The organism is Streptomyces sp. NPDC005784, from assembly GCF_042871525.1.
Lineage (GTDB): Bacteria > Actinomycetota > Actinomycetes > Streptomycetales > Streptomycetaceae > Streptomyces.
Genome location: NZ_JBIAIQ010000009.1, coordinates 189,575 through 286,357, shown reverse-complemented (window position 1 = coordinate 286,357; position 96,783 = coordinate 189,575). Strand labels below are relative to the sequence as shown.

Here is a 96,783-nt window from a genome sequence, read left to right as displayed (position 1 = left end):
TCCGATTTCCTCGGTGCTTTCCAGGTTCCCGCTTCCGCGTTTCCCTTTCCGGCGAGTCCGACTCTACCAGGTCCTTTCGGGCCCGATTTCCTCGGCGCTTTCCAGGTAATCCGCTTTCGCGTTTCCCTTTCCAGTGGCTCCGACTTTATCAGAATCCATGGACCGGATTGACCGGCGCCCATTTCTGAATCATCAGGAGTGGCTTCTTCTGAATCGACGTGTCGATTGCTTTGAGAAGCGAGCAGACTCTAACTGCTGCCGCCGGACGTGTCCAGTTCTAGGCAACTGTTCGAATCTACCTCCCCAGTCTACCTCTGTCAACGAGTTTCCTGGGGCGAAGAAGAGACTAGCAGGTCAGCGGGGGTGCACGCACATCAGGCGGCCGTCGGCAGAGTGGCGCTGCGCTCGGATGCTGAGACGTCACCGGTCTCGCCGGAGCGTGCCGCACGACCTCCGAGAACATAGACGTACACAAGAAAGGCCAGTTCAGCCACGATTCCGATGCCGATTCGGGCCCACGTGGGGAGACCCGACGGCGTGACGAAGCCTTCGATGGCACCCGAGACAAAGAGGACCAGCGCCAGGCCTATCGCCATGCCCAGCGCGGCGCGGCCCTCTTCCGCAAGGGCTGTGCGACGGGATCGAGGGCCCGGGTCGATCACGGTCCAGCCCAGTTTCAGTCCTGTGCCCGCGGCGACGAAGACGGCCGTCAGTTCCAGCAGACCGTGCGGGAGGACGAGACCCAGGAAGGTGTCGAGCCGGCCGGCCGATGACATCAGGCCGATGCCGACGCCCAGGTTGAGCATGTTCTGGAAGAGGATCCAAAGGACGGGGAGGCCCAGGAAGACGCCCAGGACCAGGCACATCGCGGCAGCCTCGGCGTTGTTCGTCCACACCTGGGCGGCGAAGGCGGCGGCGGGATGGCTGGAGTAGTAGGTCTCGTACTCGCCGCCGGGGCGGGTGAGGGTACGCAGTTCGCTGGGGGCGGCGATGGAGGCCTGGACCTCGGGGTGGGTGCCGATCCACCACCCGAGGAGGGCGGCTATCGCCGTGGACAGCAGCGCCGTGGGCACCCACCAGTGGCGGGCGCGGTAGACCGCTGCCGGGAAACCGTGCGTCAAGAAGCGGGTGACGTCGCGCCAGGAGGCTCGGCGGGTGCCTGTCACGGCACTGCGCGCGCGTGCCACGAGTTGGCTGAGGCGCCCGCTGAGCTGGGGATCCGGCGCACTGGACTGGATCAGCGAGAGATGGGTGGCGGTTCGCTGGTACAGGGTGACGAGTTCGTCGGCCTCGGCCCCGGTGAGACGGCGCTGGCGGCGCACCAGGGCGTCGAGTCTGTCCCACTCGGCTCGGTGGGCGGAGACGAAGACGTCGAGGTCCATCGGTTTGCCTGCTCCTCGGCTGCTCGTCGGCTGCTCATCGGACGCCCATCATGGATGTCAGCTTGTCTTACTGCGGCGCGATGTGTCCTCAGCTTGGCAGACTGGCGGTTCTCGGGGCAGGTCAGGGGAAGGACGGCACGCGTGAGTGAGCTAGTGACGGGCGAGGCGGTGGCGCTGGAGCTGCGCCCCGCGAAACTGCCGAGCCGGGCGCTCGCCGTGGTGCTCGACCTGGCCCTGGCGATGGCGGTCTACATCATCGTGACCATCGGTCTGGTCGCCGCGACCGCCGCGTTGGACGACGCGGCGCAGATCGCCGTCTCGATCGCGAGCTTCCTCCTTGTGCTGGTCGGCGGGCCGATCGCGGTGGAGACGCTCAGTCATGGCCGCTCTCTGGGGAAGCTGGCGTGCGGGCTGCGGGTGGTGCGGGACGACGGCGGACCGATCCGGTTCCGGCACGCGCTGGTGCGCGGTGCCGTGGGGGTGGTCGAGATTCTGATGACGTTCGGGATCGTCGCGTGCATCGCCTCGCTGGTGTCGGAACGCGGGCGGCGGCTCGGTGACGTGTTCGCGGGGACGCTTGTCGTGCGGGAGCGGATTCCGGTGGGACGTATGCCGTCCGTTCCTGCGCCGCCGCCCTGGCTGGCTGGGCGGTTCGCCGAACTCGACCTCTCCGCCGTACCGGACGGGCTGTGGCTGGCCATCCGTCAGTACCTGACGCGGATGCGGCAGCTGGATCCGCAGGTCGGTGGGGCGATGGCGGAACGGCTCGCCGTGGATCTCGCCGCTCGTACCGGGGCTCCGGCGCCGCAGGGTGTGCCGGCGGGCGCGTATCTGGCGGCCGTGGTGCAGGAGCGGCAGACCCGGGAGGCCCGTCGGGCGTTCGCCGGTGCGCCGGGCGGTTTCCCCGCGGCACCCGTACCCGGTGGCCATCCCTTCCCCCAGCCAGGCGCTCCCGCCGGATACCCCTTCCAGCCGAGCGCGCCCGCCGGGTTCCCGTTCCAGCCCGGTGCAGCTGTGGGTTACCCGCAGCAACCGGGCGGGCCTGCCGGCCACCCCTTCCAGCCGGGTGGTCCGGCCGGGTATCCCTTCCAGCCGGGGCCTGGTGTGTACTCCTCCCCTCCGAGCCCCGCCGGGTATCCGGTCGCGGCTCAGCAGCCCGCGGCCCCGCAACCGTCCCGGCCCCCGGCCGCTCCGGCCGAGCAAGTCGGCCGGGAGGAGCGTCCCTCGACCGGCTTCGCGCCGCCCGCGTAGGAACACTCACCACCGAATCGGCGTCGTCCCCAGGCCGGCCCGGCCCCGCGAACCCGCCGTCAGGCGAACACCGACGGCGGTGATTCGAGGTGCTCCAGTTCGATGCCGGGGGCCGCGAGTACCACGTCTCCCGCGATGTGCACGGCGTGCTGCTCCCCTGTGTCCAGCGCTGTGACCTGGTATTCGTCCACGGTCAGCGGGCCGTTGTCAGTGGCGTGTGTTTCGCTTGCGATCAAGGCCCAGGACTGGTCGAGGGTGCGCGGGGCGAGGACCGGGTCGGTGAAGGCGACGAGGCGTACGCGGGTCGCCGGGGTGGCGGCGGAGGGGGTGAGGCGAAGGAGACGGGCGGTGGCGACGAGGAAGGCGGGAGAGGTACCGGTGAAGGCATGGGCGGGCACGTTGCCTTCGGTGGCCTCGGTTCCGGTGGGGTCGGTGCGGACCCAGGTCACGCCTTCGAGGGCGGCGCCCCGTACCTGCCAGTTCGCGGCGTGCAGTTCGAGACGGATGGGGCGGCCCAGATCGTCGAGGGCGAGGTCGACCGAGCCGGTGACTGTCCCCGTCCCAAGCTCGGGGAGGCCGTCGGGTCCCGTGGCGGACGGGGTGGTGAGCTGGGAGACGTAGCGCCAGCCTGAGGGGCCGGGCGCGCAGTGGAAGTGTTCGTCGGCGAGGGGGGTGTGATCGTGCGGATCATGGAGCGAATAGCGGCCGCGGGGCATGGGCGTTCAGGTCCTCATCGGGGACAGGCCCCCGCCGGGACGGCGAGGGCCTGCTGACATCCGGACGCCGAGCGGTGGTACCGCTGCTCGGCGGGCGTGCTCAGTAGCGGTAGTGGTCCGACTTGTACGGGCCGTCGACCTCGACACCGATGTACGAGGCCTGCTCGGGGCGGAGCGTCGTCAGCTTCACGCCGAGCGCGTCGAGGTGGAGACGGGCGACCTTCTCGTCGAGGTGCTTGGGCAGCACGTAGACGTCGGTCGGGTACTCCTCGGGCTTGGTGAACAGCTCGATCTGGGCCAGGGTCTGGTCCGCGAACGAGTTGGACATCACGAAGGACGGGTGGCCGGTCGCGTTGCCCAGGTTCAGCAGGCGGCCCTCGGACAGCACGATGATGACCTTGCCGTCGGAGAACTTCCAGGTGTGGACCTGCGGCTTGACCTCGTCCTTGACGATGCCGGGGATCTTGGCGAGGCCGGCCATGTCGATCTCGTTGTCGAAGTGGCCGATGTTGCCGACGATCGCCTGGTGCTTCATCTTGGCCATGTCCGAGGCCATGATGATGTCCTTGTTGCCCGTCGTGGTGACGAAGATGTCCGCCTTGTCGACGACCTCGTCGAGGGTCGTGACCTGGTAGCCGTCCATCGCCGCCTGCAGGGCGCAGATCGGGTCGATCTCGGTGATGATCACTCGGGCGCCCTGGCCGCGCAGGGACTCCGCACAGCCCTTGCCCACGTCGCCGTAGCCGCAGACGACGACGGTCTTGCCGCCGATCAGGGTGTCGGTGGCGCGGTTGATGCCGTCGATCAGGGAGTGGCGGCAGCCGTACTTGTTGTCGAACTTCGACTTGGTGACGGCGTCGTTCACGTTGATCGCCGGGAACAGCAGGGTGCCGTCGCGGTACATCTCGTACAGGCGGTGGACGCCGGTCGTGGTCTCCTCGGTCACGCCGCGGATCTCCGAGGCGAGCTGGGTCCACTTCTGCGAGCCGTCCGAGATGGTGCGGTGCAGGAGTTCGAGGACGAAGCCGTGCTCCTCGGACTCGGCGGTGTCGAGCGAGGGGACCTTGCCGTCCTTCTCGTACTCGACGCCGTTGTGGACGAGCATGGTGGCGTCACCACCGTCGTCCAGGATCATGTTCGGGCCGCCGGTGGGGGTGTTCGGCCAGGTCAGCGCCTGCTCCGTGCACCACCAGTACTCCTCCAGGGTCTCGCCCTTCCAGGCGAAGACCGGGACGCCCTGCGGGTTCTCGGGCGTGCCGTTCGGGCCGACCGCGATCGCGGCTGCGGCGTGGTCCTGGGTGGAGAAGATGTTGCAGGAGGCCCAGCGCACATCGGCGCCCAGGGCGACCAGGGTCTCGATGAGGACGGCGGTCTGCACCGTCATGTGCAGGGAGCCGGTGATGCGGGCGCCCGCGAGGGGCTGCGCCTCGGCGTACTCCCGGCGGATCGACATCAGGCCGGGCATCTCGTGCTCGGCGAGGGTGATCTCCTTGCGGCCGAACACGGCCAGAGAGAGGTCGGCGACCTTGAAGTCCTGTCGCTTGTCGACAGTCGTCATACGAGCTGCTCCTCGGAATCGGGGCGAGGTGGGTAGGGCTGTTCTGCGCGGCGGCGGGCACGAACGCGTGCCCGACAGGGGCACGGACGTGCACGGGCGGGGCACAGCAGTGCCCGGTGCGCGCAGCGCAGTCCGTCGGAGGCCCTCTCTCCCTCGGCCGGTCCGCGGTGGGACCGCCCGACCGCCATCAGCAGCGACGTCTGGCTCAGTCACCAAGCTACACCGGTGGACCTGTCCCTCCCCAGTCCGCATCAGGACGGAGGGGGGTCCGGCCGCCCGGCGACGGGCCGTTCACGGAGTGGGTGGTGCCCGAGTTGCCTGCGTGGGCCTTACCGCGGACCTGGACACGAGAGTTGAGCGGCGGAGCCGAGCAGCAGAACGGAACGGCAGAGCTGAACGGTGGAGATGGGCGGTGGAGATGGATGGAGGAACTGGCGGTGGAGATGGATGGAGGCACTGGGTGGAGGCACTGGGTGAAGGGGCGGAGGAACGGCGTCGAGGCCCGCCGGAGATCTCAGGCGGGCCCCGACGGCGTACGAGCGGGTGGTGTCAGTGGTCGGCCGGCGACTGCGTCGGTCCGCCGGGAGTCGCCTTGGGGTCCGGGCCCTTGGCCGCCTCCGCCTCGCTGTAGATGTCCGGCTCCAGGTAGATCACCCGGGCGATCGGGACGGCGGCGCGGATGCGGGACTCGGCGGCGTTGATCGCGGTGGCGACCTGGGCGGCCGTGTCGTCGTGCTGGACGGCGATCTTCGCGGCGACCAGCAGCTCCTCGGGGCCGAGGTGCAGCGTGCGCATGTGGATGATGCCGGTGACGGTGTCACCGTCGACCATCGCCGCCTCGATCTTCGAGGTGTCCTCCGGGCCCGCCGACTCGCCCAGCAGGAGCGACTTGGTCTCGGCTGCGAGCACCAGCGCGATCAGGATGAGCAGGACACCGATGCAGACCGTGCCGATGCCGTCCCAGACGCCGTTGTCGGTGAGCAGCGCGAGGCCGACGCCGCAGAGCGCGAGGACCAGACCGATGAGCGCGCCGAAGTCCTCCAGGAGGACGACCGGCAGCTCGGGTGCCTTGGCGCGGCGGATGAACTGGGACCAGGAGTGCGAGCCGCGCAGCTCGTTGGACTCCTTGATGGCCGTACGGAAGGAGAAGCCCTCGGCGATGATCGCGAACAGCAGCACGCCGACCGGCCAGTACCAGTTCTCGATCTCGTGCGGGTGCTTGATCTTCTCGTAGCCCTCGTAGACGGCGAACATGCCACCGACCGAGAACAGGACGATCGAGACGAGGAAGGCGTAGATGTAGCGCTCGCGGCCATAGCCGAACGGGTGTTGCGGGGTCGCCGCGCGCTGGGCCTTCTTGCCGCCGATCAGGAGCAGTGCCTGGTTGCCGGAGTCGGCGAGCGAGTGAACGCCCTCGGCGAGCATCGAGGAGGAGCCGCTGAAAGCGAACGCCACGAACTTCGATACCGCGATCGCGAGGTTGGCGCCGAGTGCCGCCACGATCGCTCTGGTGCCGCCTGAAGCGCTCATCTGCTCCTGCTGTCCCTTCGTACGCCGTCCGGACCCCGTTCGTACCCTCGTACCCCGGTCCGGGCTTTGCCCGCCCTTTGCGGTGGGCCATTCTTGCAGCCCTGTACGTCGGCGACGCGCCTCAGGTGGGTGCGGTCGTCCCGTCAGGCGACCACTGTCGCACGGAAGATCGTGCCGGACCCGGACACTTCGGCCTTTTCTCCGGCCGGTACGAAGACCGATCCGCCGGGGGTCAGGTCGATGCCGTCGGCCCGCACGGAACCCGAGGTGCAGAGCAGGATCTGCGGGGTCCCGCGGGTGAGGTCGCGCGGGTCGGCGCCCTCGGCGACGACGTACCGGGAGAGGCGGAACTCGTCGATGGGGGTCGCGTAGACCTCTTCGCCGTCGGGGGACGCCTCCGGGCGCAGAACACCGGGGTCGCCCGCCTCGAAGCGGACCACGCGCAGGAGTTCGGGGACGTCGACGTGCTTGGGGGTCAGACCGCAGCGCAGGACGTTGTCGCTGTTGGCCATGATCTCGACGCCGAGGCCGTTCAGGTACGCGTGGGGGATGCCCGCGCCGAGGAACAGGGCCTCGCCGGGCTGGAGTCGGACGTAGTTGAGGAGCATCGCGGCGATGACTCCGGGGTCGCCCGGGTAGTGGTGGGCGAGGTCGGCGTACGGGGCGTAGGCGCCGCCGAGGCGGGCGCAGGCGGCCGTGGTCTCGGTGACCGTACGGGCCATGTCGTCGGGGTCGGCGCTCAGCACCGCCGTGAGGACCTCGCGCAGCGCCGCTTCCTGAGGGTGGGCGCGCAGCAGGTCGACGTACGGCTTGAGGGAGTCGACGTCGAGGGCGGCGAGGAGTTCGGCCGTCTCCTCGGGGGCGCGGAAGCCGCACAGGCCGTCGAACTCGGTGAGGGCGCAGATCAGTTCGGGCTTGTGGTTGGCGTCCTTGTAGTTGCGGTGCGGGGCGTCGATCGGGACACCCCGGCGCTCCTCGTCCTCGTAGCCCTCCCGAGCCTCTTCGAGGTCGGGGTGCACTTGGAGGGAGAGGGGGGCGCCGGCGGCGAGGAGCTTGATGAGGAACGGCAGGCGGGGGCCGAACTTGGCGACGGCGGCGCGGCCGAGTTCCTTCTCCGGGTCCTCGGCGACGACCTCGTTGAGCGGACCGCGCCCGGTGCGCGAGGGTGCGCCCGGGTGGGCGCCCATCCACATCTCCGCCTGCGGTTCGCCGGTCGGCTCCACGCCGAGCAGCCCCGGGATGGCGGTGGTCGAACCCCAGGCGTAGGGGCGGACGGTGTTGTCGAGGCGGTCCATCGGTGTCTTCTTCTCCATACGTGCGCTGCTCGGCCCGCTCCGTGCGGGCGCTGTCCGGGAAGCGTCGTGTCAGGGGCGCCGGTCGCGGGGTCCGGCGACGGGCGCCGGGCGCGAGCTCCCGCCCAAGATCAGGCCCCCGAAGCGAGCGCCAGGTAAACGGCGGCGAAATCCGTGATGGCGATCAGCTCGGCGAGGGTTTCCAGTTCGCCGCCCTCCTCGGGTTCGAGCTCGCTGATCGCGGTGTCGTGGCTGAGGGCGAGTTCGCGGGCGGCGGGTGCGGCGCTGATCCCGCCGATCGGACGGTCGCGGAGCAGCACCACGCGCGCGTGCAGTGCCTGTTGCTCCTCGACGCGGTCCCGGAAGAAGTCGTCGGGGTCCGCGCCGGCGGCGAGCGCGCCCGCGAGCAGCACGCTGTGCGAGGCGAGCGCTTCGGGGAGTTCGGCGGTGAGCGCGGGGCGGCCGGCGAGTTCGGCGAGCGCGGCGGTGAACCGGCGGCCGGCCGGGCCCGCCGAGGTGCCCTCCGTCCAGATCACCGGGAGTGCCTCGGCCAGTTCGACGGCGAGTGTCTTGGCGGGGTTGCCGTACGCCGCGATGGCGGGCCCGCAGCGCTCGGCGACGCGGTCGAGGCGGTCGGCGACCTTCTGCAGGGCTTCCGGCGGGGCCGAGACCAGGCTGGTTCGGTCGAGGAGGACGAGCAGCGGGGTGAGCAGCGCCCAGAGCACGCCGGGGGCCGAGGCCGCCAGGGGCTCGGCCTCGTCGTACGGGGCGGTCGCCATCGGTACGAAGAGGCCGTGGCTGCCTTCCACCCACTCGGCGAGGGGGGAGCCGGCGGGGGCCACGGCGGCGACGGTGCTGCCGCGTCGGTAGGCCTGCTCGATGAGCAGTTCCAGGCCGGGTTCGCTGCCGTCGGGGGTGGCGATCAGGAGGAGGTCGACGGGGCCCGCCCAGCCGGGCAGGTCCCAGCGCAGGGCGCCCCCTGCGGGAGCGACGCCCGTGGGGGTGAGCCGGGTGAGGGGGCAGCTCGCTCCGGCGAGGGTGCCGAGCAGTTCGGCGACGCCCGTGGCGGCCATGCCGGGGCCCGCGATCAGGACGCCGCGCGGGCGGCCGTCCGGCTTCAGCTCGGGGATGCCGGCCTCTGTGGCGTGCCGGACCGCGGTGCGCACCCGGGCGCCGGCCTCGGCGGCGCCGCGGAGCAGCGCCCGCCGGTCGGCCCGGGTGAGCGCGTCGGGATCGTCGAGGAGCGATTCGTCGAGCATGGGGTCGGTAGCCTCCGATCGCCGGGGGGCGCTTGCGCGTGAGCCGCCCGGGTCGCTTGCACGGGGTCGCTCGCGCGAGGTGCCGAGCGGCGGTGGGTCGGACCGGAGGGCCGGCCGGGTGTGCGCCGGTCGCCGATCGGGACGGCCGCGTCGCCGTTGTCCGTGCGGTCGGCGGCGCCGTCGTCGGGTGTCGTGGCTTGTCGTCAGCCTTGCTGCTGCGCCGTCGGCACACCTGCGGGCGGGGACGGCGCCGCTGTCACCTCTCGTGCGGCGGTCGCGGCGCCGCTGTCCGCCGCAGGCGGCCGCGTGGTTACGCGGGGCGGCGGGCCTCGTCGACCAGGAGTACGGGGATGCCGTCGCGGACCGGGTAGGCGAGGCCGCAGTCCGCTCCCGTGCAGATCAGCTCGGTCTCCTGCTCCTTGAGCGGGGCATGGCAGGCCGGGCAGGCGAGGATCTCCAGGAGGCCGGCTTCGAGCGGCATGGGGTGTCCTTCCGAAACGGTGGATGCGGCCTGGTCAGGGTACCGCTGCGGGAAGCCGGGTGCCGGGGCGCGCCCAGGGTTCGTGAGGCGCGCTGAGCGGCTGCACGGGCCTCTGAGGCCCGTCTCCGCGTCCGTCCCCGTGACCGCGTCTCCCCCCGGCCGACCGCCGTCGGGCGCGGTACCCGCGGGGTGCCGTGCCCGTCGGTTCCGACGGTAGGCCGCCGGGCCGTTCCCGGTCGGCGGTATCGGGTCTCGGGTCCGGCCGTGCGGGGCTCAGCCTCTGATGATCTCCAGGACCTCGTCCCGCAGCTTCGTCATCGTCGCCTCGTCGCGGGCCTCCGCGTTGAGGCGGAGGAGGGGCTCGGTGTTGGAGGGGCGGACGTTGAACCACGCGTCCTCGGTGGTGACCGTCAGGCCGTCGAGTTCGTCGATGGTGACGCCCTCGCGGCCCTCGTAGGCGGCCCTGACGGCGGCGAGGCGGGCGGCCTGGTCGTCGACGGTGGAGTTGATCTCGCCCGAGCCCGCGTAGCGGTCGTATTCCGCGACGAGCCCGGAGAGCGGGCCGTCCTGGCCGCCCAGGGCGGCGAGGACGTGGAGGGCGGCCAGCATGCCGGTGTCGGCGTTCCAGAAGTCGCGGAAGTAGTAGTGCGCTGAGTGCTCGCCGCCGAAGATCGCGCCGGAGCGGGCCATCTCGGCCTTGATGAAGGAGTGGCCGACGCGGGTGCGGACGGGGGTGCCGCCGTGCTCTCGGACGACCTCCGGGACCGACCAGGAGGTGATGAGGTTGTGGATGACCGTGCCGCCGCCGTGCTTGGCCAGCTCGCGGGCGGCGACCAGCGCGGTGACCGCGGACGGGGAGACCGGCTCGCCCCGCTCGTCGACGACGAAGCAGCGGTCTGCGTCGCCGTCGAAGGCGATGCCGAGGTCGGCGCCCTCCTCGCGGACGCGCTTCTGGAGGTCCACGATGTTCGCCGGGTCGAGCGGGTTGGCCTCGTGGTTCGGGAAGGTGCCGTCCAGCTCGAAGTACATCGGGACGAGCTCCAGCGGCAGGCCGGAGAAGACGGTCGGCACGGTGTGTCCGCCCATGCCGTTGCCCGCGTCGACGACGACCTTCAGAGGGCGGATCGAGGTCAGGTCGACGAGGGTGCGGAGGTACGCCGCGTAGTCCTCCAACGTGTCCCGCTGCGTGATCGTTCCGGGCGTGGCGTCCGAGCTCGGGGCGCCGGAGTCGAGCCAGGACTCGGTGAGTTGACGGATCTCGGAGAGGCCGGTGTCCTGACCGACGGGGGCCGCGCCCGCCCGGCACATCTTGATGCCGTTGTACTGGGCCGGGTTGTGCGAGGCGGTGAACATGGCGCCCGGCAGCCCGAACGCGCCCGACGCGTAGTAGAGCTGGTCCGTGGAGCACAGGCCGATCTCGGTCACGTCGACCCCGCGCGCCGCCGCGCCGCGCGCGAAGGCGCGGGACAGTCCGGGCGACGACGGCCGCATGTCGTGCCCGATCACGATGGCGTCCGCTCCGGTCACCTGGACGAAGGCGGCGCCGAACAACTCGGCGAGCGGCTCGTCCCACTGGTCCGGAACCACCCCGCGTACGTCGTACGCCTTCACGAGCTGCGACAGATCAGCAGTCACGGCCAACCCTCCAGAAGTCCACTTCGGTCACCCCAAACTACCCGTCCGGGCTGACAGCGGGCCGTGCCGAGCCCGAGTGGAGCGCATCCGTGACGTGCGAACGGTTCCTGTCATCCGGGGGAAACCAACCCGACTCGGGACAGCGTCCCGAACCGTCCCGGGGCGCCGGGCGCGGTGTCCGCGACCGGCTCAGGGCAGCATCCAGGAGAGGACCGGCGAGCTCTGCCCGACCACGATCAGACACATGACGAGCAGGAGTCCGAGGCTCCAGGGCAGCACCTTGCGCAGCAGGTCGCCCTCGCGGCCCGCGAGCCCGACGGCCGCGCAGGCGATGGTCAGGTTCTGCGGCGAGATCATCTTGCCGAGGACACCGCCCGAACTGTTGGCGGCGGCGAGGAGTTCGGGCGACAGCCCCGACTCCCGGGCGGCGCTCACCTGGAGGGCGCCGAAGAGGGCGTTCGACGAGGTGTCGGAGCCGGACACGGCCACGCCGAACCACCCCAGAACAGGCGACAGGAACGCGAGTCCGGAGCCGGCCGCCGCCACGAAGTGGCCGATCGTGGCGGCCTGTCCGGAGAGGTTCATGACGTAGGCGAGGGCCAGCACGGACGTCACGGTCAGGATCGCGAACCTCAACTCGTGCACGGTCGCGAGCCATTCCCGCAGCGCCACGCGCGCGTGCACCCCGAGCAGCACGGCCGTGCACAGCCCGGCGAGCAGTACGAGGGTGCCGCCGGTCGACACGATCGGCCAGGTGAAGACGTTCCCGCCCACCGGCTTGCCGTTCGGGTCGACGACGTCCAGGAAGGGCCAGTCGTACGTCCGTGTGGCCCGCGCCAGCCAATCCTTCACCGCCGGGATCTGCGCGATCGAGAAGATCGTGACGATCAGGGCGTACGGGGCGTAGGCGCGCACGACTTCGCGGGGCGGGTCCTGCTCGTCGAGTTCCTCGCTGCGCGCTCCGGTCAGGACCGACGCCCGTACGGACTCGGCGGCGGGCACACGCGGGCGCGGCACGGCGACCAGGGCGGCGGCACCAGCCAAGGCTGCGCCGATGTCGGCGAGTTGCGCGGAGACGTAGTTCGAGGCGGCGAACTGGACGGCGGCGAAGGCCACTCCGCACACCAGGGCGGGCACCCAGGTGTCCCGCAGTCCACGCCTGCCGTCGACGAGGCCGACGAGGACCAGGGGCACGATCAGCGCGAGCAGCGGGGTCTGCCGGCCCACCACGGAGGCGACGGAGTCCAGTGGCAGGCCGGTGACTTGGGCGAGGGTCACGACCGGGGTGGCCATCGCGCCGAAGGCGACCGGCGCGGTGTTGGCGACGAGGGCGACGACCGCCGCGCGCACCGGGTCGAAGCCGAGGGCCACCAGCATCACCGAGCAGATCGCGACGGGTGCGCCGAAACCGGCGAGGGCTTCCAGGAGCGCGCCGAAGCAGAAGGCGACCACGAGTGCCTGGATGCGCGGATCGTCGGACAGCCGCCCGAACGAGCGGCGCAGGATGTCGAAGTGCCGGGTGCGGACGGTCATCCGGTACACCCACAGGGCGTTGACGACGATCCACAGGATGGGAAAGAGGCCGAACACGGCGCCCTGAGCGGCGCTGGAGAGCGTCTGACCCACCGGCATGCCGTACGCGAGCCAGGCGACCAGCAAGGCCGCCAGAAGGCCCGTCAGGCCCGCCACGTGGGCCTTCAGTCGGACGCCGCCGAGCAGGATCAGCACGACGACGAGGGGCAGGGCGGCCACGAGGGCGGACAGGCCCAGCGAGTCGGCGACGGGTTGCAGCTCCTGGACGTACATGGACGCCTCCCCGGATTCCGTGATGCGGAAAGCGATTTCTCACGGCAACCGGAATCGTCGTGTCCGCGACAACTTCACGTCAATGGGTGTGCGTCGCTCAGTGGAATCGGCACCCAGGGAACGGGCGATGGCCTCGCAACGGACCGGCGGGCCACGGAAAGGGGCGCCAGGCGCGGCTTGCGGCTTGCGGCTTGCGGCTTGCGGCTTGCGGCTTGCGGCTTGCGGCTTGCGGCTTGCGGCTTGCGGCCAGGAGAGCGCGGCACGGAGCACCGTATGGCGAGGAGAGCAGGGTACGAGCGCGGGGAGCGATGGGCGCTCAGTTGTCGGGTGAGCGCAGAATCCGCAGGTGGCCGCGGCGCGCGACCTCCATCGGGTCCACCGAGCGGGCACTGCCGCCACTGGCCTCCGCCGCGCGCTTCTGCGGACGGGCCGCCTCACGCACCGCGTTCGCCAGGGCCTCCAGGTCGTCGCCGCTGGGGCGCGAGGGACCGGAGGAGTCGGCGAGCCGGACGACCTCCCAGCCGCGCGGCGCGGTGAGGCGCTCGGAGTGCTCGGCACACAGGTCGTAGCAGTGGGGTTCGGCGTAGGTGGCGAGCGGGCCGAGGACCGCGGTCGAGTCGGCGTAGACGTACGTCAGCGTCGCGACGGCAGGACGGCCGCAAGCGGTGCGCGAACAGCGACGTACAAGGCTCACGATGTTGGACGGTACCGCACTCTTGAGCGGGCCGCGACGACTCTCCCCCAGGTCATCCCACCGTGTCGAGCTGTGAGACGACCCACACCGCGTTCCGGGCATCAGACCCTGACCTGGGGCTACATCGGACGCCGGGATGTCGAACAGACCTGAATCCGGTCACCACTTGGTGCGAATCATGTCAATTGCCATGTCAGAGACGGTCTTGGAGGGATGCGGAATTGAGCTCAATCTTGGCTGGAATGGTCATCGGGCGCCATCGGACGTCATCGGGCGTCATCCGGAACACATGCCGGCCGGAGGCCGTCGGTCCGCCCGCCCGTCGGCGACCGGCGTGTGGGCCCGGGCGGCCGGGCCGGGCGGGGACTACTCTTCGTCAGTGATGGACAACCCCGTACCGCCCCGTGCCGCAGCAGCCGGTCCTCGTCGTCGTGACCGCCATGGCAGGGGCATGCGCGGCCCCGTGGCGCCGCCCCAGGTACCGCTCGCGGCGAGCCGTGCCGAAGTCTTCGCGGACCTGGTGCAGGACTCCGTGGAGCGGCTGGAGCGACGCTGGCCGCAGCTCGCGGACATCGACTTCATGGTCCTCGAAGTGCCCCGCCTGGAGGGCTCGGGCGAGGCCTGGAGCGACGAGGCGGTGCCTCTGGGCGGCACGATCGCGGCGCGCGAGGGGCATCCCGCGCGCGTGGTCGTCTACCGCCGTCCGGTCGAGATCCGCACCAAGGGGCGCGACGAGCGCGCCGCCCTGGTGCACGAGGTCGTCGTGGAACAGGTCGCGGAACTGCTGGGCCTGACACCGGAGACGGTTGATCCGCGGTACGGCGAGGACTGAGGACGGAACTGGACGGGGCCGCTCCGCCCTGGACCGCTCCGGACGCGACCCTCCGGACCCGACCGTTCGGACCCGACCGTTCGGACCCGACCGTTCGGACCCGACGATTCGGACCCGACGATTCGGACCCGACGATTCGGACCCGACGATTCGGACCCGACGATTCGGACCTGGTCCGATCAGACCCTGTTCCGCTCGGACCGGACCGATCAACCCCCGGTCGCCCCGACCCGGACGGATCAGACCCGGGCTTGATCAGACCCGGGCCGATCAGACCCGGGCCGATCAGACCCGGGCTGGTTTGACCCAGGCAGATTTGACCCGGTCAGCCCGAGCCCGGGCGGATCACTGGTCCCGGTTCACTGCTTGAGCAGCACCGAGAGGTCCTGTTCCGCTTCCGGCACCGAGACCGTTCCGCGGTCGTCCGGGAGGTACTGGATGGTGAAGCCGGGAACGCCGTCCTGGGTCGCGGCGAGCATCCGGGAGGCGTAGACCGGGCCTCCGGAGACCGGCTCGACGGTGAGGGCGTACGTGCCCTTGAGGCCGCTCGGGACGGGTGCCGCGATGTTCTGCGTGGTCCCGCCCTTGATGGTGAACGTCTTCGAGACGGCCGTACCGCCCTCGCTGCCCGCGGACGCGGTGACCCTGATGCTGGCGCCCCCGTCAGGGGCGGTCACGGCGAGCGTGGACCCCTTGGCGCTGTTGTCCGCGACCGTCGCGCGCGCGCCGACCGGGACGGTGGCCGGAATGAACGCGGTCTCCTGATCGGCGCCCTTGCCGCGCACCACCCGCAGGGCGGCGACGACCGGCACGGACGAGCCCGTGGGCGTGAGCACCAGGGAGCCCGCTTCGCCGCGGGTGACGTCCCCGAGATCGACGGCCGAGGTCATGCCGGCCTTCACGTGCAGCGTCTCGTTCCCCGCCGGGGTGATCAGCCCCGAGGGCGAGGCGAGGCGCACCTTCAGGTCGGCGTCCGTGTCGCCGGGCGCGAAGGCGACCAGGCGCACGGAAGTGGCGTCCTTGGGGATGCCCGGCATGACAAGACTGCCCGCGGGGTCGGCGGAGGCGGCCAGCCAGTCCCCGCCGGTCTTTTCGTCCAGTGCCTGTACGGCGGCTCCGACGCGACCGCTGCGGACCGACACATGCACGGTGAGGTCGGTCTGCGGATCGCCGGTCAGCGTGTTCAGCAGGATCGGCTCGCTGGCGTGCGGCTGGACCGTGATCCCGTCGGCCACCGTGGACTTGAGCGTGCCGTCCTTGCCGTACAGATCGATGTCGACGACGGCCGCGGAGTCGTCCGGGTTGGTCAGGTGCACATAGTCGGTGCGCGCCGCGGCGGTGCTGGCGCCCGGGAACCAGAACTCGGTGTCGGGAGCGGTGCAGTTGGTGCCGAGCAGGCCGCGCCCATTGCCCGCGGCCACCTCCGTGGTCTCCTGAACCGTCCAGCCGGGCGCGAACTTGCCCGACGCGACGCCGACGAGGGCGGGCGCGTCGGCACCCGAGGCGTCGCCGGCCGCCGGCTTGCCGGGCTCCTTGGGCTGGACGACGGGCTTTGTGGCCTTGCGACCACTCTTCTTGCCGGCGGTGGAGTCCGCCGACTCCTCGGTGGCGGCCTGGAGTTGGGCCTTGCCGCTGCCGCTCGCGCCCTCCGCGACGGGCGTGAACGACGTGTACGCGGTGTCGGCGATGTCGGAGGTGCTCGGCTGCGGGCAGAGCAGGCTGGTGCGCTCCACGGGCAGCCGCGCCGCCGTGCCGGCCGCGCTGTCGCCGGACGCGTCCGGTGACTTGAGGGTCGCGAAGCCGGTGACGGCGGCGAGCGCGGTCGCCGCCGCGATCAGGGACAGGGTGGTGCGGTTCACTGATGGCTCCCGTCGGGGCGCTCACTGTCGGTGCCGTGCGAGGGCCGCGTCGGGTCGTACGCCGGGTCGTAGCCCTGCTCGCCCGAGTCGTAGCCCTGGCCCCGGGGATCGGAGGCCTGGCCGTTCGCGTCGTAGCCCTGGCCGTAGGTCTGGTCGTACGCCGCCGTGCCCCCGTAGGCGTACGGGTCGTACTGGCCGCCTTGGTAGGGGTCCGCCTGGTACGGCTGCTCGTAGGTGCCCGCCGGGTACTGCTGCTGCCCCTCGTACTGCTGCCCGCCGTAGGTGTCGTACTCGGCGTTCGCGTAGCTGCCGCTGTCCCATTCGTCGTACGCCTGCTGGTGCGGGACGGCGGCGGCCGGGACCTCCTCGTCGGCGTCGGCGTCGGCGTCGGCGTCGGCGTCGGCGGGAAACCCGTCGTCGAGGTCCTCGTCCGACTGCTCGGCCTCCGCCTCGGCCTGGGCGCGCAGGCGGCGGGCGCGGCGGCCGTCGCCCGTCATGTCCTGGGCGGGCACGACCTGCTCCTCGGGGAGGTCGTCGTCGACGTCCCGGCGCCGGCCGGGGAGGGCGAGCACCACGAGGACGAGGGCGAGCGCGCCCTGGACCCACAGCCAGGCCGTGTGGCCCAGCGGGGCATCGAAGGTGACGTCCAGCCTGCCTCCGCCGGCGGGCAGCTGGAAGCCCTGGGCCCAGCCGTCGACCGTGGTGCGGGTGAGCGGCTTGCCGTCCAGGGTCGCCGTCCAGCCCGCACCGGCGCTGTCGGCCAGGCGCAGGACGCGGCCGTCGGCTCCGGCGGGGATCGTGGTGTGCACCTCGACCGGTCCCGCGGCGATGGACTCCGGGTCGCCGGATGCCGGGACGATCGTGGCGCGCGAGACCTGCTGGTCGACGCGCCACAGGGCGCTGCCGTCCTGCTGGCTCAGCCGGCTCAGGCCCGTGGTGGCGTCCAGGACGCGGCTCACCTCGCGCGGAGCGCCCTTGCGGACCAGGACGTAGCGCACGGCGAAGCCGCCGAGTTCGTCGGCCTGGTCGGCGCCGGAGCCCGCCACGAGGCTGGCGACGACCTTGTCGAGCTTCTTGTTCTCGCTGTCCGCCGAGGCGAGTTCGGCGTCGCCGAGGCGGGCGCCGGAGCCGCGGACCAGGACGTAGCCGACCTTGGCGGCCGAGCGGCTGTCGAGGACGAGGGTGCGGGCCTGGTCGCGGGTGCCGCTCTCCTCGGCGACGAACGCGGGCACCTGCACCGGGTCGCGGCGCTCCACGGGTCCGTCGGCGCCGCGGATGATCCATCCGGCGGCGATGAGCAGCGGGCCCGCGGCGCAGGCGAAGGCGACGAGCGCGGCCACCGGCTGACGCCAGCCGAAGCTCTGTTCGGCCACACGCGCGCGTGCCCCGTCGGAGCCGACGGCGGCGGCGGCGAGCAGTGCGAGGCCGTAGACGAGGGTCGCGGGGCCGGCCCAGGTGGAGCTGTTGGACAGGACCGCGAAGACGAGTGCCACGACCGCGATGATCCAGGCGGTCCGGATCCCCGCCTGGCGCTCGGAGCGCAGCAGGGCGGCCAGCGCGGCGAGCACGATGCCGAAGAGCATCAGTCCGCTGACGGTGCCCGGTCCGCCGGGGCTGGCGCTGAGCAGGTCGAGCGGGGAGGCCGCGCCGGCGCCGTAGTCCAGGCCGGCTTGCTTGAAGAAGCCGAACGGCAGCAGGGTCAGCGACCAGGGGGCGAGGACCAGCAGCGGGGTGCCGAGCTGGGCCAGGAAACGCGCTCCGTAGGGGGCGATCTCCCTGCGGCGCACCACGAGGAGTGCGATGCCGAGGACCAGCGCGATGGGCCACACGATCGGGGTGAACGCGGTCGTGAACGTCAGCAGCAGGGCGTACGCCCAGGTCGCGCGCCAGCTGCCGCGCGCCCGGGAGGAGTGCGCGAGACCGCTCGCCGCGATCCCCGCGCGCGCGATGAGAGGCAGCAGGATCGCGAGGACGGCGGTGCCGATGCGGCCGCCCGCGAGCGCGCCGGTGGCGGCGGGCAGGAAGGCGTACGCGACGGACGCCCAGGCGCGCAGCAGGCGTGACTCGACGAGCGGGCGCGAGGCGAAATAGGCGGCGAAGCCGGCCAGCGGCACGGATCCCACGAGGAGCACGGTGACCGCGAGCCCGGTGGAGCCGAGGAGCGCGGAGGCCAGCAGCGCGACGAGCGCGAGGTAGGGCGGGGCGGACTGGGTGGAGCCCGCGCCGACCGGATGCCAGCCGTCGAGGTAACGCGCCCACAGGTCGGAGGAGTCGGCGGGCGCGGGCAGCAGCGCGCCGCCCGCGAGGGCCCCGCCGCCGAGCAGTTGGCGGCAGGCGAGGAGCGAGACGAACAGAAGGACCAGGAAGAGCATCGGGCCGGGGTTGCGCGCGATGCGCTTGATCCGGGCGAACTGCTCGATCTCCAGGAAGTCGCCGTCGTCACCGCCCGGTCCGGACTCGACGGCGCCTCCGTGCCGTCCGGCGCCCGTGGCGATGTCGGCGTCGGAGCCGCTCGTCAGATTGCCGGCGACCTGCTCGAAGGTGGCCCGCACGGTGGCGCCCGGCGGCGGGAACAGGGCCCGCAGCTCGCCCTTGTCGACCTGCGGGCGACCGCGCCTGCGCCGCCCGGCGATGATCCGCTCCGGGCGCAGCAGGGTGCTCAGGAGGCCGCGGATCTCGTCGACGGCCTGTCCGGGGACCTTGCCCACGAGGTAGGCGACCGTGCGCAGAAGGGTGCCGAGGACGAGCCGGATCAGGATCCAGGGGAGCTGCGCGGTGCGGGCGTTGACGAGGAGGGTGTAGACGGCGCCCGCTTTGTCGACCTTGTGCGGGGACGCGGAGGTGCGGCCCACGCAGTCGACGGCGCGGCGCTCGCGGGAGGCCGCCTCGGCGTGCCGTACGACGGCTTCCGGGGCGACGAGCACACGGTGGCCGGCGGCCTGGGCGCGCCAGCACAGGTCGACGTCGTCGCGCATCAGGGGCAGCCGGCGGTCGAAGCCGCCGAGCTCCTCGAAGACATCGCGCCGGATCAGCATTCCCGCGGTGGAAACGGACAGCACGGGGTGGACATGGTCGTGCTGGCCCTGGTCCTGCTCGCGGCGGTCCAGACCGGTCCAGCGGCGGCCCGAGTTGGCGATGGTGACGCCTACTTCGAGGAGCTGCCTGCGGTCGTACCAGCCGCGGAGCTTGGGGCCGACGATGGCCACGTCGTGGCCGACCTCCTGCTCGTTCTCCACGACGCGCAGCAACTGGGCCAGGGCGTCGGGCTCCGGGGCGCTGTCGTCGTGCAGCAGCCAGAGCCACTGCTCGGGCTCGCCGTGCGGGAGGTCCGGCATGTCGTAGGCGTCGTCGCGCCAGCTGCGGGTGACGGGGTCCCAGCCGCTCGGACGCTTGAGGTAGGGCAGGTCGTCCGGGGTCAGCTCACCGGCGGTGCGGGACACCTCCTCGACGGCCTGGCCGAAGCCGGTGCGCCGGGCCAGGTGCAGCACGCGGTCGGCGCCGAGCGCTTCGGTGAGCAGCTCGGCGGATTCGTCCGCGCTGCCGGTGTCGGCCGCCACCGCGTTCTGCACGGGGCGGTCCTGGCCGAGCAGCCCGGCGAGCGCCTCGGGCAGCCAGCGGGCGCCGTCGTGGGAGACGAGCACCGCGGTCACGACGTGGCGCGGGAACTCAGGGGCGGCAGCGGCGTCATTACGGGCTGCCGAATGGCTGTACACGGACATCGAGGTACGGGCCCCGGTTCGATGGACTGCGGTGGACGTCTGTGTCCGGCGGGGACAGCGGGACGTCTCGGACGAGGGCCCACACTAACGGCTGAGCAAGACGGCGGCCCGCCGCCTGTGGATAACCCACCTGCGACGGGCCGTTCCTTACGTAAGAGTGTGTGCCGTTTGGTCTGTGGCACCCACGTGTGTGGACCACTGTTCCGCGTCCGCTTTTCCATGCGACCGTTTTCAGACAGCGGCCTTCTTCAGACGACGCCGCTCCCGCTCGGACAGACCGCCCCAGATGCCGAACCGCTCGTCGTTGGCGAGCGCGTATTCGAGGCACTCGGAGCGGACCTCACAGGCGAGGCAGACCTTCTTGGCCTCGCGGGTGGAGCCGCCCTTCTCGGGGAAGAAGGACTCGGGGTCGGTCTGGGCGCACAGCGCGCGCTCCTGCCAGCCGAGTTCCTCGTCCGCGTCGTCGACCAGCAGTTGCTGCACCAGCTCGGTCATGTGCGCCCCTCGTCTGTCTTTCGCGTCCCCGTGATGCTGCCGTTACCGATGTCGGCTGAACGACACGAGTGAAATTACAAGTGTGCCGATCCGGGCCAGTCAAGCCGAGATCTGCTATTGGGCCCCTTATTCACTCTGCGGAACCAAGGCTATGCGGAAAGTGTTCAAATCGGCATAAACCCTGACAGCCCAATAGGTCCAGGTCAGACGCCTTCCCCATCGCAGGGGAGGACGTCCAGGAGTTCGAACTCGTTCCGACGCAGACCCCGAAGCGAATCTGATCACATTTAGATCACGGGGTCGCGGCGAGGTTTGTTCACCCGGTTGTGCGCCATGTGTCCGGGGAGGCTCCTGAACAAACCTTTCGCCTGCCAGATGAACCGGATGAGGTGAAACATCTTCCACATACCGGACATGCAGTTGACAGTCGAGGTGTGAACCGGTGTCCTTGTGGGCATGCTCGCGAACTTGGCACCCACCTCGACCCGCACCGCCGGGTCTCTCGGTGCTGCCCACGTTCGCTGTAGCTGTTGTTGCTGTTCCAGCTGTTGAGCCCTACCGCGCTCCGGCTGCCTCGCCGCCACTGAGGCGAATCCCCGCCCCCTACCAGGGGCCACCGCCCGCACCAGGGCTCCTCTCCCGCCCGTGACCCGGGCGGAAACGGCCAGCGACACCCCAGCACTCTTCCGCCGAGGAACCACCGCATCCATGAACAGCGACAGCGACCTTCAGATCGCCGGCGACATCCTCGAAGTCCCCCACCTGCTTCAGCCGCCGCGCGAACACCCCTCCACCGTGGCCGAGTTCGTCGGCCTGGCGCGTTCCATCGCCGCCGACCGCTCCCGGTGGGAGCACCTCGTCCGGTACGACGCAGCCTCGCGCTGGTACCACCGGCTGAGCACGGGGCCCGGCCATGAGGTGTGGCTCCTGTCCTGGGTGCCCGGACAGGGCAGCGGGCTGCACGACCACGGCGGCTCCTCCGGCGTGCTGACCGTCCTGGACGGCGCGCTGACCGAGCGCACCGAGCGCGGCACGCGCGCCCTGGGCGCCGGAGCGCAGCGCGTGTTCGCGCCCGGTTACGTCCACGAGGTCGTCAACGACTCGCTCGAACCGGCCGTCAGCCTGCACGTCTATTACCCGGGTCTTACCGAGATGCCGATGCACGCGGCGCGTTGCGCGGTCGCCGAAGCCGTGTGACGCGTTCGCGCCGGAACGCGGGCCCGCCGTCGCCCGGGTCTCGTAACCGGCTGACGCGTTGTCGTACCCGCCTGCGAGACTGAACCCCATGCGCATTGTGGTTCTGGCAGGCGGTATCGGTGGTGCCCGGTTCCTGCGTGGTCTCCAGCGGGCCGTGCCGGACGCGGACATCACGGTCATCGGCAATACCGGCGACGACATCCACCTCTTCGGGCTGAAGGTCTGCCCGGACCTCGACACGGTGATGTACACGCTCGGCGGCGGCATCAACGAGGAGCAGGGCTGGGGGCGGGCCGGCGAGACCTTCCATCTGAAGGAGGAGCTCGCGGCGTACGGGGTCGGACCCGAGTGGTTCGGGCTCGGCGACCGCGACTTCGCGACGCACATCGTGCGGACGCAGATGCTGGGCGCGGGCTATCCGCTCAGCGCCGTCACCGCGGCTCTGTGCGACCGGTGGAAGCCGGGCGTGCGTCTCATCCCCATGTCCGACGACCGCGTCGAGACCCATGTCGCCGTGACGCTTCCGGAGGGCGACCCGGCAGGGGCCGCCGGCGAGCGCAAGGCGATCCACTTCCAGGAGTACTGGGTGCGGCTGCGGGCCTCCGTGCCGGCCGAGGCGATCGTGCCGGTCGGCGCCGAGCAGGCGAAGCCCGCGCCGGGCGTGCTGGAAGCCATCGCCGAGGCGGACGTCATCCTCTTCCCACCGTCCAACCCCGTCGTCTCGATCGGCACCATCCTCGCCGTGCCCGGCATCCGGGAGGCCATCGCCGAGGCGGGCGTGCCCGTCGTCGGCCTCTCCCCCATCGTCGGCGACGCGCCGGTGCGCGGCATGGCCGACAAGGTGCTGGCCGCGGTGGGCGTCGAGTCCACCGCCGCCGCGGTCGCCGAGCACTACGGCTCGGGCCTCCTGGACGGCTGGCTCGTCGACACGGTCGACGCCTCCGCCGTGGAACGCGTCGAGGCGGCCGGTATCCGCTGCCGGGCCGTCCCGCTGATGATGTCCGACCTCGACGCGACGGCGCGGATGGCGCGTGAGGCGCTGACGCTCGCGGAGGAGGTACGGACGCCATGAACACCGTGGACACGACGGTGCCCGGCGACGCGGGACACGCGGGTCGGCACGCCGACGGGGAACGCCCGGGACGGCCCGCCGACGCGGGCTTCCGGGTCTGGGCGCTGGGCGGACTTCCCGAGGTGCGCCAGGGCGACGACCTGGCGAAGCTCATCGCGGCGGCCGAGCCCGGACTCGTCGACGGGGACGTGCTCCTCGTCACCTCCAAGATCGTGTCGAAGGCCGAGGGCCGGACGGTCGAGGCCGCCGACCGCGAGGCCGCCATCGACGCCGAGACCGTCCGGGTCGTGGCACGGCGCGGCCCGCTGCGGATCGTTGAGAACCGGCAGGGGCTCGTGATGGCCGCCGCCGGGGTCGACGCCTCCAACACCCCTGCCGGGACAGTGCTGTTGCTGCCCGAGGACCCCGACGCCTCCGCGTACGCGATCCGCGAGGGCCTGCGGGACACCCTGGGTGTCGACGTCGGCGTCGTGATCACGGACACCTTCGGGCGGCCCTGGCGCACCGGGCTCACCGATGTCGCCATCGGCGCCGCGGGCGTCCAAGTGCTGGACGATCTGCGGGGCGGCACCGACGCGCACGGCAATCCGCTCAGCGCGACCGTCGTCGCCACGGCCGACGAGCTCGCCGCCGCCGGTGACCTGGTCAAGGGCAAGACCTCCGGGCTTCCCGTCGCCGTCGTGCGCGGGCTCGCGCACCTGGTGACCGAGGGGGACGGCGCGGGGGCGCGGGCGATGGTGCGCGACGCCCGCGACGACATGTTCCGGCTGGGCACCTCGGAGGCCGTACGGGAGGCGGTGACCCAGCGGCGTACCGTACGGGCCTTCACCGACGAGCCCGTCGACCCCGGTGCCGTACGCCGTGCGGTCGCCGCGGCGGTGACCGCTCCCGCCCCGCACCACACCACGCCCTGGCGGTTCGTGCTCCTGGAGTCCGCCGAGTCGCGGACGCGGCTGCTCGACGCCATGCGCGACGCGTGGATCGCGGATCTGCGGGGCGACGGGAAGAGCGAGGAGTCCGTCGCCAAGCGGGTCCGCCGGGGCGACGTGCTGCGCGGGGCGCCGTATCTCGTGGTGCCGTGCCTGGTCATGGACGGGTCGCACACGTACGGCGATGTACGGCGGGACGGCGCCGAGCGCGAGATGTTCGTGGTCGCCACCGGGGCCGGCGTGCAGAACTTCCTGGTCGCGCTCGCCGGGGAGCGGCTGGGCTCCGCGTGGGTGTCGTCGACGATGTTCTGCCGTGATGTCGTACGCGAGGTGCTGGAGCTGCCGGAGAACTGGGACCCGATGGGGGCCGTGGCCGTCGGCCACGCGGCGGAGGAGCCGAGAGCCCGCCCGGCACGGGACTCGGCCGACTTCGTCGAGGTCCGCTGATCGGTCCGGGGCGCCGGGCCGTTCGGTGAGGTGCGCTGATCGGTCCGGGGCGGTCCTGCGGTCCGTTCGGCGTGGTGCTCTGATCCGTCCGGGGCTCCGGGCCGGTGCGTTCAGTGAGGGTCGCTGATCCGTCCGGGGCGGCCCTGCGGTCGGTTCGGTGTGGGCCGCTGGTCGGTCGGGGGCGGTCCTGCGGTCCGTTCGGTGTGGGTCGCTGGTCGGTCGGGGGGCGGCGGGCCGGAGTGTTCGTTGAGGCGTCCGGCGCCTTTGCCGTGGGGGGAGCGCCTACCCTCGTAGGACGCCCCGAGTTTCTCTAGGACCTCATTCGTGTCTGGACGTTTCGCTCCCCGGCCTACGCGTACGACCGTGCGCGGCGGGCATGTCGTGGTGCCCGGCGGGGCAGCGGGCGGAGTGCCCCGCCAGACGGGCGATCCCGGACGCGCTCGTACCTGGACGCCCGACGGGCCGCTCGATCTCGGGCTCGTGCTCGGGCCGCTGCGACGCGGACCCGGCGATCCGACGTTCCGGACGACACCCGACGGCTCCGTGTGGCGGACCAGCCGTACGCCCGCCGGGCCCGGGACCCTGCGGGTCGCGCCGCGCGGCGGAGTGGTCCGGGGCGAGGCATGGGGGCCGGGGGCCGACTGGCTGCTCGACCGGCTCCCCGACCTGCTCGGCGCCGCCGACGATCCCGACGCCTTCGAACCACGGCACCGGCTGGTCGCGCTCGCCCGGCATCGGCGGCCCGGCCTGCGGCTGGTGCGGACCGGGCTCGTGATGGAGTCGCTGATCCCGTCCGTCCTGGAGCAGAAGGTCACCACCGACGAGGCGTACCGGGCGTGGCGGTTGCTCGTCCGGAAGTTCGGCGAGCCCGCGCCGGGGCCCGCGCCCGAGCGGATGTACGTCATGCCGGCGCCCCGGACCTGGGCCTTGATCCCGTCCTGGGAGTGGCACCGGGCCGGGGTCGACAACAAGCGGGCCTCCACGATTCTGCGGGCCGTACGGGTCGCCGCGCGGCTGGAGGAGGCGGTCGGGCTCGGTCCCGCACAGGCGCAGCAGCGGCTGGAGTTGGTGTCCGGGATCGGGCCGTGGACGTCCGCGGAAGTGGTGCAGCGCAGTCATGGCTCGGCGGATACCGTGACCGTGGGGGATCTTCATCTGCCGGGGATCGTCGGGTACGCGCTGGCGGGGGACCGGGACGCGGACGACACCGTCATGCTGGAGTTGCTGGAGCCCTATGCCGGGCAGCGGCATCGGGCCGCTCGGCTGATTCTGCTGGCCGGGCGTACGCCGCCGCGGCGGACGCCGAAGATGCCTCGCGGGGACATCGGGCGGCTGTAGGGGGCCCGGCTTCCGCCGTCTCCGCCTGCCGTTCCCGGCCCTCTCCGCCTGCCGTCCCCGGCGCCCCCGCCCCCAGTTCCCGGCCTCCAGCTTCCGGCTTCCGGCTTCCGGCTTCCGGGTCCGTGATCCGCCCGGCTCCGGGCAGGTGTGGCTTCCGAGCCGCGGGCGCCCGCGGCTCGCGCCATCCTCCGCCCCTGCAGGTTTTCGCCCCCTCCGCCCCTACCCTCCCCCAAGGTCTCGGCTTCGCTCGACCAGGGGGACCCCCATCGTCCCTGGGGCTCCGCCCCAGACCCCGCTCCTCAAACGCCGGAGGGGCTGAATCCGGGGCTGAATCCCCGGGGCTGGAGTCTTGTTCCACCCCCCGGGGTTTCCGTACAGGTCTTCTACTGGTCCGACGAGAAGCGCACAGCGCCGCTCGGGATGCGGGCGCCGCACCAGACGCGGACTCCCTCGCGGAGTTCGTTGTCGGGGCCGACGACCGCGCCGTCGCCGATGACCGTGCCGGTGAGGACGGTGCGTTCGCCGATGCGGGCGCCGACACCGACGAAGGAGTCGGTGACGACGGCGCCGGGTTCGACGACGGCGCCGGCCAGGACCGTGCTGCCGGTGATCCGGGCGCCCTCACCGATGCGGGCGCCCTCGCCGACCACCGTGCCGCCGGTCAGCTTGGCGTCGGGGGCCACGATGGCCGTGGGCAGGACCAGGCGGTCACCGCAGCGGCCGGGAACGGCCGGGGACGGAGCGCGGCCGAGCACCAGGTCGGCGGAGCCGCGGACGAAGGCCTGAGGGGTGCCCAGGTCCAGCCAGTAGGTGGAGTCCACCATGCCCTGGAGGTGGGCGCCGGTGGCCAGGAGCTCCGGGAAGGTCTCGCGCTCGACCGAGACCGGGCGGCCCTCGGGGATCGTGTCGATGACCGAACGGCGGAAGACGTACGCCCCCGCGTTGATCTGGTCGGTGACGATCTCCTCGGGGGTCTGCGGCTTTTCGAGGAAGGCCGTGACGCGCCCGGTGGCGTCGGTGGGGACCAGTCCGAACGCACGAGGGTCCTCCACCCGGGTGAGATGGAGGGAGACGTCCGCACCCGTCGTCTCGTGGATCGCCACCAGCGCCGGGATGTCCAGGCCCGTGAGGATGTCGCCGTTGAAGATCAGGACCGGGTCGTCGGGGCCCGAGTGCAGCCGGGACGCCACGTTGCGGATGGCGCCGCCCGTGCCGAGCGGCTCGTCCTCGGTGACGTACTCGATGTGGAGACCCAGCGAGGAACCGTCACCGAAGTACGGCTCGAAGACCTCGGCGAGGTAGGAGGTCGCCAGCACGATGTGCTCGACGCCCGCCGCGCGCGCCCGCGCCAGCTGGTGCGTGAGGAAGGGGACCCCGGCCGCCGGAACCATCGGCTTGGGCGTGTGCACCGTGAGAGGGCGCAGCCGGGTGCCTCTGCCGCCGACCAGGAGGATCGCTTCTGTCACCTGTCGTCTCTGCTTCCTGCCGGGACCGGCCGAACTGTCTTTCGGCCGGCCAGTGTATGCAGACCGTTCGATGGCGCCTTCGATGGCCGTGCGGTGTCCTTCGACGGGCCTCTGTCATGACTTCAGGTGATCCCTGCCGGAACCGGCCCGACCGAACCGTGTCGCCCGGGCCGGTTCCGGATCCTGTCTACCGGCCCTGGTAGCGGGCCGCTGTCGTCCTGGCCGAGCCGAGCTTGCCGTAGAGGAGCCGTCCGGGGCACTCCGTGGCGAACCCGTCCCGATGGCCGGAGATCACATTCAGTCGTACGTTCTTTCCCTTTCGGTAGAGATTGCCACCGGCCGACTTCAGGTATGTCTTGCCACGCGGATTGGCACCGTAGAGGCCGAGTTTCCATGCCGTGAGCCGGGAGATGGCCTTGAGCGCGGCGTCGGTCGGCTTCGTCCTGCCGAAACTGCCGATCACGGCGATCCCCATGCTGTTCGTGTTGAACCCGCGGGTGTGGGCGCCCATGACCGCCTTCGCGACGCCTCCGGCCCGGCCTTCGTAGATGTTTCCGCACTTGTCGACGAGGAAGTTGTAGCCGATGTCACGCCAGCCACTGCTCACCACGTGGTAGCGGTAGATACTGCGGATGATCGAAGGGACCTGCGAGCAGCTGTACTTGTTGCCCGACGCCGTGTGATGCACGAAGGCCGCCTTGACCGACTTCGTGTAGACGAAGCCGCGCTCGCGCAGGTTCTCGTTCGCGCCCCAGCCGCGGCGCGTGATGATGCGGGGGCGCGGGCCGATGTACGGCATCGTGCGCTGCTCGGCCATGTCGTCGGGGAAGTACGCGCGCTCCGTCTCCTCCCGGGAGAGCGCGGTGACCTCGGTGGCGCCCGTCTTCCGGCCCGTCCCCGAGTCCCCGTCCGGCGCGCCCGCGCGCACGCCCTTCGCTCGCACGCCCGAGGGCGCTCCCCCGGCCCGCCCGGTCGTCCGGGCGTCCGGACGTGGGGGATCCCCGCCGGGATCGACCAGTTCGAGGCGCAGGCCGCCGGGCAGCGAGGAGGCCACCGGGGCGGTCGCTCGTCGCTCCCCCGGGCTGGCCGCGACCCCCGGAGCCGCCTTGTCCGCGTCGACGCGGACTTCGACGCCGTCCGAGTCGCCCACCCACAGGGGGGCGGTGGAGCCGTGCACCCGGCGTGACTTGCCTTCGGGGGTGTCCGGGTCGGCGGCGTGCTCGTCGTTGTGGGTCTCGACGTCCTGCCAGTCGGACCAGTGGCCGGTGCCGGTCCCCCGGGTGCGGACCTGGACACGGCCGTTCAGCTCACTGTTCGGGTCGTCCCATACGACGCCGACCAGGGAGAACGGCCGTACGTCGCGGCGGGTGACGCCCTGTTCGGGTGCGGCCGGGCCGAGGGCCCGTTCACCGGTGAGCGGGACGAGGGGCAGGGACTGGGTGCTGCCGGGGGCGGCGGCCGCGGCTGTCACCGTCGACGGCCCCGCCTGTGCCGGAGCGGGCAGGGCGAGCGGAAGGGCGAGAGCGGCCGCGCAGGTGACGCCGACCGAGGAAGCAAGGAATCCACGCATGCTCCTGATCCTGAACATAGTCATACATATCTGTCCATCGCGGACTTGACGGACCGTCGGACCACGCTCGGCCGAACCGGTGGCGCGCTCGGTCCGTGCCGCGCGGCGCCCCCGCGTACGCTTGCGCGCGTGAAAGCCACCGACCGCACCCCCGCCGACCTGCTGCGATCCGCGCTCTCCGAGGACCCGGCGCGTCCTCTGGTGACCTTCTACGACGACGCGACGGGCGAACGGGTCGAATTGTCCGTGGCCACCTTCGCCAATTGGGTGGCCAAGACCGCCAACCTGCTCCAGGGCGAGCTGTCCGCCGAACCCGGCGAGCGGGTCGCGCTGCTGCTGCCCGCGCACTGGCAGACGGCGGTATGGCTGCTCGCCTGTTCCTCGGTGGGCGTCGTCGCGGACGTCGGGGGCGACCCGGCCGCCGCCGACCACGTCGTCGCGGGCCCGGGGCGTTTCGAGGCCGGGCTCGCCTGTTCCGGTGAGCGGATCGCCCTCTCGCTCGCGCCGCTGGGCCGACGCTTCCCGACACCGCCCGCGGGGTACGCCGACTACGCCGTGGAGGTGCCGAGCCAGGGCGACCGGTTCGCGCCGTACGCGCCGGTCGACCCGGAGGAGCGGGCGCTGGTCGTCGCCGGGGCCGCGTACACGGGCGCGGAGGTCGTGGACCAGGCCCGCACCGACGCCCCCGGGCTGGATCTGACGGGGCCCGGTTCACGCATCCTGTCGGCGCTCTCGTACGACACCTGGGAGGGCCTGGCCGCGGGGCTGTACGCGCCGCTCGCCACCGGCGGGTCCGTGGTGCTGTGCCGCAATCTCGACCAACTGGGCGACGACTCGCTCGCCCGGCGGATCGAGAGCGAGCGCGTGACCGCGACGGCTCGCTAGGGCCTGTCTGACGATTCACGTCGGATCGGGCCGCGGCGTCCGGAGCCGTGCATCGCAAGGCGGAGGGTCGCCCTCGTACTGGGCGTACTCGGGCGTGCCCGACAACGCGGCGCGGGGGTCCCCCTGCTCGAAGAGCCTGGGGGACTGCGCTGCCGGGCGCCGCGGGCCCGGCGGGAATCGCCAGGCAGGCCCTGGAGGCCCGCGCCCGGCGGGCGAGCGATGGGGTGCCGCCCGGACAGGTCCACGACGGGTGCCGCCAGGACGCAGGCCCACGGGGACGTCGCCCGGGCAGAGGCCCGCCAGGGCGCCGCCCATGCCGGGCGCGTCCCCCGTTCGGCCCATCACCGGCCCCCCTCACCAGCCACATCGGGACATGGTCGTAGGAGCAGCCAGACGCGCTCGTACGCCATGAGGGGTGGTGGTCCCGACGTGACCGACACCGCAGGCACTCCCTCCGGACGCCCGGAGGGGCCGGGGCTCGGAGCGTCGCCCACCGGGGCCGGGGTCAGACGCCGGCGGCGGCGCTGGCTGCGCTACGCGGCCACCGGGTTGGCCGTGGTGGTCCTCGGCACCGTCGGGGTCGGCTGGGCCGCGTACGAGAAGCTGAACGGGAACATCACGGCCGACAACGACGCGGCCGCCGAGCTCGCCCGGTACGAGAAGGAACGGCCCACCGCGCTGGTGCGCGACGCGCAGAACATCCTGCTGATCGGGTCGGACTCGCGCTCGGGGGCCGGGAACAAGAAGTACGGCCGCGACTCCGGGACGGAACGGTCCGACACCACGATCCTGCTGCACCTGTCGGCGAACCGGCGCAGCGCGACCGCCATGTCGCTGCCCCGCGACCTGATGGTGGACGTGCCGGGCTGCCGGCGCCCGGACGGCACCCGTACCGAGCCCATGTTCGCGATGTTCAACTACGCCTTCCAGGTGGGCGGTTCGGCCTGCACCATCCGTACCGTCGAAAAGCTCACGAACATCCGTGTCGACCATCACATGGTGGTGGACTTCCACGGCTTCAAGGACATGGTCGACGCGGTGGACGGCGTCGAGGTGTGCCTGAGGAAGCCGATCAATGACAAGGCGGCGAAGTTGAAGCTGCCCGCGGGAAAGGTCGTGCTCAACGGCGAGCAGGCGCTCGGCTATGTCCGCGCCCGCAAGAGCATCGGCAACGGCAGCGACACCGACCGCATGGACCGCCAGCAGAAGTTCCTCGGCGCGCTGGTCAACAAGGTGCGCAGCGACGATGTCCTGCTCAACCCGGCGAGGCTGTATCCGGTGCTGGACGCGGCCACCTCGTCACTGACCACCGACCCGGGGCTCGCGAGCCTGCGCGGCCTGTACGAGCTGGTGCGCGGAATGCGCGACATCCCCACGGAAAGCATGCAGTTCCTGACGGTGCCCCGGACGTCCTATGTCCTCGACGCCAACCGTGATCAGCTCGTGGAGCCCGAGGCGGCCCGGCTCTTCGCGCGGCTGCGTGCGGACCGGCCGGTGGCGGTCGCGAAGGAACCCCCCAAGCGGCTCGCTCAAGGCCAACCGCCGCATTCCGTAAGTCTGTACGGCAACTCCCTCCGTGACTACGAAGAGGAGTTGTCCGGCAACGGAATGTCGATGGCAATAGGGGCTGCCGACCTCACCGGGACACCCGATCCGACACCGACTTTCCGGGGTAACACGGCGGCTCAGGACCCCTGCGGGTAAAGCACGCGCCAAGGTGGGGAACAGCTGAGCTAAGAACTCTTTGAAAATGGGTCGGATTGCCCGGTTGTAGGGACGTTGAATTTGTCACGGTCGTCGTTCGACGCCGAACTGGGCGGATAGTGTGAGCGATCCGGTGCACCCGGCCACGAGGTCCGTCCTGGAGGTCGCGCACTGCTTGACCGAGACCCGAGCGCCTTTTGAGGGGGAAAAGGCGCCGCGTGGCCCCGACGGAGGATTCAGACAACCGTGGACGCGCAAGGCCGTGGGCGGGCGGACAACATCGACCCCGCAGACCAGTGGGTGCTCAACCCGAACACCGGTGAATACGAACTGCGACTGACTCCTTCCGGAGCGCAGCCGGGAGTGCCGCGACCGCGGAGGGGTACACCCTCCGCCGCGGCGCGCACCCGAAGCGCTCCGGGCAGGGATCGCGCGGCACCGGGCCGGGAACGTGACGCACCAGGACGGGACCGTGACGCACCCGGCACCGATGTGCCGGGGCCGCGCCGACGACGCGGCGAGCCGCCGGAACCCCTTCCGGGGCGGCGGCGCGGACGCAACAAGCCGCCCAAGAAGTCGAAGGCGAAGAAGATACTGCTCTGGACCGGCGGCGGCATGGCGCTGGTCCTGGTGGCTGTCTCGGGCGCCGCCTATGCCTACCTCAAGCACCTTGAGGGCAACGTCCAGACGACGGACGTCGGCACATCGGGCAAGAGCGGCTTCAGCAAGGACGAGGCCTTCAATCTCCTCATCATCGGCACCGACAAGCGCACCGGAGCGGGCAACTCGGGATACGGCGACAAGGGCAGCGTCGGGCACGCCGACACCAACATCCTTCTGCATGTCTCCAAGGACCGGACGAACGCGACCGCGCTGAGCATTCCGCGCGACCTCATCGTCGACGTCCCCGAGTGCAGGACGAAGCAGCCGGACGGCACGGAAAAGATCATCAAGGGCACGGACGACGTCCGCTTCAACACCAGCCTCGGGCAGTCCGACCGGAACCCGGGCTGCACGATGGACACCGTCAAGGCGGTCACCGGCATCACGGTCGACCACTTCATGATGGCCGACTTCAACGCGGTGAAGACGCTGACCAGCGCCGTGGGCGGCGTCGAGGTCTGTCTCGCCAAGAACGTCGACGACGCCAACTCGCACCTCAAGCTCTCCGCAGGCAAGCACGTCATCGAGGGTGAGCAGGCCCTCGCCTTCGTCCGCACCCGGCACAGCTTCGGCAACGCGGGCGACCTCGACCGCATCAAGGTGCAGCAGCAGTTCATCGGCTCCCTGATGCGCAAGATGAGTTCGAGCGACACCCTCACCAGCCCCACCAAGCTGTTCAAGCTGGCCGAGGCCGCCACCAAGGCGCTCACCGTGGACACCGGCATCGGCAACGTCAACACGCTCAAGGACATGGCCCTGGAGCTGAAGAAGGTGCCGCCGAAGAACATCACCTTCACCACGGTGCCGGTCCGCGACAACCCGGCGGACGGTGTCGTCCACAAGACGGTCATAGTCGACGAGACACTGGGCCCTCAGGTCTTCGACGCGATCAAGAACGACGTCTCCTTCACCGCGGTGAAGCAGAAGGAGAAGAAGGAGAAGGCCGCGGTGGCCGCCCGCCTCAAGGGCTCCCGTTCCGCCGCGTCCGACATCCGCGTCGACATCTACAACGGCGGCGCCCAAGCCGGCTCCGCACAGGAAACTCTTAACTGGCTGCAGAACACTGAGGGCGTGCTCAAGTCCAGCCAACTGGGTAACGCTCCGGAAACCCTCGGCAAGACGACCCTGGAGTACTCTCCCGACCAGGCCGACCAGGCACGCAAACTGGCGGATCTGATGGGGCTGTCCGGTTCCGCGTTGAAGCCCGGCAAGAGCGAGAAGAACTCGCAGGGGCTGCCCGCGATCGTGCTGACCCTGGGCAAGGACTTCAAGGGCGCCGGAGTGAAACTGACCGCTCCGACGAAGGCGCCGGACGTGGAGAAGTCCACGGCGGACAAAACGGTGTGCGCAAAGTGACCTAACGGGTCCGTCGAGCGTCCTACAGGACGCGAGAAGTGTCCGGCCGGGCGTGAAAACGTCCGGCCGGGCGTGCGACGGACCCGTTTGTCAGGCGCAGGGTGGGGAGAGGCTGGGAGATGGCGCAGAGCAGTGTGCGTGGGGAGGGAGCACGACCGCGTGTCCCGCAGGCCGGCGAACTGGGCTGGGACGACAGCATGTACGACGAGGGCGGCGAGCCCGTTCGTACGGCGGACGACGGCCGCATCCGGTCCGACGGCAACGGTGACGCCGACGCCGGCGCTGTCGGCGTTCGTCCGGCCGACGACACCATGCCGCTCAGTCCCCAGGGACAGGGCCGGCACGGTGGGGGCGACGGCGAAGGGCGGCAGGAGAAGACGGGCCGCCCCCGTCGCAGACGTCGAATACTGCGCTGGTCGGCGATGGTCCTGGCGGTCCTGATACTCGGCACCGCCGGTGCCGGTTATCTCTACTACCAGCACCTGAACGGCAACCTCAAGAAGGACGACCTGAACATCGGCGACGCGAAGGACCGCGCCGCCAAGTCGAAGCCGAACGCGGCGGGCCAGACCCCGCTGAACATCCTCCTGATCGGTTCGGACGCCCGGAACACGACCGAGAACCAGAAGCTCGGGGGCGCGAAGGACACGTTCGACACACCGGCCCGCGCGGACGTCCAGATGCTGCTGCACCTGTCGGCGGACCGCAGCAACATGTCGGTCGTGAGCATGCCGCGCGACACTCTGCTCCAGATACCCAACTGCACCGACCCCAGCACCGGGAAGACGTACACCGCGAGCACGTCGCTCACGATGACGAACGACTCGCTTGGCCGCGGCGGCCCCGGCTGCACGGTCGCCACCTGGGAGAAGCTGACCGACATCCACATCGACCACTTCATCATGGTCGACTTCGCGGGTGTGGTGTCGATGGCCGACGCGATCGGCGGCGTCCCCGTCTGTGTGGACGCCAACATCTACTCGCACACCTCCACCGGTCACGGCTCCGGGCTGAAGCTCGAGGCGGGCACGACGTCCGTCAAGGGCAAGCAGGCCCTGCAGTGGCTGCGGACGCGGTACGGCTTCGAGGACGGCAGCGACATCTCCCGGACCAAGGCCCAGCACCAGTACATGAACTCGATGGTGCGCCAGCTGCGCGAGAACGCCACGCTGAGCAACCCGGGCAAGCTGCGGAGTCTCGCGGAGACGGCCACCAACGCGCTGACCGTGGACAAGGGTCTGGGCACGGTGACCGATCTCTACGATCTCAGCAACGAGCTGAAGAAGGTCCCGACCAAGCGCATCACCATGACCACCATGCCGTGGGTGTACTCCTCCGACGGCAACCGGGTGCTCCCCAAGCCGACGGACGCGGACCAGGTCTGGCGCCTGCTGCGCGAGGACATCGCGCTGGACGGCAAGGACAAGAAGAAGACCCCCGCCGAGAAGACGTCCTCGGATCCGGCCGCGGCGGACGACAAGATCGCGGTGCAGGTGCAGAACGGCACGCGCACCAGCGTGCTCGCGCCGGTCCCCGGACGCGCGAGCGCGGTGACCGAGCTGCTCGTCGGCAAGGGGTTCACGCAGTCGAAGGCCGACCTTTCGGCGGCGACCGCCGAGGCCACCACGGTGATCCGCTACCCGAGCGCCGATCTGGAGGGTGACGCCCTGCGGGTCGCCAAGGCCCTCGGGATGTCGACGCACGCGGTGGAGAAGTCGGCGGACGTCTCCGGCGTCACGCTGGTCGTCGGCGCGGACTGGCGGGACGGGACGGCGTACAAGGCACCCGTGGACGACGACTCGACGCCCGCGTCCGCGAAGCTGGACAAGGGCGCGGACACCGGCGCCTGCATGCACGTCAACCCGGACTACACCTGGTCGTAGCACCGGCCCGCAAACGGCAGTTGGGCCCTTCTCGAAGTCGAGAGGGGCCCAACTCATGTGCGAACGGGTCCCGTTGGAGCCGGAAGCGGATTCATCCACAGCCGGACAGGCTCAGTTGGAGCTGCCGAGGACCGCGGGGCGCCGGGACGCGATGACCTTCCCGGCCTGCGACTTCGGGCGCGGTGATACAGGTCACGCCGGTACAGGTTGCCCTGCCCGACACCCCTTCGGGATGATCATTTTCGCTCTGCAGTAAACCTGATGGGGACTCAACAATGAACATGAGCAAGCGACTTGGCTCCGCAACGGCCGTCCTCGGCCTTACCGTCGCGGGAATGGTCGCCGCCACCGGCAGCGCCGAGGCCGCAGCCTCCTACAACGGCGGCTGCGGGTCCGGTTACAGCGTGGTCGGCTCCAAGGACGTCGGCGACGGCACCGCCTTCATCACGTACAGCAGCGCCACTGGCTACAACTGCGTCGTCACCGTCAACGACCACCCGGGCACGTCGACGTATCTGGACGCCCGACTGCGGATCCACAGAACCGACGCCGTATGGAAGGCCAGCGAGATGGACGCCGGCACCTACAGCTCCTACGCGGGCCCCGTCTACGTGTACGCCGCCCACTCCTGCATCGACTACGGCGGTTCCGCGGGCAACTCGAGCTACATCCAGATCGATTACGCCGTCCACTGCGGCTGACGAGCACGGGCTGCTGAGCGGCCCGCGAACGGATCAGGGCCTCCTTGGCAGCTCGGGCGTGAGTATCGGCTCGAGCGCAAGGAGGCCCTTCCCTGCTGTCGCCTCAGCGGGTCCCGCTGAGGACCGCCGGCCGACGTGATGCGACTACCTTCTTCGCCAGGGACTTGGGGCTGGTCAGGAAGCCCCAGCCCCACGACATGTGCATGGTGGCGAGGGCGACCGGGATCTGCAGACGGGCCCTGAAAGGCAGCCCCTTGCCCGCCGGGAGCGAGCCCGCGGCGATGGCGGCGAGGTAACCGGCCGGCACGACGAAGGCCCACGGGGTCAGTGCGGCGCCGACCACGACGCCGGCCGCTATCGCGCACACCGCGGCCGGTGGGGCGAGGTAGCGCAGGTTGATGGAGCCCTCGTGGTAGCGGGCGACTACGTGCCGCCAGCGGCCGTAGTCCTTGTACTGCTTGGCGAGCGCCTTGACGGACGGGCGCGGCCGGTAGGACACCTTCAGTTCGGGCGAGAACCAGATGAGCCCGCCCGCCTCCCGGATCCGGAAGTTCAGCTCCCAGTCCTGGGCGCGGATGAACTCCTCGTTGTAGCCGCCCTGCTGCTCCAGGGCCTCGCGCCGGAACACCCCGAGATACACGGTCTCGGCCGGGCCCGCCTCACCGCCGGTGTGGAAGGCCGCGTTGCCCACGCCGATCTTCGACGTCATGGCGGCGGCGACGGCGTGCTCCCAGTCGTTCTCGCCCTCGGCGTGCATGATGCCGCCGACGTTCTGCGCGCCGGTCTCCTCCAGGAGCCGTACGGCGGTGGCGATGTAGTTCGGGGAGAGGATGCCGTGCCCGTCGACACGCACGACGACGGGGTGCCGGGACGCCTTGATCGCGGCATTCAGCGCCGCGGGCGTCCGGCCGGTCGGGTTCGGCACCGTGTGGACCCTCGGGTCCTCACGGACGAGTTCGGCGGCGATCTCGTCCGTCCGGTCCGTGGAGGGACCGATGGCGATCACGACCTCCATCTCGCCGTCGTACCGCTGGGCCAGGATCGCTTGGACGGCCCCGCGCAGATGCCGCTCCTCGTTGAGGACGGGCATGATCACAGAAACGGCGGGGGACCGCACGTCAGGCTTCTCGCTCATCGGAACTCACGTTACCGCGAACGGGGGACACGGTCGCGCGCCGCCCGGCGTAAGGACCGGGCCGCAGATCGTATGGGCCTACCGTGCTCACGGATCCCCACGCCGAGCGGAACGCGGCCCGGCCGGCCCCGCGGAACGCTTCCCTCCCCCGTCCAGCCTCGCGGAGGTGTCCCCCTTGCCCACGCCGCCCCGCTCCCCCGTCCGCCCTCAGCGCCCCCCGCGGCCGTCTCCCGCACGGCGTCCCGCCCGGCGCTCGGACGGACGCCCCGTACGCCCCGTACGGCGCAAGAAGCCGCGCTGGGCCATGCGGGCGGTGACCACCGTCTCCGTGGTGGTCCTCGCCTCGGCGGGCATCGGGCACGCGGTGCTGAGCAGCCTGGACGCGGACATCGCCCGGGTCGACCCGTTCAAGGACATGAAGAACCGGCCCGAGGGCGGCCACGGCATGAATCTCCTGCTGGTCGGCACCGACGGCCGGGAGAAGATCACCGAGGCGGAGCGGCGGAAGTACCGGCTCGGCGGCACGCCCTGCCACTGCACCGACACGGTCATGATCGTGCACATCTCGGAGGACCGGGAGCGCGCCAGCATCGTCAGTCTGCCGCGCGACTCCTACGCCGAGGCACCCGCGCACACCGACGCGGTCACCGGCGAACGGCACGGCGCCCACCCCCTCAAGCTGAACGCTGCGTACGCGGAGGGCGGCCCGACCCTGACCGTGCGGACCGTCGAGAACATGACCCACGTGAAGATCGACCACTATCTGGAGGTCGACTTCACCAGCTTCATGAAGACGGTGGACGTGCTCGGCGGCGTCCGTATCTGCACCGCGCAGCCGCTGAAGGACAAGTACACCGGCCTCGACCTGACGGCCGGCTCGCATCTGCTGGGCGGCGGGCAGGCCCTTCAGTACGTACGGTCCCGGCACACCGACGGCTCCTCCGACCTCGGCCGGATGAAGCGCCAGCAGCGCTTCCTGGCGGCGCTCGTCGGACAGGCCACGTCGTCCGGGGTGCTGCTGAACCCGATGAAGTTCCGTGACGTGACACGGGCGGTGCTGGGCTCGGTGCGGGCCGACAAGGGCTTCGGCACGGACGAACTGCTGGATCTGGGCCGGGCGATGCGGAACTTCTCGCCGTCCTCGTCCGAGTTCACGACCGTGCCGATCGGACAGATGGCCTATGCCGTCAAGGGCATCGGCTCGACCCTGAAATGGGACGAGCCGAAGTCGAGGAATCTCTTCGAGTCCCTGCGGGCCGACAAGCCGCTCGCGGCGCCCCGGTCGCCCCGGGCCCCGCGGCCCCGGACCGTCCGGGTCGCGGTGGCCCCGCAGCAGATCCGGGTCCAGGTCGAGAACGGGACCGCCACGACGGGTCTCGGCAAGCGGGTCGACGGCGCGCTCGCCGCCACCGGGTTCCGGACGACGGGCCGGCCCGCCACGGCCCCCGACCGCACGGTCCGGCGCACCGTCGTCGCGTACGACCCCCGATGGGACCGCTCGGCGAGGTCGCTCGCGGCCGCGCTGCCCGGTTCCGAGCTGCGCGCGGTCGCCGGGCAGGGCCCGCTGCTGAAGGTGATCGCCGGAACGGACTTCAAGCAGGTGACACGGGTCCGGGCGGAGGATCCGCATCAGGGGGAGTTCGGGGTGGTGACGGGAGACCAGGTGGTCTGTCCGTGACGACTCCGAACGCCCGGCCGGGGCCTCCCCGACCCTGACCGGCCGATCCTCGCGTCAGGTCGCTGTCCGGTCACCCGGTCGGTACCGGTCTCGTCATCTCGTCGGTGCGTGGTCGTCGTACCCAGTCCTCGTGCCTAGTCGTCGAGGCCTTCCGCCGCGCGCTTCTCGCGGAGTTCCATGATCGCGCGGCGGCGGGCCAGCCGGTGGGTGCGGCGGATCTGCGCCTCCTGGTAGCGGCGCTCGTCGCGCTCGGTCTCGACGATGACGGGCGGGACCCGGCGGGGCTTGCCGTCCGCGTCGACGGCGGCGAAGACGAGATAGGCCGAACCGACCTGCTGAGGCGGCGTGGACTCGTTCCAGCGCTCGGCGAGGACCCGGACACCGACCTCCATCGAGGTACGTCCGGTCCAGTTCACCTGGGCCTTCACATGGACCAGGTCACCCACGCGGACGGGCTCCAGGAAGGCCATCTCGTCCATCGAGGCGGTGACCGCGGGCCCGCCGGAGTGCCGCCCCGCCACCGCGCCCGCCGCGTCGTCGACCAGCTTCATGATCACTCCACCGTGCACGGAGCCCAGAAGGTTCGTGTCGTTGTGGGTCATGATGTGGCTGAGGGTGGTTCGGGACGCCGAGGTCGGCTTGCCCGGTATGTCGGATTCCGGGTTGGGAGCCTGGTCTGTCATGTCCTCCACCTTATGCCGGGGCGCGCGACCGTCGCTTTGCATCAGCTCTGCAACAGGCGTGACCCAGATCTCCCGGCTCTCTTGTAAGACTCATAGTGGAGAGCGGCACACTGGTCGGCATGAACGATTGGCCTGGGGGCACCTCCCGTCCGAGCGAGTCCGAGGGCGGGGGCGGGTGGCCCGACGACAACCGCGGCAACGGCGGCAACCGCTACGGACGCGGCAGCGCGGGCGCACAGCCTGAGAGCGCCCGCGTCATGCGACAGGTCCGCCGTGGGCCGGCCGCACCCGCTCCGGGCCAGGACGCGCCGCCGTACGGCGGCGGTGTGCCCCGTCAGCCGTCGTACGTCGACGGCCAGGGCTACGTCGACGGCCAGGGCTACGACAACGGGTACGACTCCGGCTACAACAGCGGCCATGTGTATGGGAACCCCAACGGGCCCGGCGGTCCGCAGGGCCCGGGCGGTGGCGGCGCGTACCAGCAGCGCCCCGCGCCGAACTGGCGGCGCCGGATCAAGTGGACCGCGATCACGCTGGTCACCGCGCTGGTCGTGGTCTCCGTCGGCACGTACTTCTGGGCGGACTCCAAGCTCCACCGTGACGTGGATCTCTCCAAGGTCATAGACAGGCCGGAGACCGGTCAGGGCACGAACTATCTGATCGTCGGCTCCGACAGCCGCGCCGGCCTGACCTCCGCGGACAAGAAGAAGCTGCACACCGGCTCCGCCGAGGGCAAGCGCACCGACTCGATGATGATCCTGCACACCGGGAGCAACGGCTCGACGCTGCTCTCGCTGCCGCGTGACTCGAACGTCACGATCCCGAAGTTCCAGGGCTCCGAGTCCGGCAAGATCAAGGGCCCGCTGGGCGCGAACAAGCTGAACGCGGCCTACGCGTTCGACGGCCCCACGCTCCTGGTCAGGACCGTCGAGTACAACACCGGCCTGCACATCGACCACTACGTGGAGATCGGCTTCGCCGGGTTCGCGGGCATCGTCGACGCGGTCGGCGGGGTCGACATGACCCTCGACCAGGGCTTCAAGGACAAGTACTCGGGCGCCGACTTCAAGGCGGGCAAGCAGACTCTGAACGGCGAGCAGGCCCTCGCCTTCGTCCGTACCCGGCACGCCTTCGCCGCCTCGGATCTGCAGCGCACCAAGAACCAGCAGAAGTTCCTGGCCGCCCTGGCCCACCAGGTCGCGACCCCCTCGACGGTCCTGAACCCCTTCAAGCTCTACCCGACGATGGGCGCGGGCCTCGACTCGCTGGTCGTCGACAAGGACATGAGCCTGTGGGACCTGGCCGACATGTTCTGGGCCATGAAGGGCGTCACCGGCGGCGACGGCAAGTCCATGAACATGCCGATATCCGGTTCCGTCGGCGGCAACCTCGTCTGGGACAAGACGAAGATGAAGACGCTCGTGGACGAGCTCAAGAACGACGAGACGGTCACGGTGTCGGGCAACTGACCCACCTCCACGCACCGTTGCCGGCGAACCGCCCCACCGTCACAGGTGGTCGCCGGCCAACTGACCCACCGACACCGGCGCTTGCCGATGTCGGTGGGTCAGTTGCGTAGGGTGATGCGGCCCCGAGTGCGCGGGCCGTCGAACTTGGAGCGGTCGACGACGGGCTTCGGCGCCGGTTCCGCGGCCATGAGGCGGATGGTGTCGCGGCCCGCCAGGGCGGTGCACCACTGGGCCAGGTGGGGGCGGGTGCCACGCGGCCCCGACGCCTCCTCCCACAGGTCCCGGACCGAGTCGGCCCGCCGGTCGTCGAGTACGCCGGACAGCGGCCGCAGGGGCTTGCCGGGCGAGCCGGGCGAGACGTACGCGTCCTGGCTCAGGACACGGCCCACCACCAGCGCCGCCTTGTAGCGGTCGCTGTCCACCGTGGCGGTGCCGGCGGCGGCCAGCGGGTCGTGCCAGTCGGGGGTGTCCGCCTGTTCCAGGACCGGGGGCCGGCCGGCCATGCGTACGCCGTCGCAGTCCAGGAGATACGGGGCGGGTCCGGGCCGGACGGTCCACAGCACGTTCGCGTGGGACACGTCACCGACGACCAGCCCCAGGGTGTGCAGCCACCGCAGGAGTCCGAGGACGGCGACCACCAGCGCGTACCGCTCGGCCGGCGACGGCTGCGCGACGGCCTGCCAGGCCGGCCTCGGCGGCCGGAGCAGATAGGACAGGTCGGTCAGCCGGGCCTCACCGCGCGAGGTCCGCCAGGTCATGGAGTCCGGCGCGCGACGCATCAGGAAGCCCGTCGCCCTGCCTCCGTCCATGACCCGGCACAGCGGCCACGCCGTCTCCCGGTCCAGCCGCTCCCGGTCGGCAGGCGCGAGCCCCTGGCGCAGGGCGACGAGTGCCGCGAGTTCCCCGCCGTCGGCCTTCCCCGGCTCGCGGTAGCTCTTGTACAGCAGCCGGCCGGGACCCGTGACGTCGTACACCTCGCCCTGGCCGCCGTCGCCGACGCGCGCTCCGAGGGTGAGCGGGCCGAGGGGCACGTCGGCGCCGTCGTCGGCGCTCACGGCACGGCCTCCCACAGGACGACGGCGGTGCGGTCGTCGTCGTACGACTTCACCCGGTACTGCAGCTGCCACAGGAAGTCGGCCGGTCCGGGCACGGCCCCCTCCCCCCAACCGGACCCCAGGAAGTCCCGCATCCCGGCGTCCCCGGCGAGCGGCGTGGACAGGCCGTCCGTGCACAGCACGAGGACGTCGCCGGGCAGGGCCGGGGCGAGGAGGCAGGCGCGGGCGCGGTGCCCGTGCGGCAGGGCGGCGGTGCGGGTGTCGATCATTCCGTCGCCGTCGTGCTCGGGGTCCGTGAGGGACAGGTTCCACTCACCGGCCCGCAACAGCGCCGTACCGCCGTCGCCGACGGCCAGGAAGCCGCGGGTGCGCACGCGGGGGTCGAGCGGGACGAGCAGGGCGCGCAGGGTGGTGGCGTACGCGGCGGGGTCGTCGCCGTGCTCGCGGGCTCGGTGCGCGAGCAGGGTCGCGACCCGTCCGACCGCGATGTCCGCCAGTACGGCGAACCCCGGCCGGTCGCCCGCGCGCAGCGTCTCGGCGAGTTCCGCGGACACGCTGTCCAGCTCCATCGCGGCGAGCCGGCAGGCCTCCTGGGACCCGACGTGCGAACGGGCCGCCGACCCCACGCCGTCCGCCACCGCGAGCAGCAGCAACCCGTCCGCGCCGGGCGCCCCGAGGCGCACCACGGCCAGGGAGTCCTGGCGCGGCTCGCCCTGATAGCGGTGCGAGTCGCCGCGCACGGACGCCGCCCGCACGGTCAGAGCGCCGTACCCGGCGCCGTCCACCACCATGTCGGGCGTCAGCGCCGCGGTCGGGTCCTGCCGGACCGAGGGAAGCTCCAGGGGCTCCGGCGCGTACAGCGGGGGCTTGGGTCCGGAGTGCCGCGGCGCGCCGAGCGTCGGAACGAGCCCGACCCGCGCGGCGGGCTCCTCGGACGCGGGTGCGGGTGCGGGGGTGAAAGTGGATGCGGGCGCGGGTGTGGCTGGGGGCTCGGGCCCGGGCTCGGGCTGCATGTGCACGCGCGGGAGCGAGGGCTGTACCGGACCGTGCGACGGCTGCTGCCGTACGAAGCCGGGCTGGGGAAACGGCGGCGTCGGCGTCGGCTCGTACGCGGGCCGGCCCGACGGCGGCGGCTCGTACGAAGATGAGGACGGCGACTGCGAGGTGGGCCCGTACGGCAAGGGTGGTGCCACGGACGCCTCGGGCGCGGTGACGGCCGTGTCGGGCTCCGGCTGGTCCTTGAAGACCTGGTCGACGCTCTGCCAGGTCTCGTCCAGCGGGTCGGGCTGCCGCGCGTCCGGCCAGCGGAACTCCGGTTGCGGCACGGCTGGTTGTCGCACATCCGGCTGTCTCGTATCCGGCCGTCGCACTTCCGCCCGGCCCGCGTGCGGCCGGCTCCCGTGTACCTGATCCCCCTGTCCCTGATTCCCCTGTGCCCGGCTCTCGTGGGCACGGCTCCCGGCCGGCTCCCGTGCGTCGGACTCGCGTGCATCGGGCTCGCGTGTGTCGGGCTGCCGTGGGCCGGTGCGGGACGATCCGGCGGCGTTCATGTCGTTCCCCATCGGTGCGACCTCACAGCTTGTCGAGAGAGACGATGGAGAAGCCGGGCACGGTGTCGTCCACGGCCAGCGTGAACCCGTTGCCGCCGTCCGCCCCGATGCTCCCGGCGGACCGGACGATCGACCGCGTGAGGCTGGAGGCGAATTCGCGCAGCGCCTGGGCCGGTGACACCGAGGAGTCCTTCTGCATGAACGCGCGGAAGTTGGCTACCCGCGCGATCGTCGACTCCTGCGCCTCGCCGATGCCGAAGGCGATGATCTTCGGGCAGAACCGTGACTGGGTGATCTCCTTGTACGCCTGGTCCCAGTCCGGGTCGGTGGGAATGCCGTCGGAGAGGAAGAAGACGACAGGTCGGTACACCTCGTGACCCTCCGCCTTCAGCCCCGCCACATCGGCCTCGACGCAGCGCAGCAGGGTGCGGAACGCGTCGCCGTACGAGGTGAGCCCGCCCGCGGCGAGCGCGGGGACCGAGTCGATGTCGCTGAGGTCGACGAGCGGTTGCAGCACGGTGGCGGTGTCGGAGAAGCCGATGAGGCAGAAACGCGTCTTGTCGGCGACGGTCGGGTTGGTGCTGATCTCGTGGTGCAGGTCCGGGAGCGCGCCGTTGATGGCGTCGATCGGCTCGCCGATCATCGACCCGGACTCGTCGCAGAGCAGGTAGAAGGGCAGGATCTGCAAGGTCTCGTACCTCCGGGTCAGTACGTGTAGAAGTAGATCTCGATGTCGGCGTGGCCCGTGGAGGCTCCGCCCTTCCAGAAGTCGCGGGTGGTGGCGGCGCGGAACATGCCCGGACGGGCCTTCTCCAGCAAGGCGTTGACCTCGTGGGCGTAACGGCCGCCGGCGCCCGGGTCGGTGTGGCGTCCGAAGGTCAGCACGAAGGCGGCGCGCCGGCCCTGGTAGCGCGCGGTCGCCCCGCGCAGTGCCCGCACGATGCCTTCGTCGTCGCCCGCGGGCGCGTCGACGGCCACCTTGACCGGTGTGCGGACCACCGCCCGCGGGCCGGTGTGCCGGGACTTCTTCCCGGCGGCCGAGGGGTCGGACGAAGAGGCGGGGTGCTTCTCGGCGGCCTGCGGGTCGCCCTGGTCCCCCATGGCCACCAGGGCGAGGACGAGCAGCATGTCCGCGAACAGCCAGCCCGCCATGTGCAGCGGCTGGAACCTTCCACCGCGCTTCATCGGGCCTCGGTCAGGGAGGCGGGAGGCAGCTGCGGGGGCTCACGACGGGGGTCGGCCGGGTCGGCCGGCCGGGGACCGGGCCGCCCCGGCTTGTCGGCGGGAGCGCCGATCCGGTCGGCGGGCACGCCGGTCCCGTCGGCGGGAGCGCCGATCCGATCGGCAGGCGCGTCGGCCGGGTCGGCGGGACGGCCGTGCCGGTCGGCAGGCGCGTCGGCCGGGTCGGCGGGACGGCCGTGCCGGTCGGCAGGCGCGTTGGCCCGGTCGGCGGGACGGCCACGGTGGTCGGCAGGACCGCCGGTTCCGTCGGCGGGAGCGCCGATCCGATCGGCAGGCGCGTCGGCCGGGTCGGCAGGCGTGCCGGCCCGGTCGACAGGCGCCCCGGCCCGGTCGGCGGGACGGCCACGGTGGTCGGCAGGACCGCCGGTTCCGTCGGCGGGACGGCCACGGTGGTCGGCTGGGCTCTCGGCGCTTTCGGTCCGGTCCGCTCGGCCCATCTGGTCCCCCGGATGCGTCAGGTTCGCGCGCACCCGGCGGTCCGACCGCAACTCGTCCACGAGTCGGACGAATTCATCCGCGGCGGCCCGCAACGCACCGCTCTGGGCGTTCAGTTCGCGCACCGCCTGCTGGGACTCCTCGACCGCTCGGGCCGTACCGTCCGCCACCTCTGCGAACCGGCCGAGGAGTTGGGCGGAGATGTCCGACGCCACCTCGATGCCGGTGGTGTAGGCACGCTGGGACGCGGCCAGCACGGTGACGGAGTCCTCGACGCGGTCACCGGCGCCCTGCACGGCGAGCCGCACCTCACCGCTCGCGTCGCGGACGTCGTCGAGCGCCTTGCGGACCTGCGCCCCGCCGTCACTGACGGCGGCCTCGACCCGGCCCACCGCGACTTCCAGGGGCTTGATGGAGGCGTCGACCCCGGCCAGCCTGCGTTCGGCGGCCTCCACCGCGTCGCCCACGGCCGAGGCGGCCGACGTCAGGTTCTTCTGGACCCGGACAGCTTTGTCGCCGAGCCGGCCGAGGGTGGCGGCGACTCCGGTGAGCTCGGCCGCGAAGCGTTGCGGGGAGCTCGACCGCTGCTGGTTCAGCACGAGTTGGGCACGGGTCAGCGCCGGGACGAGCGCCGCCATCAGCTCCTCGGAGCAGCGGTCGGCATCCGCCTCCCGGCGGGCGACGGCGGACCGCCGCAGGCCGTGCACGAGCACCAGGGCGAAGAGCACCGCGATGGCGACGGTGGCGCTCATCGCCACATGACCGAAGGTGAAGGCGCCGGTGAGGTGCCCCTCGAAACCTGACTGCCACAGCTGGAGGAAGGGCCGGGCGGCGGCCTTCGGATCCGCGCCGGTCAGCGCTCCGTACGCACTCGACGCCCGGGTCAGTCCGTACCAGGTGAGCATCAGCGGTACGAAGACCAGCGCGCCCAGCACCCCTTCGGCATAGGACCAGAGCGTGTGCTCCGCGCCCTGGCCACCGGTCGCCCGGAGGCTCTCGGGGCGGGCGTAGGCGGCGAGGAGGTCGAGTTCGGACCAGGGCTCCAGCGCGGTGACGTCCTGGTCCCGGAGCGCCGCCGCGAGCGCGGTCAGCTCTTCCTTCCGGGTTCCGAGCGCCGGCCGCTCCGCGAGGTCCTTGAGGCTCTGCGCGATCACATGACGGTCCATCAGGGCGTCTGACGGCATGCCCACCCCCACAACACGACGGACGCGGGGGCGTGTTGACGGCAACCATGGATCCCCACCCGTGTCGCGTGCCCCGTGCCCCCGCCGGTTCACACGCACCAGACGCGCGACCGAGGGCACAGAGAGTACTCCAGTCGACACGCTCCGCGCATAAACTCCGGACATACCCGCCGCTCTCCCCAACGGCGGCGCGAGGGGGAACAGTTGAGCAACGACGAGCGTGCGCGAGCGACCATCCGCCTGAGGCCCACGCCCGGCACCCAACCCCGGACCGGCCCACAGCGAGCGGCACCGACACCGCATGAGGTGCGACGGCTTCCCGCCGGGCGCGCCGACACGGCGCTGACCAGATCGGCACCGCAGGCCCGCATCACGGGCCGCGGCGTCCTTCAGGTGAACCTCAACCGGCCGCCGGGGACCGGGGCCGACCTCGACCTCGGCTGCATGGCCGCGTTCACGGACGGCGCGGCCGCGGCCGTGCAGCCGCTGGGGAACAACTTCGGCTCACTGGCACGGTGGCCGTACATGCGACTCGACCAGGACGACCGCACCGGTGACTCCTCGGACGGGGAGACTCTCCGGGTGGACCTGGAGCGGCGCGAACTCTTCCGGCAACTGCTCTTCCACGTCTATGTGTACAGCGGCGCCGTGGATTTCCGGAGCCTGGGCGCCACGGCCACCGTGTCCGCGCCGTCCGGCGGTTTCCGCATCGCCCTCGACGACTCCCCCGAGGGGGCCACGGGCTGCGCCATCGCCCTGGCCACGCCCGCGGAGGGCGGTCTCATGGTCAGCCGCGAGGTCCGCTGGTTCACCGGCACGCCGCGGCGGTCGGTCCAGGAGCAGCTGGACAGCGCCTACGGTTTCGGCCTCTCGTGGGTGCGGATGAGGAAGGACTGACCCGCGCCGACGCCGTGCGCGGCGGGTCGGGTCAGGTCAGGTCAGGTCGAGGGATCGGGGCGGGAAGACAAAAGGTGAGAGGCACCCACCAGGTGCCTCTCACCTCTACTGCCGATCCGCCGGCGATTTGCTGCCGATCTGCTGGCGATGTACCGCCAACGGGCGGCGTACTAAGGCAGGTTGCGCGCCATCACGATCCGCTGAACTTGGTTCGTGCCCTCATAGATCTGGGTGATCTTCGCGTCGCGCATCATGCGCTCGACCGGGTAGTCGCGCGTGTAGCCGTAGCCGCCGAGGAGCTGGACGGCGTCCGTGGTGACCTCCATGGCGACGTCCGAGGCGAAGCACTTGGCGGCGGCGCCCTGGAAGGTGAGGTCCTTGTCGCCGCGCTCCGACTTGGCGGCGGCCGCGTACGTCAGCTGGCGGGCGGCCTCGATCTTCATGGCCATGTCGGCGAGCATGAACTGGATGCCCTGGAAGTCGGCGATCGGCTTGCCGAACTGCTTGCGCTCCTGGACGTAGCCCTTGGCGTAGTCGAGGGCGCCCTGGGCGACACCGAGGGCCTGGGCCGCGATGGTGACGCGGGTGTGGTCCAGCGTCTTCATGGCTGTCGCGAAGCCGGTGCCCTCCTCGCCGATCATGCGGTCGGCGGGGATGCGGACGTTGTCGAGGTAGACCTCGCGGGTCGGGCTGCCCTTGATGCCGAGCTTGCGCTCCGGGGCGCCGAAGGAGACGCCCTCGTCGGACTTCTCGACGACGAACGCGCTGATGCCCTTGGAGCGCTTCGTCGGGTCGGTCACCGCCATGACCGTGTAGTACTCGGAGACGCCCGCGTTCGTGATCCAGCGCTTGACGCCGTTCAGGACCCAGAAGTCGCCGTCACGGACGGCCTTCGTCTTCATGCCGGCCGCGTCCGAACCGGCGTCCGGCTCGGAGAGGCAGTACGAGAACATTCCGTCGCCCTTGGCGAGCGGGCCCAGGTACTTCTTCTTCAGCTCCTCGGAGCCGGAGAGGATCACCGGCAGCGAGCCCAGCTTGTTCACCGCGGGGATGAGGGAGGAGGACACACAGACGCGGGCCACCTCCTCGATCACGATGACCGTCGCGAGGGCGTCGGCGCCCGCGCCGCCGTACTCCTCGGGTACGTGCACCGCGTGCAGGTCGCTGGCGACCAGGGCGTCCAGCGCCTCCTGTGGGAAGCGGGCCTCCTCGTCGACCGCCGCCGCGTACGGCGCGATCTTCGCCTCGGCCAGCGAACGGATCGCGTCCCGGAGCATGTCGTGCTCCTCGGACGGGCGGTACAGGTCGAAATCAGCCGATCCGGCCAAGGTCTCTCACGCTCCAAGTGATGCTGTGCTGGCTGCGCTAACTACCGTTAAGTAACACAAATTTTAAGGGCCTGCCCGCCAGACGGATACGTGAGCTTGGCGACAGGGGGAAAACCGCCCGTGAAAGCGCTCCCCCGCGCCCCGACTATGCTCGGGCGCGCACCGACGCCGCACACCTCAGGAGCACCCATGGCCCTCAAGATCACCGTGATCGGCACCGGCTACCTCGGCGCCACCCACGCCGCGGCCATGGCCGAGCTCGGCTTCGAGGTCCTCGGGCTCGATGTGGTGCCGGAGAAGATCGAGATGCTCCAGCGGGGCGAGGTCCCGATGTTCGAGCCCGGTCTCGAAGAACTGCTGCGCAAGCACGTGGCCGGGATCGAGGGCTCCACGGGCCGGCTCCGCTTCACCATGGACTGGGCCGAGGTCGGGGCCTTCGGCGACGTCCACTTCGTCTGTGTGAACACGCCCCAGAAGCACGGCGAGTACGCGTGCGACATGTCGTACGTCGACGCGGCCTTCGAGTCGCTGGCGCCGCATCTGCGCGGTCCCGCCCTCGTCGTCGGCAAGTCCACCGTGCCGGTCGGCTCGGCGGCGCGGCTGGCCGCCCGGCTCGTCGAGCTCGCGCCCGCCGGTGAGGACGCCGAGCTGGCCTGGAACCCGGAGTTCCTGCGTGAGGGCTTCGCCGTGAACGACACGCTGCACCCCGACCGGATCGTGGTGGGCGTGCGCAGCGAGCGCGCCGAGAAGCTGCTGCGCGAGGTCTACGTGACTCCGGTCGCCGACGGTTCGCCCTTCGTCGTGACCGACTTCCCGACCGCCGAACTGGTGAAGACCTCCGCGAACTCCTTCCTCGCCACCAAGATCTCCTTCATCAACGCGATGGCCGAGGTCTGTGAGGCCGCCGAGGGCGACGTCGCCAAGCTGGCCGAGGCCATAGGGCACGACGAGCGGATCGGGAAGAAGTTCCTGAGGGCCGGGATCGGCTTCGGCGGCGGCTGTCTGCCCAAGGACATCCGCGCCTTCATGGCGCGCGCCGGTGAGCTGGGCGCCGACCAGGCACTGACCTTCCTGCGCGAGGTCGACACCATCAACATGCGGCGCCGCGGCCAGATGGTGGAGATGGCCCGCGAGGCCCTCGGCGGCGGCTCGTTCCTCGGCAAGCGGGTCGCCGTGCTCGGCGCGACCTTCAAGCCCGACTCCGACGACGTACGCGACTCCCCGGCACTGAACGTCGCCGGGCAGATCCACCTCCAGGGCGGCCAGGTCACCGTCTACGACCCGAAGGGCATGGCGAACGCCAAGAGGCTCTTCCCGACGCTCGGGTACGCCGACTCCGCCGTGCAGGCCGTCCGGGGCGCCGATGTCGTCCTGCACCTGACGGAGTGGCGCGAGTTCCGCGAGCTGGACCCGGCGGTGCTGGGCGAGGCGGTCACGTCCCGGGTGCTGCTGGACGGGCGGAACGCGCTGGACCCGGAGACGTGGCGCCGGGCCGGCTGGAGCTACCGGGCCATGGGGCGGCCCACCGCCTGATCCACGCCATCGGCCGGCGCCCGTCGGGGCACCGGCCGAGGTCTGTCGCGGACGACGCCGGTCCGGCCGAGGCTCAGTCGGCCGGACCGGCGTCGGTTGCATTCTGCACCACTTCGCTGTGCGGTGACCGGAGACCTCCGGACTCCGTCCGCCCCCGTCCGCCTCCCCGCCCTGTCGCCGGTCCGGCTCCTGGTCGGGATTCCGGGACGCCTTCCGTGCGACGTCGGCGCGGCTTCGGGACGACTTCCGTGCGACGTCGGTGCGGCTTCGGGACGACTTCCGTGCGACGTCGGTGCGGCTTCGGTGCGGCTTTCGGTTCCGCTCCTGGTCGGCTGCCTGGTACGGCGTCCTGCCAGGTTTTCCGCCGCCGACGCCTACTTGGCGCGGTAACGGCGCATCTTGGCGCGCGCCCCGCACACCGACATCGAGCACCAGCGGCCGCGGCCCGCCGGCGAGCGGTCGTAGTACGCCCAATGGCAGGTCGGGGCCTCGCACGCCTTCAGCCGCGGCCAGGTGCCCTCGACCAGCGACTCGGCGATCGCGGCGGCGATCCGGAAGGCCAGGGGGACCGGAGAGGCCGGAGACGCCGGAGAAGCCGAGGAGGAGGCGCGGGAGGTCTCGTCGGTGGAGGGGACCAGGCGCGCGGCGCCGCCGCCCTCGTCGACCGCCACCCGCAGGGGCGCACGGGCGAGGAGTTCCCCGAGGGGGGCCACCTTCAGGTGCGCCGGATGGCCCGCGTGCGCCAGGCACACCGCCCGCAGCGACTCGCGCAGCTCGCGTGCCCCCTCCGCCTCGCCCGCCGCCAGGCCGAAGCGCGCCAGCCCCTCGGACGTGTCGAGGGAGTCGGCGCCCGACTCAATGTCCAGGGTGTTCACCAGGGCCTGGACCAGGGCCAGACCGCCGGGTGCGGGCGCTCGGTCATTCATGCTTGCGACGTTACCTCTTATGGGGGAGCATGCAGTAACCGTTACTTCTTGAAGCGGCTTACAGGTAACTCGCTCACAGGTAACTCGTCATTCATCGGTGTTGCTGCAGATCCCACGGAGGAAGTCATGGCTCTCGCCAAACTGGACGTCGTCGTCCTGGACTGTCCCGACCCGCGCGCGCTGGCCGAGTTCTACGCCGGGGTGCTCGGCGGCACCATCACGGACCAGACCGACTGGATCGACCTGGAGGTGCCCGGCGGTCAGCAGCTGGCGTTCCAGGCCGCGCCCGAACACGTACCGCCGCGTTGGCCCTCGCCCGACGGCTCGCAGCAGTTCCATCTGGACCTGAAGGTCGAGGACCTGGACGTGGCGGAGAAGGGGGTGCTGGCGCTCGGCGCGACGCCGCTGGACACCGAGGACAGGTCGCGTACGTTCCGGGTGTACGCCGACCCGGCCGGGCACCCGTTCTGCCTCTGCGCCTGCTGAGCGCGCCCGAGCGGGGGCACGTCCTGGAGCGCTCCAGGGGAGCGGCGGTCAGCCGTCCAGGTCGGCGATCTTCGCGGCGGACGGCTGTCGGCGCTGTTGGGCGGCGCGGGCCGTGAAGTCCGCGCTGCGCAGGGCGCGTTGGACATTCCCCCAGGTGAGCAGGGCGAGGTCGGACGCGGACCAGCCGCGGGTGATGAGCTCCGCGATCAGATACGGATAGCAGGACGCGTCGGCGAGGTCCTGCGGGTGGGCGGTCCCGGAGTCGTACGTTCCCGAGAGGCCGACGCATTCCGCTCCCGCGAGCGCGCGGACGTGGTCGAGGTGGTCGGCGACGTCCCGGACGGACGGGCCGGTCTGCTCGGCGGTGAGCGGGACCATGCACAGGCCCTTGGCGGCGCCCAGTTCGACCAGAACCTCGTCGGGGAGGTTCGACGGGTGGGGGCGCAGCGTGCGGGCGGCCGAGCGGGTGAACAGGACCGGGGCCTTGGAGGCGGCGAGGGCGCGGCCGATCGTGGCGTCCGAGGTGCCCGAGAGGTCGGCGAGCACACCGAGCCGGTTCATCTCGCGGAGCACCTCCTCGCCGAACCGGGTCAGGCCCGCCTCGCTCGCCCAGGAGGCGCCGACGAGCGTGAGGATGCGCAGGCCGAGCGCGTGCAGAGAACGCAGGATGCCGAGGGAGTCGCCGAGCGCGGCCGCTCCGGCGGGACCGAGGACGACCGCGACCCGCCCGCAGTTGCGGGCGTCGGCGATCTCTCCGGCGCCGCGCGTCATCCGCAGGCCCTCGGGGTGCGCGTGGATCACCGTTTTCACCAGGTCCAACTGCTCCAGGGTGGCGCCGACGGCCCGGTCCCCGGCGAGGCCCTTGGGCAGGTGCAGCGACCAGAACAGGGCGCCCACATGCCCTTCGCGCAGTCGTGGCAGATCCGTGTCCACGGCGCTCTCGCCCAGCTCCAGATCGAACCAGGGCAGATGGCGCAGCGCCCACGGCAGCCCGCTGTAGCCGTCCGCGACGGGGGTGCCGGCCAGGAAGGCACGGGCCCGCGCCAGCGGGTCGGCGCCGGGACCGGTCGCCGGGGCGTGGTCCGGGACGCCGGAACCGGCGACGAGGTGGGTGTCGCCTCCGAGGCGGGTGCCGGAAGGCAGCGGTTCGGTGTCGGGCCAGGCAGCGGACGGGCCGAGCTCTCCCACCTCGACGGTGGTGTGCAGTTCGTCCTGCAGGTCTGCCATGACAGGCTCCGTGGTGTGGACAGCGGCGATCGCGGTATCGCCACCGTGCCACGGGGCCCGGGGTGCTTCCTGGTGGGCGCGGCGTTCGGAGTACCCGCAGCGACCGTGCGGTCGGAGCGGGCGCGGGCCCGAAACTACCCGGCGCGACTCTCGGGCGCACGTCGAAGGAGCCCGAGCAGTCAGCCCGGACGCCTTCGGGAGCCTCGAAGCCCTGAAGCTCCGTAAACCGTCAGCCGTAAGCCGTATGCAAGCCGCCAACCGCCAACCGCCAACCGCCAACTATCAGCCGTCGGCGGTCAGCCCCGTCGGCAGTCGGCAGTCGGCAGTCAGCAGTCAGCAGTCAGCAGTCAGCAGTCCAACTGCTCCAGCGTCGCGTTCGACGGCGCCCGCCGGGACTGGAGGTCGCGGGCCACGTCCTCCGCCGCGCCCAGCACGCGCACGGAGTTCTGCCAGGTCAGCTTGGCCACGTCCGTGGACGACCAGCCGCGGTCCAGGAGCTCGGCGATCAGGTTCGGATAGCCGGAGACGTCGTCCAGCCCGTCCGGGGTGAACGCCGTACCGTCGTAGTCGCCGCCGATGCCGATGTGGTCGATGCCGGCGACCTCGCGCATGTGGTCGAGGTGGTCGGCGACCGTCGACACCGTGGCGATGGGGCGCGGGTTTTCCTCCTCGAAGGCACGGTGGATCTTCATGCCCTCGGCGGTGGTGTCGAGGTGGTGGAAGCCGTTCGCGCGCATGTTGTCGTCGGCCGCGGCCGTCCAGTCGACCGCCGCCTGGAGAACGAACTTCGGCACGAAGGTCACCATGGCCACTCCCCCGTTGGCGGGCAGCCGCTCCAGCACGTCGTCCGGGATGTTGCGCGGGTGGTCGCACACCGCGCGCGCCGAGGAGTGCGAGAAGATCACCGGCGCGACGGAGGTGTCGAGCGCGTCGCGCATGGTCGTCGCGGCCACGTGCGAGAGGTCCACGAGCATGCCCTCGCGGTTCATCTCCCGTACGACCTCGCGGCCGAAGGACGACAGGCCGCCCACCACGGGAACGTCCGTCGCCGAGTCCGCCCACGCGATGTTGTCGTTGTGGGTGAGGGTCATGTAGCGGACGCCGAGCGCGTACAACCCGCGCAGGGCGGCGAGGGAGTTGTCGATCGAGTGACCGCCCTCCGCGCCCATGAGGGAGGCGATACGGCCCTCGGCGCGCGCCGCCTCCATGTCGGCGGCGGTCAACGCGGCACGCAGGTGCGTCGGGTGACGGTCGATCAACTGCTTTACGCAGTCGATCTGTTCGAGCGTCGCGGTGAGCGCGCCCGGCAGGTCCGAGCGGACGTACACCGACCAGTACTGGGCACCTACGCCGCCGGCGCGCAGCCGGGCCAGGTCCGTGTGCAGGTGGGCGCTCTGGTCGACGGCGATGTCACGGGCGTCGAGGTCGTAACGGACCTGCTCGCGCAGGGCGTAGGGCAGGTCGTTGTGGCCGTCGACGACGGGGAACTCGTCGAGCAGGGCGCGGGCACGGTCGAGCGAGGGCAGAGAGGACTCCGCCTGGGAGGACGTGGACATCCGCGTCACTTCCCGAAGCCGAAGCCGCCGGCGGCGCCCTCGACCTTGGCGCGCAGTCGCTTGCCCTTCTCGGTGGCCTGGTCGTTCAGCTCCTGCTGGAACTCCCGCATCCGGCCCAGGAGTTCCTCGTCGTGGGTGGCGAGGATCCGGGCGGCCAGCAGACCGGCGTTGCGGGCGCCGCCGACGGAGACGGTGGCGACGGGCACGCCGGCCGGCATCTGCACGATGGAGAGCAGCGAGTCCATGCCGTCGAGGTACTTGAGCGGGACGGGCACACCGATGACGGGCAGCGGGGTGACGGACGCCAGCATCCCCGGCAGATGTGCCGCGCCGCCGGCGCCCGCGATGATCGCCTTGAGCCCGCGCTCCGCGGCCTGCTCGCCGTACGCGATCATCTCGTGCGGCATGCGGTGCGCGGAGACGACATCCACCTCGTAGGGGATCTCGAACTCGTCCAGCGCCTGGGCGGCGGCCTCCATGACCGGCCAGTCGGAGTCCGAACCCATGACGATGCCTACAACGGGGCTCATTCGGTGATCGTGCCTCTCAGGTAGCCGGCTGCGTGCCGGGCGCGATCGAGGACGTCGTCCAGGTCGTCGCCATAGGTGTTGACGTGGCCGACCTTACGACCGGGCTTCACGTCCTTGCCGTACATGTGGATCTTCAGTTGCGGGTCGCGTGCCATGCAGTGCAGGTACGCGGAGTACATGTCGGGGTAGTCGCCGCCGAGGACGTTCGCCATGACCGTCCACTTGGCGCGCGGACGCGGGTCCCCGAGCGGAAGGTCGAGGACCGCGCGCACGTGGTTGGCGAACTGGGAGGTGATCGCGCCGTCCTGGGTCCAGTGGCCCGAGTTGTGAGGGCGCATGGCCAGTTCGTTCACGAGGATGCGTCCGTCGCGGGTCTCGAACAGCTCGACGGCCAGGTGGCCGACGACGCCGAGTTCCTTGGCGATGCGCAGTGCCAGCCCCTGCGCCTCCAGGGCCAGCTCCTCGGCGATGCCGGGCGCCGGGGCGATCACGGTGTCGCAGACGCCGTCGACCTGCTGGGACTCGACGACGGGGTACGCGACCGCCTGGCCGTGCGGGGAGCGGACGACGTTCGCCGCGAGCTCCCGGGCGAAGTCGACCTTCTCCTCGGCGAGGACGGGGACGCCCGCGCGGAACGGGTCGGCGGCCTCCTCCAGGGAGCGGACGAACCAGACGCCCTTGCCGTCGTAGCCGCCGCGGACGGTCTTCAGGATGATCGGGAAGCCGTCGCCCTCCGCCCCTTCGGCGAGGCCTTCCGCCGCGAACGCGGCGACGTCCTCGACGTCGGTCACGATGCGGTGCCGTGGGCACGGCACACCGATCTCGTCGAGCTTCGCGCGCATCACGCCCTTGTCCTGGGCGTGCACGAGCGCGTCGGGGCCCGGCCGGACGGGGATGCCGTCCGCCTCCAGGGCCCGCAGGTGCTCGGTCGGGACGTGCTCGTGATCGAAGGTGATCACGTCACAGCCCCGCGCGAAGTCACGCAGCGTGTCGAGGTCGCGGTAGTCGCCGACGACGACATCACCGACGACCTGCGCCGCGGACTCCTGAGGAGTGTCACTGAGAAGCTTGAACTTGATGCCGAGCGGGATGCCCGCCTCGTGTGTCATACGAGCGAGCTGACCCCCGCCGACCATGCCGACTACCGGGAACGTCACGCTCCAAGAGTATCGGCCGCGCCACGATGGCCGGTTTCCGCGGCGATACGCCCGATTTTCCCTGCTGGTGACCGCGTCTTTTCTTACCTGTGAGCCCATGCACAGGCACCGTGCGGGGGCGCTGGTTAGCATGGGCTGGTTGGCGTATTCCACCGACTTCCACCGACACAGCAGACGACAAGACCCACCGACGGGGGCTGGCGACACCATGGGCAGTGCTTCATCGGGGCCTCAAGCGGGGCCTCGCAGCGCGGTTCGGCGCCGCTTCGACCTGCTCTTCCGCGAGGTCGCCAAGTTCGGCGCGGTGGGCGGTGCGGGGCTGCTCGTCAACCTGATCGTGTTCAACCTCGTACGCCATCTCACGGGCCTGCAGGTCGTGCGGGCCAGTGTCATCGCCACCGTCGTCTCGATCGTCTTCAACTACGTCGGGTTCCGCTACTTCACCTACCGGGACCGCGACAGGGGTGGCCGCACCAAGGAGCTGACGCTCTTCCTGCTGTTCAGCGTGGTGGGACTGTTCATCGAGAACGGTGTCCTGTACGCGGCGACGTACGGCTTCGGCTGGGACAGCCCGCTGCAGAGCAACGTCTTCAAGTTCCTCGGCATCGGCGTCGCGACCCTCTTCCGCTTCTGGTCGTACCGCACCTGGGTGTTCCGGGCGCTTCCGGCCCGGGAGGCGGTGGCCAGTGCCGAATCGTTCCTGGACGAGGACGCGGACGCGGACCCCGAGGCGATGAACCGATACGCCCGCGGGCCCGCGTGAACTGAGCGGGCGGACCCCGTCCGACTGTCCGCTGCCCCCGCCCGACTGTCCGCTGCCCCTGCCTGACCGTCCGCTGCCCTACCTGACCGTCCGCTCCTCGTCGTCCTCCGGGAGCCGCGGCGGCCGCTTCAGCGGGGTCCGGGACAGGAACAGGCCGAAGACCGGGGGCTGGGCCTGGAGCATCTCCAGACGGCCGCCGTCGGCCTCCGCGAGGTCGCGCGCGACGGCGAGACCGATGCCGGTGGAGTTGCGGCCGCTGATGGTGCGCTCGAAGATGCGGGCGCCGAGGTCGGTGGGGACGCCGGGGCCCTCGTCGGTGACCTCGATGACGGCCTGGTTGCCGATGACGCGGGTACGCAGCGCGACGGTGCCGCCACCGTGCATGAGGGAGTTCTCGATCAGTGCCGCGAGCACCTGGGCGACCGCGCCGGGGGTGCCCACCGCCTGCAGGTGGCGCTTGCCGGAGCTGACGATCGCGCGGCCGACGCTGCGGTAGGCCGGGCGCCATTCCTCCAGCTGCTGCTTGATGACCTCGTCGAGGTCGAAGGAGACGGCGGAGCCGGTACGCGGATCGCGGGCGTTGGTGAGCAGGCGCTCGACCACGTCCGTGAGGCGTTCCACCTGCGTCAGCGCGATCGTCGCCTCCTCCTTCACCGTGTCGGGGTCGTCGGTGAGGGTGATCTCCTCCAGGCGCATGGAGAGCGCCGTCAGAGGCGTCCGCAGCTGGTGGGAGGCGTCTGCGGCGAGGCGGCGCTCGGCGGTGAGCATCCGGGCGATGCGCTCGGCGCTGCCGTCCAGGACGTCGGCGACCCGGTCCAGCTCGGGGACGCCGTACCGCTTGTGGCGCGGGCGCGGGTCGCCCGAGCCCAGCCGTTCCGCCGTCTCGGCGAGGTCGGTGAGCGGGGAGGCGAGGCGGTTGGCCTGGCGTACGGCGAGGAGGACTGCGGCGATGATCGCGAGCAGGGCTACGGCGCCGATGACCAGGAGTGTGCGGCCGACTTCCTTGGTCACCGAGGAGCGGGGCTCCTGGACGGTGACCGTCTCGCCCGACTCGCCCTTGGCGGTGTACTGGATGACGTCGCCGGTGGGCTGGCTGCCGACCTCGATGGGATCGCGGCCCGGAATCCTGATCACGGCGTAGCGCCGGTCGGTGACCTGGTTCTTGAACGTCTCGCCGGTGATGTTCTCGTCGCCGAGGATGCGGCTGTCCACGATGCTGGCCAGGCGCAGCGCCTCGGAGTCCACGCGCTCCTGGGCGCTGTTGCTGATCGTGCGGGTCTCGACGATGACGAGGGAGACGCCGAAGACGGCGATCACCACGAGCACGACGGCGAGGGTGGACTGGATCAGACGGCGACGCACGGGGCCCTCCGGGCAGATGGCTGTACCGGGACCAGTGTGCACGTTCCGGTGCCCCGGCCCGGACGGGGCACCGGTCCGGCGGCGCGGGTTTCCGTCGCCGGCCGCCGAATGTCCGGCGTACGGGATCGCGGGACGGTCGGGCCCGTGCGCAGAACCCCGGGACAGCCGGGTGGCCCGTGTTCAGGACATCGGGACGTCGAATGTCCGGCACACGCGGCCCCGGAACGGGCAGGGGTCCGATGCACGCGGCCCCGGAACGGGCAGGGGTCCGGCACACGCAGCCCCGGAGCGAGCAGGGGTCCGGCACACGCAGCCCCGGAACGGGCAGGGGTCCGATGCACGCGGCCCCGGAACGGGCAGGGGTCCGGCACACGCAGCCCCGGAACGGGCAGGGGTCCGGCACACGCAGCCCCGGAACGGGCAGGGGTCCGGCACACGCAGCCCCGGAACGGGCAGGGGTCCGGTGCACGCGGCCCCGGAGCGGGCCGGGGCGGATGCACGCGCCTGTGGGGTGGAGCCGGGGCTTTCGGGCCGCTGCCCGCACTCGGGGTGGCGGGCCGGGGCGACGCCGTACCCCGTCAGGTCCCTTCCGCGGGGCTCGGCGTCGGGCCGGGTGCGGCGGCAGGCACCGGGCCCGACGCCGGAAGGACGGAACCGCCGGAGAGGCGAAAGCCCTCCGGCGAGCCGGGGCGCCCAGCCCGGGCGCCCGGTCCGGCGGAGCCTCAGGTCCTCCGAGACCTCAGCTCTTCTCGAAGCGGAAGCCGACCCCTCGCACCGTCGCGATGTAGCGGGGGTTCGCCGCGTCGTCGCCGAGCTTCTTGCGCAGCCAGGAGATGTGCATGTCGAGGGTCTTGGTGGAGGACCACCACGTGGTGTCCCAGACCTCGCGCATGAGTTGGTCGCGGGTGACGACGCGGCCGGCGTCCCGGACCAGGACGCGCAGGAGGTCGAACTCCTTGGCCGTGAGCTGGAGTTCCTCGTCGCCCATCCAGGCGCGGTGCGACTCGACGTCGATGCGCACGCCGTGCGTGGCGGGCGGCTGCTGGGGTTCGGCCGCGCCGCGCCGGAGCAGCGCCCGTACCCGGGCGAGGAGTTCCGCGAGCCGGAACGGCTTGGTGACGTAGTCGTCGGCGCCCGCGTCGAGGCCGACGACGGTGTCCACCTCGTCGGCGCGCGCGGTCAGGATGAGGATGGGCACGGTGTGGCCCTCGGCGCGGAGCCGGCGGGCGACTTCCAGGCCGTCCATGCCGGGCAGTCCGAGGTCCAGGACGACCAGGTCGACACCGCCCTGCATTCCGGCGTCGAGCGCGGTGGGTCCGTCCTCGCGGACTTCGACCTCGTAACCCTCCCGGCGCAGGGCACGGGCCAGCGGCTCCGAGATGGACGCGTCGTCCTCGGCGAGCAGTACACGGGTCATGGGGTGATGGTAGTCCGCCGCGGACGACGCCTGGGCAGTGATCCGCCTCCGTGATTCACACCCTCCATCCGGGTGTTTCTTACCTGCGGGTATGGGATGCGATCCTTAAGAACACCTTCGAATGATCGTCCGCGGTTCCATGATCGCCTGTGATCCATGTCTCAAGTCCTTCCATATGCCGCATTGCGATGTCGTATGGTGACCGGACGCCTCAAGCACTACATCGGGACCTTTGGCGTGCATTTGATGCTGAAGGTCTCTTCTGTGTGCGGGCTGGTGTCAGCCAGCCTCGAAGGAAAGACCTGTGGCCGGGCCCGGACGCATCTATGCGTTACGGGCGTGGATCCCGGTGGTCGCCGTCCGCCGCTTCGCAATCCGGAGCGGAATCCCCGTGGGCGTGGGGACGGACGCCGAACTCCGCCGGTGCCGGCCGTCCCTCATGGGCGCGTAACCCTCCCGAGCTCTCGGTCGCACCGGAGCACGGGGGACCCCCCAACAGCGCGTCCCAGACCAGCAAGGAACGACCATGGCGTCCAGCCTGACGAAGGACTCGGTGACTCCGGGAACCCCCGGTTCCGAGAAGACCTTCTTCGGCCACCCCCGCGGACTGGCCACTCTCTTCATGACCGAGATGTGGGAGCGTTTCTCCTACTACGGCATGAAGGCACTGCTCCCGCTGTACTTGGTGGCACCGGGCGGTCTGCACCTCAGCGCGGCCACCGCGACCGCGATCTACTCGGTGTACCTCTCCCTCGTGTACCTGCTCGCCCTGCCGGGCGGCTGGTTCGCCGACCGTGTCCTCGGCCCCCGCAAGACGGTCGCCGTCGCGGGCGTGATCATCATGCTGGGCCACCTCACGCTGGCTCTGCCCTCCTCCGGCACCTTCTACGGCGGCCTCGGCCTCGTGGCGATCGGTTCCGGTCTGCTGAAGGCCAACATCTCCACGATGGTGGGCCACCTCTACGAAGGCCCGGACGACGCGCGCCGTGACGGTGGCTTCACGCTGTTCTACGTCGGCATCAACCTCGGCGCCTTCGCCGCTCCGCTGATCATCGGCACCGTCGGTGAGAACGTGAACTGGCACCTGGGCTTCGCCCTCGCCGCGCTCGGCATGGCGCTGGGTCTCGCCCAGTACCTGCTGGGCGGCCGTCACCTCAGCGCCCGCTCGCACGAGGTCCCCACGCCGCTGACGGCCCAGGAGAAGTCCGCGACGCTGCGCAAGTCCGCACTGTGGGCCGCTGTCGCCGTCGTCTTCTACTCGATCGTCGGCTTCTCGGGCCACTACACGCTGAACTGGCTGCTGGTTCCGATCACGATCGCCGGTCTGGTCATCCCGGTCATGGTCATCGGGCGCATCAAGCGGGACAAGTCCCTGGACCGTGCCGACCAGTCGAAGATGTCCGCGTACATCTGGTTCTTCGTCGCCGCGGCCGTCTTCTGGATGATCTACGACCAGGGCGGCTCGACGATGTCGATCTTCGCCGACGAGTCCGCGAAGAACACGATCTTCGGCTGGGAGTTCCCGGTCTCCTGGTACCAGTCCGTCAACCCGGTCATGATCATGGCGCTCGCGCCGGTCTTCGCCTGGGCGTGGCTGTGGCTGAACAAGCGCGGCAAGGAGCCGAGCACGGCGACGAAGTTCGCCTCGGGTCTCATCCTTATCGGCGCGTCGTTCTTCCTCTTCCTGGCCCCGCTGACGATCGCCGAGGGCGGTCACAAGGCGGCCGCGATGTGGCTGGTGGCGATCTACTTCGTGCAGACCGTCGGTGAACTGCTGCTCTCCCCGGTCGGCCTCTCCGTCACCACGAAGATGGCTCCGGCGAGGTACGCCTCCCAGATGATGGGTGTCTGGTTCCTGGCCGTCACCGCCGGTGACGCCACGACCGGTCTGCTCTCCATCGCCAACGTCGACCTCAACAAGACGGGCATCGTCGCGCTGGAGGCCACGCTCGCCGTGATCGCCGGTGCCGCGGTGTGGATGTACCGCAAGAAGGTCAAGGCGCTCATGGGCGACGTCCACTGACGTCAGGTCCAGGACACGGCGAAGGGCCGCCGCACCGTTGGGTGCGGCGGCCCTTCGCCGTTTCCGCGGCCGACCGCCGGCCGACCGCCGGGCCGCAGCCCCGGCCGCCCCGGCCGCTCCCGCGCGCCGGCCGGCGGCCATGGCGAGGACCGGATCGAGGGGCGCGGGCGGGGATCAGCGCGTCCGGCGTCCCGGCATGAAGGTGAAGACCGCGCCGCCGAGCAGGATGACCGTGCCCGCCACCAGTCCGAGCGCCTTGAGCGCGCTGTGGCTGTCGGAGCCCGTCTCCGCCAGGCCGCCACTGGACGACGTACCGGCGGAACCGGAGCCGGACGAGGTGGACCCGCCGCCCGAGGCGCCGCTCGCCTGCTGCGAGGTGTCCAGGGTCAGGGAGACCTCCGACCTGGTCGGGGTGCAGGTCGTCGTCGTGCCCAGGGCCATCACCGTCAGCACACCCGGAGACAGGGTCGACGTACCCGTCGCGCCCGGCTTGTAGGTGCCCGTCAGGTCGGGGACCTCGATCGGGTCACCGGACTTGATCGCCGCGGAGTTGGTCGGGCCCTCGACATGCACGGCGCCCTTGTCGGCGCCGCCGAGGGCCACCTCCATCGACGGCTTGACGGAGTCGGCGGGAATGTCGGCCGGGCTGTCCATCACGGACTTCTTGAACTGCACGGTGAGGTCGTAGCTCCCGCCGTTCTTCTTGGCGTTGATCTGTACGGGGGAGGTGGCGCTCTTGTCTCCGATGGGCGTCTTGCACGCGTAGGGGACGGAGACCTCCTTGCCCGTGAAGTCGGTCTGCCCGCCGTCGCCGCCTCCGTCGGTACCGCCGCTGTCGCTGCCGCCGTCGGTCCCACTGCCGCTCGGCGACGGGGTGGCCGACCCGGTCGGCAGCGTCGGCAGACCGGTGGGGAGAGTCGGCAGACCCGTCGGGAGAGTCGGGGTCGGGGTGCCGCCCGTCCCGCCGCTCGTCACCTTGATGGTCGCGGAGGAGTTCACCGTCTCCTTGGGCGTGCACTTGGTGTCGGTGGAGATCGGCTTGCTGACATTGATGTTGTACGCGTCCGGAGTGAGCGTGACATCGCCCGCCGTCGTCAGTTTCAGCTTGCCGGTCATGTCGGACAGCTTCATGGCACTGTTCTTGGGGATCGCGGGGTTCTGCCGCGGCCCCTCCATCGCGATGTCCGCCGTCTGGGCGCCGCCCGCCTTCAGTGTGCCGGTGGGCTTGACGGTGTCCTTGTCGAGGTCGAGGACGTCGGGGTTCTTCGAGGCGGCCTGGGTGAACTTCCAGGTGATGGTGACCTCGTCGCCCACCTTCGCCTCGGTGGGCGCGGTGATCTCCACCTTCGTGGTGCCCTCCACCGGAGGCAGCCCGGAGATCGAGGGCGGAATGCATTCCGTCTTGTACGACACCTCGGCGGCCTGCGCCGGGGCGGCGGCCACTCCCAGCAGGATGCCCGCACCGCCGAGCATCAGCGCGACCCCGGCCGCGCCCGCTCTGCGGCCGCCGGCCGGTACCACTCTCCGTTGCGTGCTCACGTATGTCCCTTTCTCGTCTGCGTCGTCGGACCGTTCTCGTGCGGTGCGGAGAGCTGACCGTTCGCCGCGGTCCCCGGATCGTTGTCCGGGGTGAACCACGGCAGGGCCGGGACCGGGGAGGCCGAGGCGTCCGCCGGAGTCTGCTGGGTGGGGCTCGTCCTGGGCATGCGCAGCGTGAGCTCGGTCAGCCTCAGACCCCGGTGCCGGCCGGCCCGCCCGGTCGACCTGCGCGGGCGCACCCGGTCCACCACGGCCATGCCGACGCGGAACACCGCGGCCGGGACGACCACGCAGAGCAGGATCCAGAAGACGGTGACGCCCCAGGGGCGGCCCACGCCCCACGGCTGCTCGGCGAGCATCTTCCCGCCGTACTTCAGCGAGATCGTGTAGTCGCCGTGCGCCCCGGCCGACAGTTCGACCGGGAGCTCGATCTGCGCCTTCCGGCCGGGCGCGATGCTGCCGCGCCACTGTTGTTCGTCCCACTGCGGTGCGAACACCCCGTGGGAGGTGCCGACTTGGAAGACGGGGTTCTTCACCGGGGCGGTGCCGACGTTGCCGACCGTGAAGACGAGGGTGCGTGAGGGAGGCGATCCGAACCAGGTCAGCAGACCGCTCGACCCGTCGAGCCGAGTGTCGGTCAGCACCGAGAGCCGGCCGCCGCCCTCCTCCTTCGGCAACGGCTCGACCGAGTGGCCCGCCACCATGAAGATGGCGTCCGCCTCGGCCTTCTCACCGGTGACGGTGGCGACATGCACCACGCAGGGGCACGGCTCGGGCGGCTCGGCGACCGGCAGATTCTTGCTGAAGCCGCCCTTGGCGTCGGTGGTGACGGCCCGCCCGTCGGCGTTGGCACAGGAGTTGGTGCCGCCGATCACCCCGCGCGAGGGCACGGACTGCCCGCAGATCAGCACCATCAGCAGCACGCCGGGCCGCCATCCACTGCCGGTCACGGTGACCGAACCACCGGCACCCGCCTCGGACTTGGACAACGTCACGCTCGGTTTTCCGGCGGCGGACGCCGGGAACACCGAGACCGCCCCCGCCAACGGGACCAGGACGAGCGCCAACACCGCCCCCAGTGCCGCCGTCCGCATCTTGCCGCTCAGGACGCTCACGACACCGCTCCCGTCAACTCGACTTCCGTGCGGGGCTGTTCACTTACCCCGTCGGCCCCCGTCCGGCGCCCGCGGCGCCATGGCCCTCGCACCCCGGACCGCCCCCGATGCCGTACGACGAAGAAGGCGCCCACCGCCGCAAGGACACCTCCGGCTCCGGCCACCGCCCCCCACGGCACGAACCTGACCGACGCGGTCGCCGTCGTGTGTACGCCGCCCGCCGCCGTCACCGTCAGCCGCACGTCGGCCGCGTCGAGCGCCGGGGGGCCGGTCCACGGCTCGTGGAGCGTGACGCGGCGGCCCGGCAGGAGTTCGACGGGCAGGGGGCGCGGGGCGCGGTCGAGCAGGGTGCCGAAGACCCCGTCGGCGCGCACGGCGAGCCGCGGAGCGAGGACCGTGGTGCCGCGGTTGACCAGCTCGTACGAGATCCGTCCGCCGCCCACCCGGACGTGCTCGACCGTCAGTGCCGACAACGTCGGTCCTGCCACGCGGAGTTGGACCTGGACCGCCGAGGTGCGGCCGCCGCCGCTCGCCACGATCGCGCCGGGATGGTCGCCGGGCGCGACGCCGGCCGGGATCCCGATGGTGAACGGCACATCGGCGCGGGTGTGCGCCGGAACCCGTACGGACAGGTCCCGCACCGCGGTCCGGCGGCCGTCCACTTGTCCGGCGAAGGCGATCCACGCGCCCGTGTCCGTCGGCCGTTCGCGCACGGTGAAGGCGCCGCCGGCGGTGTTGTCCGCGTCGGCGCCGCGCAGTTTGACCGTGAGGGGCCGCGCGCCCGGGTTGAGCACGGACACGGAGTCCTGGAGGACCGTGCCGGGCGCGCCCTCCGCATAGACGGAGGGCCGTCCGTCGGCCGCGCCGCCCGCGGCCGGCACGACGGACCAGCCCTCGGCGGCCAGGGCCGTCGGTGCCGCGCTCAGCAGCACCAGGGTCAGGCCCAGCACGCGGGCAGCGGGAAGTGCGTACGGCATGCGGCGGCTCCAGGTCGTGGTGCGGGAAGGTCAGCGGCGGACCGCCTGATGCCTGCGCGTCAGCCACAGCACGCCGGCCGCGCCGGCGAGCAGGACGGTGCCACCGAGGGTGCCGAGCGCGATCACGGAGTCCTCGGGACCGGTCTGCGGGAGCGAACCGCCGGAGTCGGTGCCGCTCTGGGCCCCACTCGAACCCGAGGAGCCCGACGTCGACGAGCCCGAACCGCCGGCGGCCGTGACGTCGAGGGTCAGCGAGGGCTTGGGGCTGTTCGAGGGCGTGCACGTGGTCGTGGTGCCGAGGGCCTTGATGGTGAGGACACCCGCGGTGAAGGTGACCTTGCCGGACTTCTTCGGCGTGTACGTGCCGCTCAAGTCATTTATCTTGATGGGGGTGTTGGCGGGGATGGCGGCCGCGTTGGCCGGTCCGCTGACCGCCACGGTGCCGCTGTCCGCGCCGCCCACCTTGATGACGGCGCTCGGTGTCATCGCACCCTTGCCGAGTTCGACCGGGCTGGAGGAGACACCCTTCTGCCAGGACATGGTGAGCTTGTAGGCGCTGCCGCTCTTGACGCCCTTGATGTCGATGGGCGAGACGGCGCTCTTGTCGCCGATCGGCGTCTTGCACTGGTAGTTGACGTCCACCACGTCGGCCTGGGCTGCGGGGGCGGCCATCAGCACCGCCGAGCCGGCCAGGGCCGCGGCGAACGCGAGCGCGGCGGTTCGTTTCTGGTACGTCCGGTACGACACGGGCCTGCCCCTCATTCCTGACGGCGTCCTTGGCATTTTCCTGACGGAACATCAGATCGGCCGTCAAGGTACGCCCGGGGACTTGTGGAGGGAAGACAAAGTGCGCGCCGGATCCGTGGGGATCCGGCGCGCACCGGGTGGCGTACGAAGAAGGGTTCGAACCGCGGGTAACCAAAGGCGGGCCCCAGGAGGGCGGTTGGCGGGGGTGCCCGGGAGGACGCCCCGGGCCATCCCACGCCAACCAACCGGGCGAAGCCACCGGGCAGTTCACGACGCCACCCCTGAAGGACGGACCCGTTGGACGATTCGGAACGGCGGCCCGCGAGGCCACTTCGGGACGGCCGTCCGGGAGGGGGCCGGGGTGAGCGGTCCGGAACGACGAATCGGGCGGCTGGGGTGCGTGGACTGTTCGGGCAGGCCCGTCGGCCGGGGCGAGTGGACTGCGCGGACGGGCCGCCCGACCAGCAGACAGGCCGTTGGCGGGGGCCGGCAGGCTCGGCACGGGAACCGGTTGGCCGCAGGCAAGCGGGCCGAGCACGCAGACCGGACGGCCGAGCAAGTGAGCCGGGCGTGCGAACCGGCGGGCCGGCGCCGACGGGCCAAGCAGACAAGCCGCCCGACCGGGGCAAGGTGGCTCAGCAGACAGGCCGTTGGCGGGGACGGACAAGCCGCGCGGGCACGCCGTCGGCGGGGACGGATGGGCTGAGCGGGCAGGTTGGGCGGGCTACGCCGGGGCTCCGAGCTCCGCCCACACGGTCTTGCCCGCGACTCCGGGCGTCCGCACGACCCCCCAGTCCAGGCAGAGCCGCTGCACGATGAACATGCCGTGGCCACCGGGGCGCCCGGCACGGTGCGGGGTGCGCGGGGCGGGCTGGCCTGCCCCGCGGTCGGAGACCTCGATGCGCAGCACCTTGTTGTCGCAGGAGATCCGGAGTTCGTCCGGGCCCTCGGCGTGCAGACAGGCGTTGGTGACCAGCTCGGAGACGACCAGCAGGACGTCCTCGGCGGCTGCCCGCCGGTCGGCGCTCTCGGCGGGCAGCCAGCCCCAGGCGTACAACGCCTGCCGGGCGAAGTCGCGGGCGAGCGGCACGACGCCGCTCTCGCCGTCGAGGCTCAGTCTGCGGGCTTGACGGCCGACGGGCGCGGGTGCCGCGCCGGCCGAGGAGGCTCCGTCGACGGGCGTCCCGCCGTCCACGGGCGCCACGCCGCGCGCGGACACCGCGGAAGCGCCGCCGTCGCCCGGCTCCGGGCCGCGGTCGCCCGGCGAGCAAGGCCGGGTGGTGCTCATCAGCGCTTCACCTCACCGATTCACCGGTTCACGATTCAAGACTCTCAAGACTCAGTACGCAGTACTCAGTACGGATGGATCAACGGCTTTCGCCGCACCGGCTGCGAACATGTGCGCTGCCGACGTATCCAGGATGTCTCCTGCCCGACGGAACCATCCGAACACCCATTTTTTCGGCACGGAACCTGTGGCGCGAGTAACGCGTCGATCACGCAGGGGCATCTGGGACATTGACGGCACCATGATCGAAGGCCTGCCGGATCAATCGGACAGGGCCGCTTCGAGCGTGTCGTGGACGGTGAAGACGGCCTCCGCCCCGGTGATCTCGAAGACCCGGGCCACCACCGGCTGCATCGCGGCCAGGTGGACGCCACCACCCGCCGCCTCGGCCTTCAGCCGGGCACCGAGCAGCACATTGAGCCCGGTGGAGTCACAGAACTCCAGACGGGAGCAGTCGATGACGAGCCGCGCACACCCCTTACCGAGGCACTCCTCGAGTGGTTCACGCAACAAATCGGCCGTGTGGTGATCGAGCTCACCCGCGGGGGTCACGACGGCACTTGTGCCCTCTTCCCGCACCTCGACAAGTAGCCGGCCAGACTGTGCGCTGCCGACCGTCCCGCGGTCCATGCCGTCTCTCTCCCGAGCGTCGCGACTGCTGATGTACGCACTCGAACACTACGCCTTCTCTACGTGACCCGTCACCCGAACAACCCCCCGAAAATGGACATTTCGTCACAGAGGGCACTTGCGGCGAGTTCGGAAAACCGGATAGGGCTAGTAGTGACAGCTATCCGACCCGGCCGGCTTTGGAGGCGCCGCACACCGCAGTGCACGTACAGGCATCGGCGGCCATATGCCGAGAACGATGGAGGACACCATGTCACCCCGGCTCGACGCATCGCAGACCCGGACGGCGACGTCGACACCTTCTCCGGAACCCCTGGAGCACGTCGACGAAACCGGAACCGACGGAACCGACGGACTCACCGGACTCGACGGGCTTCCGGAGATCCCCCCGTACGACGAGGTGGGGCCGGTGGACGCACGGGCTCTGTCCAAGACACTCTTCGCGCGGCTGGAGTCCCTCGAAGAGGGCACGCACGACTACGCGTACGTCCGCAACACACTCGTCGAACTCAACCTCGCGCTGGTGAAGTTCGCGGCCTCCCGCTTCCGCTCCCGCAGCGAGCCGATGGAGGACATCATCCAGGTCGGCACCATCGGCCTGATCAAGGCGATCGACCGGTTCGAGCTGAGCCGCGGGGTCGAGTTTCCCACCTTCGCGATGCCGACGATCATCGGCGAGATCAAGCGCTTCTTCCGAGACACGTCCTGGTCGGTGCGGGTACCCCGCAGGCTCCAGGAACTCCGGCTCGACCTGGCCAAGGCCGGCGACGAGCTGGCCCAGCGCCTCGACCGCGCCCCGACCGTGGGTGAGCTGGCGGAACGCCTCGGCATCAGCAACGACGAGGTCGTCGAGGGCATGGCCGCGTCGAACGCCTACACCGCCAGTTCGCTGGACGCCCAGCCCGAGGAGGACAACTCCGAGGGCGCGCTCGCGGACCGCATCGGCTACGAGGACAACGGACTCGAGGGCATCGAGTACGTGGAGTCCCTCAAGCCGCTGATCGCTGAACTCCCGCAGCGCGACCGGCAGATCCTCTCGCTGCGCTTCGTGGCGAACATGACCCAGTCCGAGATCGGCGACGAACTCGGCATCTCCCAGATGCATGTCTCCCGGCTGCTGTCGCGCACCCTCGTGCGACTCCGGAAGGGCTTGACCGTCGAGGAGTGACACGGCTTCGCGGCCCGCGGGGCCGCGCATCGGAGCGGCCCGGCGCCCGCGGCGCCGGGCCGCTCCGTCCTTGGCCGCCCGCCCCGGCCTTCGGAGAACCCTTGCGCCGCTCAGAGGAGTTCAGCGTCGCTCCGCGAGGAATCGGCTCTTCGACTCTTTCCCCAAGAGGCCAACCCCGCCACTATGGGCATCCCAAACTGGCTGGTACGTCAGGACGGGACGAGCACGCACCACGTGGGGAAGGCGGACGAACATGGCGCAGGGCGACCCGGCCGACAGAGACACCGCGGCCGAGGGCGACGGACTGCCCGCGGGAGCGTCCGACGCACGGCTGACCGAGCTGCTGCGCGGCGGCACCTCGACCGCGTACGCCGCCCTCCAGGAGCTCCGCGGACGCCACCGCGCCTCGGTCCTCGCCTACGCCCGGCTCTGCACCACCGGTGAGTCCGGGGCCGGACAGCTCGCGGCACAGACCTTCACCCTCGCGGCCCGCGAGACGGCGCGCGGCATCGATCCGAACGTCCCGTGGCGGCACCAACTCCTGCTGCTGGCCGGGCGGGTGGCCGCCTCGTGGGCCAGGGACCAGCGGGCCGCCGGACTCGACCCCGGTCTGCTCCTCGTCCTCAGCACGGCGGGCCCCGACGGTCCCGTCCCCTCGCTGCTCCCCGCCTTCCAGTCCCTCCCGTCCCGTGCCCAGGGCCTCATCTGGTACGCGGTCGTGGAGCGCGAGCCCGCGGAACGGGCGGCGGTCCTCCTCGGACTCACCCCCGAGGACATCACGTACGGCACGGACCAGGCGCTCCAGTCCCTGGGCCAGGCCTGTCTGAAGTACCGGCTGGCCGCCTCCGACGATCCGCGCTGCGGAGACTTCCGCCGGCTGATCGAGGAGTCGGTGCGGCCCGACAACCCCCGCTCCAGCACCGACCTGCACTCCCACATGGCGCGCTGCGCGTACTGCTCGACCGCGTACGACGAACTGACCGCCCTGCGCGACCATCCGCGCTCCGCCCTGGCCGAGGGCCTGCTGCCGTGGGCGGGTACGGCGTACGTCACGAACAACGTGCCCGGGGTGGGGCCCGTACCGCCCGAACCCCCCGCCCGCTCAAGGGTGTCGGCGCTGCCCTGGCCGCCGTCCCGCCGGTTCGTCCTGACCTCGGCGACGGCGCTCGGCGTTGCCCTGGCGCCGGTCCTGTTCCTACTGCTCTCCTCGGGCGGCACGCCCTCGACGGACGCGGCGGGCTCGGTCTCCACGCCCTCGGGCCCGCCTCCGGTGACCGTCACGGCCACGGTCCCGGTCACCCCGTCGGCCCCCGCTGCCTCGCCCTCGCCCTCGGCGACCTCCGCGTCACCCTCCCCGACCCGCAGTTCGGCGCCGCCGAGGTCACCGAGCCCGAAGCCGACCCCGACCGTCACGTTCCGCCCGCCGGGCAGCGCCTACGCCCAGGTGGTGAACGTCGCCTCGGGCCTGTGCCTGGACATCCGCGACGGCGATCTGACGAAGGGCACGGATGTCGTGACGGCGCCCTGCACCTCCTCCTCCAGCCAACGCTGGCGCGTCGACACGGACAGCGGTTCCCTGCGGTCCGCCGCCGACGACGGTTTCTGCCTGGACAGCCGCGGCTCCGTCGACAACGGCGTGGGCATCTGGGAGTGCTCCTCGCTCGACGGCGACCACGGCGACAACCTGCGGTTCACCGTCGACGGGGACGGCGTCATCCGCCCGGCCGTGGCCATCGAGACGGCGGTCACGCCGGACGGCGACGACGGTCTGTCGCTGGTGCCGCTGAACGGCGGCACCGGCCAGCGCTGGCGCGCCGGCACCCCCTGACGGCTCTCGTTCGGATCCCGCGTCCGGCCCCGTCCTTCGGATCCCGTCCCGAGCCCGACCAGATCCCGTCCCGAGCCCGACCAGATCCCGACCGGAGCCCGACCAGATCCCGACCGGAGCCCGTCCCGAGCCCGACCAGATCCCGACCAGATCCCGACCTGAGCCCGACCAGATCCCGTCCCGAGCCCGACCAGATCCCGACCAGATCCCGACCTGAGCCCGACCAGATCCCGTCCGGAGCCCGCTGGCCCGCCCCCCTCGGAACCGGCCGAGCCCGCGTCTCGGACGCCGGCGAACCCGCGTCTCGGATTCTCTGGACCCGCACCCTCGCCCGTTCGGCCCGCCGACCGTCAGGGCGCGGGCCAGGGACGACCGGATCCTCAGACCTCGCGGACGCCGCGCCGCCAGACGCCGGTGACCAGCGGGACGCCCGGACGGTAGGCGAAGTGAACGTGGCTGGGGGCGTCCAGCAGGGCCAGGTCCGCGTAGGCGCCCGGCACGAGTCGCCCGACGTCGGCCCGGCGCAGGGCCTTCGCGCCGCCCGCGGTCGCCGACCACACGGCCTCGTCCGGGGTCATCCGCATGTCCCGCACCGCGAGCGCGATGCAGAAGGGCACGGACGACGTGAAGGACGAGCCGGGGTTGCAGTCGGTGGACAGCGCGACCGTGACGCCCGCGTCGATCAGCCGCCGGGCGTTCGGCCACTCGGCCCGGGTGGAGAACTCGGCGCCGGGGAGCAGGGTCGCCACGGTGTCGCCGCTGGCGAGGGCGTCGACGTCCGCGTCCGTCAGGTGCGTGCAGTGGTCGGCGCTCGCCGCGTCCAGCTCGACGGCGAGCTGGACCCCGGGACCGTACGAGAGCTGGTTGGCGTGCACCCGCGGGTGCAGGCCCTTCGCCTTGCCGGCCGTGAGGATCGCCCGCGCCTGGTCGCCGTCGAAGGCGCCCTTCTCGCAGAAGACGTCCACCCAACGGGCGTACGGGGCACAGGCGTCGAGCATCTCGCCGGTCACCAGGGCGACATAGCCGGCCGGGTCGTCGGCGTAGTCCGGGGAGACGATGTGCGCGCCGAGGTAGGTGACCTCGTCGGTGTGCGACGCGGCGATGCGCAGCGCGCGGGCCTCGTCCTCGACGGTCAGCCCGTAGCCCGACTTGGTCTCGAAGGTCGTGGTGCCCTGGCGGAGGGCTTCGCGCAGGTAGCGCGTGAGGTTGCGCTCCAGTTCCTCGTCGGAGGCGGCGCGGGTGGCGGCGACGGTGGTGCGGATGCCGCCCGCGCTGTACGCGCGGCCGGACATCCGGGCGTTGAACTCCTGGGTGCGGTCACCGGCGAAGACGAGGTGCGAGTGGGAGTCGACGAAGCCCGGAATGACCGCGCGGCCACCGGCGTCGACCCGGTTGTCAGTGGCGGGTGCTTTGCTTGATTCACCGGTCCACGCGACACGGTCGCCGTCGATGACGACGGCCGCGTCCTGGATCAGACCGAGGGGAGAACCGTCGCCGAGGGAGGGATCGTTGGTGACCAGACTGGCGATGTTGGTGATGACGGTCGTGCTGCTCATGGCGTCCTCAGGGGTGGCGGGACTGCTGGTGGGCGGCGTCGGGCGCGCGAGGTCGGGGCCGTGTCCGGGTGTCAGGAGCGCAGGGCCTGGACGGCGTCCGCGAGAGCTGCCGGCACATCCTGTACGAGGGTGTGCGCGCCGTCGCGTACGACGTGCCGGCCCGCCACGACCGTGTGCCGGACATCGGCGGCCGTGGCCGCGAATACGGCCGTCTCGGCGCCGAGGCGTGGCACCGGCCCCGCTGTTCTGACCGAGTCGAGGGCGATCGTCGTGAAGTCGGCGAGCGCGCCCGTCTCGATGCTGCCCGCGTCGTCCCAGCCGAGGGCCGCGTGGCCGTCGGCGGAGGCGGCGCGCAGCAGGGCGGCGGCCGTCCAGTGACCGCGGGTGCGGGTGCGCAGCCGCTCGTTCAGCTCCATCGCGCGGGCCTCTTCGAGAAGGTCGATGACGGCGTGGCTGTCGGAGCCGAGCGAGAGGGGTGAGCCCGCGCGCTGGAGGGCGACGGCGGGGCCGATGCCGTCGGCGAGGTCGCGTTCGGTGGTCGGGCACATGCAGGTGCCGGTGCCGGAGCCGCCGAGCAGGGCGATGTCGTCGTCCGTGAGGTGCGTGTTGTGGACGCCGGTGGTGCGCGGGCCGAGGACACCGTGGTCGGCGAGCAGTCGGGTGGGCGTGCAGCCGTGGGCGGCGTGGCAGGCCTCGTTCTCCGCCGTCTGCTCGGACAGGTGCACATGGAGCGGGGCGCGCCGCTCCTCGGCCCAGCGCGCGATGGTGGCGAGCTGTCCGGCGGGCACGGCCCGTACGGAGTGGATCGCCGCGCCGATCCGTGCGTGATCCTGGTCCTTGAGAAGTGAAGAGCGTTCCGCCCAGGCGTCGGCGGTGCCGTCGGAGAAGCGCCGCTGGTGCGGGTTGGGCGGCTGTCCGAAGCCGGAGGAGAGGTAGGCCGTGTCGAGCAGGGTGATGCGGATGCCGGCCTCTGCGGCGGCGGCGACGAGTGCCTCGCCCATGGCGTTGGGGTCGGCGTAGGGGGTGCCATCGTGGGCGTGGTGCACGTAGTGGAACTCGCCGACGGCGGTGACTCCGGCGAGCGCCATCTCCGCGTACACCGCGCGGGCCAGCGCGTGGTAGGTCTCCGGGGTCAGCCGGTCCGCGAAGGAGTACATGATCTCGCGCCAGGTCCAGAAGGTGCCGGAGCCGACCTGGACGGTGCCGCGCAGGGCGCGGTGGAAGGCGTGCGAGTGGGCGTTGGCGAGGCCGGGGAGGGTGAGCCCGCGGAGGATCTCGGCTCCCGGCGGCGGGGTGTCGACGCCGGTGCGGACGTCGGTGACACGGCCGTCGGCACCGGCCTCGGAGCCGCCGCCCGACACGGTCACGGCGACGCCCGGCTCGACGTTCGTGCCGAGCCAGGCGTGTTCCAGCCAGTACGTCTGCGTCACCTGCAGGCCAGCCCTTCGAGTACGTCGGCGAGTGCGGTCACCCCGGCCACGCAGTCGTCCTCGGCGGCGAACTCTGCCGGGGAGTGCGAGACACCCGTGGGGTTGCGTACGAACAGCATGGCGGTCGGGACGGTGCCGGAGAGGATTCCGGCGTCGTGTCCGGCACCCGTCCCCAGAACGGGGACGCTCAGGACGGCGTCCCGCTCCTTGCCCAGGATGCGGGCGAGTTCGTCCCGCAGGGCGTGCTCGAACTCGACGACGGGGGTGAACGACTCGCGGACGACGTCGAGTTCGACGCCCTGCGCGTCCGCGTACTCGCTGGCCGCCTTCTCGACGGCGGTGACGACCGTGTCGAGGGTCGCCTGGTCGGCGGCGCGTGAGTCGAGCCAGCCGCGCACCAGGGAGGGGATGGCGTTCACGCCGTTCGGCTCGACGGCGATCTTGCCGAACGTGGCGACGGCGCCCGCGAGCCGGGCCTCGCGGCGGGCGGCGAGGACGGTCTCGGCGTACGGCAGCATCGGGTCGTGGCGGTCCACGAGCCGGGTCGTGCCGGCGTGGTTGGCCTCGCCGCGGAAGTCGAAGCGCCAGCGGCCGTGCGGCCAGATGGCGCTGGCGATGCCGACCTGGTCGCCGCCGAGGTCGAGGGCGCGGCCCTGCTCGACGTGCAGTTCGACGAAGGCGCCGATCCGGCCGAGCCGCTCCGGGTCGGGGCCGATGGTGCCTGCGTCGTATCCGGCCCGCTCCATGGCCTGCGGCAGGGTGATGCCGTCGGCGTCGGTCAGCCGGTGCGCCTGTTCGACGGTGAGCCGGCCGGCGGCCAGCCGGGAGCCGACGCAGGCGAGGCCGAACCGGGCGCCCTCCTCGTCGCCGAAGTTGACGATGGCGAGGGGCTTGGTGAACTCCACGCCGCGGGCGCGGAGTTCGTCGAGCGCGGCGAAGGAGGAGACGACCCCGAGGGGACCGTCGAAGGCGCCGCCGTCGGGCACGGAGTCAAGATGGGACCCGGTGACCACGGCGTCCCCCGCGGCGGGGTCGCCGAGCCAGGCCCACTGGTTGCCGTTGCGGTCGAGCTCGTAGGTGAGCCCGCGGGACTCGGCCTGCTGCCGGAACCAGGCGCGGCACTCGGTGTCGGCCCCGGTCCAAGCGAACCGGCGGTAGCCGCCGGAGGCGGAGCTGCGGCCGATCGGCAGCAGCTCCGCCCACATGCTGTGGAACGTCACGCGGTGCCACCCTCGTCGCCTTCGCGCATCGGGATGCGCACACCGCGCTCGTCCGCGACGGACTCGGCGATGTCGTAACCGGCGTCGACGTGGCGGATGACGCCCATGCCGGGGTCGTTCGTCAGCACGCGGCGGATCTTCTCGCCGGCGAGCTTGGTGCCGTCGGCCACGGAGACCTGGCCCGCGTGGATGGAGCGGCCCATACCGACGCCGCCGCCGTGGTGGATGGAGACCCAGGAGGCACCGGAGGCGACGTTCACCATGGCGTTCAGCAGCGGCCAGTCGGCGATCGCGTCGGAGCCGTCGAGCATGGCCTCGGTCTCGCGGTACGGGGAGGCGACGGAGCCGCAGTCGAGGTGGTCGCGGCCGATGGCGAGGGGGGCGGCGAGTTCGCCGGACGCCACCATGTCGTTGAAGCGCTCGCCTGCCTTGTCGCGCTCGCCGTAGCCGAGCCAGCAGATCCGGGCGGGCAGGCCCTGGAAGTGGACGCGCTCACCGGCCAGCTTGATCCAGCGGTGCAGGGACTCGTTCTCGGGGAAGAGGTCGAGGATCGCCTTGTCGGTCTTGTGGATGTCGGAGGCCTCTCCGGAGAGGGCCGCCCAGCGGAAGGGGCCCTTGCCCTCGGAGAAGAGGGGGCGAATGTAGGCGGGGACGAAGCCGGGGAAGGCGAAGGCACGGTCGTACCCGGCGAGCTGGGCCTCGCCGCGGATCGAGTTGCCGTAGTCGAAGACCTCGGCGCCGGCGTCCATGAAGCCGACCATGGCCTCGACGTGCTTGGCCATGGACTCGCGGGCGCGGGTGGTGAAGCCCGCCGGGTCCTTGGCGGCCGCGTCGGCCATGTCGTCGAAGTCGATGCCGACGGGGAGGTAGGCGAGCGGGTCGTGGGCCGAGGTCTGGTCGGTCACGATGTCGATGGGGGCGCCCTCGGCGAGCATCCGCGGCAGCAGTTCGGCAGCGTTGCCGAGGAGGCCGATGGAGAGCGGCTTGCGCTGGTCGCGGGCCTCGACGGCGAGCTGGAGGGCGTGCTCCAGGGAGTCGGCCCTCACGTCCAGGTAGCGGTGCTCGATGCGGCGCTCGATGGCGCGCGGGTCGACGTCGATACAGATCGCGACGCCGTCGTTCATCGTCACGGCGAGCGGCTGGGCGCCGCCCATGCCGCCGAGACCGGCGGTCAGGGTGATGGTGCCGGCGAGGGTGCCGTTGACCCCTCCCTTACCAATTGAATGCAGCTTCGCGGCGACGGCGGAGAAGGTCTCGTAGGTGCCCTGGAGGATGCCCTGGGTGCCGATGTAGATCCAGGAACCGGCGGTCATCTGGCCGTACATGGTGAGGCCGAGGGCCTCCAGGCGCCGGAACTCCTCCCAGTTCGCCCAGTCGCCGACCAGGTTGGAGTTGGCGATGAGGACGCGCGGGGCCCACTCGTGGGTCTGCATGACGCCGACGGGGCGGCCGGACTGGACGAGCATCGTCTCGTCCTGCTTGAGCGTCCTGAGCGTGCGGACCATGGCGTCGAAGGAACGCCAGTCACGGGCGGCCTTGCCGGTGCCGCCGTAGACGACGAGCTTGTCGGGGTGCTCGGCGACCTCGGGGTCGAGGTTGTTCTGCAGCATCCGAAGGGCGGCTTCCTGCTGCCATCCCAGGGCGCTCAGTTCCGTACCGCGTGGCGCTCGGACAGGGCGGGGTCCTGACATGGTCTGCCTCCTAGCGAACTGTTGCTGTAGATATTCACATCCTGGCTCTTTGAATAGAGCTAGTCAATAGCTGCACGGCCCCGCACGCGCTCCTCACGGATGTTTGGCTGGGATGTATGGGCGCAGACATGGACAGGGCAGGAGATCCGGCGGGCGACGGGGCGAGTGGGGCTGCGATGTCTTCGGCAGAGGCTTCGAGGACGCCTCCGGGCGACGCGACGGCGAACGAAGGCGAGCGAACGGACACAGGCCTGACGGCGCCGAACAGGGGCGGCAGGACGGCAGCCGCCGACGGGACAACGGACGAGGGCGGGACGACGGCGAAGCACGGCGGGACGACGGACGAGGACCGGACGACGGCGAACGGCGACAGGACGACGAACCGGAGCCGGACGGTGGACGGGGACCGGACGATGGACGGGGACCGGACGGTGGACGGGGACCGGACGGTGGACGGGGACCGGACGGTGGACGGGGACCGGACGATGGACGGGGACCGGACGATGGACGGGGACCGGACGATGGGTGGAGGTGGGGGCGAGCCGGACTTGGAGCGGGTCGCCCGGCGGGACGACGCCGTGCGCGCCGCTGTGGAACACGGCCTCCTCACCCCGGGCCACCCCATCGTCGCGCTCCTCGACGTCCCCGGCATCCGGGCCTCGGCCGCCGCGCTGCGCGCAGCCTTCGACGCGGTGACCCCTCCCGGCACTCCCGTGCTGCACGCCTTCGCGGTGAAGGCGACGCCCCTCGTGCCCGTCCTGCGACTGCTGCGCGAGCAGGGCATCGGCGCGGAGGTGGCGAGCCCGGGAGAGCTCGCGCTCGCCCGGGCGGCCGGAATCCCGCCCGCGCGGACCGTGCTCGACTCGCCGGCCAAGACACTCGCCGAGCTGCGCGAGGCGCTGGCACTGGGCGTCGCGATCAACGCGGACAGCCCGCAGGAACTGGACCGCATCGACGCCATGGTGCGCTCGGCGGCCACCGACTCCCCCATCGGGCTCCGGGTGAACCCGCAGGTCGGCGGGGGTTCGATCGAGGCTCTGTCCACGGCGACGGCGACCTCCAAGTTCGGGGTCGCGCTGCGGGACGACGGGGCCCGCGCGTGGATCGTGCGGGCGTACGCCGACCGCCCATGGCTGACCCGGCTGCACGCGCACTCGGGCTCGCAGGGCATGCCGCTCTCCCTGATGGCGCAGGGCGTGGCGGAGACGTACGCGCTGGCGGAGGAGATCAACCGGCACGTCGGACGGCGGCAGGTCGACACGATCGACATCGGCGGCGGGCTGCCGGTCAACTTCGGCTCCGACACGACGACACCCACGTACGCGCAGTACGCGCGGCTGCTCGCCGAGGTGGCGCCGGGACTGTTCGACGGACGCTACGGGCTGGTCACCGAGTTCGGGCGGTCACTGCTCGCCAAGCACGGGACCGTACTGGCGCGGGTCGAGTACGCGAAGTCCGCCGGGGGCCGGGCGGTCGCGATCACCCACGCCGGGGTGCAGGTGGCGACCCGCACGGTCTACGCGCCGGGGGCCTGGCCGCTGCGGATCGCCGCGTACGACGCGAAGGGCCGGCCCAAGACGGGGCCGGACGTCGTCCAGGACGTCGCGGGCCCCGCCTGCTTCGCGGGCGACCTGCTCGCGGAGGGCCGCGCGCTTCCGCTGCTCGAACAGGGCGACCACGTGGCCGCACTGGACACCGGCGCGTACTACTTCGCCCACCACTACGCGTACAACTCCCTCGCCCGCCCCGGCATCTACGGCTTCGCGCCGACCGGCGACGACGACGCGGGAGGCGCCGGAGGCGCGGGCGGCATGCGCTTCGCGGTCGTACGGGGGCCGCAGACCCTCGACGAGATCGTCGCGGAGTCGGGCGGCGCGCACGGGCCGTCGCTCACCGCGCTGTAGCCACCGCCCGCGCTCCGGGAACGGCGATACGAACGACGCGGGACGGTGGCGCACGGGGACGGGCGGCGCGAAAGACGGGGACGGGCGGCACGCGCCGACGGGCGCCGGAGCGCACCTCGACCGACGGGATCCACGGGACGGCCGGGCCCACGCACAGGCAGGTTCCGACCCCGGGGCGCACTCGTTTTCGTGCGCGCCCGACCACACTCGCGAGCGCCCCTGCCACACCCCCCAGGACAGCACAAACCGGCCACGGGCGGGTTCAGCACGCCTGAGAATGTGGTCAGTTGACCCACCTTAGTCATCGTGGGCATGTTCCACAGGAAAATGCCCGATCACTCCCTTCCCGTGCACACAGTGCGTAACTTCGGCGTCACTCGGCCGAACCCTTGGCGGGAGGGGAGACACGGTGCCCGGAATCGACGAGTGCCTGCTGGAAGCCATGACACTGCCCGGTGCGCGGGGTGCCTCGGTGGTCGACTGGACCAGCGGCCTGGCCCTGGGGACGGTGGGCGACGCGCCGGGCGACGACCACGAGACGACCGCTGCGGAGGCCGCCGAGCTGGCCCGGCTCGCCGCGGAGAACCGCTCGTTCGCCCCCAAGGACGGCTCCGACTGGTCCGAGTGGTCCGATCAGGAGACCCCGATCGAAGACTTGATCATCAGCAACCGCGACAGCTATCACGTCCTGCGTTTCGTCCGGACCACCTTCGACAGCAGCGTGTTCCTGCACCTGTGGCTGGGCCGCTCGGACGGCAATCTCGCCCTGGCGCGCATCCGGCTCGGCGAGATGGCCGGACGGCTGGTGCTCGTATGACCACGGTCAGGACCCCTCCTCCGCCCCGGCTCCCGGTGCGGGACAGGGCACCGGGCGCCGCGGCCGGCGCCTCGCCGATGCTCAGTCGGCTCGCCGAGGAGCGGGCCACCGGCGTCCTCATCCGCGAGCGCGGCACCCTCTATCTCGCCGACGGAGAGGTGGTGCACGCCGAGAGCCCGGCCACACCAGGGCTCGACGTGCTGTTCTCCGTCCGCGGCGTACTGGACGCCGAGGTGTGGCGGGAGGCGGTCGCCGCGGCCGGGGCGCGCCGCCGGGTCGGCCGGTTCCTGATCGACAGCGGGTGGATCGCGGAGGGCGCGCTGGAGCTGTGCCACCTCGGCTCCCTGTACGACGCGGCGTACTTCGTACTCGGGCCGAGCAGCACCCCGAGCCGCTTCCGGTACGGCGCCGCGCACTGGTTCGGCCCGCTGCGCCCCGTCCCCGTGGCCGCGCTGGAGCGCGAGACGGTGCGTCGGCGCGAACTCCTGCACCGCATATGGCCCGACCCGGCGACCGACACCGCGCCGCTCCGGCGCGCCCTGCTCGCCGCCGGGCCGACGGTGCCGTTGCGCCAGGAGGCCGTCCTCGGCCAGGTGGACGGCGTCCGCACGGCGGCGGACGTGTCCCTCGTGCTGGGTCGGCCCGCCTTCCACACGCTCGTCGACCTGCGCCGACTCGCCGCCGCCGGACTCGTGACGGCCGCTCCGCCACCGCAGCCGCTCCCCCCGCCCAGCGTGCTCACCCAGACCTCCACCGATCCCGACGTCGCGTTGCTGCGACGACTCAGAGACGCGCTGGAGGCCTTGTGAGTCCCAACCCGCGGGAGGCCTTGTGATCCGCGCGCTACGACAGCGTGCCGAGAGGAGACTGCTGATGGCGGCGGAACCCGAAGTCCTCGACGAACTCCATCGGTTGAGGGCCCGCGTGCCCCAGCTGACCGGAGCGCTCGCGGCCAGCGCCGACGGTCTCGTCCTTGCCCACGACACGCCCGGCGTGGAGCCGGACGGCCTGGCCGCGCTCACCGCGGCCGCACTGGGGGTCGCCATACGGATGGCCGAGTCCACCGGGCACGGCGATCTGCGCGAGCTACTGGTCCGCGGTGTGCACGGCTATGTGGCGACCTACGCGGCAGGCGGCTCCGCCGTCCTGACGCTGCTGGCCCAGGACCGGGTCAATGTCGGCCGGCTGCACCTCGAGGGGCGGCGTTCCGGCACCCGGATCGGGGAGCTCGTCGACGCCGCCACAGCACGCGGCGAGCTGGCCGCCGACCCGCCCAAGACGTCCGCGAAGCCCTCGTCGGGCGCATCGCGCACTCGCACGGCACGCGGCACGACCGCCGCGCGCCCCACTTCTACCCCTGCCACCAACCACCCGAGAACATCAGAGAGTTGAAGGAGCACAGCACCATGACGAACACCGAGACCGCGCTCAAAGAGGCACTGGCGGCCATCGAGGGCGCCACGGGAGCCGCCCTCGTCGACTACACCAGCGGAATGGCGCTGGGCACGATCGGTGGCAGCAAGAGCTTCGACCTCACCGTCGCGGCCGCAGGCAACACGGACGTCGTCCGCGCCAAGCTCCGCACCATGGAGCACCTGGGGCTGAAGGGCGACATCGAGGACATCCTGATCACGCTCTCCGACCAGTACCACCTGATCCGGCTGATCAAGGGGCGCGGCGGGAACGGTCTCTTCCTGTACCTGGTGCTCGACCAGAAGCGCGCGAACCTGGCGATGGCCCGGCACCAACTGAAGAGGATCGAGGCCGACCTGGAGGTCTAGCTCCGGCCCCGTTCAGCGACGTCGCGCCCCGCCGGGCGCGGCGTCGCCCGCCGCCACTCCGGTGGCCCGGACGGCCCGGACCGGCTTGCCCACAGGGGCACCGGCGCGCGGGCCGAGCCAGTCGACCCGCACCCAGATCAGCGCCTGCTCGGCCCGCTCCAGGCGCCCGAGCCGGCCGGCCTTCAGCCACAGTCCGACGCCCGCGCCGGCGAGCAGCATGCCGCCCGCTGCGGGCACGGCGAGCGAGCTGCCCAGCGCGGCCGCGAAGGCGAGGAGCAGCCACCAGCCGTGGCCCTGACGCCAGTTGCGCACCGTCACGGCACGGTCCTGGAGCACATCGTGCTTACCGGCACGGACGGCGGAGCGGACCAGGGCGGCGTACCGCTTCCCGCGCCAGTACGGCACCACGGCCGCCGCGACGAGAAACAGCGCGGCCCCCGCCATGACACCGATCCTGCGCCCCGTCAGTCCGGGGAGCACCACCCCGGTTCCGGCAGCCACCACCCCGCTCCACCACAGCGGTGCGGCTCCCGCCCGCACCACGACGGCCACCCGGGCCAACCCCTGTCCTCCGCGCGTCACCATCTGCCTCCCGTCTCAGCGCCTTCACGCCCACGGGTACGTCGCCGACCGCCGCCGCGCCCGTGTGTCTCTGGGCGCGCAGGCTAGCCACGGAAGGTGAGACGAGTCTGAGAAACGCCCGGATTCGCACGCCCTAGTTCATGCTCCGGCGCCTACTCGACGAACAGTCCCCGCACCGCGGCCCGCGCGTCGAACTGCTCCAACCGCGCCTGCGCGTCCGGCAGGTCGTCGCACATGGCCTCCAACAGAACGCGGCCCAGCAGCATCGGCGCGCACGCCGTGTCGAAGGCGAGGCCGGTGCCGACGGCGGCGGGGAGCAGCAGGTCGGACACCTTCGCCACCGGGGCGAACGCGGAGTCCGCGACCGTGACGACGGTCAGCCCGGCCTCCTTCGCGTAGCCGAGGGCGTCGACGACCTCGCGCGGGTGCCGGGGCAGCGCGAAGCACAGCAGGGAAGTGGCCCCGGCCCGGACGGCCGCGTCGATGCGGTCCTGGAGCATCGTGCCGCCCTCGTGCAGCAGCCGTACGTCGGGGTGCACCTTGGCGGCGAAGTAGGCGAAGCCGTAGGCCTGGGAGGCGGCGGCGCGCAGCCCGAGGACGGGCAGCGGACGGGACGCGGCCAGCAGCCGCCCCGCCCTCGCGACCGGGCGCGGATCGGCGAGCACGGCGGCAAGGTGGCGCAGGTTCTCGATCTCGGCCTCGACGGCCTGCTGGTACTCGTTGTACGAGGCGGTGTCGGTGGCCGGTTCGGCGGGCGCGACCTCGCGCAGGTGCTTGCGCAGGGCGGGGTAGCCGTCGAAGCCGAGGGCGACCGCGAAGCGGGTGACGGAGGGCTGGCTGACTCCGGCGAGTTCGGCGAGTTCGACGCTGGACAGAAACGGCACGTCGGCCGCGCGCCGCACCATGCTGTGGGCGATGCGCCGCTGGGTCGGTGTGAGCCGGCGCCCCTCGAAGAGGGTCTGGAGCCGCCCGGCGGGGCTGTCGCTCACACCCGTGTCGCTCACACCCGTGTCGCTCTCCACGCCGCCGTCCCCCATCGCCTTGCCGTCCCCCATCTCCCTGCCGTCCCCGTTCCTGTCGCCGCCTCCGGCCGTGCCGCTGCCCGTGCTCATGACGTGCTCCCCCTCCAGATGTCAGTGAACCGGTCGAGCAGTGCGGCGGCCGCCGTCACGTCGTCCGTGAGCGGCCGGTCGGCCTGCTCCGCGTCGAGCACCGCCTCGGCCAGTTCCAGTGCCCGCCCGGCCGGCAGGTCCGGTTCGGGCCGCAGATCGCGCTGGCGCAGCGCCCGTACCGCGGCGACCAGTTCGCAGCCGACGACGAGACGGTACGCATCGCACGCCCGCAGCGTCTGACGTGCGGCGAGCGAGGCGAAGCTCGCCTGTTCCTCGACGCCCCGGGAGAGTACAGCGTGGCCGAGCGAGGCGGGCGCGGAGAAGGCCCGCAGGTCACCGAGTGCGGCACCGGCGGCGTACTCCAGGATCATCACGCCGGAGGACGCCGGTTCCTGGTCGGCGAGGAAGGGGCGCAGCCGGGTGTAGGCCGGTTCGTTGAGGGTGGACAGGCGGGAGGTGGACAGGCGTGCCACCTGGGTGACGGCGAGCCTGAAGTGGTCCAGCGCGAGGGCGAGTTGGGCCTGGTAGAAGCCGCCGTGGTGGTAGGCGGCCATGTCCTCGGCGGAGATGAGGGGGTTCTCCGCGGCGGCGTTGATCTCCACCGCGAGGACCGCCTCCAGCGCGTCCGCCGCGTCGTGCGCGGGGCCGTGGATCTGCGGGAGACAGCGGAAGCCGTACGGGTCCTGGATCCGCCCGAGCGGTGGCGTGGGCCGGTCCGCGGCGCCGATCAACTCCCGCATCCGGCGGGCCACTTCGATCGATCCCCGGTGCGGCCGGGCGGCGTGCACGGGCGCCGCGTACGCCTCGTGGGACCCGTCGACCGCCAGCAGCGACAGGGCCGCGACGACCTGCGTGGCGCCGATCAGCCCGCGCAGTTCGTGCAGCGCGAGCGCGGCCTGCCCGAGGGTGAGCGCGTTGCTGCTGATGAGCGCGAGGGCGTCGTTGTTGTCGAGGGCCAGCGGCTCGGGAACCACGCCCCCACCGGACCACGCACCTGACCCCCCACCGGACCAAGCAACCGACCCGCTACCGCCCGGCACCACGGATCCACCCGCACCCGGCCGGGACCGCTCCCCTGCTCGTGGCCCCCCGGCCCTCGGGACCTCCACGACCGCCCCATCCCCGTCCACATCCGCCGCACCGGAACGCACCAGCGAACCGTCCGACCCCCTCCACGGGTGCTCTCCCGCAAGGGCCAGGCCCACCTGCGCCAGGGCGGCGATGTCCCCGGTCCCGACCGAGCCGAACTCGTTGACGACCGGGTACGCGCCGTTCTCCAGCGCCTCGCACAGCGCCGTCACGACCGTGGGCCGCAGTCCCGCGCCGCCCGCGAGGAGCTGGTTCGCGCGGACGGCGAGCATCGCGCGGACCTGCCGAGCGGGCAGCTCCTCGCCGATGGCGCCGGCGTTGCTGCGCAGCAGGCGCAGGCCGTGGCCGGTGGCGGCCTCGGTGGGCACGTCCTCGGTCCGGTTCGCGCCGACTCCGGTGGAGCGGCCGTAGACGCGGCCGGTGGCGGCGATCTGCCGGGCGGCGCACCAGGACTCCTCGACCCGCTTCATCGCATCCGTGCCGGGGACCGGCCGCGCGGCCCCGTCGGCGAGCCGTACGACGTCGTCGACACCGGTGCGGCGGCCGTCCAGGACCACGAGCGCGACATCCGCCGGAGGCGTCACCGCACACGATGTGGACATGATCCGAGACGACAGCACGCGCACACCTTTCTATTCAGGTACCGAGAACTCTGCATGACGATATGCAGACCGGGCAAGGGGCACCTGCCGGGGGCTCGGCCCAGTCGCAACAGGGGGGCTATCCCCAGTGCCACGCGGACCTCGGCTGCCTACCGTGAAAGACATGACCGGTATGGAAGCCCGCCATGACGACGCGGAACTGAAGAAGGAACTCAACGCCACCCTGCACGCCCGCAGGGAACTCGGCGACGAGTACGAGTCCGCCCTGGTCGACTCGTTCCTGGAGAAGGTCGAGCAGCACCTCGACGGCGCCGTCGACCGCCGGGTGCGGCGCCAGCTCGCCGAACAGCAGATGGTGGTGGCGCGCGGCGCGCGTTCACCCCAGTCGTCCGACTCCTGGGGCGAGCGTTTCGGCTTCGGGATCGTCTCGCTCGTCCTCGCGGTCCCGCTGTCCGCGATCGGCGGCGGAGTCGCGCACCTGCCCGGACTGCTCGTCGCGTGGGCCGGCATCGTGGGCGTGAACGTGGTCCAGGCAGCGCGCCTCTCGCCGAGCTTCTTCGGCCGCCGCAGGACCCGGCCGGAGTCGGACTGGGAGGAGTAGCCGCCGCGCAGCCCCAGCGGTACCGGGGAGACGAAGCCCCACCCGGAACGGGGTACGGGCGCCGAGCGGCCTGTACGGCGTACGAAAGGGCCCGGCACCTGGGACAGGTGCCGGGCCCTTCGACGTGTTGCGCGGGGACCGCCGCACCCCCGATACCGGGGGGCGGGACGACGGCGGTCCCCGCGAGGGACGCGGGCAGCCCTGGTCAGGACCGGGCTTACGCGTCCTAGGCGTCCATGGAGGTCCGGGAGCCGCTCCGGAGGTCCTTGGCGCCGTTTTGGCGTCGGCCGGGGCGGGGAGCCGCTCCCGCCCTGCCGACACCCACTAATGTGCCGGACCCGTGTTAAGCGGGTGCTGCGCGGACGTGACGCGCTCGTACCACTTCCGCGAAGTTCACCTCGGCCGGAGCCTGAAGATCCACACGGATCCGACACTTCGAACAAAAATCCCGCGCCGGCCCCGGACGACCGAACGTTGTGCGCCCGGTGATGCCCCTGGCCGTCACCCGTGCGCCCCGGGCCACCGCCCGGCACGCACTCCCGACGCCTCCCGTGGCCCCCGGATGCCTCCTGGGGGCCCGCCCCCGCTACGCCCTGATGCCGCCCTTGGCCAGGAAGGACAGCAGGTCCTGCCGGCTGACGACACCGGTGGGCTTGCCCTCGACGAGCACGATCGCGGCGTCGGCGCGACCGAGCACGGACATCAGGTCGGCGACCGGCTCACCGGAACCGACCTGCGGCAGCGGCGAGGACATGTGCTTCTCCAGCGGGTCCTCCAGGGAGGCCCGCTTGGTGAACAGCGCGTCGAGGAGCTCGCGCTCCACGACCGACCCGATGACCTCGGCGGCCATCACGTCCGGGTGACCGGCGCCCGGCTTGACGATCGGCATCTGCGAGACGCCGTACTCGCGCAGCACCTCGATGGCCTCGCCGACGGTCTCCTCCGGGTGCATGTGGACGAGCGAGGGGATCGTGGCCCCCGCCTTGTCGTTCAGCACGTCGGCGACACGGGCGCTCGGGCCGGTGTCCTCCAGGAAGCCGTAGTCGGCCATCCACTCGTCGTTGAAGATCTTGCTGAGGTAGCCGCGCCCGCTGTCCGGGAGCAGCACGACCACGACGTCGTCGGGGCCGAGGCGCTCGGCGACCCGCAGCGCGGCGACCACGGCCATGCCGCAGGAGCCGCCGACGAGCAGCCCCTCCTCCTTGGCCAGCCGGCGCGTCATCTGGAATGAGTCCTTGTCGGACACGGCGACGATCTCGTCCGCGACCGTACGGTCGTACGCGGTCGGCCAGAAGTCCTCACCGACGCCCTCGACGAGGTAGGGCCGGCCCGAGCCGCCGGAGTACACGGATCCCTCGGGGTCGGCGCCGACGACCTGCACCTTCCCGTCGCTGGCGTCCTTCAGGTACCGGCCGGTACCGGAGATCGTGCCGCCGGTCCCCACGCCCGCGACGAAGTGGGTGATCTTCCCCTCCGTCTGCTCCCACAGCTCGGGGCCGGTCGAGTGATAGTGCGAGAGGGGGTTGTTCGGGTTGGAGTACTGGTCGGGCTTCCAGGCCCCCGGGGTCTCCCGCACCAGCCGGTCGGAGACGTTGTAGTACGAGTCCGGGTGCTCCGGGTCGACGGCGGTGGGGCAGACCACGACCTCGGCCCCGTACGCGCGCATCACGTTGATCTTGTCGGTGGAGACCTTGTCGGGGCACACGAAGATGCAGTGGTACCCCTTCTGCTGCGCCACGATGGCGAGCCCCACACCGGTGTTGCCACTGGTCGGCTCGACGATCGTGCCGCCGGGCTTGAGGTCGCCGCTCTCCTCCGCGGCCTCGATCATGCGCATGGCGATGCGGTCCTTCACGGATCCGCCGGGGTTGAAGTACTCAACCTTCGCCAGGACGGTCGCCTGGATGCCCGCGGTCACGTTGTTGAGTCTCACCAGCGGGGTGTTGCCGACGAGACTGATCATCGAGTCGTGGAATTGCACCGTTGTCTCCGGAGCTGCGTTTTCAACAGGAATGGTCCCGCCAGCCTACGGCCCTGAGCAGCCGTTCACGCGCCGTTGAGATTGGCCCACCCGCTGTTCGGGGCAAGCAGTGGTTGTACGGCTACAAGGAGGTGGCGGCGACGGATGTCGAGCTTGTCGAGGGCGAGGGTGGCCCGGCGGATCGCTGCGGGCGCGGCGTACGGCGGGGGCGGGGTCGGACTGGTGGGTGCGGCGGCCGTCGGCCTGGTGCTGGCCGAGGTGCAGCTGGCGAAGCGGCATGTGGGCAACGGGCACGCTCCGTACGCCCCGCGCGCGGACGGTCTCTACGGGTACGACTACGCCGGTGCCTCCGCTGACGAACCCCCGCTGCGTCTGACGATGCTCGGCGACTCGACGGCCGCGGGCCAGGGGGTGCGCCGGGCCCGCCAGACGCCGGGCGCCCTGCTGTCCTCCGGGCTCGCGGCGGTGGCCGAGCGGCCGGTGGAGCTGAGCAATGTGGCGCTGCCCGGCGCCCAGTCGGACGACCTGGACCGCCAGGTCGCGCTCGCCCTCACGGACACCTCGCGGCTGCCCGACATCTGCGTGATCATGATCGGGGCGAACGACGTGACGCACCGGATGCCGCCGACGCGCTCCGTGCGTCACCTGTCCGCGGCGGTACGCCGGCTGCGCACGGCCGGTGCGGAGGTGGTCGTCGGCACCTGTCCCGACCTGGGCACGGTCGAGCAGGTCCAGCAGCCGCTGCGCTGGCTGGCCCGGCGCGCGTCCCGGCAGTTGGCCGCGGCCCAGACGATCGGGACGGTCGAGCAGGGCGGCCGTACGGTGTCGCTGGGCGACCTGCTGGGCCCCGAGTTCGAGGCGAACCCGCGTGAGCTGTTCGGTCCGGACCACTACCACCCCTCGGCGGAGGGGTATGCCACGGCGGCCATGGCGCTCCTGCCGACGGTCTGCGCGGCACTCGGCCTCTGGCCGGCCGAGGAGGAGCGTCCGGACGTCTCGCGGCACGAGGGATTCCTGCCGGTCGCCCGTGCGGCCGCGGAGGCCGCGTCCGAGCCCGGCACCGAGGTCGCCGCCGCCATGCCCACCGGCCCCCGCGGCCCCTGGGCCCTCCTCAAACGCCGCCGCCGCCAACGCCTCCCCGCCACGGACCCCGCCCCGACCCCCTCCAACTGACGCCTCCGGGGGAACGGATCCCCGGGTCCGAGGCCGATCCCGGGTTCCCGGGTCCGGGGGCGGTCCCGGGTTCCCGGTTCCGGGGGCGGTCCCGGGTTCGCGGGGCGCGGACCCGGGCGCGGGTGCGTGGGGGCTGGTCGCGCAGTTCCCCGCGCCCCTGAGGTCTCCCACCCCGGCCGGCATCAGAGGAGCGGGCCCCCCGGGTCGGGGCCCAAATTCAGCCCCTCCGGCGCTTGCGGAGCGAGGCAGGATCCCACCCCTTCCGACGCTCGGGGAGCGGGGCCAGGATCCCGCCCCTCCCGCGCTTGAGGAGCGAGGCCAGGGCAGAGCCCAATTTCAGCCCCTCCGGCTTTCGAGGAGCGAGGCCAGGGCAGAGTCCAAATTCAGCCCCTCCGGCGTTTGAGGAGCGAGGCCAGGGCAGAGCCCAATTTCAGCCCCTCCGGCGTTTGAGGAGCGGGGCCAGGGCAGAGCCCATTTTCAGCCCCTCCGGCGTTTGAGGAGCGGGGTCTGGGGCAGAGCCCCAGGAGGCCCGGCACCAGAGGGGGGCCACCCCTTCACCCCGCCCCCGCGCAACGGACCCCACCGTTCAGGGCGCCCCCGCCAGCAAAAAGCAAGCGCTTAGAAAAGTGCGTCCGGTGTCACACACCAAGACCGGTGACCTCGACGGTACGTGCGGGTAACTTCCCAATCAGCCCTGCACACTTCCCGTACGCCAATGGAGCCGTGATGCCCGAAGCCGTGATCGTCTCAGCCACCCGCTCCCCGATCGGCCGCGCCTTCAAGGGCTCCCTGAAGGACGTGCGCCCCGACGACCTGACCGCCACGATCATCGAGGCAGCCCTCGCCAAGGTCCCCGGCCTGGACCCGAGGGACATCGACGACCTGATGCTCGGCTGCGGCCTCCCCGGCGGCGAGCAGGGCCACAACCTCGGCCGGATCGTGGCCGTGCAGATGGGAATGGACCACCTCCCGGGCTGCACCATCACCCGTTACTGTTCCTCCTCCCTGCAGACCTCCCGCATGGCCCTGCACGCCATCAAGGCGGGCGAGGGCGACGTCTTCATCTCGGCGGGCGTCGAGATGGTGTCGCGGTCCGTCAAGGGCACCTCCGACGGCATGCCCGACACCCACAACCCCCTCTTCGCCGACGCCGAGGCCCGCACGGTCGAGGTCGCCCAGTCGGAGGGTTCGTCCTGGCACGACCCGCGCGAGGACGGCCTGATCCCGGACGCGTACATCGCGATGGGCCAGACCGCCGAGAACCTGGCCCGCCTCAAGGGCGTCACCCGCCAGGACATGGACGAGTTCGGCGTGCGCTCGCAGAACCTCGCCGAGGAAGCCGTCAAGAACGGCTTCTGGGAGCGCGAGATCACCCCGATCACCACCCCGGACGGCACGGTCGTCAGCAAGGACGACGGCCCGCGCGCGGGTGTGACGCTGGAGGGCGTCCAGGGCCTGAAGCCGGTCTTCCGCCCCGACGGCATGGTCACCGCGGCCAACTGCTGCCCGCTGAACGACGGCGCCGCCGCCCTCGTGATCATGTCCGACACGAAGGCCCGCGAGCTCGGCCTGACCCCGCTCGCCCGCATCGTCTCGACGGGTGTCACCGGTCTCTCCCCCGAGATCATGGGCCTCGGCCCGGTGGAGGCCAGCAGGCAGGCGCTCCACCGCGCCGGCCTCACCGTCGACGACATCGACCTGTTCGAGATCAACGAGGCCTTCGCCGCCCAGGTGATCCCGAGCTACCGCGACCTGAACATCCCGCTGGACAAGCTGAACGTGAACGGTGGCGCCATCGCCGTCGGCCACCCCTTCGGCATGACCGGCGCCCGCATCACCGGCACGCTCATCAACAGCCTCCAGTTCCACGACAAGCAGTTCGGTCTGGAGACCATGTGCGTCGGCGGCGGCCAGGGCATGGCGATGGTCATCGAACGCCTCAGCTGACAACGGGGACCCGTTCCCGTAACGGGAGTTGAACCCAGCGTGAACGAATCGGCCCAGAAGCCCGTACCCACCGGGCCTCTGGGCCGATTTGTGATCCAATCCCCCCCAAGATGTGACCTATGTCCCTTCGAATGGGCATTTTCGCAGGTCAGGGGCGATGCGCAGCTAAACCCGAGGCCCAAAGTCCTGTCCTATTCGTGACGTTACGCACTGACAGTTTGGTGGTTCGCCCTTCAAGCTGATGTAGGAAGTCGGGGGCCGACTTTGAACCGGGAGTACGTCAGTGAGCGCCATGCCGATTGCTTTGCTGCTCACCACCGCCGCCACCGCGGCCGTGGGCGTCGCCGTTCTGCACACGCTGCAGAGTCTGCGTCGGCAGGTCGCAGCCCTGCACAGTGAACTTGCCGAGAGCCGCGCCGGTGCCGCGCGAGGTCTCGTGCCCGCCGCGCGCGGAGCCGCCGACGCGGACGAGATACGCATGGCCGTGGCCGAGGCGCTCGCCGACGAGCGGGAGCGGGAGCTCGCCGAGGCGCGGGCCTTCTGGGCCGCCCAGGAGGCGCGTGACGCCTCCGACGCGCCCTCGCTGCTCGGTCTGCCGGACAGCGAACTGTTCCTGCCACGGCACTCGGACTTCGCGGGCCTGGAGCACCTGGAGCCGGTGGCCGAGGCCGGCACCGACCTGGAGGAGTTCCTCCAGACCGGCACCGCCGGCGATTCCCCGGAACTCGCCGCGGCCCGTCGCCGTCACCCCTCGCACCCGGACTTCGTCCCCGTCCAGTCACCCGTGGTCAATGACCACGAACGCACGGTGGCCTGCCTGGAGGAGCTCGCCGAGTCCCGTACGGAGCTGGCGGACGTCCGCCCCGGCCCACTCGGCACCCTTGACGTCTACGTCTTCGCCGACGGTACGACGCTGTGCATGACCCCGGGTCACCGTGAGACCGCGCAGCAGCTCGCCGCGGCTCTGGCGGCCGGTGAGACCCCGGTCCTGCTCGGCGGCTCCGGTGTCTCGGGCGCGTACGCCCTGACCTTCGCCTTCGGCGAGGAGAACGTCTACATCCTGGCGGACCGCGTCATAGCGTCACTATGACCCGCCGGGCGTCACGGTGACGCACACGGCACCTCCGCGAACCGCGTAGCGCCGCTGCGAGAACCGCCTGGCGCCGCTGCGAACCGCACGGCCTCACCACCCTGGCCGCCCCCCGAAGCGGGGGGGCGACACGCCGAGGGGCCGGGCAACCGCGCCGGAGTCGATCAACGGATCAGACGCCGGCGCGTTTCTGTGCCTCCGCCACGAGCGTGACCGCTTCCGCGAGTTCCTCCTCGTTCTTCAGTACGAGGGCCAAGTCGTGCGCGGCGACCGTGATTTGGTCGGCGGCGGCGAACATCCCGGCGTCGGGCATCTCCCGGGGCTCCCCCGACGGGTCCTCGACCCGCTGGGTGCGCAGCGCGAACTCCCTGGCCAGCCCTAGTGCCTCAGCCGCGGCGCCTCGTTGCAGGCGGCTCTGCGGTGCGGCCCGCAACCGGTCGGCGAAATGGTCCACGGCATGGGTCAACGGCGTCGTATCCAGCACGCGGCGAGACTACGCGCAGCGGCGGGACTGTTGCCAACAACCCAACCCTCAGGCACGGTGGCGTGAAGGACCGGCTTACATCCCCTTTGCGTTCGGAGGCGCCGATGTCCCAAGTCTTCTCCGAGGAGACCCATCGCAACCTGCTCGCCCGCATCCCCCATTGCACCGGTCGTGAGATCTCCGACTGGCTCCGCACCGTCGACGAAGGCCCCGCCCTCTTCCGCTTCGAGGAGAAGGTCAGCTGGCTCCGCGCCGAGCACGACCTCGCGTACGGCCACGCCAAAGCGATCATTCGTGAGTACGACCTGAGGAGGGCCGCGCGCAAACTGCGGTGAGCGCGCACCACCGAGACGGCAGGCACCCGACACGAAGGGCCCGCGAACCGGTGGTTCGCGGGCCCTTCAGGTCACACATGACGGCCTGTCCGGCCGTCGGCGCCGCTAGTCGCGGCCGCTGAAGATGGCGACCAGCCGCAGCATCTCCACGTAGATCCACACGAGGGTCATGGTCAGGCCGAACGCGGCCAGCCAGGCCTCTTCCTTCGGCGCACCGTAGGTGATGCCGTCCTCGATCTGCTTGAAGTCGAGGGTCAGGAAGAACGCGCCGATCAGGATCGCCAGGATGCCGACGATCGCGCCGAGCGGACCGTTGCTGCGCAGTCCGCCGTCCGGGGCGACACCGAAGGCGACCAGCAGCAGGTTCACCGCCATGACGACGATGAACGCGATGGCGATGGTCAGGCCGATGCGCGCGTACCGCGCGGTCACCCGGATCCAGCCCGCCTTGTAGACGAGCAGGGTGGCGCCGGCGACCGCCATCGTGCCGAGCACGGCCTGGAACGGCGCGCCGTGCCACTGCGCGTTGTACATCTTGCTGATGACCCCGAGGAAGACGCCTTCGAAGGCGGCGTACCCGATGATCAGCGCGGGCGAGGCGGCGCGCTTGAAGGACTGCACCATCGCGAGCACGAAGGCGACCAGCGCGGAGCCGACGGCCAGGCCGTAGCTCGTGGCGGAGACCGGCAGCAGCGCCCAGGCCAGGATCGCGCCGACGACGACGGTGCCGAGCGTCATGGCCGAACGCATGACGACGTCGTCCATCGTCATCCGGCCGGTGGTGACCGGTGCCTGCGGCGGAGCGCCGTGCTGAAGGCCCTGCTGTGCGTACGGGTTCTGCGCGTAGGGGTTGCCGCCCTGCTGGGCGTACGGGTTCCCCTGCGTGCCGACAGCGGGTCCCCCGGCCTGCGGCGCCGCGTTGAAGCCCGCGTAGCCGTTGTCGCGGCTGAACCCCCGTCGCGAGAAGACCGGGTTACTGCTCCTCATTTCGCTCCTCCATGGCCACCCTCGTGACCTTGGCTCAAGAGTAATGGGTAGGCAAAGGAATGACCCTAGTGCTTGAGGAGGATCTTTCCCTCGTTGTGCCACCGTACGCGTGTGCCCCCCGGCACGCCCGCACTGGTACTAAGCCGTGACACCAGCTTCAGTGACACCGGCTCCGTAGAGATCATCTGCCCTCTCAAGCCGCCGCGATCCCCTCCTATTCCTGTCGCCCCGTTTCCGCCCGTTGCCACCCGCTCCCATCCAGTCCCATCCAGTCCCGCTCACGCCCCTTCGCCGAGGGGGAAGCCCGTGTAACCCTCCGCAAGGTCCGTCGCGGCCGCGCGTGAACTCGCGATCCGCTCCAGGCGGGCCAGTTGGACGCGGTCCTCGAAGGGCGTCGCGGCGGGGTCGCGGTGCAGCAGGGCCGTCATGTCGTACGAGAACCTCTCGGCCTGCCAGACCCGGCGCAGACAGGTCTCGGAGTAGGCGTCGAGCCGCTCGGCCGATCCGGTGTCCCTGAGCTGGATCAGGGCGCGGACGAACGTGACGACGTCGCCGACGGCGAGGTTGAGGCCCTTGGCGCCGGTCGGCGGCACGATGTGGGCGGCGTCCCCGGCGAGGAAGAGCCGGCCGTGCCGCATCGGCTCGTGGACGTAACTCCTCATGGGCGTGACCGACTTGGCGGTGATGGCGCCCCGTCGCAGCCGCCAGTCGTCGGCGGTCTCCAGACGCCGTTCCAGCTCGTCCCAGATCTCCTCGTCGCTCCACGCCCCGGCATCCGTCCCCTCGGGCACCTGGAGATAGAGGCGGGAGACAGTGGGCGAACGCATGCTGAGCAGGGCGAAGCCTCGGTCGTGCCGGGCGTAGACGAGCTCGTCGTGCGAGGGCGGGACGTCGGCGAGGATGCCGAGCCAGCCGAAGGGGTACGAGCGCTCGAAGGTACGGGAGAGCGCGGCGGGCACGGCCTTGCGGGCGACGCCCCAGAAGCCGTCGCACCCGACGACGTAGTCGCACTCGAGCACGCCCTCGCGCCCCTCGTGCCGGAACCGCACACGGGGCCGGTCCTCCTCGGCCCCCTCGACGGCCAGCGCCTCGGCCCCGAAGAGCAGCGGCCCGCCCTCCTTGAGCTGCAGCGCGATGAGGTCCTTGCACACCTCGGTCTGCGCGTACACCATCACGGAGCGGCCGCCGGTGAGCGCCGGGAAGTCGATCCGGTGCCGCTCCCCCCGGTACCGCAGCTCGATCCCGTCGTGCCGCAGCCCCTCCCGGTCCATCCGCTCCCCGGCCCCGGCGGCCCGCAGCGCGTCCACGGTCCCCTGCTCCAGGATCCCGGCCCGCTGCCGCTGCTCCACATGGGCCCGGTCCCTGCTCTCCAGAACCACGGACTCGATCCCGGCACGATGCAACAGCCGAGCCAACAACAACCCGGCGGGCCCGGCCCCGACGATCCCCACGGTGGTACGCATCGCCATGCCCATACCCCTCCCTCGCGCCCGTCGCGCCGTTCACGCTCGTCACGTCGTTCGCCCAGTGAACTTTCTTTCACCTATTCCTACTCGTGAGTCTCCGCCGCCCTGGAACCACTGTCAACCGCCGGAACACCCATCGGGGGATCAGTGGCCTGCACGAACGTCAAAAACCCGGCAAACCGCCGCAGTTCGGGTGCGGGCACTTTTCCGGCGAGGAGGTTTCTGATTCACAAGGCCGTCTCCGGCAAGGGCTCGGTGACCGCCACAGCGCCGGCCCAGGGCCATTGGGGCTACCGGATCTTCATCCTGAACTCGAAGAACCAGACCCTCACACTCCGTGGGCACTGGCTGTACGCATACAAGAACATCAGCCTCGGCAAGTTCCTCTCGTCGTACGAGAACACGCCCGGCACGATCACTGTCGGCAGTCGGCTCCTGGCGTACAACGCGTGGGAGTACCGCTCGGCGATGGACCTCTTCACCACCACGCGCAACGGCACCTGCCGCTCCATCAGCCTTCAGCTGGGGCGTCTCCCGACTACAGCTAGGACGCCGACAGTTCCCACGGCAAGACGTACATCGGCGGAACCGTCAACTGCTACTCGGCCAGCGGCTTCTAGCCCTGGGCCTCGGGAGCGGCCAGACCTGCAGCCGGCGGGCCACGCTCGGAGTGTTCCGACTGTGGCCCGCGTCCCGCCTTGCAGGTGCGGGAAGTGCCCGGAACCGGACTTGAACCGGTACGCCCGCGAGGGGCAGCGAGGTTTAAGCTCGCCGTGTCTGCATTCCACCATCCGGGCAGACCATGGGCTCCGCATCGAGGTTCCGAGCCTATCGGGGCGCGTAACCCGAACAGCGGGCGTGCGGACCGATGTTGTCTTATTTTATTGACGTCTGAGGGTGCATCAGCACGCGGTACAGGCCGTCAGCACTTGCCAACAGCCTTCCGGACGCTCTGGGCCCGCGTACACGGATTGACGGAATTTCACCGTCCGAACACGATCGGAACGAGCCTCGGACGAGGTCCCGGGCGAACTCTCAGGAGAGCGACCGCGCGACGCGCGCTCACCGAGGGGTGCCCAGAGGTCTTCGCGGCGCCCCGACCCGGACGGCTCTCAGGGGAGCTCCGTCATCCCCAGGTATGACACAACCGCTCCCGGTCCGACCCCAGGCTGCCCCCGGAACCGGAACAGCGGCTGACTACATCGCGCGGATCGGCACGGACGATGGAACACGTCCCCATCAACGTCGTCGTCCCGACAGGAGCACCCTCCCGTGACCACCACCCCCCTCGCAGGCACAAGCACCGCGGTCGCAGCCCGCGCCACGGAACTGTCGAAGGTCTACGGGCAGGGCGAGACCCAGGTGATCGCCCTCGACCGGGTCACCGTCGACTTCCGGCAGGCCGAGTTCACCGCGATCATGGGTCCCTCGGGGTCCGGCAAGTCCACCTTGATGCACTGCGTGGCGGGACTGGACACCTTCTCCTCCGGCTCCGTGCGCATCGGCGACACCGAGCTCGGCTCCCTGAAGGACAAGCAGCTCACCAAGTTGCGCCGGGACAAGATCGGCTTCATCTTCCAGGCGTTCAACCTGCTGCCGACCCTGACGGCCCTGGAGAACATCACCCTCCCGATGGACATCGCCGGCCGCAAGCCCGACAAGGAGTGGCTGGACAAGGTCATCAAGATGATCGGCCTCGCCGACCGTCTGAGCCACCGCCCCTCCCAGCTCTCCGGCGGCCAGCAGCAGCGCGTCGCCGTCGCCCGCGCCCTCGCCTCCCGCCCCGACATCATCTTCGGCGACGAGCCGACCGGAAACCTCGACTCCCGCTCGGGCGCGGAGGTCCTCGGCTTCCTGCGCAACTCCGTACGGGAGCTGGGCCAGACCGTGGTGATGGTGACGCACGACCCGGTGGCCGCCGCCTACGCGGACCGGGTCGTCTTCCTCGCCGACGGACGGATCGTCGACGAGGTGTTCGAGCCGACCGCCGACTCCGTCCTGGACCTCATGCGGAATCTTCCTGGCGGAAACTCCCGGACCCCCGACGTCGACGACAAGGGCAGCACCAGCTGACACCCCGTCGGACCGCTCACCCCGGCACTCCGAGCACTGAGCCCTGAGTTCCGAACTCCGAGCACTGTGCTCCGAACTCCGATCGCTGAGCACCGAGCACCGAGCACCGAGCACCGAGCACCAGCTTCTCGCACCTTTCGCACGCTCCCCGTGCCCGCCCGTGGCCTTCCGCGCCCTCCGCGCGCCGGCCCGCGGCTTCCCGCGCCCTCCCGCG

General features: G+C 71.4%; 79 protein-coding genes and 1 tRNA gene. 31 read left to right on the top strand and 49 right to left on the bottom strand.

Annotated features, from left to right (window positions below):
- Positions 1–374: 374 nt before the first annotated feature.
- On the bottom strand, positions 375–1,382 hold the full coding sequence (locus tag ACFYR3_RS18180; RefSeq protein ID WP_389283803.1) for a stage II sporulation protein M: 1,008 nt from the start codon (positions 1,380–1,382) through the stop codon (positions 375–377).
- Between the two features lie 141 nt (positions 1,383–1,523).
- Between ACFYR3_RS18180 and ACFYR3_RS18175 the strand changes: the two genes are divergently transcribed.
- Positions 1,524–2,633: an RDD family protein gene (locus ACFYR3_RS18175; protein WP_389283801.1), complete on the top strand. Its 1,110-nt coding sequence runs from the start codon at positions 1,524–1,526 to the stop codon at positions 2,631–2,633.
- 59 nt (positions 2,634–2,692) lie between these two features.
- Here ACFYR3_RS18175 and ACFYR3_RS18170 read toward each other — a convergent pair whose 3' ends face one another.
- From ACFYR3_RS18170 to ACFYR3_RS18130, 9 genes are all read right to left on the bottom strand, one after another.
- Positions 2,693–3,349: a hypothetical protein gene (locus tag ACFYR3_RS18170; protein ID WP_389283799.1), complete on the bottom strand. Its 657-nt coding sequence runs from the start codon at positions 3,347–3,349 to the stop codon at positions 2,693–2,695.
- Positions 3,350–3,449: 100 nt separating this feature from the next.
- Positions 3,450–4,907: an adenosylhomocysteinase gene (ahcY, locus tag ACFYR3_RS18165; RefSeq protein WP_355854808.1), complete on the bottom strand. Its 1,458-nt coding sequence runs from the start codon at positions 4,905–4,907 to the stop codon at positions 3,450–3,452.
- A gap of 549 nt (positions 4,908–5,456) precedes the next feature.
- A complete protein-coding gene (locus ACFYR3_RS18160; RefSeq protein WP_355854805.1) occupies positions 5,457–6,437 on the bottom strand; it encodes a cation diffusion facilitator family transporter in 981 nt (326 codons plus the stop codon).
- 143 nt (positions 6,438–6,580) lie between these two features.
- Positions 6,581–7,732, bottom strand: a complete 1,152-nt coding sequence (manA, locus tag ACFYR3_RS18155; RefSeq protein WP_389283821.1) for a mannose-6-phosphate isomerase, class I — start codon at positions 7,730–7,732, stop codon at positions 6,581–6,583.
- A gap of 128 nt (positions 7,733–7,860) precedes the next feature.
- Positions 7,861–8,988, bottom strand: coding sequence for an SIS domain-containing protein (locus tag ACFYR3_RS18150; protein WP_355854802.1), 1,128 nt, complete (start codon positions 8,986–8,988; stop codon positions 7,861–7,863).
- Between the two features lie 310 nt (positions 8,989–9,298).
- Positions 9,299–9,469: a Trm112 family protein gene (locus ACFYR3_RS18145; protein ID WP_078943765.1), complete on the bottom strand. Its 171-nt coding sequence runs from the start codon at positions 9,467–9,469 to the stop codon at positions 9,299–9,301.
- Between the two features lie 273 nt (positions 9,470–9,742).
- On the bottom strand, positions 9,743–11,104 hold the full coding sequence (locus ACFYR3_RS18140; protein WP_355854799.1) for a phosphomannomutase/phosphoglucomutase: 1,362 nt from the start codon (positions 11,102–11,104) through the stop codon (positions 9,743–9,745).
- A 189-nt stretch (positions 11,105–11,293) separates the two neighbouring features.
- The gene (locus tag ACFYR3_RS18135) at positions 11,294–12,910 is read right to left on the bottom strand and encodes an L-lactate permease (RefSeq protein ID WP_389283796.1); all 1,617 of its coding nucleotides are present in this window, start codon (positions 12,908–12,910) and stop codon (positions 11,294–11,296) included.
- A 316-nt stretch (positions 12,911–13,226) separates the two neighbouring features.
- A complete protein-coding gene (locus tag ACFYR3_RS18130; RefSeq protein ID WP_355854793.1) occupies positions 13,227–13,706 on the bottom strand; it encodes a DUF3499 domain-containing protein in 480 nt (159 codons plus the stop codon).
- Positions 13,707–13,986: 280 nt separating this feature from the next.
- Here ACFYR3_RS18130 and ACFYR3_RS18125 point away from each other — a divergent pair, with 280 nt between their 5' ends.
- Positions 13,987–14,436 carry a metallopeptidase family protein gene (locus tag ACFYR3_RS18125; RefSeq protein ID WP_355854822.1) on the top strand — a complete coding sequence of 150 codons (450 nt, stop codon included), beginning with the start codon at positions 13,987–13,989 and terminating at the stop codon, positions 14,434–14,436.
- 359 nt (positions 14,437–14,795) lie between these two features.
- Here ACFYR3_RS18125 and ACFYR3_RS18120 read toward each other — a convergent pair whose 3' ends face one another.
- From ACFYR3_RS18120 to ACFYR3_RS18110, 3 genes are all read right to left on the bottom strand, one after another.
- Entirely contained in the window at positions 14,796–16,295 is a 1,500-nt protein-coding gene (locus ACFYR3_RS18120) for a DUF5719 family protein (protein WP_389283794.1), read from the bottom strand.
- A complete protein-coding gene (locus ACFYR3_RS18115; RefSeq protein ID WP_389283792.1) occupies positions 16,292–20,014 on the bottom strand; it encodes a glycosyltransferase in 3,723 nt (1,240 codons plus the stop codon). Before ACFYR3_RS18115 ends, ACFYR3_RS18120 begins: the two co-directional genes overlap by 4 nt.
- 231 nt (positions 20,015–20,245) lie before the next feature.
- Entirely contained in the window at positions 20,246–20,509 is a 264-nt protein-coding gene (locus ACFYR3_RS18110) for a WhiB family transcriptional regulator (protein WP_003975777.1), read from the bottom strand.
- 708 nt (positions 20,510–21,217) lie between these two features.
- On the opposite strand from ACFYR3_RS18110, the gene ACFYR3_RS18105 reads away from it, so the two are divergent.
- From ACFYR3_RS18105 to ACFYR3_RS18090, 4 genes are all read left to right on the top strand, one after another.
- On the top strand, positions 21,218–21,706 hold the full coding sequence (locus ACFYR3_RS18105) for a cysteine dioxygenase family protein (RefSeq protein WP_356783236.1): 489 nt from the start codon (positions 21,218–21,220) through the stop codon (positions 21,704–21,706).
- 88 nt (positions 21,707–21,794) lie between these two features.
- On the top strand, positions 21,795–22,778 hold the full coding sequence (gene cofD / locus ACFYR3_RS18100; protein WP_355854781.1) for a 2-phospho-L-lactate transferase: 984 nt from the start codon (positions 21,795–21,797) through the stop codon (positions 22,776–22,778).
- The gene (locus tag ACFYR3_RS18095) at positions 22,775–24,154 is read left to right on the top strand and encodes a coenzyme F420-0:L-glutamate ligase (RefSeq protein ID WP_355854778.1); all 1,380 of its coding nucleotides are present in this window, start codon (positions 22,775–22,777) and stop codon (positions 24,152–24,154) included. Before cofD ends, ACFYR3_RS18095 begins: the two co-directional genes overlap by 4 nt.
- A gap of 324 nt (positions 24,155–24,478) precedes the next feature.
- On the top strand, positions 24,479–25,492 hold the full coding sequence (locus ACFYR3_RS18090) for a DNA-3-methyladenine glycosylase 2 family protein (protein ID WP_355854775.1): 1,014 nt from the start codon (positions 24,479–24,481) through the stop codon (positions 25,490–25,492).
- Between the two features lie 383 nt (positions 25,493–25,875).
- Here ACFYR3_RS18090 and ACFYR3_RS18085 read toward each other — a convergent pair whose 3' ends face one another.
- Entirely contained in the window at positions 25,876–26,958 is a 1,083-nt protein-coding gene (locus tag ACFYR3_RS18085; protein WP_355854772.1) for an NDP-sugar synthase, read from the bottom strand.
- 187 nt (positions 26,959–27,145) lie between these two features.
- Positions 27,146–28,528 carry an N-acetylmuramoyl-L-alanine amidase gene (locus ACFYR3_RS18080; RefSeq protein WP_355854769.1) on the bottom strand — a complete coding sequence of 461 codons (1,383 nt, stop codon included), beginning with the start codon at positions 28,526–28,528 and terminating at the stop codon, positions 27,146–27,148.
- A 129-nt stretch (positions 28,529–28,657) separates the two neighbouring features.
- Here ACFYR3_RS18080 and ACFYR3_RS18075 point away from each other — a divergent pair, with 129 nt between their 5' ends.
- The 5 genes from ACFYR3_RS18075 to ACFYR3_RS18055 all read left to right on the top strand — a co-directional run bounded on the left by ACFYR3_RS18075 (position 28,658) and on the right by ACFYR3_RS18055 (position 35,720).
- Positions 28,658–29,413, top strand: a complete 756-nt coding sequence (locus ACFYR3_RS18075) for a TIGR03089 family protein (protein WP_355854767.1) — start codon at positions 28,658–28,660, stop codon at positions 29,411–29,413.
- 429 nt (positions 29,414–29,842) lie between these two features.
- Positions 29,843–31,117 (top strand): LCP family protein, encoded by a 1,275-nt coding sequence (locus ACFYR3_RS18070; RefSeq protein ID WP_389283788.1) that lies wholly within the window; start codon positions 29,843–29,845, stop codon positions 31,115–31,117.
- A gap of 246 nt (positions 31,118–31,363) precedes the next feature.
- Positions 31,364–33,136, top strand: a complete 1,773-nt coding sequence (locus tag ACFYR3_RS18065) for an LCP family protein (RefSeq protein WP_355854761.1) — start codon at positions 31,364–31,366, stop codon at positions 33,134–33,136.
- A gap of 119 nt (positions 33,137–33,255) precedes the next feature.
- A complete protein-coding gene (locus ACFYR3_RS18060; RefSeq protein WP_356783227.1) occupies positions 33,256–35,019 on the top strand; it encodes an LCP family protein in 1,764 nt (587 codons plus the stop codon).
- Positions 35,020–35,300: 281 nt separating this feature from the next.
- Positions 35,301–35,720, top strand: coding sequence for a spore-associated protein A (locus ACFYR3_RS18055; protein WP_355854755.1), 420 nt, complete (start codon positions 35,301–35,303; stop codon positions 35,718–35,720).
- A gap of 103 nt (positions 35,721–35,823) precedes the next feature.
- Here the strand turns inward: ACFYR3_RS18055 and ACFYR3_RS18050 are convergent, their stop codons facing one another.
- A complete protein-coding gene (locus ACFYR3_RS18050; RefSeq protein ID WP_355854754.1) occupies positions 35,824–36,855 on the bottom strand; it encodes a glycosyltransferase family 2 protein in 1,032 nt (343 codons plus the stop codon).
- Positions 36,856–37,159: 304 nt separating this feature from the next.
- Between ACFYR3_RS18050 and ACFYR3_RS18045 the strand changes: the two genes are divergently transcribed.
- Positions 37,160–38,533, top strand: coding sequence for an LCP family protein (locus ACFYR3_RS18045; RefSeq protein ID WP_389283785.1), 1,374 nt, complete (start codon positions 37,160–37,162; stop codon positions 38,531–38,533).
- 134 nt (positions 38,534–38,667) lie between these two features.
- On the opposite strand, the gene ACFYR3_RS18040 is transcribed toward ACFYR3_RS18045, so the two are convergent.
- Entirely contained in the window at positions 38,668–39,216 is a 549-nt protein-coding gene (locus tag ACFYR3_RS18040) for an acyl-CoA thioesterase (RefSeq protein WP_355854749.1), read from the bottom strand.
- Between the two features lie 119 nt (positions 39,217–39,335).
- Here ACFYR3_RS18040 and ACFYR3_RS18035 point away from each other — a divergent pair, with 119 nt between their 5' ends.
- The gene (locus ACFYR3_RS18035; protein ID WP_355854746.1) at positions 39,336–40,685 is read left to right on the top strand and encodes an LCP family protein; all 1,350 of its coding nucleotides are present in this window, start codon (positions 39,336–39,338) and stop codon (positions 40,683–40,685) included.
- Positions 40,686–40,783: 98 nt separating this feature from the next.
- Here ACFYR3_RS18035 and ACFYR3_RS18030 read toward each other — a convergent pair whose 3' ends face one another.
- The 5 genes from ACFYR3_RS18030 to ACFYR3_RS18010 all read right to left on the bottom strand — a co-directional run bounded on the left by ACFYR3_RS18030 (position 40,784) and on the right by ACFYR3_RS18010 (position 46,151).
- Positions 40,784–41,740 carry a hypothetical protein gene (locus ACFYR3_RS18030; RefSeq protein ID WP_389283783.1) on the bottom strand — a complete coding sequence of 319 codons (957 nt, stop codon included), beginning with the start codon at positions 41,738–41,740 and terminating at the stop codon, positions 40,784–40,786.
- Positions 41,737–43,080: a protein phosphatase 2C domain-containing protein gene (locus ACFYR3_RS18025; RefSeq protein ID WP_389283781.1), complete on the bottom strand. Its 1,344-nt coding sequence runs from the start codon at positions 43,078–43,080 to the stop codon at positions 41,737–41,739. Before ACFYR3_RS18025 ends, ACFYR3_RS18030 begins: the two co-directional genes overlap by 4 nt.
- Before the next feature lie 232 nt (positions 43,081–43,312).
- Positions 43,313–43,978: a VWA domain-containing protein gene (locus ACFYR3_RS18020; RefSeq protein ID WP_355854738.1), complete on the bottom strand. Its 666-nt coding sequence runs from the start codon at positions 43,976–43,978 to the stop codon at positions 43,313–43,315.
- Positions 43,979–43,995: 17 nt separating this feature from the next.
- Positions 43,996–44,475, bottom strand: coding sequence for a hypothetical protein (locus ACFYR3_RS18015; protein ID WP_355854736.1), 480 nt, complete (start codon positions 44,473–44,475; stop codon positions 43,996–43,998).
- Complete coding sequence (locus tag ACFYR3_RS18010) at positions 44,472–46,151, bottom strand: methyl-accepting chemotaxis protein (protein WP_389283778.1); 1,680 nt, start codon at positions 46,149–46,151, stop codon at positions 44,472–44,474. Before ACFYR3_RS18010 ends, ACFYR3_RS18015 begins: the two co-directional genes overlap by 4 nt.
- Before the next feature lie 306 nt (positions 46,152–46,457).
- On the opposite strand from ACFYR3_RS18010, the gene ACFYR3_RS18005 reads away from it, so the two are divergent.
- Entirely contained in the window at positions 46,458–47,048 is a 591-nt protein-coding gene (locus ACFYR3_RS18005) for a tellurium resistance protein (protein WP_355854730.1), read from the top strand.
- A gap of 170 nt (positions 47,049–47,218) precedes the next feature.
- On the opposite strand, the gene ACFYR3_RS18000 is transcribed toward ACFYR3_RS18005, so the two are convergent.
- Positions 47,219–48,376, bottom strand: coding sequence for an acyl-CoA dehydrogenase (locus ACFYR3_RS18000; protein ID WP_355854727.1), 1,158 nt, complete (start codon positions 48,374–48,376; stop codon positions 47,219–47,221).
- Between the two features lie 189 nt (positions 48,377–48,565).
- Here ACFYR3_RS18000 and ACFYR3_RS17995 point away from each other — a divergent pair, with 189 nt between their 5' ends.
- The gene (locus tag ACFYR3_RS17995) at positions 48,566–49,909 is read left to right on the top strand and encodes a UDP-glucose dehydrogenase family protein (RefSeq protein ID WP_389283776.1); all 1,344 of its coding nucleotides are present in this window, start codon (positions 48,566–48,568) and stop codon (positions 49,907–49,909) included.
- A 374-nt stretch (positions 49,910–50,283) separates the two neighbouring features.
- On the opposite strand, the gene ACFYR3_RS17990 is transcribed toward ACFYR3_RS17995, so the two are convergent.
- Positions 50,284–50,835: a CGNR zinc finger domain-containing protein gene (locus tag ACFYR3_RS17990; protein ID WP_389283774.1), complete on the bottom strand. Its 552-nt coding sequence runs from the start codon at positions 50,833–50,835 to the stop codon at positions 50,284–50,286.
- A 126-nt stretch (positions 50,836–50,961) separates the two neighbouring features.
- Here ACFYR3_RS17990 and ACFYR3_RS17985 point away from each other — a divergent pair, with 126 nt between their 5' ends.
- Entirely contained in the window at positions 50,962–51,321 is a 360-nt protein-coding gene (locus ACFYR3_RS17985) for a VOC family protein (RefSeq protein WP_355854718.1), read from the top strand.
- A gap of 48 nt (positions 51,322–51,369) precedes the next feature.
- Here the strand turns inward: ACFYR3_RS17985 and ACFYR3_RS17980 are convergent, their stop codons facing one another.
- From ACFYR3_RS17980 to ACFYR3_RS17965, 4 genes are all read right to left on the bottom strand, one after another.
- A complete protein-coding gene (locus ACFYR3_RS17980; protein ID WP_389283772.1) occupies positions 51,370–52,548 on the bottom strand; it encodes a dipeptidase in 1,179 nt (392 codons plus the stop codon).
- A 347-nt stretch (positions 52,549–52,895) separates the two neighbouring features.
- Positions 52,896–54,104, bottom strand: coding sequence for a dipeptidase (locus tag ACFYR3_RS17975; RefSeq protein WP_355854712.1), 1,209 nt, complete (start codon positions 54,102–54,104; stop codon positions 52,896–52,898).
- A gap of 5 nt (positions 54,105–54,109) precedes the next feature.
- The gene (gene purE / locus ACFYR3_RS17970) at positions 54,110–54,634 is read right to left on the bottom strand and encodes a 5-(carboxyamino)imidazole ribonucleotide mutase (RefSeq protein WP_328555160.1); all 525 of its coding nucleotides are present in this window, start codon (positions 54,632–54,634) and stop codon (positions 54,110–54,112) included.
- Positions 54,631–55,791 (bottom strand): 5-(carboxyamino)imidazole ribonucleotide synthase, encoded by a 1,161-nt coding sequence (locus ACFYR3_RS17965; protein ID WP_389283770.1) that lies wholly within the window; start codon positions 55,789–55,791, stop codon positions 54,631–54,633. Before ACFYR3_RS17965 ends, purE begins: the two co-directional genes overlap by 4 nt.
- 208 nt (positions 55,792–55,999) lie before the next feature.
- Here ACFYR3_RS17965 and ACFYR3_RS17960 point away from each other — a divergent pair, with 208 nt between their 5' ends.
- The gene (locus ACFYR3_RS17960) at positions 56,000–56,554 is read left to right on the top strand and encodes a GtrA family protein (protein WP_355854709.1); all 555 of its coding nucleotides are present in this window, start codon (positions 56,000–56,002) and stop codon (positions 56,552–56,554) included.
- 78 nt (positions 56,555–56,632) lie between these two features.
- On the opposite strand, the gene ACFYR3_RS17955 is transcribed toward ACFYR3_RS17960, so the two are convergent.
- Together ACFYR3_RS17955 and ACFYR3_RS17950 are read right to left on the bottom strand one after the other, a co-directional pair.
- Positions 56,633–57,916, bottom strand: a complete 1,284-nt coding sequence (locus tag ACFYR3_RS17955; RefSeq protein WP_389283767.1) for an ATP-binding protein — start codon at positions 57,914–57,916, stop codon at positions 56,633–56,635.
- Positions 57,917–58,655: 739 nt separating this feature from the next.
- The gene (locus tag ACFYR3_RS17950) at positions 58,656–59,333 is read right to left on the bottom strand and encodes a response regulator transcription factor (protein ID WP_018566970.1); all 678 of its coding nucleotides are present in this window, start codon (positions 59,331–59,333) and stop codon (positions 58,656–58,658) included.
- Positions 59,334–59,859: 526 nt separating this feature from the next.
- Between ACFYR3_RS17950 and ACFYR3_RS17945 the strand changes: the two genes are divergently transcribed.
- Complete coding sequence (locus ACFYR3_RS17945; protein WP_355854703.1) at positions 59,860–61,356, top strand: oligopeptide:H+ symporter; 1,497 nt, start codon at positions 59,860–59,862, stop codon at positions 61,354–61,356.
- 174 nt (positions 61,357–61,530) lie between these two features.
- Here ACFYR3_RS17945 and ACFYR3_RS17940 read toward each other — a convergent pair whose 3' ends face one another.
- The 6 genes from ACFYR3_RS17940 to ACFYR3_RS17915 form a co-directional block, all read right to left on the bottom strand.
- Positions 61,531–62,829 (bottom strand): hypothetical protein, encoded by a 1,299-nt coding sequence (locus ACFYR3_RS17940; RefSeq protein ID WP_389283819.1) that lies wholly within the window; start codon positions 62,827–62,829, stop codon positions 61,531–61,533.
- 62 nt (positions 62,830–62,891) lie between these two features.
- Positions 62,892–63,989: a hypothetical protein gene (locus ACFYR3_RS17935; RefSeq protein WP_389283817.1), complete on the bottom strand. Its 1,098-nt coding sequence runs from the start codon at positions 63,987–63,989 to the stop codon at positions 62,892–62,894.
- Positions 63,990–64,006: 17 nt separating this feature from the next.
- Entirely contained in the window at positions 64,007–64,987 is a 981-nt protein-coding gene (locus ACFYR3_RS17930; protein ID WP_389283765.1) for a hypothetical protein, read from the bottom strand.
- A gap of 30 nt (positions 64,988–65,017) precedes the next feature.
- Complete coding sequence (locus tag ACFYR3_RS17925; RefSeq protein ID WP_355846099.1) at positions 65,018–65,749, bottom strand: LPXTG cell wall anchor domain-containing protein; 732 nt, start codon at positions 65,747–65,749, stop codon at positions 65,018–65,020.
- Between the two features lie 709 nt (positions 65,750–66,458).
- On the bottom strand, positions 66,459–67,022 hold the full coding sequence (locus ACFYR3_RS17920; protein WP_389283763.1) for an ATP-binding protein: 564 nt from the start codon (positions 67,020–67,022) through the stop codon (positions 66,459–66,461).
- A gap of 261 nt (positions 67,023–67,283) precedes the next feature.
- Positions 67,284–67,652, bottom strand: a complete 369-nt coding sequence (locus ACFYR3_RS17915) for an STAS domain-containing protein (protein WP_355846093.1) — start codon at positions 67,650–67,652, stop codon at positions 67,284–67,286.
- A gap of 238 nt (positions 67,653–67,890) precedes the next feature.
- Here ACFYR3_RS17915 and ACFYR3_RS17910 point away from each other — a divergent pair, with 238 nt between their 5' ends.
- Positions 67,891–68,820, top strand: a complete 930-nt coding sequence (locus ACFYR3_RS17910; RefSeq protein WP_389283761.1) for an RNA polymerase sigma factor SigF — start codon at positions 67,891–67,893, stop codon at positions 68,818–68,820.
- Positions 68,821–69,073: 253 nt separating this feature from the next.
- Positions 69,074–70,648 (top strand): ricin-type beta-trefoil lectin domain protein, encoded by a 1,575-nt coding sequence (locus ACFYR3_RS17905; protein WP_389283759.1) that lies wholly within the window; start codon positions 69,074–69,076, stop codon positions 70,646–70,648.
- 380 nt (positions 70,649–71,028) lie between these two features.
- Here ACFYR3_RS17905 and hutI read toward each other — a convergent pair whose 3' ends face one another.
- The 4 genes from hutI to hutU form a co-directional block, all read right to left on the bottom strand.
- The gene (gene hutI / locus ACFYR3_RS17900; RefSeq protein ID WP_389283757.1) at positions 71,029–72,204 is read right to left on the bottom strand and encodes an imidazolonepropionase; all 1,176 of its coding nucleotides are present in this window, start codon (positions 72,202–72,204) and stop codon (positions 71,029–71,031) included.
- Positions 72,205–72,275: 71 nt separating this feature from the next.
- Entirely contained in the window at positions 72,276–73,634 is a 1,359-nt protein-coding gene (locus ACFYR3_RS17895) for a formimidoylglutamate deiminase (RefSeq protein WP_355846081.1), read from the bottom strand.
- The gene (locus ACFYR3_RS17890) at positions 73,631–74,854 is read right to left on the bottom strand and encodes an allantoate amidohydrolase (protein WP_355846078.1); all 1,224 of its coding nucleotides are present in this window, start codon (positions 74,852–74,854) and stop codon (positions 73,631–73,633) included. The genes ACFYR3_RS17895 and ACFYR3_RS17890 overlap by 4 nt, the downstream gene beginning before the upstream one ends.
- A complete protein-coding gene (gene hutU / locus ACFYR3_RS17885; RefSeq protein ID WP_355846075.1) occupies positions 74,851–76,545 on the bottom strand; it encodes a urocanate hydratase in 1,695 nt (564 codons plus the stop codon). The genes ACFYR3_RS17890 and hutU overlap by 4 nt, the downstream gene beginning before the upstream one ends.
- Positions 76,546–77,048: 503 nt before the next feature.
- Between hutU and ACFYR3_RS17880 the strand changes: the two genes are divergently transcribed.
- From ACFYR3_RS17880 to ACFYR3_RS17860, 5 genes are all read left to right on the top strand, one after another.
- Positions 77,049–78,449, top strand: coding sequence for a diaminopimelate decarboxylase (locus tag ACFYR3_RS17880; protein ID WP_389283815.1), 1,401 nt, complete (start codon positions 77,049–77,051; stop codon positions 78,447–78,449).
- A 409-nt stretch (positions 78,450–78,858) separates the two neighbouring features.
- Complete coding sequence (locus tag ACFYR3_RS17875; protein WP_261704018.1) at positions 78,859–79,266, top strand: hypothetical protein; 408 nt, start codon at positions 78,859–78,861, stop codon at positions 79,264–79,266.
- A complete protein-coding gene (locus ACFYR3_RS17870; RefSeq protein ID WP_355846071.1) occupies positions 79,263–80,075 on the top strand; it encodes a hypothetical protein in 813 nt (270 codons plus the stop codon). Before ACFYR3_RS17875 ends, ACFYR3_RS17870 begins: the two co-directional genes overlap by 4 nt.
- A 64-nt stretch (positions 80,076–80,139) precedes the next feature.
- Positions 80,140–80,658, top strand: a complete 519-nt coding sequence (locus tag ACFYR3_RS17865) for a roadblock/LC7 domain-containing protein (RefSeq protein ID WP_355846068.1) — start codon at positions 80,140–80,142, stop codon at positions 80,656–80,658.
- 14 nt (positions 80,659–80,672) lie between these two features.
- Positions 80,673–81,047, top strand: coding sequence for a hypothetical protein (locus ACFYR3_RS17860; protein ID WP_326787344.1), 375 nt, complete (start codon positions 80,673–80,675; stop codon positions 81,045–81,047).
- 12 nt (positions 81,048–81,059) lie between these two features.
- Here the strand turns inward: ACFYR3_RS17860 and ACFYR3_RS17855 are convergent, their stop codons facing one another.
- The 3 genes from ACFYR3_RS17855 to ACFYR3_RS17845 form a co-directional block, all read right to left on the bottom strand.
- Positions 81,060–81,632 carry a hypothetical protein gene (locus tag ACFYR3_RS17855; RefSeq protein ID WP_355846064.1) on the bottom strand — a complete coding sequence of 191 codons (573 nt, stop codon included), beginning with the start codon at positions 81,630–81,632 and terminating at the stop codon, positions 81,060–81,062.
- Between the two features lie 149 nt (positions 81,633–81,781).
- A complete protein-coding gene (locus ACFYR3_RS17850; protein WP_355846128.1) occupies positions 81,782–82,666 on the bottom strand; it encodes a MurR/RpiR family transcriptional regulator in 885 nt (294 codons plus the stop codon).
- A gap of 71 nt (positions 82,667–82,737) precedes the next feature.
- Entirely contained in the window at positions 82,738–84,432 is a 1,695-nt protein-coding gene (locus ACFYR3_RS17845; protein ID WP_389283753.1) for an aromatic amino acid ammonia-lyase, read from the bottom strand.
- 163 nt (positions 84,433–84,595) lie between these two features.
- On the opposite strand from ACFYR3_RS17845, the gene ACFYR3_RS17840 reads away from it, so the two are divergent.
- Positions 84,596–85,033, top strand: a complete 438-nt coding sequence (locus tag ACFYR3_RS17840; RefSeq protein ID WP_389283751.1) for a hypothetical protein — start codon at positions 84,596–84,598, stop codon at positions 85,031–85,033.
- A 586-nt stretch (positions 85,034–85,619) separates the two neighbouring features.
- On the opposite strand, the gene ACFYR3_RS17835 is transcribed toward ACFYR3_RS17840, so the two are convergent.
- On the bottom strand, positions 85,620–87,014 hold the full coding sequence (locus ACFYR3_RS17835; protein ID WP_355846058.1) for a cystathionine beta-synthase: 1,395 nt from the start codon (positions 87,012–87,014) through the stop codon (positions 85,620–85,622).
- A 144-nt stretch (positions 87,015–87,158) separates the two neighbouring features.
- Between ACFYR3_RS17835 and ACFYR3_RS17830 the strand changes: the two genes are divergently transcribed.
- The 3 genes from ACFYR3_RS17830 (at position 87,159) to ACFYR3_RS17820 (ending at position 91,224) form a co-directional block, all read left to right on the top strand.
- Positions 87,159–88,187, top strand: a complete 1,029-nt coding sequence (locus ACFYR3_RS17830; RefSeq protein ID WP_389283749.1) for an SGNH/GDSL hydrolase family protein — start codon at positions 87,159–87,161, stop codon at positions 88,185–88,187.
- A gap of 726 nt (positions 88,188–88,913) precedes the next feature.
- A complete protein-coding gene (locus ACFYR3_RS17825; RefSeq protein ID WP_355846053.1) occupies positions 88,914–90,134 on the top strand; it encodes an acetyl-CoA C-acetyltransferase in 1,221 nt (406 codons plus the stop codon).
- Positions 90,135–90,426: 292 nt separating this feature from the next.
- On the top strand, positions 90,427–91,224 hold the full coding sequence (locus tag ACFYR3_RS17820; RefSeq protein ID WP_389283747.1) for a hypothetical protein: 798 nt from the start codon (positions 90,427–90,429) through the stop codon (positions 91,222–91,224).
- Between the two features lie 172 nt (positions 91,225–91,396).
- Here ACFYR3_RS17820 and ACFYR3_RS17815 read toward each other — a convergent pair whose 3' ends face one another.
- Positions 91,397–91,708, bottom strand: coding sequence for a hypothetical protein (locus ACFYR3_RS17815; protein ID WP_355846047.1), 312 nt, complete (start codon positions 91,706–91,708; stop codon positions 91,397–91,399).
- A gap of 104 nt (positions 91,709–91,812) precedes the next feature.
- Between ACFYR3_RS17815 and ACFYR3_RS17810 the strand changes: the two genes are divergently transcribed.
- Positions 91,813–92,043 carry a DUF4287 domain-containing protein gene (locus ACFYR3_RS17810; protein WP_389283745.1) on the top strand — a complete coding sequence of 77 codons (231 nt, stop codon included), beginning with the start codon at positions 91,813–91,815 and terminating at the stop codon, positions 92,041–92,043.
- A 105-nt stretch (positions 92,044–92,148) separates the two neighbouring features.
- Here the strand turns inward: ACFYR3_RS17810 and ACFYR3_RS17805 are convergent, their stop codons facing one another.
- The 4 genes from ACFYR3_RS17805 to ACFYR3_RS17790 form a co-directional block, all read right to left on the bottom strand.
- Positions 92,149–93,030, bottom strand: a complete 882-nt coding sequence (locus tag ACFYR3_RS17805) for a Bax inhibitor-1/YccA family protein (RefSeq protein ID WP_355846044.1) — start codon at positions 93,028–93,030, stop codon at positions 92,149–92,151.
- A 278-nt stretch (positions 93,031–93,308) separates the two neighbouring features.
- Positions 93,309–94,493, bottom strand: coding sequence for a 4-hydroxybenzoate 3-monooxygenase (locus ACFYR3_RS17800; RefSeq protein WP_389283813.1), 1,185 nt, complete (start codon positions 94,491–94,493; stop codon positions 93,309–93,311).
- Between the two features lie 293 nt (positions 94,494–94,786).
- Entirely contained in the window at positions 94,787–94,996 is a 210-nt protein-coding gene (locus ACFYR3_RS17795; protein ID WP_389283743.1) for a hypothetical protein, read from the bottom strand.
- Positions 94,997–95,210: 214 nt separating this feature from the next.
- Positions 95,211–95,293: transfer RNA gene (locus ACFYR3_RS17790), tRNA-Leu, on the bottom strand.
- A 475-nt stretch (positions 95,294–95,768) separates the two neighbouring features.
- On the opposite strand from ACFYR3_RS17790, the gene ACFYR3_RS17785 reads away from it, so the two are divergent.
- Positions 95,769–96,569 (top strand): ABC transporter ATP-binding protein, encoded by an 801-nt coding sequence (locus ACFYR3_RS17785; protein WP_355846041.1) that lies wholly within the window; start codon positions 95,769–95,771, stop codon positions 96,567–96,569.
- Positions 96,570–96,783: the final 214 nt, after the last annotated feature.

Bases quoted from the DNA above. Each gene is read 5' to 3' on its own strand.
- ACFYR3_RS18015 (WP_355854736.1), bottom strand. From the start codon at position 44,475: ATGAAGCGCGGTGGAAGGTTCCAGCCGCTGCACATGGCGGGCTGGCTG.
- ACFYR3_RS17945 (WP_355854703.1), top strand. From the start codon at position 59,860: ATGGCGTCCAGCCTGACGAAGGACTCGGTGACTCCGGGAACCCCCGGT.
- ACFYR3_RS17930 (WP_389283765.1), bottom strand. From the start codon at position 64,987: ATGCCGTACGCACTTCCCGCTGCCCGCGTGCTGGGCCTGACCCTGGTG.
- ACFYR3_RS17925 (WP_355846099.1), bottom strand. From the start codon at position 65,749: ATGAGGGGCAGGCCCGTGTCGTACCGGACGTACCAGAAACGAACCGCC.
- ACFYR3_RS17950 (WP_018566970.1), bottom strand. From the start codon at position 59,333: ATGACCCGTGTACTGCTCGCCGAGGACGACGCGTCCATCTCGGAGCCG.
- ACFYR3_RS17990 (WP_389283774.1), bottom strand. From the start codon at position 50,835: ATGAATGACCGAGCGCCCGCACCCGGCGGTCTGGCCCTGGTCCAGGCC.
- ACFYR3_RS17820 (WP_389283747.1), top strand. From the start codon at position 90,427: ATGCCGATTGCTTTGCTGCTCACCACCGCCGCCACCGCGGCCGTGGGC.
- ACFYR3_RS18040 (WP_355854749.1), bottom strand. From the start codon at position 39,216: ATGACAGACCAGGCTCCCAACCCGGAATCCGACATACCGGGCAAGCCG.
- ACFYR3_RS17920 (WP_389283763.1), bottom strand. From the start codon at position 67,022: ATGAGCACCACCCGGCCTTGCTCGCCGGGCGACCGCGGCCCGGAGCCG.
- ACFYR3_RS18145 (WP_078943765.1), bottom strand. From the start codon at position 9,469: ATGCCGCTCGAAGCCGGCCTCCTGGAGATCCTCGCCTGCCCGGCCTGC.
- cofD (WP_355854781.1), top strand. From the start codon at position 21,795: ATGCGCATTGTGGTTCTGGCAGGCGGTATCGGTGGTGCCCGGTTCCTG.
- ACFYR3_RS18110 (WP_003975777.1), bottom strand. From the start codon at position 20,509: ATGACCGAGCTGGTGCAGCAACTGCTGGTCGACGACGCGGACGAGGAA.
- ACFYR3_RS17905 (WP_389283759.1), top strand. From the start codon at position 69,074: ATGGCGCAGGGCGACCCGGCCGACAGAGACACCGCGGCCGAGGGCGAC.
- purE (WP_328555160.1), bottom strand. From the start codon at position 54,634: ATGAGCCCCGTTGTAGGCATCGTCATGGGTTCGGACTCCGACTGGCCG.
- ahcY (WP_355854808.1), bottom strand. From the start codon at position 4,907: ATGACGACTGTCGACAAGCGACAGGACTTCAAGGTCGCCGACCTCTCT.
- ACFYR3_RS17860 (WP_326787344.1), top strand. From the start codon at position 80,673: ATGACGAACACCGAGACCGCGCTCAAAGAGGCACTGGCGGCCATCGAG.
- ACFYR3_RS18060 (WP_356783227.1), top strand. From the start codon at position 33,256: ATGGCGCAGAGCAGTGTGCGTGGGGAGGGAGCACGACCGCGTGTCCCG.
- ACFYR3_RS17910 (WP_389283761.1), top strand. From the start codon at position 67,891: ATGGAGGACACCATGTCACCCCGGCTCGACGCATCGCAGACCCGGACG.
- ACFYR3_RS17960 (WP_355854709.1), top strand. From the start codon at position 56,000: ATGGGCAGTGCTTCATCGGGGCCTCAAGCGGGGCCTCGCAGCGCGGTT.
- ACFYR3_RS17880 (WP_389283815.1), top strand. From the start codon at position 77,049: ATGGACGGGGACCGGACGATGGGTGGAGGTGGGGGCGAGCCGGACTTG.
- ACFYR3_RS17845 (WP_389283753.1), bottom strand. From the start codon at position 84,432: ATGTCCACATCGTGTGCGGTGACGCCTCCGGCGGATGTCGCGCTCGTG.
- ACFYR3_RS18170 (WP_389283799.1), bottom strand. From the start codon at position 3,349: ATGCCCCGCGGCCGCTATTCGCTCCATGATCCGCACGATCACACCCCC.
- ACFYR3_RS18105 (WP_356783236.1), top strand. From the start codon at position 21,218: ATGAACAGCGACAGCGACCTTCAGATCGCCGGCGACATCCTCGAAGTC.
- ACFYR3_RS18115 (WP_389283792.1), bottom strand. From the start codon at position 20,014: ATGTCCGTGTACAGCCATTCGGCAGCCCGTAATGACGCCGCTGCCGCC.
- ACFYR3_RS17985 (WP_355854718.1), top strand. From the start codon at position 50,962: ATGGCTCTCGCCAAACTGGACGTCGTCGTCCTGGACTGTCCCGACCCG.
- ACFYR3_RS17840 (WP_389283751.1), top strand. From the start codon at position 84,596: ATGACCGGTATGGAAGCCCGCCATGACGACGCGGAACTGAAGAAGGAA.
- ACFYR3_RS18160 (WP_355854805.1), bottom strand. From the start codon at position 6,437: ATGAGCGCTTCAGGCGGCACCAGAGCGATCGTGGCGGCACTCGGCGCC.
- ACFYR3_RS17935 (WP_389283817.1), bottom strand. From the start codon at position 63,989: ATGCGGACGGCGGCACTGGGGGCGGTGTTGGCGCTCGTCCTGGTCCCG.
- ACFYR3_RS18180 (WP_389283803.1), bottom strand. From the start codon at position 1,382: ATGGACCTCGACGTCTTCGTCTCCGCCCACCGAGCCGAGTGGGACAGA.
- ACFYR3_RS17915 (WP_355846093.1), bottom strand. From the start codon at position 67,652: ATGGACCGCGGGACGGTCGGCAGCGCACAGTCTGGCCGGCTACTTGTC.
- ACFYR3_RS18125 (WP_355854822.1), top strand. From the start codon at position 13,987: ATGGACAACCCCGTACCGCCCCGTGCCGCAGCAGCCGGTCCTCGTCGT.
- ACFYR3_RS17870 (WP_355846071.1), top strand. From the start codon at position 79,263: ATGACCACGGTCAGGACCCCTCCTCCGCCCCGGCTCCCGGTGCGGGAC.
- ACFYR3_RS18035 (WP_355854746.1), top strand. From the start codon at position 39,336: ATGAACGATTGGCCTGGGGGCACCTCCCGTCCGAGCGAGTCCGAGGGC.
- ACFYR3_RS18045 (WP_389283785.1), top strand. From the start codon at position 37,160: ATGCGGGCGGTGACCACCGTCTCCGTGGTGGTCCTCGCCTCGGCGGGC.
- ACFYR3_RS17855 (WP_355846064.1), bottom strand. From the start codon at position 81,632: ATGGTGACGCGCGGAGGACAGGGGTTGGCCCGGGTGGCCGTCGTGGTG.
- ACFYR3_RS18055 (WP_355854755.1), top strand. From the start codon at position 35,301: ATGAGCAAGCGACTTGGCTCCGCAACGGCCGTCCTCGGCCTTACCGTC.
- ACFYR3_RS17805 (WP_355846044.1), bottom strand. From the start codon at position 93,030: ATGAGGAGCAGTAACCCGGTCTTCTCGCGACGGGGGTTCAGCCGCGAC.
- ACFYR3_RS17800 (WP_389283813.1), bottom strand. From the start codon at position 94,493: ATGCGTACCACCGTGGGGATCGTCGGGGCCGGGCCCGCCGGGTTGTTG.
- ACFYR3_RS18130 (WP_355854793.1), bottom strand. From the start codon at position 13,706: ATGCCCGGAACGCGGTGTGGGTCGTCTCACAGCTCGACACGGTGGGAT.
- ACFYR3_RS18010 (WP_389283778.1), bottom strand. From the start codon at position 46,151: ATGCCGTCAGACGCCCTGATGGACCGTCATGTGATCGCGCAGAGCCTC.
- ACFYR3_RS17865 (WP_355846068.1), top strand. From the start codon at position 80,140: ATGGCGGCGGAACCCGAAGTCCTCGACGAACTCCATCGGTTGAGGGCC.
- ACFYR3_RS17810 (WP_389283745.1), top strand. From the start codon at position 91,813: ATGTCCCAAGTCTTCTCCGAGGAGACCCATCGCAACCTGCTCGCCCGC.
- ACFYR3_RS17940 (WP_389283819.1), bottom strand. From the start codon at position 62,829: ATGCTCGGCGGTGCGGGCATCCTGCTGGGAGTGGCCGCCGCCCCGGCG.
- ACFYR3_RS17830 (WP_389283749.1), top strand. From the start codon at position 87,159: ATGTCGAGCTTGTCGAGGGCGAGGGTGGCCCGGCGGATCGCTGCGGGC.
- ACFYR3_RS18135 (WP_389283796.1), bottom strand. From the start codon at position 12,910: ATGTACGTCCAGGAGCTGCAACCCGTCGCCGACTCGCTGGGCCTGTCC.
- hutI (WP_389283757.1), bottom strand. From the start codon at position 72,204: ATGAGCAGCACGACCGTCATCACCAACATCGCCAGTCTGGTCACCAAC.
- ACFYR3_RS18150 (WP_355854802.1), bottom strand. From the start codon at position 8,988: ATGCTCGACGAATCGCTCCTCGACGATCCCGACGCGCTCACCCGGGCC.
- ACFYR3_RS17850 (WP_355846128.1), bottom strand. From the start codon at position 82,666: ATGGGGGACGGCGGCGTGGAGAGCGACACGGGTGTGAGCGACACGGGT.
- manA (WP_389283821.1), bottom strand. From the start codon at position 7,732: ATGGACCGCCTCGACAACACCGTCCGCCCCTACGCCTGGGGTTCGACC.
- ACFYR3_RS18050 (WP_355854754.1), bottom strand. From the start codon at position 36,855: ATGAGCGAGAAGCCTGACGTGCGGTCCCCCGCCGTTTCTGTGATCATG.
- ACFYR3_RS17995 (WP_389283776.1), top strand. From the start codon at position 48,566: ATGGCCCTCAAGATCACCGTGATCGGCACCGGCTACCTCGGCGCCACC.
- ACFYR3_RS17980 (WP_389283772.1), bottom strand. From the start codon at position 52,548: ATGGCAGACCTGCAGGACGAACTGCACACCACCGTCGAGGTGGGAGAG.
- ACFYR3_RS18080 (WP_355854769.1), bottom strand. From the start codon at position 28,528: ATGCGTGGATTCCTTGCTTCCTCGGTCGGCGTCACCTGCGCGGCCGCT.
- ACFYR3_RS17825 (WP_355846053.1), top strand. From the start codon at position 88,914: ATGCCCGAAGCCGTGATCGTCTCAGCCACCCGCTCCCCGATCGGCCGC.
- ACFYR3_RS18095 (WP_355854778.1), top strand. From the start codon at position 22,775: ATGAACACCGTGGACACGACGGTGCCCGGCGACGCGGGACACGCGGGT.
- hutU (WP_355846075.1), bottom strand. From the start codon at position 76,545: ATGTCAGGACCCCGCCCTGTCCGAGCGCCACGCGGTACGGAACTGAGC.
- ACFYR3_RS17975 (WP_355854712.1), bottom strand. From the start codon at position 54,104: ATGTCCACGTCCTCCCAGGCGGAGTCCTCTCTGCCCTCGCTCGACCGT.